The sequence below is a fragment of the Streptomyces sp. NPDC004732 genome, assembly GCF_040609235.1.
In the GTDB taxonomy this organism is placed as follows: domain Bacteria; phylum Actinomycetota; class Actinomycetes; order Streptomycetales; family Streptomycetaceae; genus Streptomyces.
Genome location: NZ_JBEXJR010000016.1, coordinates 56,429 through 170,792 on the forward strand (window position 1 = coordinate 56,429; position 114,364 = coordinate 170,792).

Below are 114,364 nucleotides of genomic sequence, written 5' to 3' on the forward strand. Positions count from 1 at the left end.
GCGCAGGGGAAGGGCGGGGGATGACTGCTGAGACATCTGTTCCCTTCCGCGCGGGCCGCGAGGGATATGCGAGCTTCCGCATCCCCGCCGTCGTCATCAGCGCCGCCGGTACCGTCCTCGCCCTCTGCGAGGGCCGCGTCGGCTCCCAGGACGATTTCGGCAACATCGACATCGTCCTCAAGCGGTCCGCCGACGGCGGCCGCACCTGGGGCCCGCTCCAGATCGTCGGCAAGAACGGCGCCGACCTCGCGGGCAACCCCGCCCCCGTCGTCCTCGACACCGGACGCCTCCTCCTCGTCCAGGTCAGGAACGCCGCCGCGGCCACCGAGGAGGCCATCCGCCGCGGCCAGGTCTCCGCGGCGGCAGGACGCCGCGTCTGGGTGCAGCACAGCGACGACGACGGTCTCACCTGGACCGCGCCGCGCGAGATCACCGGCCAGGTGAAGAAGTCGAACTGGCGGTGGTACGCCACGACACCCGGGCACGCCCTGCAGCTGACCACGGGGCGGGTGCTGGTCCCCGCCAACCACTCCCTGCCGCCCGCGGGGACGGACAACGGCACCGAGGGGAAGTACAACGGCGGGCACTGCCTGCTCAGCGACGACGCGGGCGCGACCTGGCGCATCGGCTACATCGACGACAACACCAACGGCTACATCAACGTGAACGAGACCACCGCCGCCGAACTCCCCGACGGCCGCGTCTACTTCAACACCCGCAACGACTCCCCGGCCCCCGGCACCCGCGGCGACGCCCACTCGCACGACGGCGGCCGCAGCCTGGCCAGACCCTTCCGCCCGCAGGCCGGGCTCACCGGCCCCGTGGTGGAGGGCAGCGTCCTGCAGCTGCGCGACCCCGACGTGCTGCTCTTCTCCGGCCCCGCCGACCCCGGCTTCCGCGCCCTGATGACCGTGCGCCGCTCCACCGACGGCGGCACGACCTGGCAGACCGCCCACACCGTCGACGGGCTCCCGGCCGCGTACTCCGACCTCGCGCGCCTCGACGCGGACACCGTCGGACTGCTCTACGAGACCGGGGACTTCAGCGCGTACGAGACGATTGCCTTCCGGCGGATACCGGTGGCGGAACTGGCATGACGCACGGATGTCCGAACATCCCGTACGGCTGAGTAAGGTCGCCGTATGACCTCTACCGACAGTGTGCAGAAGGCCCCCGCCAAGGACCCCTGGGAGCTGCCCGACGTGTCCGGGCTCGTCGTCGGCGTGCTCGGCGGCACCGGCGACCAGGGGCGGGGGCTCGCCTACCGGCTGGCCCGCGCGGGCCAGAAGGTGATCATCGGCTCCCGCGCCGCCGAGCGGGCGCAGACCGCCGCCGACGAGCTCGGCCTCGGCGTCGAGGGCGCGGACAACGCGGAGTGCGCGCGGCGCAGCGACATCGTGATCGTCGCCGTGCCGTGGGACGGCCACGCCAAGACCCTCGAATCGCTGCGCGAGGAGCTGAGCGGCAAGCTCGTCGTCGACTGCGTGAACCCGCTCGGCTTCGACAAGAAGGGTGCGTACGCCCTCAAGCCCGAGGAGGGCAGCGCCGCCGAGCAGGCCGCCGCGCTGCTCCCCGACTCCCGCGTCACCGCCGCCTTCCACCACCTGTCGGCCGTGCTGCTCCAGGACCCGGCCATCGAGGAGATCGACACCGACGTGATGGTGCTCGGCGAGAGCCGCGCCGACACCGACGTGATCCAGGCCCTCGCCGCCCGCATCCCCGGCATGCGCGGCGTCTTCGCGGGCCGGCTGCGCAACGCCCACCAGGTCGAGTCGCTGGTCGCCAACCTGATCTCCGTGAACCGGCGCTACAAGGCGCACGCGGGGCTGCGGGTCACCGACGTGTAGGGCGGGTGGGGGCGGGGGTGGGTATAAGGGACACTGGACGCGTACGTCTGCACGCTTCAGTCGACAGGAGCCGACCCCCATGCCCCGCCTCGCCGTGTACGCCCTCGTCGTCTGCGCCCTCGCCGTCGCCGCGGCCGTGATCTCCTTCATGCAGGGCAGCTGGCTCGGCATCGTGTGGGTGCTGCTCGCCGGGCTCTCGTCGAACATGGCCTGGTTCTACCTGCGGCGGGCCAAGGTGCAGCGGGACGCGCAGCGGGCGGCCGCCGCCCGCCCCGAGGCGTCCGCTTCGTAACGCGCTCGCCGCCGGGACCCGGTCAGCTGCCGGGGATCTCCTGGGAACCCTCCCAGAAGCGGTACAGCTCGTGGCCCCAGTAGGTGTCCCATTCGGTGACGCCGAGGGCGCGCAGGATCGCGTCGATCGCGTCGAAGAAGGCGCGGTTGACCTCCGGGATCCACAGGATGACGAAGACGGCGATCAGCCCGAACGGCGCGAACGGCTCCACCTGGCGGCGGATCCTGTGCGACAGCCAGGGCTCGATGACGCCGTACCCGTCCAGGCCCGGGATGGGCAGGAAGTTCAGGATCGCGGCGGTCACCTGGAGCAGGGCCAGGAAACCGAGCGCGTAGCGGAACGTGTCGGGGACGCCGTCCAGGGCGTCCAGCCAGAACGGCGCCGTGCAGACGACGGCGAAGAGCACATTGGTCAGCGGGCCCGCCGCCGAGATCAGGCTGTGCCGCCAGCGGCCCCGGATGCGGCCCCGCTCGATGAAGACGGCGCCGCCGGGCAGGCCGATGCCGCCCATGATCACGAACAGCACGGGCAGCACGATGCTGAGCAGCGCATGCGTGTACTTGAGCGGGTTGAGGGTCAGATAGCCCTTCGCGCCGATGGAGATGTCGCCGCTGTGCAGGGCGGTGCGCGCGTGCGCGTACTCGTGCAGGCAGAGCGAGACGATCCAGGCGGCCGTCACGAAGAGGAAGACGGCGAGCCCCGGGTTGTCGGCGAAACCGGTCCAGGCGGCCCAGCCGGAGACCGCCGTGACGGCGGCGATCCCCAGGAAGACGGGGCTGATCCGCCGGTCGCTGCGGCGGATGGGGGTGCTGGTCATGGGGTGGGGCTCTCCTGGGATGTGGCGGCGGCGGTCGGCCGTGCGGCGGCCGGGCGTGCCGACCGTACCCCGCGCTTCCGGGCTCGAAGCGAAAACGTCTCGCACGCGCCACCGAGTTCCGGGGAGGGTGGAGACATGACGCTGTGGAACGTGATGTATCAGGACTGGCAGATGGAGTGCTGCGGAAAGCCGTTCCGCGTGGGCGAGGAGATGACGTGGCAGCTCCTGGTCGACCCGGCCGTGCGGGGGCCCGAGTGGGCCGCGGAACTCAGCGGGATCGAGGGTCCTGTGGAGTCGGCGGGCGGCGGGCCCGTCGTGTGCTCGGGCGGGGTGACGGTGCCGTGGCAGGGGGACGGGGGGTGGCCTCCGCGGGCGCTGTTGACGGGGCTGCTCTCGGTGGAGCGGCACGGGGGGAAGTGGCCGCCGACGGTGGGGGTGGTGCGGGGCATCCAGGTGGTCGGCCAGGGCTTCGTGGCGGACAGCGCGGTGCCGGGGAAGCGGCGGCTGCGGGCGGTGGACGCGTGCCCGAAGTGGTTCGAGCGGGTGGGGAGGGCGACGGCGGGGGCGGCGCTCCGGTGGGAGGAGACGGGGGTGCTGGTGTCGCTGGAGGTTCGGTGAGATGGGCGACGATGGCGTCCCGGGCGGTGTGCGCCCGGCGTTCGCCGGTGGGTGCGGGGCCGTCGGGCGTGTGCTGAGCGGGGGAGAATGAGACAGTGCGATATTGCGTTCTGGGGGCGGCCCGAGCCGCTCGCCCCGATGGAAGTCCCGTTGCCGTCGGCGGCGCACGTCTGCGTGCCCTCCTGACGGCGCTCGCCCTGCACCCCGGCCGCCCGGTCCCCGCCCAGGCGCTGGTCGACGACGTGTGGGCGGGCGAGCCGCCCGCGGACGCGAGCGGCGCGCTGCAGGCGCTGGTGGGGCGCCTGCGCCGGGTCATCGGCGCGGACGCCGTCGCCTCTGCGGACGGCGGATACCGGCTCCGGGCGCACCCCGACGACGTGGACGTGTTCCGCTTCGACCGCCTGGTGGGCGAGGGCACCCGCGCCCTCGCGGACGGCGACCCGGTGAAGGCGGCCGAAGCCCTGGACGACGCGCTCGCCCTGTGGGCCGGCGAGCCCCTCGCCGACCTCCCGGAACGCACCGCGGACGCCGCCCGCTGGCGGGCCCGCCACCTCGACGCCCGGCGCGCCGGGATGGCCGCGGCCCTCGCCCTGGGGGACGGCGAGCGGGTGCTGCCCGAGCTCGCCGAGCTGTGCGCCGCCCACCCCCTGGACGAACCGCTGCAGGCCCTGCGGCTGCGCGCGCTGCGCGCCACGGGCCGCGCCGCGGAGGCCCTCGCCACGTACGAAGGGGTGCGGCGCGGCATCGCGGACCGGCTCGGCGCCGACCCGGGGCCCGAACTCCGCGCCCTGCACGAGGAGTTGCTGCGGGAGCCGCCCGCCGCCCCCGTGCGGGAGCGCGCGCCGGGAAACCTCCGTGCCCGGCTCACCTCCTTCGTCGGGCGCGAGGCCGACATCGACGCGCTGCGGGACGACCTGGCGAAGGCGCGGCTCGTGACGCTGCTCGGACCCGGCGGCGCCGGGAAGACACGGCTCTCGCAGGAGGCCGCCGAGGCCGTCGCCGGGGGCCTCCCGGACGGCGTGTGGCTGGCCGAGCTCGCGCCGGTCGAGGACCCCGCGGACGTCCCCGCCGCCGTCCTCACCGCACTCGGCGCCCGCGAGTCCGTGCTGCGCGGCGCGGGCGCCGAGGAGATGCGGGCCATGTCGGAGCGGCACGGCGAGGACCCGGCGGCCCGGCTCGTCGAGCACTGCGGCGCGCGCCGCATGCTGATCGTCCTCGACAACTGCGAGCACGTCGTCGAGGCCGCCGCCCACCTCGCCGACGAGCTCCTCGCCCGCTGCCCGGGGGTGACGGTGCTCGCCACGAGCCGCGAACCCCTCGGCGTACCGGGCGAGTTGCTGCGGCCCGTCGAGCCGCTGCCCGAGCCGGTCGCGCTGCGGCTGTTCGCCGAGCGCGGCGCCGCCGCACAGCCGGGGTTCACCGTCGAGGGGGATCCGGCGGCCGCCGCCGAGATCTGCCGCCGCCTCGACGGCCTGCCGCTCGCCATCGAACTCGCCGCGGCCCGCCTGCGGATGCTCACCCCGCGCCAGATCGCCGACCGCCTCGACGACCGCTTCCGGCTGCTCACCAGCGGCGCCCGCACGGTCCTGCCCCGCCAGCAGACCCTGCGGGCCGTCGTCGACTGGTCCTGGGACCTCCTGGACGAGGCCGAGCGGACGGTCCTGCGCCGGCTCTCCGTCTTCGCGGGCGGCTGTGATCTGACCGCGGCGGAGGAGGTGTGCGCGGAAGCGGGTGGCCTGCACGACGTCGCGGACCTGCTCGGGTCGCTCGTCGACAAGTCCCTGGTCGTCGCCGCGCCTTCGCCGCTGTCCGACGGCGGCATGCGCTACCGGCTCCTGGAGACCGTCGCGGAGTACGCGGGCGAGCGGCTCGACGAGACGGGCGGCCGGGCCGCCGCCGAGCGGGCGCACCTCGTGCACTACCGCGAGCTCGCCAGGACCACCGACCCCCAGCTGCGCGGCCACGGGCAGCACGCCGCCGTGGAGCGGCTGGAGACCGAGTACGAGAACCTGCGCACCGCCCTGCGGCACGCGGTCGCCGCACAGGACGAGCAGGAGGCCCTCTGCCTCGTCCTGTCCCTCTCCTGGTACTGGCAGATCCGCGGTCTGCGCGTGGAGACCCGCAACTGGTCGCGCGACATCACGGCCCTCGGCCCCGACCCCTTCGCCCCGCCCGTCGCTCCCGCACCCCCGCTGTACGAGTCGTGCACGGACGCGCCCCCGCCGATGAGCCCCGAGATGCTCGTGGAGGCCCGCCGCGAGGTGCACCTGCTCCTCCTCTCCTGCATGGAGATGGACATGGTCGACTGGCAGTCGCCCGCGTCGGCGACGAAGCTGGAGGGCATCAGGCGCGCGTACCGCCCCGGCCTCCCGCAGACCTGCCGGACACCCGGCAACCTCTGGTTCTTCGCCGTGCTGCTCGGCGGCGGCATGGAGGAGCTGCGGACCACCCTCGCCGAGACGGTCGACACCTGCCGCGCCCTCGGGTACGAGTGGGAGCTCGCCGCCGCCCTCCAGACCCGGGCCAACATCCTCGCCAACCGCACCGACTGGGCGGGCGACGCCATCCGCGACGCGGACGAGGCGCTGCAGGGGTTCCAGCGGCTCGGTGACGTCTGGGGCATCGCCGAGGCGCTCGCCGCACGGGGCGAATCGCATGAGCGGCGCGGCGAGTTCGCGGCGGCCATGGAGGACTACGAGGCCGCGGTCGGGTACGCCGAAAAGCTCGGCGCCCAGAGCCAGGTGGCCCTGCTCAAGGCCCGGCTCGGCTCGATCCTGACGGACTCCCCGGCGCAGCGGGACCTCTTCGACAGGGGTGAGGCGTTGCTGTGGGAGGTCCTCGAAAACCCCGGACGGCACGGTGCGGGCGACGCGATGCCCGCCGCCCGGCTCTTCCTCGCCCTGGCGCTGGGCCGCGTCCGCCGCCTCGACGACGCGCGCGAGCAACTGCGGCGGCTGCGCGAGGAGTTCAGCGGCATCGGATACGCGATCTTCGACAGCTCCGTGCTCGGCATCACCGCCTGGCTGGACGCGCTGGACGGGCGGCACGCCGAGAGCCTCGTGGGGGCGTGCGGGGCCTTCGAGAAGGCTCTCGACCCGCTGTCGCGGATCGTCGCTCCGCAGATGGTCTCCGTCCATCTGTCCGTCGTCGCCCTGGCGTCGGCCGGGTACGGCGAGCGGGATCGCGCGTACGACGCCGCACGGCTGCTCGCGCTCGCGGACCGGGAACTGCCGCCGGGGCACTTCGCGAACACGATGGAGCGGGAGATCCGCGCGGAGGCGGAGCTGCGGTCCCGCGCCGTGCTCGGGGACGACGCGTACGAAGCGGCGTACGCGAAGGGCGGCGGCCTCGCTCTGGAGGAGGCCACCGCCCTGTGCACCGCGTGGGCCGAAGCGGCCCGGTGATCAGTTCTTCGTGCGGAACTTGTGGATCGCGATCGGCGCCATCACCAGTGTGAGCGCCACCGACCAGCCGACCGTCACCCACAGGTCGTGGGCGACGGGCCCGCCGACCATCAGGCCGCGCGCGGAGTCCGCGAGCGCGGAGAGCGGGTTGTAGTCGGTGAAGCCCTGCAGCCAGCCCGGCATCGACTTGGTCGGCGCGAAGATCGACGAGCCGAACTGCAGCGGCATCAGGACCAGGAAGCCCATCGCCTGCACGGACTGGGCGCTCTTCATCGAGACGCCGAGGACCAGGAAGATCCACATGATGGACGTGCCGAAGAGCGCGGAGAGGCCCACGGCGGCGAACAGGCCGCCCCAGTTCGTGATGTCGAAGCCCACCAGGACGCCGACGATCATCATGATCGTCGTCGCGATGAGCAGCCGCATCAGCTCCACCACGATCTTGGCGAAGAGGACCGAGCCCTGGCCGATCGGCAGGGTCTTGAACCGGTCCATGATGCCGTTCTGGAAGTCCTGGTTGAAGCCGGTGCCGACGGCCATGGCGATGTTCATGCTCATCATCGCCATCATGCCCGGCACCACGTACTGCACGTACTGGTCCTGACCGCCGCCGAGCGCCTGCCCGATGGAGCCGCCGAAGACGTACACGAACAGGAGCGTGAAGACGATCGGCATCAGGACCGCGTCGAACATCGACTCCGGGTCCTGCCGGATCCACAGCAGATTGCGGCGGACCAGCGCGCCGGTGTGCCGGACGTGGCCGCGCAGGCCGATGTGGGCGTCCGCCTCCTGCTTCTTGAGGGGGGCCGTGAGTGTGGTGGCGCTCATACGGCGACCTCCTCGAGTTCAGTGGGGCGGGCGTCCTGGGGGGCACTGGCCTTCTGGCCGGTGATGGACAGGAACACCTCGTCCAGGCTGGGCAGTTCGGTGGCTATCGAGCCGATCGTGATGCCGCGCGCGGTGACCGCGCCGACGACGGCGGTCAGCTGCTCGTCGCTGAGGATCGGGACGAGGACCGTGCCGGTCTCGACGTCGACCGACGAGGTGGCGAGGCCGGTCAGGCCCAGGTCGTCGAGGGCGTTCGCCAGCGGGCTCAGCTCCAGCGGGTCGGCCGGGCGGATGCGCAGGGTGCGGCCGCCGACCTTCGCCTTCAGCTCGTCGATGCCGCCGTTGGCGATGACCTTGCCGCGGTCGATGACCGTCAGCTCGGAGGCCAGCTGCTCGGCCTCCTCCATGTACTGGGTGGTCAGCAGCACAGTCACACCGTCGCCGACCATGCGCTTGACCTCGCTCCACACCTCGTTGCGGGTGCGGGGGTCGAGGCCGGTCGTCGGCTCGTCCAGGTAGAGGACGGACGGGCTGCCGATCATCGACGCGGCGAGGTCGAGGCGGCGGCGCATACCGCCGGAGTACGTGCTCGCGGGGCGCTTGGCCGCCTCGGTGAGCGAGAACCGCTCCAGGAGGCCGTCGGCGCGGGACCTGGCCTCCTTGCGGGACAGGTCGAGCAGCCGCCCGATCATGTAGAGGTTCTCGCGGCCCGACAGCTTCTCGTCCACCGCGGCGTACTGACCGGTGAGGCCGATCACGCGGCGGAGCTGGCGGGGCTGGCGGACCACGTCGTACCCGGCGACGAGGGCGGAGCCCGCGTCCGGGGTGACGAGGGTGGACAGGCAGCGCACGAGGGTGGTCTTGCCCGCGCCGTTGGGCCCGAGGACGCCGAGGACGGTGCCCTCGCGCACGTCGAGGTCCACGCCGTCCAGTGCTTTGGTCTCGCCGTAGTGCTTGACCAGTCCCCTTACGGTGACCGCGCTCCCTGCGCCGCCGGGGTTCATGTCGATTCGCTTCATGACCTCAAGATGTCAGAGGCCACCGACAAACCACCGACATCCCACCGACAGGCGCCCCGACATGCGGTGGACGGCCACCCGCAGAAAGAGCGGCAGCCCGTCGACGGGGGAAGATCGACGGGCTGCCGTGGTGCCGCATTGGACTCAGGCGGTCATCGGTGGACCGCGTGCTCGGGTGCCGGGAACGCGCCGCCCACGACATCCTCGGCGAACGCCTTCGCCGCGCCCGCCATGACGTTGCGCAGCTCCGCGTACTGCTTCACGAAGCGCGGCATCTTCCCGCCGGTCAGGCCCATCATGTCCGTCCAGACCAGGACCTGCGCGTCGCAGTCGGAGCCCGCGCCGATCCCGACGGTCGGGATGTGCAGGGAGCGGGTGACCTCGGCGGCGAGCTCCGCGGGGACCAGCTCCAGGACGACCGCGAACGCGCCCGCGTCCTGCGCGGCCTTGGCGTCGTTGAGGAGCCGGTGGGCGGCCTCGTCGCCGCGGCCCTGCACGCGGTAGCCCATGGTGTTCACGGACTGCGGGGTCAGGCCGAGGTGGGACATGACGGGGATGCCCGACTGGACCAGCAACTCGGTCTGGGCGAGGGAGCGTTCGCCGCCCTCCAGCTTGACCGCGCCGACGCCCGCCTCCTTCACCAGGCGGGTCGCCGACCGGAGCGCCTGTACGGGGCCCTCCTGGTACGAGCCGAACGGCAGGTCGCCGACGATCAGGGCACGGTTCGTGCCCCGGACGACCGCCGCGGACAGCATGGTCATCTCGTCGAGGGTGACGGGCACGGTGGTCTCGTACCCGAGGTGGCAGTTGCCCGCCGAGTCGCCGACGAGCATCACGGGGATGCCCGCCTCGTCGAAGACGGACGCGGTCATCGCGTCGTAGGCGGTCAGCATGGGCCACTTCTCGCCGCGCTCCTTGGCGGCGGTGATGTCGCGCACGGTGATGCGCCGGGTGCCCTTGCCGCCGTACAGCGCTTTGCTGCTGTCGGGGCTCTGCGGGGCGTCGGTGCTCTTCTGGGCAGCCGAGAGCTGCGTCATCGCAACGGCTCCTTCTGTCATCTCGAGGCGCCCTGACGGCGTCCCCGGATCACCTCCATGGTGGCACCACGTGCCGGTCCGGGGCTAGGGGGCTTCTGATGGATCTCCGCGGAAGGAGGAGCGGCGTTCGGTGCGTCCTCTCGGTGTGCCGGGCGGAAGTCCTCGTAGCGGAGCTACTAGGGCTTTTGCCCGGTGCGGCGAGAGGGCGTGCCGGGCGTCGCGACGCCGCGGAGATCCATCAGAAGCCCCCTAGTGCGGTGCCTTGTGATGCCGATCGGGTAAAGCGCGTCTATACCGTTCGGCAAGGATTTCCAATACGAGACGGTCTCGTATCGAAATAGATTTACGCTGTTCGCATGTCTTCCCCCGCCATGCCCGCCCCGCCCCGCATACCGGAAGCCGTCCACCGGCGCCGGTGGGCGATCCTCGGGGTGCTGATGCTCAGCCTGCTGATCGTCGTACTCGACAACTCGATCCTGAACGTCGCCATCAAGACGATCTCCACCCCCGAACCGACCGGCCTCGGAGCCACCCAGAGCGAGCTCGAATGGGCGATCAACGCCTACACGCTCGTCTTCGCGGGCCTCCTCTTCACCGCGGGCCTGCTCGGCGACCGGCTCGGCCGCAAGAAGGTCCTGCTCGGCGGCCTCGTCGTCTTCGGCATCGGATCGGCGCTCGCCGCGATGTCGGGCTCGCCCGTCCAGCTCATCGCCTTCCGCGCGGTGATGGGCCTCGGCGCGGCCTTCGTGATGCCGGCCACCCTCGCCGTCCTCATGAACGTCTTCGAGCGCGAGGAACAGCCCAAGGCCATCGGCATCTGGGCGGGCGGAGTCGGCCTCGCCATCGCCATCGGCCCCATCACGGGCGGCGTTCTGCTCGACCACTTCTGGTGGGGCTCGGTCTTCCTCATCAACGTACCGATCGTGATCGTCGCCCTGGCCCTGATGGCCTGGCTGGTGCCCGACTCCCGCGACCCCGCGCCCGGCCGCATCGACCTCTTCGGCGTCGCGCTCTCCGTCGTCGGCCTGGTGCTCCTCGTCTACGGCATCATCAAGGGCGGCCAGCTCGCCGACTTCACCGACCCGGCCGTGCTCGGCACCGTCATCGCGGGCCTCGTCGTGCTGATCGCCTTCGTGCTGTACGAGAAGCGCAGCGACCATCCCTCCATCGACATCACGTACTTCAAGAACCGGGTGTTCTCCGCGGCGATCGCCGCCATAGCACTGGTCTTCTTCGCGCTGATGGGCGTCACCTTCTTCTCGGTCTTCTACACCCAGAGCGTGCGGGGCTACTCGCCGCTGCAGACCGGCCTCCTGATGCTGCCGCTGGCCGTCGCCCAGCTCATCTTCGCGCCGCGCGCCCGCCTCGTCGTCGACCGCTTCGGCGTACGGGCCGTGTGCACCGGCGGACTGCTCCTGCTCACGGCGACCCTGGCCGCCTTCACGCTCCTCGACGCCGACACCCCGATCTGGCTCCTGGAAGTCGTCTTCTTCCTGATGGGCACCGGCATGGCGCACGTCATGACGCCCACCAGCGTCGTGATCATGCAGGCCCTGCCGCGCGAGAAGGCCGGTTCCGCGTCCGCGCTGAGCAACACCTTCCGGCAGGTCGGCGGCGCCCTCGGCATCGCGGTCCTCGGCTCCGTGCTGTCCACGGCGTACCGCAACGGGATCGAGGACAAGCTGACCCTGCTGCCCGAAGGGGTGCGGCACACCGCGGGCGAGTCCATCGAAGCGACCCTCGGCGTCGCCGCGAAGCTCGGCCCCAGGGGCGAACCCCTGGTGTCCGCCGCCAACGACTCCTTCCTGCACGCCATGCACGTCACGGCGCTCTGCGGCGCGGGCGTCGCCGTGCTCGGCGCGCTGGTCACCTTCCTCTTCCTGCCGGGACGGACGCCGCAGGACGCCGGGCCGCGGGAGGAAACGGACGAGGCGGTCGGCGCCGCCGGGCGCTGAGGCAGAATCGGCCCGGCGGTCGGCCGGGGGGCCGGCGTGGAGAGAGGGAGAGACGACGTGATCCACAAGCGCGTGCGTGTCGCGGACGGCGATGACGCGGCGGAGGTGACGCCCCTCGTCAGGAGCGGCCGGGGACGGCCCAGGAGCGAGGCCGTGGAGCAGGCGATCATCGAGGGCGTCGTGCGGCTCCTGGAGGACGGCGTCTCCCTCACCGAGCTGTCCATAGAGCGGATCGCCCGCACCGCCGGTGTCGGCAAGGCCACCATCTACCGCCGCTGGGACGGCAAGGAGGCACTCTTCGTCGACGTCATGCGCGCCTTCGAGGAGCCCGACCCCGAGCGGCCCGGCACCTCGATGCGCGACGACCTCGTCTGCATCCTGGAGAGCCTGCGCCGCCGCGGCCTGACCATGCGCTCATCGGCCCTGCTGCACAACGTCTTCGCACAGATGAAGGCCCTGCCCAAGCTGGCGGAGGCGTATCAGGAGACGGTCGTCGCGCCCCGCCGCCGCATCATCCTCGACGTGCTGCGGCAGGGCGTCGCCGACGGCGAACTGCGCCCGGACATCGACCTGGAGATGGCCAACGACCTGTTCGTGGGGCCCATGCTGCTGCGCACGATCCTGCGGCCCGGCGCACCGCTCGACGACCACCTCGCGGAGCGGATCGTCGACACCGCACTCGAAGGTCTGCGGCCCTCCGCGCGCTGACTCGCAGTTATGCGCATTTCGTCACAGAGAAAGCCCTCCGCCGCTGATCAGGAACCCGTCGCGGCGCCCCGTTCGTCCTGGTGCCTGTACGGCCGTCGTGGACGGCAGGGACGACACCGGATCATCGCCTAGGGTTTCAGGGGCGGGACAGACGGTGGGCACGGCAGGCAGTGAGGCGACGAGAGCATGGCGCAGGCGTATATGACGGAGACGGGCGACGGCGGCTCGGGCCCCGAGCGTCCGGGATCCCGGTTCCGCCGCCTGCTGGAAGGCTGGCGGGGCGACCCGAACTTCTGGCGGCGCGGGCTGGTCACGGCGGGGATCGCGATCTTCCTCGCGCTGGTGATGCTCTTCCACGCGCAGATCCCGAACAACGTGGGCAACCTCGGCTCGCTGACCGAGACCTTCCTGCCCTGGCTCGGCCTCTTCATCCCGGTGCTGCTGGTCGTCGCGGTGGTCCGCAAGTCCGCCACCGCGCTCATCGCCCTGCTGCTGCCCGTGATCATCTGGACCAACTCCTTCGGCGGGCTGATCACCGGCAAGTCGGGCACCGGCGGCGACCTCACCGTCGCCACGCACAACGTGAACGCGGACAACCCCGATCCGACGGGCACCGCCCAGGACGTCGCGGCCTCCGGCGCCGACGTGGTCGCCCTCGAGGAGCTCACGCCGGACGCCGTGCCCGTGTACGAGAAGGCGCTCGCGGGCGAGTACAAGTACCACGCGGTCAAGGGCACCGTCGGCCTCTGGAGCAAGTACCCGCTGTCCGACACCCGGCCCGTCGACATCAAGCTGGGCTGGGTCCGCGCGATGCGCACGACCGTGACCACGCCCAAGGGCGAGGTCGCCGTCCATGTCGCGCACCTGCCCTCGGTGCGCGTGAAGCTCGACGCGGGCTTCACCGCCAGCCAGCGCGACGACAGCGCCGACGCCCTCGGCGAGGCCATCGCCGACGAGAAGATCGGCAAGGTCATCCTGCTCGGCGACCTGAACGGCACGATGAACGACCGCGCGCTGAACGCGGTCACCTCGCAGCTGCGGTCCACGCAGGGCGCGGCGGGCGACGGCTTCGGCTTCAGCTGGCCCGCGTCGTTCCCGATGGCGCGCATCGACCAGATCATGGTCAAGGGCGTCGAGCCGGTCTCCTCCTGGACGCTGCCGGAGACGGGCAGCGACCATCTGCCGATCGCGGCGCGGGTCGACCTCTCGTAGTAACGCCCGCGTCGTCGTAACGCCCGCGTCGTCCGTACGTGACCTCGCTGACCCCTGACTGATCCGCCCGCACGGAATACTCGGTGCGCGGGACTTTGTTCCGCAAGTAAACTTACGGGTTCTCTGTCACTCCGCACCGCTCCTGTTTCCGTGGAAGGTACTTCTTCATGCCCCTGGCCCTGCTCGCCCTCGCCGTGGGCGCCTTCGGCATCGGCACGACCGAGTTCGTGATGATGGGCCTGCTGCCCAACGTCGCCGACGACCTGGACATATCCCTCCCCGTCGCCGGACACCTGGTCTCCGCGTACGCGCTCGGTGTCGTCATCGGCGCCCCGCTGCTCGCCGCCGTCACCGCGAAGCTCCCGCGCCGCCGCGTCCTCATCGGCCTCATGGTGCTCTTCGTGGTCGGCAACGCGCTCTCGGCGGCCGCCCCCGACTACCACCTCCTGATGGCCGCGCGCTTCCTCTCCGGACTGCCGCACGGCGCGTTCTTCGGCGTCGGCGCGGTCGTCGCCACCGGGCTCGTCGGCCCCGAGCGCAAGGCCCGCTCGGTGTCCCTGATGTTCCTCGGCCTGACCGTCGCCAACATCGTGGGCGTGCCGGTCGGCACGGCGATGGGACAGCAGCTCGGCTGGCGTGCCACGTTCCTCGCGGTGAGCGCCATCGGCCTCGCGGCCATCGCCGCGCTCGCCCTCCTGGTCCCCGCCGACCACGGCCACGGCGACGCCACCGGCCTGCGCGGCGAGCTCCGGGCGCTGCGCAGCGTTCCGGTCTGGCTGGCGCTCGGCACGACCGTCGCCGGATTCGGCGCGCTGTTCTCGGCGTACAGCTACATCACGCCGATGCTGACGGACTCGGCGGGCTACGCGGAGTCCAGCGTCACGCTCCTCCTGGCGCTGTTCGGCGTGGGCGCGACCGTGGGCAACCTCCTGGGCGGCCGCCTCGCCGACCACTCCCTGCGCGGCACGCTCTTCGGCGGGCTCATGGCCCTCGCCGTGGTCCTCGCCCTCTTCCCGCTGCTCATGAGCGCCGGGTGGAGCGCGGCGGTCGCGGTCTTCCTGCTCGGCATGGCGGCCTTCACGACGGGCTCGCCGCTGCAGCTCATGGTCATGGAGAAGGCGGCCGCGGCCCCGTCCCTGGCCTCCTCCGCCAACCAGGGTGCGTTCAACCTCGCCAACGCGGGCGGCGCCTGGATCGGCGGCCTCGCCCTGGCGGCGAACCTCGGCGTGACGTCTCCCGCGGTGACGGGCGCCCTCCTCGCGGTCCTCGGCCTCGCGGTGGCCGGGGTGGCGTACGTGGTGGATCTGCGCCGGGGGCCCGTGGCGGGCGTGGAGCGGGTGGTGGCGACGGGCACGCCGTCGCGGGAGCCGTCGCACCACTGAGCGACGCCGCCTCGCTGAGGCGGTCTTCCTCCGAACCGATCTGCCCCCTGTCGCCACACGGCGGCAGGGGGCAGATCGCGTCCGGACGTACCGGTCAGCCGGTCGCGGACTCACGCCAGCGGTTGGTGATGGGCAGTCGGCGGTCCTTGCCGAAGCCCTTCGCGGAGATCTTCGTCCCCGGCGGGTACTGGCGCCGCTTGTACTCGGCGGTGTCCACCATCCGCAGCGTCTTCGTGACCAGTTCCCGGTCGTAGCCCGCGGCCACGATCGTGTCGGCACCCTGGTCCCGGTCGACGTAGAGCTCCAGGATCGCGTCCAGGACCGGGTAGTCGGGGAGCGAGTCCGTGTCGACCTGGTCCGGGCGCAGCTCGGCGCTCGGCGGCTTGCTGATGGAGTTCTCCGGGATCGGCGGCGTCTGCCCCCGCTCCTGCGCCGCGCGGTTGCGCCACTGGGCGAGCCGGAAGATCGACGTCTTGTAGACGTCCTTGATGGGGCCGTACGCGCCGACGGAGTCGCCGTAGAGCGTCGAATAGCCGACCGCCAGCTCGGACTTGTTGCCGGGCGCGAGCACGATGTGCCCCTCCTGGTTGGAGAGGGCCATCAGCATCGTGCCGCGCAGCCGCGACTGCAGGTTCTCCTCGGCGAGACCGGTGAGGCCGAGCGAGCCCATGTAGGCGTCGAACATCGGCGCGATCGGTACGGTCCGGAAGTTCAGGCCGGTGCGCCGCGCCAGCTCCTCCGCGTCGCCGATGGAGTGGTCCGACGAGTAGCGGGACGGCATGGCCACGCCGTACACGTTCTGCGCGCCGAGCGCGTCGCAGGCGATGGCGGCGGTGATCGCGGAGTCGATGCCGCCGGAGAGCCCGATCAGGACGCTGCTGAAACCGTTCTTCGCGGCGTACGCGCGCAGCCCCACGACCAGCGCCGAGTACACCTCCTCGTCGTCGTCGAGCCGCTCGGCGTACCCGCCGGTGAGCTCGCCCTCGTACGCGGGAAGGGGCTCCTCCGACAGCGTGACGTGCTCGATGCGCAGCCCGTCGTCCACGGTGCCGGACGGCGGCACGGGCGCGGCGGCCGGCAGCTCCAGGTCCAGCACGATGCAGCCCTCGGCGAACTGCGGGGCGCGCGCGATGACGTCGCCGTCCTTGTCGACCACGATCGAGTCGCCGTCGAAGACCAGCTCGTCCTGCCCGCCGATCATCGCGAGGTAGGCGGTGGTGCAACCGGCCTCCTGCGCGCGCTTGCGCACGAGCTCCAGGCGCTGGTCGTCCTTGTTCTGCTCGTACGGCGACGCGTTGATGGAGAGCAGCAGCCCCGCCCCCGCGCTGCGGGTCGCCGGTACGCGGCCGCCGTCCTGCCAGAGGTCCTCGCAGATGGCGAGCGCGACATCGACGCCGTGCACGCGCACGACCGGCAGCGTCTCGCCCGGCACGAAGTAGCGGAACTCGTCGAAGACGCCGTAGTTGGGGAGGTGGTGCTTGGAGTAGGTCAGGACGGCCTCGCCGCGGTACAGCACGGCGCCCGCGTTGCGCGGGGCCCCGGCGGGCTGGCCGAACTTCGGCTTGGCCTCCTCGGTGCGGTCGAGATACCCGACGACGACCGGCAGCTCCCCGAACCCCTCGTCCCGCAGCCGCACGGCGAGCGCGCGCAGCGCGTCCCGAGAGGCCTGGACGAAGGACGAACGCAGGGCGAGGTCCTCGACGGGGTACCCGGTCAGCACCATCTCGGGGAACGCGACGAGATGCGCCCCCTGCTCGGCGGAGTGCCGGGTCCAGTGGACGACCGCCTCGGCGTTCCCGGCGAGATCGCCGACGGTCGAGTCGATCTGATTCAGAGCGAGGCGTAGTTGAGGCACGAATTCAGTGTAATCGTCAGAGCGACGCGATGGCCTGTCGGGCGGGTCACCTCAAGGGGCCCGACCAGCTCTCGCTGTCGTACGCGAGTACGCCGGGCTCGACCTGGACCTTCAGGGTGCGTACGGCGTCGGCGGGGAGACTGACGGCGTACGTGGCGACGGACTGCTTGCCGGGCTGCAGCTGTCCGGCGAGCTCCCTCGGCAGATCACCGTCGAAGACCTTCTCCGCCTCGGCGCCGTCGGCGTCCTTGAAGGTGACGGTGGTCAGATCCAGATCGACCGACTTGTCCGAGCCGTTGATGACGGTGATCTTGACGGTCAGGGCCTTCTTGCCCTGGGCGTGGCCCAGCGCGTAGGGGCCCGGCTGGTAGGGGGCGGGCCGGGCCACGGTCACCTTCACACCGTCGTCGTACGCAAACGTCTCCCCGAACCGCAGGGTGCCGGAGCCGCTCTCCGTGCGATGTCCGGACGGCTCGTCGGTCGTGATCGACGACTCCTTCTTGCCGCCCGTGCTGTGCAGCTCGTCCACCGCGTCGTTGACGGCCGAGACGGTGATGGCGAGCCCGATGACCGCGAGGATCGCGGCGACCGCACCGAGCGACGTGCCCCAGATCGCCACGCCCTTGTTGTCGGCCTGGCCCTTGCGGGCGCGCCCGATCCCGACGCAGCCGAAGACCAGCGCCAGGACGGCGAGGACCCCCGCGGCCCAGAACAGCAGCGGAATCAGCCCGCACAGCACGCCGATGATGCCGAGCACCAGGGACGCGACACCGAGGCCGTTGCGGAGCGGCTGCGGAGGTGGCTGCGGCTGGGGCTGGGGCTGGGGCGGCCGTTGCCCCCATTGGGGTGGTGGGGGAGAGGCGCCGGGCGTGGTCATGGCAGGGCCCCTTCGGGAAGGGGCAGGTCAGGTGGCGGCCTGCGGGGGTTATGCGGACATTGTCCCTCTTTCTTTCGAGAGTGCCCACTTTTGCGGGGAGCCCGGGTGGTGCTCCCGGACGGGTGTCCGGGAGCACCACTCACACGCTCCGGCCTGCGGAAATACCCGTCAGGCGCGGTAACCGAGCACCGTCATCATTCCTGCCTCCGCGTGGTACACGTTGTGGCAGTGGAGCATCCACAGGCCCGGGTTGTCCGCCTCGAAGTCCACCGACAGGCTGCCGTTCGGCAGGATGATCGCCGTGTCCTTGCGGGGGCCGCCGCGGACGCCCGCCAGGGCGAAGGTGTGGCCGTGCAGGTGGACGGGGTGCCACATCGTGGTCGCGTTGGCGAAGGTCAGGCGGACCCGCTCGCCCGCGCGGACGGGGTGGCGCTGCCCCGGGGAGTAGGGCTTCTTGTCGAAGGCCCAGTCGTACTTCGCCATGCCGCCCGTCAGGCGGATCCTGATCGTGCGGTCCGGCCTGCGGGAGGGCAGGGCCACGGATGCGTGCGACCGCAGCTTGTCCGCCGTCAGGAGGCGGCCCGTCAGCTCGCCGGGCCGTGTCGACGACGTCGGCGGGGCACCGCCGCCCGTGCGCAGCACCGCGAGCGCCGCCGCCTTCTTGCCCTCGGCCAGCGCGGTCAGCGGGAAGACGCCGTCCTTGGCGGTGACGACCACGTCGTACCGCTCGCCCATGCCGAGGAGCAGCGCGTCGGTCTTCGCGTGCCGCACGGGGAAGCCGTCCGTGTGCGTCACCGTCATCTCGTGCCCGCCGAGCGCCACGCGGAACGCCGTGTCCCCGCCCGCGTTGATGATGCGCAGGCGGATGCGGTCGCCGGGGCGGGCGCGGAACTGCGAAGGCGCCTTGGCCGTGCGCCCGTTGATCAGGTAGTGCGGGTAGGCGACGTCGCCCGCGTCGCCGCCGAGCAGGTCGCTCTTGGCGCCCATCATCATGCGGGAGGGGCCGGTTGGTGTGGTCGGTGTGGGCGGCGTGTTCGTCGCTTTCATCGGGCTCGACATGTTCGACATGTCGTGGCCGCCGTGGCCCCCGGAGTCGTCGCCTCCCATGTCGTGGTCGGCCATGCCCTTGCTCAGCTCCGCGAGCACGCCGTCCGGGGTCGATCCGTCCACTCCGTCGACCCAGTCGTCGAGGACGATCACCCACTCCTTGTCGTACTTCAGGGGCTCCCTGGGGTCCTCGACGATCAGTGGCGCGTACAGACCGCGGTCCTGCTGGGTGCCGGAGTGGGGGTGGAACCAGTACGTCCCCGGGTGCGGCACCGCGAAGCGGTAGGTGAAGTCGGAACCCGGCTTCACGTCCTGCTGGGTGAGGCCGGGGACGCCGTCCATGTCGTTGCGCAGGGCGATGCCGTGCCAGTGCAGGGACGTGGCCTGCGGGAGGTGGTTGGCGAGGGTGAGGGCGAGGGTGTCGCCCGCGGTGACGCGGACCTCCTTGCCGGGGAGCCGGTCCCCGTACGCCCACGTCCTGACCGTGGGGCCGCCCAGGTCGAGCTTGGCTGCCACGGCCGTCAGCTTCACCTCGCGGGTCCTGCCGCCCCGGCCGCGCTTCTTCTCGGCGGCCGCGACCTCCTTGCCCGCCGGGTCCACATAACCCCCGGGTCCCTCGGATCCGGACGCCCCGCCCCGGCCGCCATGACCGCCGTGGCCGCCCGCGTCCGTGTCGGAACAGGCCGTCAGGATTCCCGTCCCCGCGACCGCGGCCGCGGCGCCGAGCACGGAGCGCCGCGAAGGGACGCGCGGAGAAGCATTTTCACGCATGACTGTTTTACGCATGACTGAGTGACACCTCGTCGTGTGGTGCGTACAGATGGGCGCGTCCGCTGCTTCTGGTCCACCGCTCGACACCCGCAGGTTCCCACCAGGACCCCACGAGCTCCGCGGGCAGCACGAAGCAGCCGGTGCGCAGGCCTAAATGCGCAGCACCGACAGCTGGGCGAGGAGTATCCGGGGTGGCGGCGGGTTGGGCCGCAGGGCGTGCAGGAGCCGTCCCGGCGAGGGCAGCTGGGCGAGCGTCCCACCCGGCCGCAGCAGCCCGGCCCGCACCAGTACGAGGAGCGTGAACGCGCCGAGCACCGCCAGGCACACGGACAGCGGATCCATCGCCATCCCGCCGTGCGAGTCGGGGGCGGGAGTGGAAGCGGAGGTGGGTGCGGCAACGTGTCCGGGCGAGGTCGTACCGGGCTCGGACGAGGTCGCACCGCGCTCGTGCGGCGCTGTACCCCGCTCGTCCAGCGCCCGCGCCCCGCCCATGCCGTGCCCCATCGCGGACGACACGGTGCCGGACCCGGCGGACCGGGCCGCCCCACCCTCATGCCCGCCCGAGGGATGCCCCAACGTATGCATCGTCACGATCCCGAGCAGCAGCGCGGCGAGCAGCAGCAGCCGCCCGTGACCCGTGCCGTTCCTCGTCGTCGCCATGCGGCGAACCCTACCCCCGCCGGGTATCCGGCGACATGCGGACCCCCACCGCTCCGACGATCATGAGCGCATGACGAACACGGACGAACCGGTACAGACCGGTGCGGGGAGCCTGCCGGAGCCGGACCCCGCGATTCCGCGGCAGTTCATCTCCTGGGTGACGCTCGCCCTGATGACCACCGCGTCCGTCGCCAGCCTGCGCCCCTCGCCGTCGATGGCCATCTACGGCCTGGCCGCGGTCTTCCTCTATCTCCTGCCCGCCGTGGTCTTCCTGCTCCCCACCGCCCTCGTCGGCGCCGAGCTCGCCTCCGGGTGGTCCGGCGGCATCTACAGGTGGGTGAGCGAGGGGCTGGGCAAGCCGCTGGGGTTCGTGGCCGTGTGGTGCCAGTTCGCGATGACCATCGCGTACTACCCGAGCCTGCTCGCCTACGTGGCCTCGACGTTCGCGTACGTCATCCATCCGAGCCTCGCCGAGAACGGCCCCTACGTAGCGATCGTCATCGTCGTCATCTACTGGACGGGCGTCTGGATCACGTGCCGGGGGACCAGGACGGTCGCCGGGCTCTCCTCCCTGGGGCTGATCATCGGCACCCTCATCCCCGGTGTCGTCCTCGTCGTCCTCGGCATCGTCTTCCTGGGACAGGGCAACGCGTCCGCCGCACCCATGAACCCCGACCACTGGCTGCCCCCGTGGACCGGCCTCGCCAGCCTGGTGCTCATCGTCAACAACTTCCTCTCCTACGCGGGCATGGAGATGAACGGCGTCCATGTCTCGTCGCTGCGCCATCCCCGCGCCGAGTACCCGCGCTCGATCTTCCTCGCCACCGGCCTCGTCCTGCTGATCTTCATCCTTCCGGCCCTGGCCATCAGCTGGGTCATGCCGTCGGAGGAGCTCAGTCTCACCGCCGGTCTGATGCAGGCCTTCCAGGCCTTCTTCGACCACTTCCACGTCGGCTGGATGACGAAGGTCGTCGGGATCATGCTCGTGATGGCGGCGCTCGGCGGCATGCTCACCTGGCTCGCGGGGCCCGCGAAGGGGCTGGTGACGCTCGCCCGGCAGGAGGGCTATCTGCCGCCGTTCCTGCAGAAGTTCAACAAGGCGGGCGTCCCGCGCAACATCATGATCGCGCAGGGTGTGGTCACCACGCTGATCGGCGTCCTCTACGCCTTCAGTGACGACGTCTCCAGCGCGTACTGGATGTTCTCCGTCATCACCGTGCAGATCTACCTCATCGCGTACCTGCTGATGTTCGTGACCGTCGTGCGGCTGCGGGCGTCGCAGCCGCAGGTGCCGCGCGGCTTCGTGGTCCCCGCGGTGAAGGCCGTCGCGGCCGTCGGCTTCGTCGCGTCGCTCGCCGCGCTCGCCATCGGCTTCGTGCCGCCCGACCAGTTCGGCAAGGGCCCGCTGTGGCGCTATCTGCTGATCGTCGGCGGCGGACTGCTCGCGCTCGGCGTCCTGGCGCCCGCCGCCTTCCTCAAGTACCGCAAACCCGGCTGGATCCACCCCGAACACAGGGCGACACATGCGACGAAATAGCGTGTACCCACCGATGTCATCCCCTACGACGGCAGCCGTCCCCATGGCGAAACAGCAGCCCCGTACCGGGCGGCCCGCCCGGACCTCGCGATCAACCGCCGCACGCGTCCTCGCGGGCCTCCTGCTGGCCGGTGCCCTCGCGTACAGCACCTGGGCGGTCGAGGTGTTCCTGCCGACCGGGCTCTCGCCCCGCACGGCCTACGTCAGTGAACTCGCCGCAGAGGACCAGCCGTACGGGACGTTCTTCCGCACTGTGGACCTCTTCGCGGGCCTCCTCGTCCTCGCGGGAGCGCTGTGGGCGCTGCTGCTGCGGCGGCCGCCGCAGGGGCGGTGGGTCACGGTGGGCTGGGCGGGGCTCGCGCTGTTCGGGGCCGCCACCGCGGCCGACTCGCGGCTGCCGCTGAGCTGCGCGGCGACCGCCGACCCCGGCTGCCTCGCGCGGGAGCGGGCGGGCGAGGTCCCCTGGACGCACTCCGCGCATGCGGTCAGCAGCAGCGTCGCCGTCACCGGGGCGCTGGTCGCCATGGTGCTGCTCACGGTCGCCGCCCGCCGCCACGCCGACCCGTGGCCCGCGCTGGCGCGCACCGGGCCGGTTCTCGTCGTCCTCGAACTGGCCGCCACCGGCTGGACCCTGGCGTCGGTCGCCGCGTTCGACGCCGGTCGCGGGACGTGGGGCCTCGGGATCGGCCAGCGGCTGCAGGTGCTGTTCATCGCGGCGTGGCTCGTGGCGCTCGCGTGGTCGGTGGTGGCTCGCGCAGCCGCGGAGGCACGGCGGGAGTGACGTTCGTACGGGTCGGGGGAGTGCCGCACCACGTCGAGGTGACGGGGAGCGGGCCGGTGTGCGTGCTCGGCGCCGGGCTCGGGCTCGGCTGGTTCGACTGGGACCCGGTGGTGCCGCTGCTGGCCCCGCACCGGACCGTGGTCCGCTTCGACCGGCCGGGCCTCGGACTCAGCGGCCCCGCGCGCGTGGCGCCCGCCGTGCGGGACGAGGCGGAGCGGATCCTGCGGGTCCTGGCGGCGGTGGGGCTCGGCCGGGCACGGGTGACGGTGGTCGGGCACTCGCTCGCCGGGTTCCACGCGGAGGCGTTCGCGCGGCTGTACCCGGAGCGTACGGAGGGGCTCGTCCTCGTCGACTCCAGCGTGGAGGAGCGGCCGCGCACGTTCCTGCCGCGCGGGGCGCGGGTGGCGGCCACGCGCGCGTGCGGGACGTTGTTGTGCGCGGCGGGGCTGCCGCGGGCGACGGGGCCGACCCTGCGACGGCTTGCGGCGCCGACGCCCTGGGCGTGGCTGTACGGGAGCAGCAGGGTGTGGCGGGCGGCGCTCATGGAGTACGCGACGTACGGCGACGCGGCACATGAACTCGCCGCGCTCCGGCGGCGCCTGCCGCTGCCGGAGGGGGTCCCGGTGACGGTGCTCGCCGCGCACGGGGGTGGCTCGCGGCGGTGGCTGGAGCGCCAGCGACGGCTGGCCCGCGGCCTCGGCGGGGCCTTCCGCGTGGCGCAGCCCTCGGGGCACCTCGTGATGCGGGACCGTCCCGCGGACGTGGCGGATGCGGTGCTCGCCACGGTGCGGGGCACCTCGTGACGGCCGCGTACCTCACGTACCTCACGTACCTCGCGAACCCCGCCCCCCCCAACTCACCCGCACCCCTACCCAGCGGCCCCCCGAACCGGCCGCACACTGTCCCTGATGACGATGTGCGTGCCGAGGACGTGGCGTTCCTGGCCCGCGCGCGGGGAGCCGGAGAGTGCGCGGCGCACGGCCGTGCGGCCCATCTCCTCGGCGGGGATGTGGACGGTCGTCAGGCCTGGGGTGATGTCCCCGGCGACCGGGTCGTCGTTGTAGCCGACCACCGACATGTCCTCCGGGACCCGGAGCCCGTACTCCCGCAGCGCGATGATCGCCGCCGCCGCGGCCCGGTCGTCGCCCGCGAAGACCGCCGTGAAGCCGGGCTTCCCGTCCGCCCGGTCGAGCAGCTCGCGCATCGCCTGGTAGCCGTGGTTCTGCCCGAAGCCCGTCCCGTGCACGACGGCCTCGCCGCGCGGCACCCCGTGGTCGTCCAGCGCCCGCAGATAGCCCGCGAGACGGTCCTCGCCGGTCGTGTTGCCCGGCTCGTAGCCGAGCAGGGCGATCCGCCGGTGTCCGGCGCCGAGCAGGTGGCTGGTCACGGCGTGGGCGCCCGCTTCGTTGTCGTACTCGACGACCAGCGCGGGCACGTCGGGCGTCGGCGCGGGGCGCCCGCACAGCACGAGGCGGGACCCGGCCGCCGCGAGCGCCTCGGCGTAGCGCGCCATCCGCTGCCGGTACTCGTCGTCCTGGATGACGCCGCCCACCAGCATCACTGCCTCGGCGGCCTGTTCGCGCATCATCTGGACCAGGGCGAGCTCGCGGGCCGGATCGCTGCCCGTGGACGCGACCAGGGTGAGGCGGCCGCGCTGGGCGGCCTCCATCTCGACGCCCTGTGCGACCTGTGAGTAGAACGCCCCGACCACGTCGAACATCAGCACAGCGATCGTCTTGCGGCCCGCGCCCGCCAACGCGCGCGCGTGCGCGTTGGCGACGTAGTCCAGGTCCTTGACCGCCCGCAGCACCTTGGCGCGCGACGCCGTGGACGTCGGGTAGTTGCCCGCGAGGACCCGCGAGACGGTCGCTACCGAGACGCCCGCGCGCGCGGCCACCTCGCGGATGGTGACCCGCTCACCCACTGTGTCTCCCTCACCCGGCCATCGACCGGCTCTCGTCCGGCGGCCAACCCGCCGGATCCGGGGCGGAGTTGCCCCCACGGCAGTCCGCCCCGGACCCATCATCCCGTGCCCCGCTCCCGGGTCAGTGCGCGGCCTCGTACTCCTTCAGGAACTCCTCCGCGGCCCGCTTGCCGCCCTGCGACTGCCACTTCTGGTGGATGCCGTCCCACTCGGAGAGCCCCTTGCGGCCGGAGACGATCGCCGTGACGCCGTCCTCGATGATCTGCTGCATCGTGGCGCCCTGCCGGTTGAACGTCTCCGACATCAGGCCCCAGTGGTCGTCGGGCACGAGGAGCGGGACGACCTTCTTCTCCCAGGCGTGCAGCCGCTCGGTGAGGTCGGGGAAGCCGGGGAAGTACAGCGGCTGCGGCGCGTCCATGAGGTAGGGGAAGGGCAGATTGGTCTTGGAGTCGATCAGGCCGGTCTCCGTGGCGACCGGGTCGCCGTCCTTGTTGTACTTGAAGTGGGTGCCCTCGACGCCGTAGTGCATCAGCTCGTACTCCTTCGAACCGAACGGCGAGGCAAGCCAGTTGAGCACCCGCAGCATCAGCTCGATGCGCTCCTTGGAGGCCTTCTTGACGACGGTGTAGCCGAAACAGCCGCGGTTCTGCTGGTAGACGGGCGTGACGCCGTCGACCTTGTACGGCTCGGCGACGTCGAGGGTGAACTCGTCCTTGATCCCCTGGGCGTTGGAGATGACGGCGCCCCAGCCGTCGGTCATCGAGCGGACGGTCCCGTTGTAGAACTGGGTCTTCAGATCGACCTGGGAGATCGACGTGGCGTCCGGGTTGTACGAACCCGCCTTGCGTACCTTCGCCATGTACTCCAGGGCCGCCTTGAACGCGTCGGTCCCGTACATGTCGGTGGCCTTGCCGCCCTTGATCTGCCACTGGTTGGGCGCGCCGTGCCACATCGCGTGGTACAGGTACCCGTAGAAGCCCACGGTGGAGGCGCCGAGGGCGGACTTCCTGCCCTGCGAGGCCTCCGCGGCCATCGCCTGGAAGTCGGGCGCGGACATGCCGGGACGGTACCCGGCCGCGTCGAACGCCTCGCGGTTGATGAACATCGCGCCCTGCACCTTGGCCCGCTCGATCGGCAGTCCGTAGATGCGCCCGGCGATGCGTCCCATGCCCTCCCAGGCGTACGTGGGGATGTTGGCGAGGTTGGGGTATTCCTTGACGGCGGCACCGGACAGGTAGTCGCTCAGGTCGGCGCAGCGCGACTTCACGAACTGCGACTCCCTCGGGAGCACGTATCCGCCACCGAAGTTGATCATGTCGGGCAGGTCGTCGCCCGACATGAGCGTGGACATCTTGGCGCGGAAGTCCGCGTCGGGCACGACGGTGAACTCGACCTCGACGCCCAGCGCTTCGTTGACGGCCTGCCAGTACTTGTTCTGCCCGACCGGCTTCGGCGGGGTGCCGTAAGTGATCGTCATGACCTTGATCTTCTGCTTGCCGGTGCCGGGCTTCTCGGCCACCGCCCTTACTAGGTTCTCCGGGTACTTCGTGTACCCGGGCTGCACGCCTTCGGCGGTCGGCGCGAGGTCGGGGGTGGGGCCCTTCGCCGGGCTGTACTTCGGCCAGGGCACGACCTTCTTGCCCGCGTTGGAGACGTTGCCGCCGCCGCTCGAATCGGTCGAGCAGGCGGTGAGGACGGCCGGGGCGGCAAGGGCGGCGCCGCCGACGGCTATGGAGCGGAGCAGGGTGCGGCGCGACATCGAGGAACCGGACACGTGAAGGAGCCCTTCTGGACGACGAGGTGAGGTATCAGCTCTTGATGGCGCCGGTGAGCACGCCCTTGGTGAAGTACTTCTGGAGGAAGGGGTAGACGATCAGGATCGGCACGGTGGCGATCACCAGGACGGCCATCTGGGTCGTCTGCGGGGCGGAGACCATGCCTGCCTCGCTCAGGCCGGTGTCGGCGATCTGCGAGCCGCCGATGACGTACGTACGCAGCACCTGCGACAGCGGCCAGTGGCCGGACTCCATGTAGATGGAGGCATGGAACCAGGCGTTCCAGTAGCTCACGGCGTAGAACAGGGAGACCACGGCGAGCGCCGCCTTGGACAGCGGGAGCACGATCCGCCACAGGATCTGCCAGTCCCCGGCGCCGTCGAGCCTGGCCGCCTCGTACAACTCCTCGGGTATCCCCTGGAAGAAGCCGCGCAGCACGATCAGATTGAAGACGTTGATGAGGACGGGCGCGACGAGCGCGGCATACGTATCCATCATCCCCATGCCCTTGACCAGCAGGAACGCGGGGATCATGCCGGGCGGGAAGAGGAAGGTGAAGAGGATGAGCAGCAGCACGGGCTTGCCGCCGAAGACGCCGGGGCGGGCCAGGGCGTACGCGAGGAAGGTGGTGCACGCGAGGGAGAAGAGCGTGCCCACGACGGTGAGGCCGACGCTCACGCCGAGCGCCTTGGTGACGATGCCGCCTTCGAGGATGGTCCGGTAGGCGCGCAGCGTCGGATCGCTCGGCCACAGGACCCAGCCGCCGTTGTCGACGACCTCGCGGTTGGAGGCGAGCGAGGTCGAGACGATGACGAGGAACGGGATCAGTACGAGCCCGAGGGCGACCGTCACCGCCACCGCCTTGGCGGCCTTCGTCGCGAACCGCGGCTTCTCCATCCAGGCGGGCCTGGTGACGTGACCGGTACTCACTTGTAGACCCCCTGCTCGCCGAGTCGGTGGGCGATCCGGTTGGCGGTGAAGACGAGCGCCGCGCCGACGACGCCCTTGAACAGGCCCGCGGCCGCGGCATAGCCGGTGTCGCCGCCGACGATGCCCTGCCAGAAGACGAAGGTGTCGAGCACCTCGCCGACCTCGGGCCCCACGGACTGCCGCTGCAGCAGCATCTGTTCGAAGCCGACGGAGAGGATGTCGCCGAGCCGCATGATCAGCAGCAGGATGACGATGGGCCGGATGCTGGGCAGCGTGACGTGCCAGAAGCGCCGCCAGGGCCCGGCCCCGTCGATCGCCGAGGCCTCGTACAGCTGCTCGTCGACCTGCATCAGCGCGGCGAGGAAGATGATCGTCCCCCACCCGGCGTCCTTCCAGATCACCTCGATGACGACGAGCGGCTTGTACGCGTCCGGGTTGCCGATGATGTCGACGGTGTGCAGCCCGGAGTCGCTCAGGAAGGTGTTCAACAGGCCCGTGTCACTGAGCACTTGCTGGAAGAGCGCCACGACGACGACCCACGAAAGGAAGTGCGGCAGATAGATCACGGACTGTGTGAACCTGCGCAGCAGGTCCGAGGTCAGGCTGTGCAGGAGCAGGGCGAGGGCGAGCGGTGCGGGGAAGAAGAAGACGAGCTGCAGCACGGCGATGAACAGGGTGTTCCACGTCGCGTGCCAGAAGTCCGGATCACCGAACATCCGCGAGAAGTTCTCCGTGCCCACCCAGGGGCTGGCCCACAGGCCGTCGAACGGGACGTACTCCTTGAAGGCCACCGCGTTGGCGACGAAGGCGCCGTAGTGGAAGACCAGGAAGTACACGAGCCCCGGCACCATGAGCAGCACCAGGACACGCGTGCGCTGAAACCGTTTCCACAGTTCACCACGCCCTGATTTTCCGCTACTTGTCCCGCTTTTGCGGCTGCCGGGCGGCTTCACCGCCTCGGTTTCCGCCCGTTCCTTCGTCACCGTCGGCACGGCAACCCCTCCGTCGTCGGAATAAGGTGCCCGGAATCTAAAGCGGTTACTTCGCCCGGTCAACCCCCCTCGCCCCGCGCTCTCTTGACCACGCTCCCGGATTGGTCCTAGCCTCCAGGCGCTGGTTGGTAACCGGTTACTACGAGGGACGGTCACGCGTGGCAGATCAGGCAGAGCGAGCGGATCGGCGAGAGCGGAGCGGTGGCGGCCCGCCGGTCGCGGCCCTGGCCATGGGCGTCGAGGTCGCGAACCGCGTGTTCGCACCGGACCTGCGCGAACGGCTCGCCCGCAGCGTGGAGTTGGCGCCGCTGCTGCTGTCGGGACCGCTCACGACACCCGAGGCGCGAGCGGTCCTGGCCGACACGGAAATCCTGGTCACGGGCTGGGAGTGCCCGCCCCTGACCCCGGAGATCCTGGCCTGCGCGCCCCGGCTGCGCGCCGTCGTCCACGCGGCGGGCTCCGTCAAGCCGATGGTCACCGACGCGGTCTGGGACCGGGGCGTCGTCGTCTCCTCGGCGGCGGACGCCAACGCGGACCCGGTGGTGGCCTTCACCCTGGCGGCGATCACGTTCGCGGCGAAGGGGGCGCTGTCGACCGCGGCCGGATACGCGGCCGGGTGGCCCCCCTTCACCGGGCGCACCGGAGCGGACGCGCGCACGGTCGGCGTCGTCGGCGCGTCACGGATCGGACGGCGGGTGATCGCGGCGCTGCGGGCCTCGGACGCGGGCTGCCGGATCCTCCTCACAGACCCCTACGTGGCCCCCGCGGAGGCGGCCGCGCTGGGCGTGGAACTCGTGGAACTGCCGGAGCTGTGCGAGCACAGCAGCATCGTCACGATTCACGCGCCACAACTACCGGAAACACGCGGCCTCTTGAGTGCCGACATGCTGAAATTGATTCCTGACGGCGGGGTCGTCATCAACACGGCCCGCGGGTCGCTGGTCGACACGGACGCGCTGGCGCGGGAGTGCGGGGAGGGACGCCTGGACGCGTTCCTCGACGTCACGGATCCCGAGCCGCTGCCGCCGGACCACGTGCTGCTCCGGCTGCGCAATGTGCTGGTGACCCCACACATCGCAGGGGCGCAGGGGAGCGAGGTGCGCAGGCTCGGGGAGTATGCGGTCGGGGAGGTCGAGCGCTACGTCTCCGGGGCGCCGCTCCGGGGGCACCTCCTGCGCGAGGACCTGCCCCGTCTGGCCTGAGCGTCACGCAGCGGAACTGCCGGGCGGATTATTCACCAGTCGGAAGGAGGATGTCCGAGGTACGGAGAATCACGGTCGGTAGTCATATGCCCTCGGTAACGTAGGAGCCACCTGCCTTCGAGTAGATGGGTGGTGCGGACCCGCGCCAGTGGGTTCCCTTCGATGGCTTCGTTGCCCGAGCAGACGAGCTCCTGCGGTGTAGGTACCGCCGCGCAGCACGGTGCCCCGTATCCGGCGCTGGGAGTGGACGCGGCAGGCACCGTGCTGTTCCACAACGAGCAGGCTGCCGTGCTGCTGGCGCAGATCGGTGTCGGCGTCCCGCTGGGCGATGTCGCGCCCGCATGGCTGGTCGAGGCGCATCTGCGGCGTGTCGGCGCCGCGGGGGAGGAGTCACCCGCCTGGGCGGACGGCCGGATCGGCGGGCAGCCGGTGAAGGCGCTCGCCGGGCCGGGCGCGGACGGCACGATGATCTGGTGGCTGGTCGCCGACGGCGCCCCGGTCGGTGCCGCAAAGGAGTTGGCGCGCGAGCGATCGAGAGCGGGTCTGCTGCAGGAGTTCTCCTCGGAGCTGCTCGCCTCGCTGAACGTCGAGCGCTGCATGGAAGTCGTCGGGCGGCAGGCGGCCCGGCATCTGGCGGACGCGGCCGTCGTCGTCGGGACCGGCGACCGAAGCGGCTTCCCCGTGACGCGCTGCATCACCGACGGTCCTGTGGTGCAGGGGCGGATCGCCCTGGACCCGGAGCAACTGCCGGGCCTGGCCGAGGCGTTGCAGGGGCTCCCCGCGGTGTCCTCCCGCTGGATCGACCCCCAGGAGATGCCGCCATGGGTCATGCCCGAGGAATTCTCGGGCGACGCCACCACCATCGGTTCGGTCGTGGTGGTGCCGCTGCCGGGGCACGGCGCGCCTGCCGGGTGCCTCGTGCTGCTGCGCCACCGCCGCAAGGCGACGTTCACTCCCGCCGAGGAGTCCTTCGCCCGGCTCTTCGCCGCGCGTGCGGGCGCCGCCCTCTCCGTGGCCCGCAGCCACGCCTGCCAGGCGTACGGCACCGAAGTACTGATGCGTGGCCTGCTGCCGCCGGTCCTCGGCCGGGTGCACGGCATCTGCTTCTCCGGCCGCTACCGGGCCTCGGCGCCGGGCGAGCGCATCGGCGGCGACTTCTACGACCTGCACCCCGCAGGCACCCCCGGGGCCGAGACCGTCGTGGTGCTGGGCGACGTGTGCGGCAAGGGCCTTGAGGCCGCCGTCACGGCGGGCCGGATCCGCAACGCACTGCAGGCGCTGGTCCCGTTCGCCGCCGACCACACCCGCCTGCTGACCCTCCTCAACCGGGCACAACTGGCCTCGGACCAGACCCCCTTCGTGACGCTGGTCCTGGTCACCGCCGTACGCCAGGGCGCACGGGTGAGGCTGCGCCTCTCCAGCGCGGGCCATCCCGCCCCGCTCATCGTGCGCGCCGACGGCCGGGTGGAGGAGGCAGCCACCGGCGGCACGCTGATCGGCGCGTTCGCCGACGTCGAGTTCAGGACCGCCGAGGTCGTCCTGGAACCGGGCGAGACCTGCCTGCTGTACTCCGACGGGATCACCGAAGCGCGCGGGGGACCGCTGGGTGACGTGATGTTCGGCGAGGACAGGCTGCGCTCCGTGCTGGCCCAGTGCGCCGGGATGCCCGCGGAAGCAGTCACCGAACGCGTGCAGATGATCAGCGCCCAGTGGGTGGGGCAGGGCCTGCACGACGACATGGCCGTGCTGGCGATCGGCGCGCCCCGCGACAGCCGTCCGACAACGATGGCGGAGCCCACACAGATGTCCGAACCGACAGAGACGACACAGACGACACAGACGACCGAGCCGGTCGGAGGAAGGCGAAACGAGTGAACGGTGGCAAAGAGGCTCCCTTCTCGGGCGAGCCGGGCAAGTCGCACGAGCCGAACCAGTCGTACCAGCCATACGAGTCGCACGAACCGCACGAGCCGCGTGAGCAGTTGTGGCAGGCGCTCTGCGAGGGCGACGAGACCCGCGCGGTCGCCGTGGTGCGCCGCGCACTCGCCGCGGCGGGGGCGGAGCAAGGGATTTCCGGCCGGGCCTGCGGCGGGGCGTCCGCCGAGGCTTCGGCCCATGGACGTACGCGGGCCGCGGGCGAACGGGTCCTGCTCGACCTGATCGCACCGTCCCAGGAGCGGCTGGGCACCGCCTGGGCGGCCAACGACATCACGGTGGCGCAGGAGCACGCCGCCACGGTGATCAGCGAGCGGTGCGTCGCGGCCGTCGCCGACAGCACCGCGCCCGCTCTCGCCGCTCCGTTCCGGGGGCGGGTCCTGGTGTCGTGCGTCGGCGGCGAGTGGCATTCCCTGCCGGCGCGGCTGGTCAGCGAAGTGCTGCGGTTGCGGGGCTGGCGGGTCGACCATCTCGGGGCGCAGGTCCCCACCGAGCACGTGGTCGCGCACGTGCGCCGCACGCGTGCGCAGGCGGTGCTGCTCTCCTCGTCCATCCCGACGCTGCTGCCCGGCGCCCACAATGCGATCAGCTCCTGCCAGGGCGCCGGTGTCCGGGTGATCGCCGGAGGCGCCGCCTTCGGTCCGCAGGGCCGCTACGCCCGGCTGATGCGGGCCGAATGGGCCGAGGACGCGCGCGGCGCGGCCGTCCTCCTCGCCCGGGATCCGGCACCGCCGGTCCGGGCGGCCCGCCCGCCGGACCTGGACCTGCCCCACCTGGCCGACCAGGAATACACCATGGTCTGCCGCACCAGACTGCAGTTGGTCAAGCAGGCCCTCGCCGACGTCGAGGAGGGCTTCCCCGAAATGCGCGGGTACAGCGAGTACCAGCGGGAGCGCACCGTCGAGGACATCGACCACATCGTCGGCTATCTGGCCACGGCCCTGTACGTGGACGACCCCGGCCTGTTCACGAGGTTCATCGTGTGGACCGCGGGCATCCTGGCGGCCCGTGACGTACCGCCGCGGTGCCTGCTCCCCGCCCTGGACTCGCTGCTGAACCGGCTCAAGGACTTCCCCCGCGGGGTGGCCGTCCTGACCGCAGCCCGCCGCCTCCTCGAACCTCCACGGCCCGCCTGATCACCTCGTGGCCCGGCGGGCCCCGGCGAGCGGGCCCCGGCGCGGACCTACGGCTTCGCGCCCCGCGCCTTCAGCATCGTCGACATCAGCGCGATCTCCGACTCCTGCGACTCCACCATGCCCCGCGCAAGCCGCCGTTCGGCGGACACCTCGCACCGCTCCACGCAGCCCTGCGCCATGTGCACCCCGCCCCGGTGGTGCCGCGTCATCAGCTGCAGGTACAGCACCTCCGCCTGCTTGCCGCTGAGCTTCCCCAGCTTCTTCAGCTCCGCCCCCGTGGCCATCCCCGGCATCAGCGCGCCGTCCTCGCCCGGCGGCATGTCACCCATGCCCATCCAGTCCATGGGCGCCCCGTCCGGCACCTTCGGGAGCTCCCACAGGTCCAGCCAGCCGAGCAGCATCCCGCGCTGGTTGGCCTGGGTCTGGGCGATGTCGTACGCGAGGCGCCGTACGTCCTCGTCCTTGGTCCTGTCCCGCACGATGTACGACATCTCCACCGCCTGCTGGTGGTGGACGGCCATGTCGCGGGCGAACCCCGCGTCGGCCGACGAACTCGCGGGCGAGCCGCCCGAGTCGGAGTCCGTGGCGGCCACCGCCGCCGTGATGCCGCCCCCGGCGACGACCGCCGCCACGGCACAGCCGACGATCCAGTTGGTACGCCGCCTCATGCTGATCCCCACTCCACTCACTGCGCCAGCCCATTGGTGCAGGCGGCCCCGGGCTCCGGAGTCTGCTTGCCCTGGACGTACTTGGAGAAGAACTCCTTGACCTTCGGGTCGTCCGCGCCCGTGACCGTCCGCTGGTGTGCCCACGCGGTCAGCATCACGGGGTCCTTCTGATCCTTCACCGGGCTCATCAACGAGTACGGCGTGGCCTTGACCTTGGCTTCCAGCTTCTTCAGGTCGGCGGGCTTCGCCTTGTCGTTGTACGTGACCCAGACGGCGCCGTGCTCAAGGGAGTGCACGGCGTTCATCTCCGGCAGCTCCTTCTTGTAGACGTCGCCGTTGCAGTTCATCCACACCTGATTGTGGTCCCCGCCGACGGGCGGCGTCATGGGGTAGTTCACGGTCTTCGTGACGTGCGTACGGCCGAGTTTGCCCCAGACCTTCTCGCCGTCCGCCGAGACCTTGTACTTCGGCCAGCCCTTTCCGTCGCTCTTCGCGTCGGAGTCGTCGGAGGCCTTGTCGAAGAGGAAGAAGCCGCCCACGCCGAGCGCCGCGACGACGACCGCGCTGACCGTGATCGTCAGGGCCCGGCCCCGGCGGTCACGTGCGCGCTCGGCCCGGCGCATCTCCTCTATCCGGGCCTTGCGGGAAGCGTTGCTCGTGTTCTTGGCGGAACCCATGGTGTGTCCTTCTGCGGAAAGGGACGGACGGGACGACGAACGAGTCCGCTGATCGTAAGGGGAGGGAGGGCCCCTTCCACAGGGCGTCCTCGTATCGATCCGTGGTGGGACCAGAAGAATTTGAGCCGCAGATGCGCATTACCTACGCTCGAAGGCATGCGGCTGATGCGATCCACCGACCTGGCACTGCGCACGCTCATGCGCCTGGCCGTGGTGGGCCGGGAGGCCTCGGCGCCCACGACGCGCGAGGTGGCCGCCGACATGGCGGTGCCCTACACCCATGAGGCGAAGGTCGTCGCCGAGCTCCAGAAGATGGGCCTGCTGGAGGCCCGCAGGGGCAGGGGCGGCGGGCTCGCGCTGACCGAGGCGGGCCGCGGGGCGTCGGTGGGCGCGCTGGTGCGGGCCTTCGAGGGGGCGGGCGACGTGGTGGACTGCGAGGGCGGCACGCCGTGTCCGCTGAACTCGGCATGCCGCCTGCGTGACGCCCTGCGCAGGGCGCAGGAGGCCTTCTACGCCTCGCTTGACCCGCTGACGGTGGCGGACATCGTCGCGAGCCCGACGGGCCCGCTGCTGCTGGGCATCACGACCCGCGCCGACGGCTGACCCGCCCTGCCCGCTAGGGGGCTTCTGATGGATCTCCGCGGCGTCGCGACGCCCGGCACACCGAGAGGACGCACCGAACGCCGCTCCTCCTTCCGCGGAGATCCATCAGAAGCCCCCTAGCCCTGCGCCAGCCAGAGGTCGGGACCGAACACTTCGTAGTGGATGTCGGCGGCGGCGACCCCGCGCCCGATCAGCTGGGAACGTACCGCCCGCATGAAGGGCAGCGGCCCGCACAGGTACGCGCGCGTGCCCGCCGCGACCGCGGTCGGCAGGGCCGCGAGGTCGACGCGCCCGGTGAGCTCCGCGGGGTGGCCCGCGTCCGGCCGCTCGTAGAAGAAGTGCGCGGCGCCGTCCGGGAGTTTGCCGGTGTACGTCTCGTGGTCGGCGCGCAGTGCGTGCTCGGCGGGGGAGCGGTCGGCGTGCACGACGGTGACGGGCGCCCGGTGCCCCGACACGGCGAGCTGCTCCAGCATGGCGATCATCGGGGTCACACCGATGCCCGCGGAGGCGAGCAGCAGCGGAACATCCGCGTCCGAGTCGTCGAGGACGAGATCCCCGTACGGTGCGGAGACGCGGAGGACGTCGCCCTCGTGCACGCGCGCGTGCAGCTGGTTGGAGACCTCGCCCTCGGGCGTCCCCGCAGCCCCCCGCACCCGCTTCACACTGATCTGCCGCACCTCGGAGCCGGGCCCTCCGGAGAGGCTGTACTGCCGTATCTGCCGTGCCCCGTCGTCGAGTCGGACCTGTACGGACACGTACTGCCCCGCCCGGAAGCCCGGCGCGGGCGCCCCGTCGACGGGCCGCAGCCGGAACGTGGCGACGTCCTCGGTCTCCTCGACGCGCTCGACGACCTGCCACCCGCGCCACGTGTCCTCGCCCGCGGCGACGCCCTGCCCTGCGTAGAGCCGGGCCTCGATGGCGATGAGGGCGTTGGCCAGCAGCCAGTAGACGTCGTCCCAGGCGGCCGCGACCTCGGGGGTGACCGCGTCGCCGAGCACCTCGGCGATGGCGGCGAACAGGTGGCGGTGCACCGTCCCGTACTGGTCGGGGGCCACGCCGAGCGAGGCGTGCTTGTGCGCGATGCGGTTCAGCATCACGTCGGGCCGCTCGTCGGGGTGCTCCACCAGGTGCGTCGCGAAGGCGGCGATGGAACCGGCCAGGGCCTGTCGCTGGGTCCCTGCGGCCTGGTTGCCGCGGTTGAAGAGGTCCCTGAGCAGCTCGGGGTGGGCGGTGAAGAGCCGGTCGTAGAAGCGCTCGGTGATCTCGCCGATCGCCGCTCCGACGACGGGAAGCGTGGCGCGGACGGTCGCGGCTGACTGTGGTGACAGCAACGTGGGCTCCTCAGTGCCTGGAGACGATGAGCAGGGCTCGGTAAGGGAGGGTTGCGCCCCCCTTGTCTGTTTCGGCACTCAAATTAGCATCTCAGATGCAAGTTATAGCGCCGGGGTCCCGGTACGGGGTGGGCGACGGTCGGGCGGGGAGCCGGGGCCCGCCGCCGTTACGGCCGGACGGTGCAGCAGGCACTATGGGCACAGAGCGGCAAGAGAAACGGCTCGCACGCCGCGGCCCGGGGCCCGCAACGCGCGCGAAACCAAGGAGTGGGATGCTCGTGTGCCCGGTGTGTCCCGGGGCGCGGGTGCAGGTGGCCTGACCAGCAAGGATGGGTGGAAGCGGAAGATGAACAAGCAGCAGGAATTCGTGCTCCGTACGTTGGAGGAGCGCGACATCCGGTTCGTGCGCCTGTGGTTCACGGACGTCCTCGGCTTCCTGAAGTCGGTGGCCGTGGCCCCGGCCGAGCTGGAGCAGGCCTTCGACGAGGGCATCGGCTTCGACGGCTCGGCCATCGAGGGTTTCGCCCGGGTGTACGAGTCGGACATGATCGCCAAGCCGGACCCCTCCACCTTCCAGGTGCTGCCCTGGCGCGCGGAGGCCCCCGGCACGGCCCGCATGTTCTGCGACATCCTGATGCCGGACGGCTCCCCGTCCTTCGCGGACCCGCGCTACGTACTGAAGCGCGCCCTCGCCAAGACCTCGGACCTGGGCTTCACCTTCTACACCCACCCCGAGATCGAGTTCTTCCTGCTGAAGGACAAGCCGCTGGACGGCTCGCGGCCCACCCCCGCCGACAACTCCGGCTACTTCGACCACACCCCGCAGAACGTGGGCATGGACTTCCGCCGCCAGGCCATCACGATGCTGGAGTCCATGGGCATCTCGGTGGAGTTCAGCCACCACGAGGGCGCCCCCGGCCAGCAGGAGATCGACCTCCGCTACGCCGACGCGCTCTCCACGGCCGACAACATCATGACCTTCCGCCTGGTCATGAAGCAGGTCGCCCTGGAGCAGGGGGTGCAGGCCACCTTCATGCCGAAGCCGTTCTCCGAGCACCCCGGCTCGGGCATGCACACCCACCTCTCCCTCTTCGAGGGCGACCGCAACGCGTTCTACGAGTCGGGCGCCGAGTACCAGCTCTCCAAGGTCGGCCGCTCCTTCATCGCGGGCCTGCTGCGGCACGCCGCGGAGATCTCCGCGGTCACCAACCAGTGGGTGAACTCCTACAAGCGCATCTGGGGCGGCTCCGAGCGCACCGCGGGCGCGGGCGGCGAGGCCCCCTCGTACATCTGCTGGGGCCACAACAACCGCTCGGCCCTGATCCGCGTCCCGATGTACAAGCCCGGCAAGACGGGCTCCGCACGCGTCGAGGTCCGCTCGATCGACTCGGGCGCCAACCCCTACCTGACGTACGCGGTGCTGCTCGCCGCCGGACTCAAGGGCATCGAGGAGGGGTACGAGCTCCCGCCGGGCGCCGACGACGACGTGTGGGCGCTGCGCGACGCCGAGCGCCGCGCGCTGGGCATCGAGCCGCTCCCGCAGAACCTGGGCGAGGCCATCGCGCTCATGGAGAAGTCCGAACTGGTCGCCGAGACCCTCGGCGAGCACGTCTACGACTTCTTCCTCAGGAACAAGAAGCAGGAGTGGGAGGAGTACAGGTCGGAAGTCACGGCCTTCGAGCTCCGGAAGAACCTGCCGGTGCTGTAGCGGCGCCGTCCGGTGAAGGCCCGGTCCCGTGCGGGACCGGGCCCGTGGGTCAGCCCTGCGGCACGATCGCCTCGCGCAGCGGCGTCGTCGCCCGCACCCGGTACTCCTGGATCGCCCAGCCGTTGCCGTCCGGGTCCGTGAAGTACATGAAGGTGCCGCCGTCCTGCGGCGCGTGCTGCACCGGCTCGGAGACGTCCAGGCCACGCGCGACGAGCTCGGCGTGTGCGGCCTTGGCGTCGGCGACGCACAGCTGGAGGCCCTGGTAGGAGCCGGGGGCCGGAGTGGGGCCTTCCATCGTCTCCCAGAGCGTGTCGGCCAGCGCGATGGAACAGCCCGAACCCGGCGGGGTCAGCTGCACGATGCGCATCCCCGGCATGACCTCCGTGTCGATGTCGACGTGGAAGCCCAGCTTGTCGCTGTAGAACTCCTTCGCCCGGTCGATGTCACTGACCGGCAGCGGGATCACTTCGAGTGTGTATTCCATGGCCCGCAGTACACCAGGGAGTTGAGGCCCTGTCAGCGGCCGTGCGCAGGGTGTCGCGGGGCGGCCGGGCGCCGGTTCGCCGGGGAGGCCGTAGGCTCGGGCCGAGGGGTGATCGAACGGAGGCTCGGATGACGGTGCCGCAAGGGCGACGGAGCAGTACGTTCACGCGGCTGCTGCGGCACGGCTTCACCGACCCGTCCGCCGCGGAGCGGCTCCTCGACGACCCCGCGCTGAGCGCCGTGCGCGACGACCCGCTGCTCCTGGACGCGCTCGGCGCCACCGCCGACCCCGACCTCGCGCTGCTGGGCCTCGTCCGGCTGGTGGAGGGGCAGGACGACGACCTCGGCCGACGGGAGCTGCTCGACACCCTCGTCACCGCGAAGCCCCTGCGCGACCGCCTCCTCGGCGTGCTCGGCGCCTCCGAGGCCCTCGCCGACCACCTGGCCAGGCACCCGCTGGACTGGCGGGCCCTCGTCACCTACGAATCGGCCGACCTGCACCCCGGCGTGGAGGAGTTCGAGCGGGGCCTCGCCGACGCCACCGACCCGGTGTCGCTGCGCGTCGCCTACCGCCGCTGCCTGCTCTCCATCGCGGCACGCGACGTGTGCGGCACGACCGACGTCGCCCAGGCGGCGGCCGAGCTCGCGGACCTCGCCACGGCGACGCTGCGGGCGGCGCTCGCCATGGCCCGCGCGGCGGCGCCCGGCGACGCCGCGCAGTGCAGGCTCGCGGTGATCGCCATGGGCAAGTGCGGCGGCCACGAGCTCAACTACGTGTCCGACGTCGACGTCATCTTCGTCGGCGAGCCCGCCGACGGGGCCGACGGCGCCGACGAGGACAAGGCGATGCGGGCCGCGACCCGGCTCGCCTCGCACATGATGCGGATCTGCTCCGAGACGAACGTCGAGGGCACCATCTGGCCCGTCGACGCGAACCTCCGCCCCGAGGGCCGGAACGGCCCCCTGGTCCGCACGCTCTCCAGCCACCTCGCGTACTACCAGCGCTGGGCCAAGACCTGGGAGTTCCAGGCGCTGCTCAAGGCCCGGCCGGTCGCGGGCGACCTCGCGCTCGGCGAGGAGTACGTCACCACGCTCGCGCCCCTCGTCTGGCAGGCCGCGGAGCGCGAGAACTTCGTGCCCGACGTGCAGAAGATGCGCCGCAGGGTCGTCGAGAACATCCCGGTGGGCGAGGTCGACCGGGAGCTGAAGCTCGGCCCCGGCGGGCTGCGCGACGTCGAATTCGCCGTCCAGATGCTGCAGTTGGTGCACGGCCGCAGCGACCGTTCGATCCGCAGTGGGTCGACGCTCGTCGCGCTCCAGGCGCTGGGCGCGGGCGGCTACGTGGGACGCGTGGACGCCGCCCAGCTCGACGACGCGTACCGCTTCCTGCGCGCCCTCGAACACCGCATCCAGCTCTACAAGCTGCGCCGCACCCACCTCGTGCCGGAGGGCGACCCGGACCTGCGGCGCATCGGCCGCTCCCTGGGCATGCGCACCGAGCCGATCACCGACCTGGGCCGCGCCTGGAAGCGGCACACCTCCGTCGTACGCCGCCTGCACGAGAAGCTCTTCTACCGCCCCCTGCTCGACGCCGTCGCCCAGCTCGCCCCCGGCGAGACCCGGCTGAGCACCGAGGCGGCCCGCGAACGCCTGGTCGCGCTCGGCTACGCGGACCCCAGCGCGGCGCTCAGGCACCTGGAGGCGCTGGCGTCCGGCGTGACCCGCAAGGCGGCCATCCAGCGCACCCTGCTGCCGGTCCTGCTCGGCTGGTTCGCGGACTCCGCCGACCCGGACGCCGGTCTCCTCGGCTTCCGCAAGGTGTCCGACGCGCTCGGCAAGACCCCGTGGTACCTGCGGCTGCTGCGGGACGAGGGCGCGGCGGCGGAGAACCTCGCCCGCGTCCTTTCCGCCGGACGCCTCGCCCCCGACCTGCTGCTGCGCGCCCCCGAGGCCGTCGCCCTGCTCGGCGACCAGCGGGGCCTCGAACCGCGCGGCCGCGGCCACCTGGAGCAGGAGATCCTGGCGGCGGTGCGCCGCGCGGACGGCGCCGAGCAGGCCGTGAGGGTGGCGCGCGGGGTGCGCCGCCGCGAGCTGTTCCGTACCGCGGCGGGCGACCTCGTCCGCTCGTACGGCACGGAGGACAGCCCCGCGGAGGAAGACCCCGGCACGCTCGTGGACCGGGTGGGCGACGCGGTGTCCGACCTGACGGCCGCCACGATCGCGGGCACGCTGCGCGCGGTCGTCCGCGACGGCTGGGGCGACACGCTCCCCACCCGCTTCGCCGTCATCGGCATGGGCCGCTTCGGCGGCCACGAGCTGAGCTACGGCTCGGACGCGGACGTCCTCTTCGTGCACGAGCCGCGCGAGGGCGCCGACGAGCAGGAGGCGGCGAAGGCGGCGGCCAAGGTCGTCGCCGAGATGCGCCGACTGCTCCAACTGCCGTCGGCCGACCCGCCGTTGCTCATCGACGCCGACCTGCGCCCGGAGGGCAGGAGCGGGCCGCTGGTGCGCACCCTGCGCTCGTACGAGGCGTACTACCGCCGCTGGTCCCTGGTCTGGGAGTCCCAGGCGCTGCTGCGGGCCGAGCCGGTCGCGGGGGACGAGGAGCTGGGGCGCGCCTTCATCGGCCTCGTCGACCCCCTGCGCTATCCGGCGGAGGGCCTCGGCGAGGACGCGGTCCGCGAGATCCGCCGCCTCAAGGCCCGCATGGAGGCGGAGCGGATGCCGCGCGGCGCCGACCCGACGCTGAACGCGAAGCTGGGCCGCGGCGGCCTCTCCGACGTCGAGTGGACCGTCCAGCTCCTCCAGCTGGAGCACGGCTGGGCCGAGCCGGGGCTGCGCACGACCCGCACCCGGGAGGCCCTGGCCGCGGCCTGCGCGGCGGAGCTGATCCCGACGCAGGACGCGGCGACCCTCGACGAGGCGTGGGTCCTCGCGGCCCGGGTCCGCAACGCGGTCATGCTGGTGCGCGGCCGGGCGGGCGACACGTTCCCCTCCGACGGCCGGGAACTGGCGGCCGTCGCCCGCTACCTGGGATACGACCCGGGCCACGTGGGCGACATGCTGGACGACTACCGGCGCATCACGCGCAGGGCGCGGGCCGTGATGGAGGAGCGCTTCTACGGCGCGTGAGGCCGGAGCGCCGCCCGCACTGCCCCAACAGACACGAGACGCTGCCCTTGCGCACCTGGTCCGGTGGCCGCTCCATGGCGTATCCAGGAAGCGTACGATCCGTCTGCCTGGAGGCCCCATGCGTGCCCGTGAAACCGCCCGACCCGCCGACGGTGAGCGAGCAGGCCGCGCACCGGCCCGTCCCGCCGCGTCGCCGTCGAGCGCGGGCGGCGGCATGACCGCTCAGGAGATCACTGCGCTGCAGCGCACCGCGGGCAACGCGGCCGTCGTCCAGGCGGTGCAGCGGTCCGCCGTCCACGACGTGCTCCGCGGCGGCGGGCGGCCGCTCGACACGGGCACCCGCACCGACATGGAGGCCCGCCTCGGCGCGGACTTCTCCGACGTCCGCGTCCACGACGACAGCGCCGCGAAGGCCTCCGCGGCCGAGGTCGGCGCCCGCGCCTACACCTCGGGCAGCCACGTCGTCATCGGCGACGGCGGCGCGGACCGCCACACGCTCGCCCACGAGCTGACGCACGTCATCCAGCAGCGGCAGGGCCCGGTCGCGGGCACCGACCACGGCAACGGGCTCAAGGTGTCGGACCCGTCCGACCGGTTCGAGCGCGAGGCCGAGGCGAACGCCCACCGGGTCCTGTCGGGTCCGGCGCCCGAGGCCCACACGGAGGCGGCCCCGGAAGGGCACGCGGCCGCAGAAGGTACTGAGGTACAGCGCGCCCCGAGCACCCAGACGGCCCCGCGCGTGGACTGGAACCAGCTCCTGGACACCATCGTCGGCCAGGACCGTTCGCTCGCCGGGTTCCAGTTCGGGTCCGAGTGCCGGAACAACGGCGGCAACAACCTCATCTCCCGGCCCGTGGAGGTGACCGTCAGCGCCGGCGGCACCACCGCCAAGCTGGCCGTCCACCTCAATGTGATGCTCACCAGCGGCGGCGAGGTGCGGGACCGCAAGACCGGCGACTCCACGGCGTCGATCAGGGGCTCCCTCTTCCACCTGACGGCCCGCCCGATGGCAGGCCAGAACCTGATCCACGCAGCGGGCGCGTCCAGCCTCACGGCGCAGGAGTCGATCCACGTGGGCCGCAACAACGCCGACGGCTGGAACAACCGCCCCGGCAACACCGAGGCCCTCGCCGGATCCGTCGACGTGCCGCGCGAGGCCCTCCTCGCCGCGCTGGACGCGAAGTACCCGCACAGCGGCATCGAAGGCCTGATCGAACGCTTCAAGAAGGACGTCGGCCGCGCCGTCATCCACGGCCTCGCCCCGGACGTCGTCCACGTGAACTGGGACGGCGACGAGTCGTTCAAGTAGGGCCGGGACCGCCCCGCACCGCCACCTCGCGCGGCAGCGCATAGGGCATCGAGCCGTACCAGAGACGGGCCACCGCGAAGCCGAAGGCCAGGCAGATCATGCCGCCGACCGCGTCGAGCCAGAAGTGGTTGGCGGTGGCCACGATGACGACGAGGGTGGCGACGGGGTAGAGCAGGCCGAGGATCTTCGCCCAGGGCGCCGACGCCAGGGCGAAGATCGTCAGGCCGCACCACAGGGACCAGCCGATGTGCATCGACGGCATCGCCGCGTACTGGTTCGACATGTTCTTCAGGTCGCCGGAGGCCATCGAGCCCCACGTCTGGTGCACGACCACCGTGTCGATGAAGTGGGTGCCGTTCATCAGGCGCGGCGGGGCCAGCGGGTAGAAGTAGTAGCCGAGCAGGGCCACCGCCGTCGTCGCGAAGAGGACGAGGCGCGTGGCCGCGTACCGCCCGGGATGCTTGCGGAAGAGCCACACCAGGACACCGAGCGTGACGATGAAATGCAGGGTGGCGTAGTAGTAGTTCATGCCGACGATGAGCCATGTCACCGAGTCGACTGCGTGGTTGACGCTCTTCTCGAAGGCGACCCCCAGATCGCTCTCGACGCGCCAGATCCAGTCCGCGTTGCTCAGCGCCTGCGCCTTCTGTTCCGGCACGGCGTTGCGGATCAGTGAGTACGTCCAGTAACTGACCGCGATCAGCAGGATCTCGAACCACAGACGGGGGCGGCGGGGTGTTCTGAGCCGACGGAAATGACGCAGGACATTCTGCCCATTGCGGCCGTTCTTCTCGTCCGCGATGGGTGATGCAGTGGGCCTTTCCTGGCCCTCAAGTGTCGTCACGGTGGTCTCACCCATAGGGACAGAGTCTGCCAGATCCCCACCCTTCGACCGATCATCCCTTGGTCGCGTTCGGACCGCATTCTCTACGACGCAGGAAGGAGACGGCGTCCCTGAGGTGACCCTAGGGGCGCCTGGGACCCGATGCTGTTGAACCCCGAACCACCAGTTCGGGCATGAAGACGAATTCGCCGGGTGGCGCGGGGGTGCCGCCGATCTCCTCCAGGAGCGTGCGCACCGCGGCCTGGCCCATCGCGGGCACCGGCTTGCGCACGGTGGTCAGCGGCGGGTCCGTGAACGCGATCAGCGGCGAGTCGTCGAAGCCGACCACCGAGACGTCGTCCGGCACCTCGAGGCCGCGCTGGCGCGCCGCCCGTATCGCCCCGAGCGCCATCATGTCGCTGGCGCACGCGACGGCCGTGCAGCCGCGGTCCAGGAGCGCGGAGGCCGCGGCCTGACCGCCCTCCAGGGTGTACAGGGAGTGCTGGACCAGCTCCGTCTCGACGGCGTCGGGGGACAGTCCCAGCTGGTCCGCCATCGTGCGGACGAACCCCTCGATCTTCCGCTGGACGGGCACGAAGCGCTTCGGCCCCAGGGCGAGCCCGATGCGGGTGTGCCCCAGGGAGACGAGGTGGGTCACCGCGAGGCGCATCGCCGCGCGGTCGTCCGGTGAGACGGCCGGTGCCTGCACCTTCGGCGAGAAGCCGTCCACCAGGACGAACGGGACGCCCTGGGCCCGCAGCTGTTCGTAGCGGTGCATGTCGGCCGAGGTGTCCGCGTGCAGCCCCGAGACGAAGATGATCCCCGCGACCCCGCGGTCGACCAGCATCTCGGTGAGCTCGTCCTCCGTGGAGCCGCCGGGGGTCTGCGTGGCGAGCACCGGCGTATACCCCTGCCGGGTCAGGGCCTGCCCGACGACCTGCGCGAGCGCGGGGAATATCGGGTTCTCCAGCTCCGGCGTGATCAGCCCGATCAGGCCCTCGCTGCGTCGGCGCAGCCGCACCGGGCGTTCGTAGCCGAGCACGTCGAGCGCGGCGAGCACGGACTGGCGGGTGCCCGCGGCGACGCCCGGCTTGCCGTTGAGCACGCGGCTTACTGTCGCTTCGCTGACCCCCGCCTGGGCTGCGATGTCGGCTAGCCGTGCGGTCACAGGATTGGACTGTACCGGTCGTGTCTCAGGCTGCCCACCAGACCGCCGAATCCGCCGGAAGCACGGTCCGTCCGGCGCCGGGCACGACCTCCGTGCTCGCGAGGAGCGGCGTGCCGGGCGTCGGCAGCGCGACGGGCGACGCCGAGAGGTTCACCGTGCACACGAACGAACCGGCGGGGGTGACGCGGCGGAAGGCCAGGACGCCGTCCGGCGACGGCAGCCACGTGATGTCGCGGCCCGCGCCGAGCGCCGGATGCGCGCGGCGCACGGCCAGCGCGCGGCGGTAGAACTCCAGCGTCGACGCCGGATCGCCCGACTGCGCGGCCACCGAAAGATCCTTCCAGGAGTCCGGCTGCGGCAGCCAGCTCGGGCCGCCCTCGCGGGGCCCGAAGCCGAACGGCGCGCGCTCCCCGGACCAAGGCAGCGGCACCCGGCACCCGTCGCGCGTGCCGTCCTGCCCCGCGCTGCGGAAGAACGCCGGGTCCTGGCGCACCTCGTCCGGCAGCTCCGTCACCTCGGGCAGGCCGAGCTCCTCGCCCTGGTACAGGTATGCGGAGCCGGGCAGAGCCAGCATCAGCAGCGTGGCCGCCCGCGCCCGGCGCAGACCGCGGGCCTCGCTGCCGTCGGCGAAGCGCGTCGCGTGGCGTACGACGTCGTGGTTGGAGAGCACCCAGGTGGCGGGCGCGGCCACGGCGTTCATCGCGGTGAGGGAGCGGTCGATGACCTCGCGCAGCGCGACGGCGTCCCAGCCGGTCGTCAGATACTCGAAGTTGAAGGCCTGGTGCAGCTCGCCGCGGCGCAGGTAGCGGGCGCTGCGCTCGACCGTCGGCGTCCACGCCTCGGCGACGGCGATCCGCCGTCCCCCTGCCCCCTCCCCGTACGCGTCGAGGATCCCGCGCCAGTCGCGGTAGATCTCGTGCACGCCGTCCTGGTCGAAGTACGGCACGGCCTGCTTGCCGAGCAGCTTGACCTGCTCCGCGTGGCCGATGTCCGGCAGGCCCGCCGCCTTGACCAGGCCGTGCGCGACGTCGATGCGGAAGCCGTCGACGCCGAGGTCGAGCCAGAAGCGCAGGACGGAGCGGAACTCGTCGTGGACGTCCGGGTGCTCCCAGTTGAAGTCGGGCTGCTCGGGCGCGAAGAGGTGGAGGTACCACTGCCCGTCCTCGACCCGGGTCCAGGCGGGACCGCCGAAGACGGACTCCCAGTCGTTCGGTGGCAGTCCGCCGTCCGCGCCCCGGCCCGGCCGGAACAGGAAGCGGTCGCGGGCCGCGGAACCGGGGCCCTCGCGCACCGCGCGCTCGAACCACTCGTGCCGGTCGGAGCAGTGGTTGGGCACGATGTCGACGATGACGCGCAGGCCGAGCGCGTGCGCCTCGCCGATGAGGCGGTCGGCGTCGGTGAGGGTGCCGAACATCGGGTCGACGGCGCGGTAGTCCGCCACGTCGTACCCGGCGTCGGCCTGCGGCGACGCATAGAAGGGGGAGAGCCAGACGGCGTCCACGCCCAGGTCGCGCAGGTACGGCAGGCGGGCCGTGATGCCGGGCAGATCGCCCATGCCGTCGCCGTTCCCGTCGGCGAAGCTGCGCGGATAGACCTGGTAGATGACGGCGTCGCGCCACCACTCTCCTGCGGACGAGGACTCGGTGGCGGGCGCGGCGGTGACGTGCTGGGTCATGTGGTCCCTCAGGACGGGCGGGGCGGTCGGAGTCTCCGGTAGAACGCCCGGCGGAACGCGAAGGTCACGAGCGTGTCCCCCGCACCGGTGGCGTCACGGGCCGGGCGGGCCGCAGATTCTACCGCCAAGTACCCCTCCTGCCACGGAAGTTCCCTGAGCTTCACCGATCCCGGTCGGAGCCGCTCATCGTCTCCCGTCGGGTGCGCCGGGGCGCTAACTTGGTCGGGCAGGCCCGCGGGAGGTCTGCCCCGCCAGCCCCAAAGGGGCCCGTGTGAGCGTGAACGCCAAAGCAGGCACCACGATCCTGGTGGTGGACGACGTCGCCGCCAGCCGATACGCGCTGGGCGCGGTCCTGCGCAGGGACGGCCACCGCGTCGTCCTCGCCGCCAGCGCGGGCGACGCCCTCATCGAGCTCGACGTGCGCCGCCGCGCGGGGCGGCTGCCCGACGTGGCGCTCGTCGACGTCGGCCTGCCCGACATGAGCGGCTTCGACCTGTGCCGCCGCCTCAAGGAGACGCCGCCGTTCGCCGCCCTGCCCGTCGTGCACTTCTCGGCCGCCCGGATAGCCCCCGCCGACCGGTGCCTCGGCCTGGACGCGGGCGGCGAGGCCTATCTGACGGTGCCCGCCGAACCCGAGGAGATCCAGGCCGTCGTGCGCGCCGCGGCCCGCGGCGCACGCCACCGCAGCGACGCCGAGGCGCAGGCCGGGCACCTGACCCGGCTCGCCGAGACGATCCTCGCCGTGCAGTCGGCCCGCTGCCCGCGCGAGCTCGCCGAGGCCGCCGCGGTCGGCACGGCCCGCCTCACCCACGGCCCCGCGGCCGCCTTCGTCATCGGCGACGACGGCGAGCTCCACCGGAGCCTGTCCCGGCGCAGGGCCCACGCCGCACTGCCCGACGAGGGCGCGCACGACGCCGTGGTGCGCCTGATCCAGCGCCGCATGACGGGCCACGTCGGCGTGCACGACACCATCGTGCCCGCACCCCTGTGGCCGTCGGGCTTCTTCCACGCCGAGCCGTCCGACGGCACCGCGCGCCCCGTCGGGGCCCGCCTCGCCATGGCCCGCGCCCACGAAGGCGCCGCGCCCGTCTGCCTCGCCACACCCGTGTACGACCAAGGACCCGCGCCCGGCACCGGGCGGTTCGTGGGACGGCTCGCCCACGCCACCGCGGTCGCCGCCGAACGACTGCTGATGTACGAGATGGAACGCCACATCGCCCTCACCCTCCAGCGCAGCTTCCTGCCCGCGCACGTGCCGCAGACCCCCGGCACCGAAGTCGTCGTCCGCTACGAACCCGCCACCCGCGACACGGAGATCGGCGGCGACTTCTACGCCTCGCTCGACACCTCGCAGGGCCTCCTCACCGGCATCGGCGACGTCGTCGGCCACTCGCTGGAAGCCGCCACCGTCATGGTCGAGATCCGGCACGCGCTGCGCGCCTACTGCATAGAGGACCCCGACCCCAGGTCGCTCGCCCGGCGCCTCGACGGCATGCTGCAGCGCTACCACCCCGAGGTGACGGCCACCCTCTGCCTGGCCCTCGTCGACCCCGCCACCGGCCGCACCCGCGTCGCCAACGCCGGACACATCCCGCCCCTCGTCGTCGCCGACGACGGCACCGCCCACTACCTCAGGGCGTGCGGCCCGCTGCTCGGCCTCGGCCTGGACAGGCCGCCGCCCACCGAGACGGTCCTGCGCCCCACGGACCGGCTCCTCCTGGTCACCGACGGGCTCATCGAGACCCGCGGTACCGACCTCGCCGAATCCATGGAGCACCTGCGCACGGTCGCGGCCGAAGCGCCCCTGGGCGTCGCCGCCCTCTGCGACACCCTGCTCGCCTGCCTGGGCCACGGCCGCGACGACGACATCGCGCTCCTCGCCATGCGGCTGCGCGCCGACGGCCAGGGCCCTTCCGGCACAGGCCCTAGCCGACCGACCGCTCCATGAGCAGCACGCCGTACGGGGCGCCGTCCGCGGCGGCCTTGTCCGCCAGCTCACCCACGACCCCGTAACCGGCCTCTTCGTAGTACGTGCGCAGCCGGGGGTTGGTCACCACGACGTCCAGGCGGCTCACCGCACGGCCCGCCGCCGCTATCCGGCGCTCGGCGTCCCTGAGCAGCGACCGGCCCGTGCCCGCGGGCGCCCCGCGCCGCGTCATCAGCCGGTGCACGTACCCGGCGACCGGCGGCTGCGCGCCCCACGCCTGCTCGTCGGTCCACCACAGCTCGTACGCGCCGAGGGCCCCCGACCCGTCGTACGCGAGCCACACCTCCGCCGTCGAGGAGCCGATCACCCGCTCGAAGTGCCGCTCGTCCTTGGCGCCCGGCTGCCACTGGTCGATGCCGTGGTCCAGCATCCAGCGTGCCGCACCTTCGTAGAGGCCGGTCAGGAGGGCCGCGTCGCCGAGGTCCGCGCCGCGGAAGGTCAGTTGTGCTGTCATGGGGCCAGTGTGGCAAGCCGTTCGAGGAGCTCCGCGAACGGGCCGTCGGCCGGTTCCGAGGCGAGGACCTCGCGCAGCAGCTCCGCCATCCCCTTGTCGTAGGCGGCGCTCACCGCGGCCAGTGCCGCGAAGTCGTGCACCAGCTGCAGCTCGAGCTCCGCGCGCGGGATGCGTCGGCCGTCCAGCCAGATCAGCGCCGTCGACTCGGCGAGGGAGATCCAGGACCGCACGACGAGTTCGAGCCTGGCGGACGGCTCGGTGACGTCGAGCTGGACGAGGACCTGCTCGTACGCCGCCTGGCGCACCGAGTCGACCAGCGCGTTCGTCGTCGAGGAGCCGACCGCGGGGCCGCCCCGCATCAGCGCGGAGAAGCCGGGCCCGTGCTCGTCGACGAAGGAGAAGAAGCGGCCCATCACCCGCAGCAGCCGGGCCCCGGGCGGCCCTTCGCGGGGCTCCACGAACCGCCCGGCCAGGTCGTCCGCCGCACGGCGCAACGCCGCCTCGTACAGGCTGAGTTTGCCGGGGAAGTAGTGGTAGACCAGCGGGCGCGAGATGCCCGCGGCCGCTGCTATCTCGTCGATGGACACGTCGTCGGGGGAGCGGTGGCTGAACAGTTCGAGCGCGACCCCGATCAACTGCTGCCGCCGCTCCTCGACACCCATCCTGCGGCGCACCCCGGTTGTCATGCGAACACCTTACCGAGCAGAACCGGCCCCGCCACCGGCCGGTCCCCGTCCGTCCCGGACGTCCGCCTCACATGTCCAGGACGAGCCGTTCGCCGCTCGCCCGCGAGACGCAGATGAGCATCGAGTCCGCCCGCTCGCCGTCCGTGAGCAGCTCGTCGCGGTGGTCGATCTCCCCTTCCACGACGCGCTGTTGGCACGTTCCGCAGAATCCCTGCTCGCAGCTGTACGCGGTGTTGGGCAGCTCGGCGCGGACGGCGGCGAGCACCGTGGTGTCCGCGGCGACCGCCACCGTGCGTCCGCTGCGCCGCAGTTCGACCTCGAACGCGGCGTTGCCTTCGGTCGAAGTGCGTGGCGTGAACCTTTCCAAGTGCAGCGAACATCCGTCGGGCAGGACGGCGTCGACGGCGTCCATCAGGGCCTCGGGACCGCACACATGGACGGCCGCGCCCTGCGGGGTTCCGGCGAGGAAGGCGGCCAGGTCCGGCCGTCCCGACTCGTCCTCGGCGACGACGGTGACGCGCCCGCGCCCGGCGCCGCCGAGCTTCTCCACCTCTTCGAGGAACGGCATCGACGCACGGGAACGCCCCCCGTACAGCAGCCGCCACTGCGCCCCGGCCGCCTCGGCGGCCCGCAGCATCGGCAGGATCGGGGTGATCCCGATGCCGCCCGCCACGAACACGTACGACGCCGCGTCGGCCAGCGGGAAGCGGTTGCGCGGCCCGCGCACCTCGACCTCGACGCCCTCCCCGAGCTGCTCGTGCACCTCGCGCGAGCCGCCCCTGCCGCCCTGGTCCGCGGCGATCAGGCGGGTCGCGACGGTGTACGAGGAGGTGTCCTCGGGGTCGCCGCAGAGCGAGTACTGCCGCACGAGCCCCGACGGCAGCACGATGTCGAGGTGGGCGCCGGGCTGCCAGCCGGGCAAGTCCCGTCCCTCCAGGCGCAGTTGCACGACTCCTTCGGCGACGGCCTCGTGCCGGGCGACGCGCAGCCGCAGGGCCCGGGAGCGCGGCTGCCCGGAGATCGGCTCCTCCAGGGCGGGCAGCGGCCACAGCGGGGAGGCCCCGATGCGGCGGCGCATGGCCCGCCTGGTGAGCAGGGCGACGCCCGCGAGGAGGGCGACGGTGCGGATGCGGGGCATGTCAGGCGGTCCCCTTCTCGGCGGCGAGCGCCGCGACGGCGGCGGGCGAGGAGGCGAGATAGGCGGCGGCCTGCTCCGTGCTGCCCTCCTGCGAGGGGTGGTAGGCCCGGCTGAGATAGCGGGGGATGGAGCGGATCATGTCGCCGGTGGAGGGCAGGGTCCCCGCCTGTCCGCTGCGGTAGAACTCCTTGAAGCTCGCCCTGCCGTCGACGAGCGTCGGGTCGTTCTCCATGAAGAACCGCGCCCCGCGCTGCCAGAGGAAGACCAGGGCGCTGAACGCCGTCGCCCACGTCCTGGCCCGGCGCCGGTAGCCGCCGTCGACGTGCATGAACAGCTCGAAGGCGACGGACCGGTGCTCGACCTCCTCCGCGCCGTGCCAGCGCAGCAGGTCAAGCATCGTGGGGTCGGCGCCCCTGCGGTCCAGCTCGTCGGCGTTGAGCACCCAGTTGCCGAGGAACGCGGTGTAGTGCTCGATGGCCGCGATGATCGCGACGCGCTCCATCAGCCACCACTGGCGCGGCTTGCCGGGCGGCAGTGTCCGGTCGCCGAGCAGCTTCTCGAAGAGCCAGTCCACCTGGGCGGTGTACGGCGTCGGGTCGAGCCCCTGCTCCTTGAGGTGCGGAAGCACCTCGTCATGGGCCTGCGAGTGCATGGCCTCCTGCCCGATGAACCCGATGACGTCCTCGCGCAGTCTGTCGTCGCGGATCAGCGGCAGGACCTGCTTGTAGACGTGCACGAACCAGCGCTCACCGGCGGGCAGCAGCAGGTGCAGCACGTTGATGGTGTGCGTGGCGAACGGGTCGTTCGGGAGCCAGTGGAGCGGGGTGTTCTCCCAGGAGAAGGAGACGTTGCGTGCCTTGAGCGCGATGTGCTCGGACGCGACGGGCTCGGGCGCCCGGCTCTGCGTATTAGACATGGCGTCAATGTACTGATGGGTAGTTCAGCGGTACAGGGGTCTGCGCGGGTAACTTCCGTCAGCGGAGTGTCGTGACCTTCGTTCCGTCGGCCAGTCGGCCGGTGAGCCGGGCCTTCGTGGACCGCTCGGTCCGCGCCGCCAGGACGTTGCCCACCGCGCGCTCACCGCCGGACGCGGTGACGGACGTGACGTTCTTGCTGCCCGCGCCCAGGAGGTACCAGGAGCCCGCCCGGGACTTCCACAGCACGCCCGCGAGGACCTTCGGGTCGCGGCTGCCGCACGCGGGGGAGTCCTCGGCCTTGGCGGCGACGGCGCCCGCGGGCCCGTCGGAGGTCTGGAACTGGGCGAGGATCCGGCTGCCCTCGCCCCGCCAGGTGTCGGCGCGGGTGCAGACCCAGTCGGCGGCGCCATTGGCCTCGGGCAGGAGCTGCTGGGCGTACGTCCACGCGTTCACGGAGCGGACGCCGTGCGAGCGCACCGTGGCGAGGGAGCACGCGGACTTCGACCACTCGGCGGGCGTGGCCTCGCGGGGGGCCTGCGGGCGGCCCGCGGTCAGATGGGCGGGGACGAGCTCGCCGAGGTCGGTCGACATGCGCACCGCGCCCGAGTCGTCGCGCAGCCGCAGCGCGTTCCACGTGGTGCACGCGCCGGACTGCACGGGGCCCGCGAAGGGGGCGGTGACGCCGTCCGCGGAGCGGCGCAGCGCGACGGCCTTCGCGGCGGGCTTCAGCAGGTCCTGCACCCCCGCGGCCTTGATCCACGGAGCGGTCAGATAGCGGATGTTCCCGTCGGCGCGGTCGACGACGACGGCGTTCGCCTCGGTGCCGGTCGCGCCGTCCACGCGCGCGAAGTCGAGGGCCGCGCCGCCCGTGCCCTCCTTCGGCTCGGCGTACCGCACGATGCGCAGGCCGTCGTAGAGCAGCACCACGCGCGCGGAGTCGACCTCGCCCGCGTAGAGCAGCCGGGCAGGTCCGGGCGGCGCCCCGGCCGCGGTGCCCGGCGTCGCCGAGACCTGTACGGACTCGCCGGGGCGGGCCCAGACGGCGAGGGCGCGGCGGAGCAGCCCCGTGTCGCCGATCAGGTCTCCGCGCGCGGGCCACACGGAGAAGTCGGTACGAGCGGAACGTTTCCACGCCCCTGCGGAGGCCGTCGTCAGCTGCCCTGGATCGAGGGCGGCCTGACCGGCGGGGTTCTGCGCGTAGGGCGGGGCGGCGGCGCCGTCGGGTCCCCAGCCGTCGCCCGGCAGCCCGAGCAGCGCCCCGCAGACCAGCACGGCGACGGCCGCGATGCCCGCGGCCTTCATGTGCTGCCTGCGTCGCATCAGGTCGGTCGGCCTCGCCTGCAGTGAGCAGGGGTCGAACTCGGGGGACCCGAGCAGGTCGTACCGGGCCTCGACGCCGTCGGCCTCGTCCAGCGCGTCCTCGGGGTCGTCGCAGCCCGCGGCGGCGAGCACGGCATACACGCCGTCGTCGTCGAGCCCTTCGAGGCCCCGCAGGACGTAGGCGGCGCGGGCGTCGCCCGACAGGGCGGACAGACGCTGGTCCAGGGCGAGTTCGTCGGCGCCGCCCGAGCGCGGGAAGAGCCGCAGCCCCCGGACGTGCGGCAGCAGCGGCGGCAGCTGGGCCCGCTTGGGCCAGGAGTTCCAGCGCAGGGGGAGTCCGGCGTCGAGGGCGCCGCACAGCACCTGGAGCCGGATGTACGCGTAGGCGGGATCGCCGAGCGCCCGTGACCTGTCGCCCTCACCGCCCCCTCCCCGCTGGCCGGGGACGGCCGCTTCCCCCGTCCTGCGGCTGCGCGGCAGGGCGCGCTGGGTCAGGGCGTGGGCGGTCAGGACCCGGCGGTTGCGGCCGAGGCTCGGTGGCAGCACGAGATACGCGAGCCGGACGAGCCGCGGGTAGTGCTCGACGAGGGCGGCCTCGGCCTGCTCCACGTCGACCACCGGGGTGGGGCGGCTGGACTTGGGGGACTTCGACGGAGACTGCACATTCGACGACACGTTCAGCAAAACGAGCGAATCGTCGGATGGTCACCTCATGACTGGCCGTCCGCCACGAGCTCGCGGGCGTAATGGGCCATCGACCTCTGGTAGCGCGGCAGATGAGGGGCGAGGGCGCCGAGCACGAGGGCGAGGCCTTCGCGCTCGCGGCCGAGGTTCGCGAGGCACAGGGCGAGGCAGGCGCGCAGCGCGTCCTCCAACTCGCCCTCGCCCCTCTCCAGTTCGGCGGTGAGCAGGGCGACGCCCTCTTCGGCCCGCCCGACGTTCCGCAGCGAACTGGCGAGCTGAACGGCCGTGCGGCGCCTGCGGTATCCGTCGAGCCCGCGCTCCAGGGCCTCCTGGTAGAGCGGCACCGCCCGGTCCGAGTGCCCCGTGGAATCAAAGGCACTGGCCCGCTCGAAGAGCCCGACGGGGTGCCCTTCCGGCAACTCACCCGCGAGCCCGTCGATCACCGCACGAAACTCCCCGGCCCTGTCCTCCTCATAGGAGTCCAGCGTCCCCCAGGCAGCCTCGACCCGCTTCTCCCAATCTGCATCCATCCCCCCACCCTGGCACCCCCCTCCCCCCACGTCACGCCCTTTTCCGGTGGTCAGGCGCCACTACCCCAGCCGCCACCCGCTGAACTCCACCGTCCCGCGCCCCCCGTCACCCCCGTTCGTCGCACTCATGAAGAACCCCACGTCCTGCGCCGCCGCCACCCCCGGCACCGGCACCGTCGCCACCGTCCGCCACGTCGCGCCCTCGTCCGTCGAGCACGCACCTGTGAAAGTGCCGCCTGCGCGGGAGAGCCGGAGCAGTACGGGGGCCGAGATGCCCGTGATGCGTTTGTACGTGTCCAGGGTGCCGTCGCCGTTCGTGTCGTACGAGAGGACGACCCCGTTGCCGGGCGTCACGGCCAGGTCCAGGAAGCCCGGGGAGAGCGGCTTCGACAGGGAGTTGCGGGCGATCAGGCCCGCGCGGGCCCAGGGGCCCGTCACCTCCTGCTTGTCGACCCGTACCGTGACCGACACCCCGTCCCGCAGGGCGCCCTCCCGGTACAGCGTCCCGAACTCGGCCGTGCCCTTCCAGAGGTCGGCGCCGCCTCCGTCGATCGCGTACCGCTCCTTCAGCTGGCCGAAGACTGCCGCGTTGTTCGTGTAGGACTTCCAGGCGTCGTCCACCGGACCCGCCTCGAACAGCACGCCCTCGTGGACGGAGCGCACCCGCCGCTCGCCCGCGGGCCCGTACCGCACGGCGATCTCGTACGGGAGCGGGCGCAGCGGCCGGTCCAGGGGAGTGTCCGGTGCCGAGGCCCGCCACGTCACCTTCCCCGTGCCCGCGGGTGCGACCCGCGGCAGGGAGACGGGTCCCGTCGGCTCCGCCTCGATGCCGGTCAACTCGAAGTCGACGCGCCCCGTGGCGCGCAGCCCGTTGACGTTGCGGAAGGAGGCCGTCAGGCGGGCGTGACCGGCGGGCGGGAAAGCGGGCGGGTCCGCGGTGACCTCCAGGGTGCCCTGGTAGGGCGCGCGCGCCAGGGCGTCCCGGACCCGGGTGGCGATCCGGTGCGGGGAGCCGGTGGGCGGGCGCAGCGGGTAGTCCTTGCGTTCCCGCGTCCACTTCTCTTCGAGCGCGAACCAGTCCACGGGCTTCGGCGCCCGCCCGGCCGCCAGCGCGTCGGCAAGCTCGTCCAGCCACTGCTGCCAGCGCGGGACGTACAAGTCGCCGATGAGGCCGTGCCATTCGCGGTTGCCGTAGTCGTGCAGCCGCCCCGCGTCGGCCGTGGCGCGCTCGCCCCACACGGTGATCAGGACCTTGGCGGTCCGCTCGAACTCGGCGCGTTCCGTGTCGCTCGTCCCCATCCGCCGGGCCGCCTCGATCCAGGGGCCGAGGAGGAACGCCGCGTGGGTGCCCGTCACCTCGTCGGTGAGCCGCATCAGGCGCAGCCACAGCGCCGCGAGGGTGGCGAAGGTCTGCCGGTCCTTGCGCTCGTACGCGGCCCGTAGCTGTGGCAGCAGCTGACGGCTGCGGTGGGCGAGGGCCTGCCGGGCCACGTCGACCACGTCGTGGCGGTAGGCGGCGCTGCCCCGCAGCGGCCCGGCCACGCCGAGGATCCCGGTGAGCGCCGCGTCGAACAGACCGGGGTCGTAGGTGAGCGCGCGCGGTGCGTACTCCGCGGCGCGCGCCGCCGCGAGGTCGGGCCGCGCGGCGAAGAGCGAGTCGTGCGGGTCGCTGCGTTCGACGGCGGTGTGCTGGTAGGCGGTGTCGTTGAGGGCCCGCCAGGCGGACCGCGCGGCACGGTCGTGCCCGCCGTACCGGAAGTCGGCGTAGGAGGAGAACCAGTCGGCGCGGTCCACCGGCTCCTGCGTCCAGGCCAGCTCGGAGAAGAGCTCGAAGGCCGCGGGGTCCCGGTCCGTGGCCTCCGGCATGAAAGCGGTGCCGGTCAGCGCGCTGCCCGCCTTGTCGCGCCAGGCGAAGAACCGCTCGTTCCAGAGGTGGGTGCGGGCCCCGATCGTCGTGCGCCCGCCGAAGTTGGGGATGGTCCCGAAGGCGTACGGGGTGCCGCCCCAGTCCTTCTCCCGGTCCGGCACCTTCGCGTACCGGTCGGAGACGCCGTCGACGATCAGCATCCGCTTCTTGTCGACGGCGTCGAGCAGCGCGGGCAGCGGGTTGGCCTCCCAGCCGAGGATCACCCAGGTGGCGCCGGGCCGCGCCTTTCGCAGAGCCGCCTCCACACCGCGGGCGGCGTCGGGCACGGGCACGTCGCCCGCGGTGCCGCCCTCGTGCAGCAGGTCCATCTTGAAGAGGTCGGCGGGGCCGAAGAGCTGTTCCTGGTGGCGGTAGAAGGCGGCGGCGACCTTGGCGAACGTCGAGGTGCGGGGGTCGAGCCAGTCGGGTCTCGCGAACCCGTGCCACGAGCCCTGCGGGACGACGCGCGCGTCGCCGCCGTTGCGCTCGACGAACCCGTCGGGCACGTGGCCGTAGTAGCCGGGGAAGGCGGGCGCGATGCCGAGCTCGCGCAGCCGCCGGACGATGCGCTGCCCCAGCTCGACCCGGTCGTCGATCAGCCGGTCCGAGAGCGGCCCGCCGTACCCGGAGAGGTTCTGCAGCAGCCACCAGGGCTGGTGCGAGGGGGCGGGCAGCCACGCCCTGGCCTCCGCGTCGGAGTAGCCGAACTCCGTCAGGATGCGCCGGTACACCGCTTCGGCGCCCGCGATGACGAGAACCTCGTTGCACCCGTGCAGGGCGAGCACGTCGATCATCCGCTCCCAGTACGCCCAGTCGGCGTACGGCGCGGTGTACCCGTCGTTGGTGTCGTTCAGGGCGAACCGGTGGGGGAGCGAGGTGGACCGCTCCAGCGTCCTGGCCGGTGCGGGCAGCCTGCGCGGCAGGTCCAGCTGGCTGCCGTGCCAGGTGATGTGGGCCCCGCAGACGTACTTCAGGTACCAGTGGACGCCGGTGAGCAGGACGGCGGGCGTCGTGCCGGACACCTCGATCCGGCCGGTGCTGCCGGTGACCTTGAAGCGGTCCTCGCGGCCGCGGGCGGGGAGGAGTCTGAGCCGGAACTGTTCCGCGTGATGCGGCAGGAGTCTGTTGAGCGCGGAGCGCGCGGAATCCGTATCGAAGGCGGGGCCCGCGTCGGGCCCGGTGGGTCCGGCGGGCCCGTCGGCGGCGTGGGCCGACAGCGGTACGCCGACGGCGGCGCCGAGGCCGAGGGCCCCCGCGGTGCCGAGCACGGTACGTCGGGACGGTTCGGACATGTGTACCCCCTGGGGTGACGGCTGCGGCGCACGGTATCCGCGCGGCCGACCGTCCTCAACGGTGCATACGAGACAGGCGAGTTCGGCTCGTCGGAAGAGGCTGGTGGGACGGGTGAAGACGGTGCGGGCAGCGCGGTACGCGCTTTCGGGCATGGCTGTGGGAGCCCTGATGATGGTGGTGGGATGCGGCTCGGGGGGTGACGACACACCACGCACGGCGAGCGGCAGCCTTGAGCAGCTGGCGGCCGAGGCGGGATGCCGGCCGGACGTCCAGACGGACGCGGCAGAACTGCGCCAGGCCACCTGTCAGAACGGTGCCCGGCGCTACGTGCTCGTAACCTTTACAAACGCCCGTGGCCAGGCCGAATGGCTCGACGAGGCGAACGACTACGGGGGTACGTACCTCGTCGGCGGCAGCAGCTGGGTGGCGGTCGGCGGCGCCGACGACATCGCGGCGCTGCACGACCGCCTCGGCGGGACCGTGGTGGACGCCGCGGGGAGGCACGGCGGTGGCCACCACGGCCACCACGAGGGGTGAGAGCCTGTCTTTGAACCCCCGCCTGCGCCCCGACGCCCGGTGCGCACGCTCGCCGCACGGTGTCCCAGGACAGGTGGCTCCGCCACATGACCTGGGACACCGCACGCCGATCGCACGCACCGACCGCCGCTGCGCCCGCGCTTCGCGCGGACGACGGGGGTTCAAAGACAGGCTCTGAGCGGCGCCGTCAGGCGCAGCGCTGACCGGAATTGACGCACTTCGCGACGCGCCGCATCAGCCGCTCGTCGAAGACGTTGATGAAGTCGCCGTGGTCGGTGACGGGCTTGTGCAGCTGCTCGGGGAACGAGTCGACGGCGAAGCCGGGGCCCGGCGGCACGTCGTACACGATGCGCTGCACCAGCTGGGGGACGGCACGGAAGCCGCTCGGGCAGGCGCCGGACCGCGGGTCGGCGAAGGCGACGTGGGTGCGGTGGTTGGCGCTGTCGGTGTTCTGCCCGTCCCAGCAGCTCTGGAAGTTGAACGTCCGGACGACCTTGCTGCCCTCGGGGCAGATCGGATACTTGTCCTTCAGCTGCCGGTTCTCGAATCCGGTGCAGCTCCACGACGCGTTCGCGTTGGCGTCGCCGTTCGTGAACGCCTTGGCGTCCCCCGTGATGATGCGCAGGAAGCGCGGCATCGCGACGACCTTGCTCCGCGGATTTCCGGCGAACTTCAGCGACACGGAAGCCGGTGTCTGGATCTCGCCGACGTTCTGGTCCTTGCCGCCGCCGTCGGCCTGGGCGTCGTCCTCGTTCTGCCCGTTCTGCAGCCGCAGGACGGGCCAGTAGTACGTCGACTTGTCGCCCTGATTGCGGCAACTGGTCCGGCCGTTCGCGAGGTCGTCGTCGCTGGAGAAGGCGTCCGTCGCCTGGTTTCCCACGTAGTCGTGCATGTGGTGGGCCCCATTGCTGACGCCGGGCGCGACGATGACGTTGTCGGGATTGAACTTCCCGTTCTCGTTGCGCCCGCACTTCGTGGTGAAGGTTCCGCGCGAGGCGTTGCGGCCGTCGCGGGGGCGGCTGACGTTGGGCCGGACGGACTGGATCCTGACGAAGTCACCGGCTTCGGGCCCATTGCCGGACGGGCCCTGACCTTGCTCTTGACCCTGCTCCTGATCATCGGCGGCATCGGCGGCATCGGCACGCAACGTACAAGGCGCCATGCTGTCGAGCCCCTCGGGCCGGGCGCCCGACCGGTCGAGCGTGTCCGTGATGCCGCCGAGGGTTGCCCGGCGCTTCTCCTCGAGGGGTGCCAGCAGGGACTCCTTGTCCTGTGTCTGCTCGAACTGCCCGTACGCCTCCGTGATCTGGCCGTCCAGGTCGGCGAGTTGCCGGTCCACGTCGCCGCGCGCGGCATCCGGCACCTCGGGCAGCTGGTTGCCGACGTCCGGACAGCTGATGGTCGACGCCTGCTGTCCGGCGCTCTGCGGGGGAGGCTGATCAGCGCCTTCTTCGGCATTCGCGTAGACGTTCACGGCGATCAGGCCGCCGCCGCCCATGATTACCGCTGCGGACGCGGCGACCATGCGCCGCGCCAGCCTTGATCGTTTTCGTGAGGTACGTCCCATGGGGCTACATACGCATCAGCGACCCGGTGCGTTCAGCGCCCCTGGTCCAGATAGGCGAGGACCGCGAGGACCCGGCGGTTGTCGTCGTCGGAGACCGCCAGATCCAGTTTTCCGAAGATGTTGGACGTGTGCTTCGCGATGGCCCGCTCGGTGACGACGAGCTGCGCCGCGATGGCCGCGTTCGACCGGCCCTGCGCCATGAGTTCGAGCACCTCGCGCTCGCGCGGGGTCAGCGCGCCCAGCGGTTCGTCGGCGGCGGACCGCCGGGACAGGAGCTGCTGGATGACCTGCGGGTCCATCGCGGTGCCGCCGCCCGCGACCCGGTGCACGGCGTCGATGAACTGCGCCGCGTCGAAGACCCGGTCCTTGAGGAGATAGCCGACGCCGCCGTTCCCGTCGGCCAGGAGCTCGCGGGCGTAGAGCTGCTCCACGTGCTGCGAGAGGACGAGGACCGGCAGGCCCGGCCTGGCCCGGCGGGCGGCGAGCGCGCACTGGAGCCCCTCGTCGGTGTGGGACGGCGGAAGCCGGACGTCGACGACAGCGACGTCCGGCTGCAACTCCGCGAGGGCCTTGGTGAGTTCGGGCCCGCTCTCCACCGCGGCCGCGATCTCGAAGTCGAACGCCTCCAGCATCCGCACCAGGCCGTCGCGCAGCAGGAAGAGGTCTTCGGCTAGGACAACTCGCAAGGGATCTCCATGGTCACCATGGTCGGGCCGCCAACCGGGCTGCTGACGGCCAGTACGCCGTCGAATGTACCGAGTCGGCGTTCGATCCCGCTCAGCCCGGAGCCCGCACCGGCGACCGCGCCGCCCTTGCCGTTGTCGGTGACCGCGATGCGCAGCATGCCGTCGGCGTGGTGCAGGTCGACCCAGATGCGCTCGGCGCCCGAGTGCTTGATCGCGTTCGTCAGGGTCTCGCTGATCGCGAAGTACGCCGCCGACTCGACCGGCGCCTCGGCCCTGCCGTGCAGTTCCACGTCGACCTCGGTGGTGACGGGGAGCCGCAGCGCGAGGGCCTTGACCGCGTCGCCGAGGCCGCGTTCGGCGAGGACCGGCGGGTGGATGCCGCGGACCAGGTCGCGCAGCTCGGTCAGCGCCTCGCCGGAGTTCTGCCGGGCCTTGGCGAGCAGCTCCTTGGCCTTGGCGGGGTTGCTCTCGATCATCGCCTCGATGGTGCCGAGGTCCATGCCCATGGCGACCAGGCGGGCCTGCGCCCCGTCGTGCAGATCGCGCTCGATGCGGCGCAGCTCGGCGGCCGACGTGTCCACGGCGTCGTGCCGGGTCTCCGTCAAGTGGTCCACGCGCAGGGCCAGTTCGCGCTCACGCATGCTCGCGGTGGGGGCGATGAGGGTGCGCGCCAGGCCGAAGTGGGCGCGGATGAGGGTGGGGTTCACGAAGAGCCCGACGACCAGCAGGGCCGTGCCGAGCGCGGCCGCGTAGTTCGCGTCGGTCTGTGAGGTGACGTGGATGAAGCCGTACCACTCGCCGCCGCCCGCGTTGTAGATCGGCTCCCACACGCCGAGCGCCAGCACCCAGCCGTACAGCATGTAGAGGAGCAGCGAGGGCGCCAGGATCGCGAGGGCGAAGCCCGCGGTCATGTCGGCGAGCAGCCACTGCAGATCGCGCCAGGTCGCCGGGTCCTTCAGCATCAGCTGGCAGCGCTCGACCTGCCCCATGAGTCCGCGTCGCATGGTCGGCGGGAAGGGCCGGTACGGGATCGGGATGCGGACGTCCGACCATTCACCGGCCTGGACGCGGCGCAGGTTGGCGTGCTTGCGCACGGCGGTCAGCACCACCGGGGTGGTGAGTACGCCGATGCCCAGGGGGATGAAGGCGATCGCCAGGACCGCGTTGACGAACAAGATGATCCCGCCCGCCAGCGAGACGACCGCCAGATACAGGCCGCGTGCACCCGCTATCACGGCCCTGCCCACCCGTGATGTCCCCATGATGTCCCTCTCCTCAAGCTGCCTGTCAGAAGGACAGTCTCCCTGGTCACGGCGGTACGGGTCACTGGGTCCTTCACCCGGGCGGGGGTGTACCTGACGACACCCCCGAGCCTCGCCCTGTGCTTCCGGCAGAGGGGGTCTCGGCGGCTGGGGCGCGCGGCCCCCGGTTTCTAGCGTGAGTCACGTCTTATCCGACGCATACTCACGCAGACTTGATGGGGGCGAAGCGCCATGAGGCGGAACCTCGCGGCACGACTCGGTGTGTGGAGCGCACACCACCGGAAGGCGGCCATCTTCGGCTGGCTGGTCTTCGTGGTCCTGGCCACGGTCATCGGCGGGGCCACCGGCACGGTCACCGCCTCCGACGACGAGATGGGGGTCGGCGACTCGGGCCGGGCCGCCGGGATCCTGAAGGACGCGGACATCGACGAGCCCGCGGGTGAGCTCGTCATGGTCACCGCACGGACCGCCGACGGCTGGCGGGACGCGGCCGCCGACCTCTCGAAGGCCCTGACCGCGACCGGTGACGTACGCGGCCTCAAGGCGCCGCTGCCCTCCGAGGACGGCAAGGACGCGCTGCTCCGCTTTGAGATCAAGGGTCCTTCGGACGAGGCGGCCGACCGCGTCCAGCCGGTGCTCGATGCCGTGGCGAAGGCCCAGGAGGACGGCGCGGGGCGGGGCATCTCCGTCCACCAGTTCGGCGACGCGAGCTCCGAGAAGGAGCTGTCCGACCTGCTCGCGGACGACCTGAAGAAGGCCGAGTTCACGGCGGTGCCGCTGGCGCTCGGCATCCTTCTGATCGCCTTCGGGGCCGTGGTCGCCGCGCTGCTCCCGGTGGGGCTCGCGCTCACCGCGTGCGTGGCGGCGTTCGGGCTGCTCTCGCTGGCCAGCCACCAGTTGCACCTGTTCGAGACGACGTACTCCGTGATGTTCCTGATGGGCCTCGCGGTCGGCGTCGACTACTGCCTCTTCTACCTGCGCAGGGAACGGGACGAACGCGCGGCGGGACGGGACGCGGAGACGGCCCTGCGGATCGCGGCGGCCACCAGCGGACGCGCCGTCCTGGTCTCGGGCCTGACCGTGATGGTCGCGATGGCGGGCATGTTCCTGTCCGGTCTGCTGCTCTTCAAGGGCTTCGCCATCGCCACGATCCTCGTGGTGTGCGTGGCGATGCTCGGCTCGGTCACCGTCCTGCCCGCACTGCTCGCCGGGCTCGGCGACCGCATCGACGCGGGCCGCATCCCGTTCCTGAACCGGCGTGCCAAGAAGGGCGTGCACGCCAGTGGCGGCATGGCGGGCAAGGTGCTGCGGCCCGTCCTGGCCCGCCCGAAGTTCTTCGCCGTCGGCGCCGCGGTCCTGCTGCTCGCCCTCGCCGCGCCCGCGCTCGGCATGAAGACCGAACAGCTCGGCCTGGAGAAGCAGTTCGGCTCCGACGCGCCGCTGTCCGTCTCGTACGAGAAGATCACCGGGAAGTTCCCCGGCGGGCCCGCCCCGGCCCGGGTGGTCGTCAAGGCCGACGACGCCGACGGCATCGCCGCGCAGCCCGTGCGGACCGCGCTCGACTCGCTGACGCGCAAGGCCGGTGACGGCGCCGAGCTCACCGTCCACAAGGCGGCGGGCGTCGCCGAGGTCGCGATCCCGCTCCCGGGCAATGGCACCGACGCCGAGGCGAAGAAGGCCCTGCACGAACTGCGGGACGACACGGTCCCCGCGGCCTTCGACGGGCTGGACGTCCAGGCGTATGTGGGCGGGGACCTGGCCTCCTCGGAGGACTTCAGCGATCAGCTCGGCAAGGGCATCGTGCCGGTCTTCGCCTTCATCACCGGGGTGACGTTCCTCCTGATGCTCTTCAGCTTCCGCTCGACGGTGATCGCGGTGACCTCGATCGCGCTCAACCTGCTGTCGGTGGGCGCCGCCTACGGCATCATGACCGCCGTCTTCCAGCACGGCTGGGGCGCGGAGCTGATCGGCTCGGAGAAGGTCGGCGCGATCGAGAACTGGATGCCGCTGTTCGTCCTCGTCGTCCTCTTCGGCCTCTCCATGGACTACCACGTGTTCGTGGTCTCCCGGATCCGCGAGTCCCGCGACCGGGGCATGGACAACCGCGCGGCGATCCGCGAGGGCATCACGCGCACGGCGGGCGCCGTCACGGGCGCGGCCGTGATCATGGTGGCGGTCTTCGCGGTGTTCGGCACGCTGTCCATGCAGGACATGCAGCAGATGGGGGTGGGCCTGGGAGTTGCGGTCCTCCTGGACGCGACGGTGGTCCGCATGATCCTGCTGCCGTCCCTGATGACCCTCCTGGGCGAGCGCAACTGGCACACGCCGCGGTACCTGCGGTGGCTGCCGAAGATCTCCCACGAGGAGGAGGGTCCTGCCGTCCCGCCGCAGGGCGCCCCGTACAACACCCGGGTACCGAGCGGGCGTTGACGTAAGGACGCACGTGGCCCCGGCGCGCGGTCAGCGCCGGGGCCACGTCACGTCAGGTCACCTCACCTCACAGGCCGAGCGCCTTCGCCTCCTTCTCGGGGGCGAGCCCGACGACCGGCCGGTCAGGGCGCTGCGGCGCCGTGCCGCCGATGGACCGCAGCCACTCCCACGTGTCGCGCACCGTCTCGGCGGCGGACCGGGTCCTGAGCCCCGCCGCGACCGCCTTCTCCGACGACGTCCGGTGCATCGTGTCGTGCAGCTCGCCGGGGGGCAGCCACACCGGCAGCTCCATCCAGGGCTCGATGCCCGCGTCGAGCACCGCCTGCGGCTCGGTCCAGCGCAGCGTCGCGGTCGACTCCGTCACCTTCGCGCAGGCGTCGAGGAGTTCGCCCATGGTGATCTGCCCCATGGGGCTGACCAGGTTGTACGGGCCGTGCAGCCCGGCGGCCGCCGCGTCCAGGACCCACTCGGCGAGGTCCCGCACGTCGACGTACTGGATGGCGAGGTCCCGCGGCCCGGGGGCCAGCACGGTTCCGCCGCGCACCATCCGGTTCAGCCACCACGGCAGCCGCCCGATGTTCTCGCACGGTCCGAGGATCAGCCCGGCCCGCACGAGCACCGTCCGCTCGGCCCCGAACCCGGCGATGGCGGCGAGCTCCCCGCCCCGCTTGTCCTCCGCGTACGCCGACGCGTCCGCGTCCGGGTCGCCGTCCACCACGGGGAAGCTCTCGTCCGATCCTGCCTCGCCCGGGTAGCGGTACACGGAAGCGCTGGAGACGTACACGTACCGCCCCGCGCGCTCCGCGAGCAGCCGGGCCGCGTCCCGCACCACCCGCGGTGCCGCCGACCAGGTGTCCACCACCACGTCCCACTCGCCATCGGCGAGCCCGGCGAGGCCGCCGTCGGCGGTGCGGTCGCCGTGGACGGCGCGGGCCCCCTCGGGCGCCGCGTGGTGACCGCGGTGGAAGACGGTCACCTCCCAGCCCCGGGCGAGCGCCGCCTCGGTGACCGCACGCCCCACGAACTCGGTACCACCCAGCATCAGAAGTCTCATGGCGGTGACTCTGCCCCGAGCACCCGTGTTCCGGGAAGCGGATTCTGCTCGGGGCAGAGAGGGGAACCGCAGGTCAGCGTTGGGCGGGCGGCGCGTACTTGTAGCCGACCCGGCGCACCGTCTGGATCGTCCTGCGGTGCTCGGCGCCCAGCTTGCGGCGCAGCCGCGCGACATGGACGTCGACGGTGCGGCCGTCGCCCACGTGTCCGTACCCCCACACCGTGGTGACCAACTGGTCGCGGGTGTGCACCCGGTGGGGGTGCGCGACGAGGTGGGCGAGGAGCTCGAACTCCAGGTACGTGAGGTCGAGGAGGCGCCCGTCGACCTCGGCGGCGCGCTGCACGCCGTCGATCCTGATCGGTCCCTGGGCGGGCGCGGGCGGCGCCTCGGGCAGCACGGGTTCGGCGGCGGCCGTGGGGGCCTGGCCGGCCGGTACGAGGACGAGGTAGCCGACCATCGGGGGCTGGCCCGGCAGGGTCGGCAGGGTGTGCTGCGGCGCGGGCAGCCAGGTGGCGCCCGGCGGCAGGAAGTCGGTGATGTGCACCACCTCGTCGGGGTCGACGGCCCGCAGGCGGCCCCGGCCCGTGAGCGGGGGAGGGGTGAGGGTGGTGGGGCCGGAAGCGGCGGTGGAGACGGTGAAGGAACGGGAATTCGCCATGGTGGGGTCAGCTCTTTCGCGCGAAGAAGGAGTCGTCGAGAACGAGACGTACGTCGTGCGCGTCAGGCGAAGGCCGGGTGAACGGCTTTAGAGGGCCCGCGCGTTCGTCGCGCGGCAACACACCCGGTCGAAGTCGTGATGCTGACGGGAGGGCCAGAAAGGCTCGAGGTCATGACGACCCGTCGCGGTGTTCTGGTGGCTGCCCATGGGCCCATTGAATCAGATGAAGAGAGGGTCGCCCACCGTAATCGGCGGGCGACCCTGTGGAAACGGTCGGGATCAGACCTGCCCGGCCTTCTCCAGCGCGGTGCAGCACGTGTCGACGAGCAGCCGCGTCACGACGTACGGGTCGACGTTCGCGTTCGGGCGGCGGTCCTCGATGTAGCCCTTCTGCTCCACCTCGACCTGCCACGGGATGCGGACCGATGCGCCGCGGTCGGAGACGCCGTACTTGTACTCGTCCCAGGGCGCGGTCTCGTGCAGACCGGTGAGGCGGTCGTCGATGCCCGCGCCGTAGTTCTTGACGTGGTCCAGCGGCTTCGAGCCCTCACCGAGGGACTCGCAGGCGGTGATGATCGGGGCGTAGCCCTCGCGCATCGCCTTGGTGGAGAAGTTGGTGTGCGCGCCCGCGCCGTTCCAGTCGCCCTTGACGGGCTTGGGGTCGAGGGTCGCGGAGACCTTGAAGTCCTCGGCGGTGCGGTAGAGCAGCCAGCGGGCGATCCACAGCTGGTCGGAGACCTCCAGCGGGGCGAGCGGCCCGACCTGGAACTCCCACTGTCCCGGCATGACCTCGGCGTTGATGCCGGAGATGCCGAGACCGGCCTGCAGACAGTTCTCCAGGTGCGCCTCGACGACGTCACGGCCGAAGATCTCGTCCGAGCCCACGCCGCAGTAGTAGCCGCCCTGCGCGGCGGGGAAGCCGCCGACGGGGAAGCCGAGCGGGCGGTCGCCCTCGAAGAACGTGTACTCCTGCTCGATGCCGAAGATCGGCTCCTGCGCGCCGAAGCGGGCCTCGGCCTCGGCCAGTTCGGCGCGGGTGTTGGACTCGTGCGGCGTCATGTCCGTGTTGAGGACCTCGCACAGGACGAGGATGTCCGCGCCGCCGCGGATCGGGTCCGGGCAGGTGAAGACCGGCTTGAGCACGCGGTCCGAGGCGTGGCCCTTGGCCTGGTTCGTGCTGGATCCGTCGAAGCCCCAGAGCGGCAGCTCGGCGCCCTTCGCGTCGTCCGCAAGGATCTTCGTCTTGGAACGGAGCTTGGCGGTCGGCGCGGTGCCGTCGATCCAGATGTACTCAGCCTTGAAGGTCACGGGGCCTCATCCTCATAACGCTCGGTACGGCGCAGAACGTGCGGGTGCTGCGGTGCCGTGGTGATGAGCAGCAGAGTGGCAACCGGCGATTTCCCGACCGTTGCCCGTATGTGAACCCCGTGTTACCTGGGGCGAGTGTGGCTGACGTCACGAAGGGGCTTCACTTGATGACCGCGTTGGCGGCCGCTATCGCGAGCCCGATCGTCGCGTCGGCGCCGCCGATCAGCACGGCCGAGCGCCGCCGGTAGCCGACCCGCACCGCGGCCACCGTGCCCCAGGCGAAGAGGAGGGCGGCGTTCAGGAGCAGCCCGCCGTAGGTGACGCGGCTCTCGGGCCAGTCGAGGGCACCGGCCAGGATCAGCAGCAGGACGGTCGGCCAGCAGGCGATGATCACCGGCCACTCGTCCACGAGCGCCCAGGCCAACTGCCGCCAGCGGTGGGTGCCCCGCCCCGGCTGGTGCGTCGACATGTGGTGCGCGTAGCCGTGCGCGAGGGCGGCCGTGCCCGCGGTCACCATGACCCAGGCCGCGTCGTAGTAGGGCGTGTAGGTGTCGCCCTGCGACTGCAGCGCCGCGAGCAGCGCGCTCGCGAGGACCGTTCCGTATACACCCCCGAACATCCAGCTCCGCACGGCGCCTCCTCTCCGTGTGCCGGATCCTGCGTCCGGTCGACGGCGTGTGGAGCACTCCACGCTAGGCAGGCATATGTAACGGTTTGCCGGACTTCGGCCATCGGTCGGCGGTCAACTGCGCGCCCTCAGCGTGACAGCGCGTCCCGCACCGCCTCCTCCGTGCGCGCCACGACCGCCGTGCCGTCGTCCGCCGTGATGATCGGGCGCTGGATCAGCTTGGGGTGGTCGGCGAGGGCCTTGATCCAGCGGTCGCGGCCCGCGGCGTCGCGCGGCCAGGCCTCGCGGTCCTTGAGGTCCAGGTCCTTGGCGGCCTGCTCCTGGGTCCTTGTGATGTCCCAGGGTTCGAGGCCGAGGCGGTCGAGGGCGGCGCGGATCTCGTCCTCGGTGGGGACGTCGTCGAGGTAGCGGCGCACGGTGTAGTCGGCGCCCTCCGCGTCGAGCAGCGTGAGCGCGCTGCGGCACTTCGAGCAGGCGGGATTGATCCAGATCTCCATGCCCACACGCTACCTGCGAACCACCCGTCGCAGGCTCATCGGCAGGCTTCTGTTCGATTACCTCAAAGGCGGTCTGGCCAGCGGCGATTGTCAGTGCCTGGCAGTAGAATCACAGTAGTGTTCGAGGGCGCCCGACGGGGGGTCCTGACCGCGACAGGAGGATGCCAGTGCCCGCTGCCGCACTCACATCGAAGCGTGTGTCCAAGACCGTTCCGAAGCCCGTCCTGATCGACCTGCCGTACGTACCGCTGGAGAAGAAGGCGCTGCCCGCCGGACGCCCGCGCGAGTGGTACATCAACCACAACCGCCGCCTGAAGGCCATGCGTCTGGCGATAGCACTGCTCGACTCGGGCGTCTATCTCCCCAATCAGGCTAAAAACAGCACGATACGGAGGATGGCGGAGGACGTCGGGATTCATCCGCCGTCCGACGTCACGTGCCACATGGTGCGGGCCCTCATGCGCTACAGCCGCTGAGGCAAGTGCGGGCCACCTGGAGGGAATTGGCCTCCAGGTGCCCCGTTTCCGCGCGCGATCCCGTGCGTTCACATGTGCGATGGGACATGCTGTGCCCCATGACCAAGCAGGACCCCGTCGGCGAACTGCCGCTCCTGACCACCGCTGAACTCCCGGACGGCACCCGCCTTCCCGTGCGCGCGCTCCGCGCCCCCGCGCCCGAACGCTTCCTGCCGTCCGGCTCGGGACCGGCGCCGGGACCGCCCCCGGCCCCCGCGGTGCTCATCCTGCCCGCCATGGGCACCCCCGCCCGCTTCTACCGCCGCTTCGCGCACCAACTCCACGGCGAGGGACTGACGGTGCTCACCGTCGACCTGCGCGGCCAGGGCGAGGCGACGCCGTCCGCCGCCGGGCGCGGAGCGCCGAGCGGCGGGTACCGCGCGATCGTCGAGGAGGACCTGCCCGCGGTCGTGGCGGCGATCCGCGACGAGCTCGGCACCGAACCGCCCCTGCACCTGCTCGGCCACAGCCTCGGCGGCCAGCTCGGCCTGGTGCACGCCGCGCTGTCGCGGCGCTCCGGAGGATCAAGCTGCGCCAGTGGCTCCGGAGTTGACGGGGTGGCCGTCGTCGCCACGGGGTCGGTCTGGTTCCGCGCGTACGGGCCGCTGCACGGCCCCGGCCTGCTCCTGGTGCAGTTGCTGATCGCGGGCACGGCGACCGTGCTCGGCCGCTGGCCCGGCACCCGGCTCGGCTTCGGCGGCAACCAGCCCAAGGGCGTCATGCGCGACTGGGCGCGGCAGGTGCGGACGGGCCGCTACAGCGGGAAGGGCTCCGCGCGCGACTACGAGAAGGCGCTCGGCACCCTGGACCTGCCCGTGCTCGCGGTCTCCGTCGACCACGACTCCTTCGCACCCGCCTCCGCCCTGGACCACCTGCTCGGCAAGGTCCCCGGAGCCCGTCTCACCCGCTGCCACTACACGGCGCAGGAGGCCGGTGGCCGACTCGACCACTTCGCGTGGACGCGGGCTGGTGGCACGCTGGCCAAGTGGGTGGCGGCGTGGGCGGCGGACGAGGAACTGCCGGGCAGGACCGCCACCGGGCACTGACCCGGCCCCGGGCCCTGCCGCCGACTGTGTCCGGCCCGGTCCGACCGCGTCACCCGTTCGGCGTACCCGGCATGCGCACGGGCCCGTGGCCGCATTGGCTGCAGCTGAGGGCAGTCGGCGACCGCGGCGCGCGGAGCGGCCGGTGTCCGCCACGAGCGCGAGAGGGGGAGCGAGCATGACGGCCCCGGAGCCACGCGCGACGACCCCGGAAGCACGCGCGCGTACGGGCAGGGAGGCCCGCAAACGCGCCTCGCGCTCCTCCCACGGCGCCTGGATCCCCTCCGCCGACCGCCCGGACCCGGTCTCGGTCCTCGAACGCCAGGGCGCCGACCGGCTCCAGGACCTGCTGCCCGTCCGCTACGGCCGGATGTCCGCGTCCCCCTTCGCCTTCCTGCGCGGCGCCGCGGCCGTCATGGCGGGCGACCTCGCCGCCCAGCGGCACACCGGCCTCGGCGTGCAGCTCTGCGGCGACGCCCACCTCTCGAACTTCGGTCTGTTCGCGTCGCCCGAGCGTTCCCTGCTCTTCGACCTCGACGACTTCGACGAGACCTGCCCAGGACCCTTCGAATGGGACGTCAAGCGGCTCGCCGCCAGCGCGGTCGTCGCCGCCCGCGAGAACGGGGCCACGGAGAACGCCGCCCGCGCCACGGCACAGGACGCCGTGACCGCGTACCGCACCGGCATGCGGCGCCTGGCCGGTCTCGGGGAGCTCGCCGTCTGGTACGAGCACGTCGACGCGCACGACCTGCTCCCTCTCGTACGTTCCGCGGGCTCCCGCAAGCGCGCGGCGGCGCGCCTCGACCACGCCCGCAGACGCACGAGCCTGCACGCACTCGGCAAGCTCACCGAGGTCGTGGACGGCGAGCGCCGCATCATCCACGACCCGCCGCTCCTCGAACCGGTGGGCGCCCCCGACACGGCCGCCCTGCGCAAGATCTTCGGCGACTACCGCTCCACGCTCGCCGAGGAGCGCCGCCTCCTCCTGGACCGCTACCGCTTCGTCGACGCGGCCCGCAAGGTGGTCGGCGTCGGCAGCGTCGGCACCCGGTGCTACGTCGTGCTGCTCGCCGGGCGCGACGCGGGCGACCCGCTCTTCCTGCAGATCAAGGAGGCGGTCCGATCGGTGGTCGAGGAGCATCTGACGACCGGGCCCTATCTGCACCCCGGGCACCGCGTGGTGGCGGGCCAGCGGCTGCTGCAGGCCGCGGGCGACATCTTCCTCGGCTGGATGACGGGACCCCGGGGCCGCGCCTTCTACTGGCGCCAACTGCGCGACATGAAGGGCTCGGTGAACCCCGCCGCCCTCTCCCCGGCCGAACTCCGCGCCTACGCACGCCTCTGCGGCACGGTCCTGGCCCGCGCGCACGCCCGCTCCGGCGACCGCATAGCGATAGCCGCCTATCTGGGCGGCTCCGACACCTTCGACCGCGCCGTGGCCGACTTCGCGCTGCGCTATGCGGCCCAGAACACGCGGGACCACGCGGCGCTGGTGGCGGCGGTCGACTCGGGCGTGCTCGCGGCGACACCGGGCGTATGACGGGGGTTCAAAGACAGGCTCTCACCCGAGCAGCGCGTCCACCACCCGCCGCCGGTCCTCCGCGTGGTCCCGCAGCCAGGCTCCCAACGCGTGGTCGGCGTCGGGCAGTTCGAGCCGCGTGAACCGTGACCCGGTGGTGAGTGCCTCGGCGACGGCGGCCGTCACCGCGGGCGGGATCACCGCGTCGGTCCCGGGCACCACGAGCACCGCACGGCCGCCGAAGCCCCGGTAGACGTCGAGTGCTGCCGAGTCCCGCCACCGGTCCGGCGTACGGATGATCTCGGTGAAGCGGCCGTCGCCGTCGCCGAAGGGGAGCGGCCAGGCCTCCGCCGCGTACACCGCGGGCGCGCAGAGCCCGACAGCCGTGACCTGCGCGCCGAAGTGCGCCACCAGATCCGCCACGGTCTGCCCGCTCATGCTGAACCCGACGAAGACCAGCTCGTCGGAGGCGGGCACCCGTTCCTCGACCACCGCGACGGCCTGTGCGCACCGCCGCCGCAGGCTCAACTCCCCTAGCGCGCCCGTGCTCTCGCCGTGCCCGGAGAAGTCGAGCGCCAGCGCCCGGCAGCCGCGTGCCGCGAAGTCGGCCTGGAGGGCGGCCAGCCGCGCCTTGCTGCCCGCGCCCGCGCCGTGCAGCAGCACGACCGTGGTCGCCGGGGCCCGCGCGGCATCGGGCAGCGCCTCGGTGCAGCTGAGCGTCTCGCCGTCGCAGGCGAAGGTGAAGGCGACGGCGGCGGAGTCCTGAGCGGTGGTGCGGGAGTCCTGAGCGGTGGTGAGGGAGTTCTGAGTCATGCCGCTCATCCTCGGCCGGGCCGGGTGCGTGGGGGAAGATGGGGCGTATGGCGACGACCGTGTCCGTGTTCACCCTCGGCGGGACCATCTCCGCGCGGGGTGGCGGCAGTTCGCCGCGGCTGACCGGCGCCGAGATCCTCGCGGCGGCCGGTGCCGTCCCGCCCGGCGTCGAGGTCGAGGTCCACGACGTCCGCAGGCTGCCCAGCTCCTCCCTGACCGTCGAGGACGTGGCCGACCTCGCCGAGCGGGTCGACGCGGCGACGGCCCAGGGGCACGGCGTCGTCGTGGTGCAGGGCACCGACACCCTGGAGGAGACCGCCTTCCTCCTCGACCTCGCCTGCGTGCCCCGCACCCCCGTCGTCGTGACCGGGGCGATGCGGCGGCCCGACCTGCCGGGCGCCGACGGCCCCGCGAACCTGGCCGCGGCCCTCGCCGTCGCCGCCGACCCCGGCTGCGCGGGCCTCGGCGTCGTCGTGGTCCTCGCCGACGAGATCCACGCGGCGCGGCACGCGCGGAAGACCCACACCACCTCCGTCGCGGCCTTCGCGTCGCCGGGCGCGGGCCCGCTCGGCCGCGTCGTGGAGGGCAGGCCGCGGGTCCTGCTCCGGCCCGCGGGACCGCCTGCCGACCGTCCCCTGGACCTGCGCGGCGCCGCCCGCGTAGCCCTGGTCACGCTCACCCTCGGGGACCGCGGCGAACTCCTCGAAGCGGTCGACGCGCGCTTCGACGGCCTGGTCGTGGCGGCGTTCGGCGCGGGCCACGTCCCCACCTGGCTCGTCGACCCGCTGGCCGCGCTCGCCGCCCGCATGCCGGTCGTCCTCGCCTCCCGCACGGGCGCGGGCCCGCTGCTGAGCGAGACGTACCAAGGTCCTGGCTCGGAGCACGACATGCTCGGCCGCGGCCTGCTCTCCGCGGGGCCGCTGGACGCGCCGAAGGCCAGACTCCTGCTGCACGCCCTGCTGGCGGACGGCGCCGACTACCCCCGAGTGGCCGACGCCTTCCGCGCGTTGGGGAGCTGGGGCCCTAGCCGATCTGGTCGGGCGTGACCGTCAGCCACCGCTTGTCGGCGGTCACCTTCTGGCCGAGCTCGCGCTGCCGCTCCGCGTTCTTCTTCTTCATCCCGTCGAGCTGCTTCATGTACGAGTCCTTGCGGTTGACCCAGACCCGCACGCCGCCGTGCGCCACGTCCGCGGAGTGGAACAGCATCGGGCCGTCGCTGGCCGGGGTGTCACCGGCGGCGAGGACCGGCTTCTTCCACTCGTCGATGTAGGTGTTGATCGCCGCGGGCTTGCCCTCGTACCAGGTGAGCGGCGCCCACAGGTTCGGCGTCAGCTCGCGCTTCGCGAGCTTCGCGCGGTCCTTCTCGCCGAAGCGGCCCTCGGCGATCTCCTTGCGGGAGCTGGTGACCTCACCGGTCTTGCGGTCCTTGAGCTGCATGGCGACGCCGATGACGTTCTGCGGCTTCACGCCGTAGCCGTACTTCGGGTCGGCGAGGACCATGCGCACCAGATCCTCGCTGGCCGCGCTGACGACGTACACCTCGATGCCGTGCGCCTGCAGCGTCTTGTAGAGCTGCTGCATGCCGCGCGAGAACTCCGGCGGCTTCACCTCGGTCTTCGTCGGCTTGCCGTCCTCGAAGTACTCGGCGGGGATCGGCTTCTTGTACGCCAGGAGCTCGTCGACGTACCCCTTGAGCTCCTTCAGCGTGAAGCCGGAGAAGATCTGCGCGGCCCAGGGGTAGCAGACCTGGTCGTCCACCTCGCACAGCCGGTTGTAGTAGCTGTAGAGGCTCTCCTTGTGCCCGGCCTTGTCCTTGAAGGGGATGATCTTCAGGGACGGGTCCATGGTCTTGCGGGTGAGGACGCCCTTCATCTCCAGGAAGGGGAGCAGCGACTCCTCGAGGTCGTTGCGGTACGTCGTGTTGTCCGCGTCGAAGACCGCGTACGCACCCTTGTGGTCGTTCTTCGCGATGACCTTGCCCAGCTTCTTGGCGACCGGCTTCGGCCAGTGCGACAGCTCGCGGGCGGTGGCCGCCGAGGTGTCGGCGGCGTTCGCCTCGTCCGTCGGCCACAGGGCGCTGCCCGCGAGAACGGCGGCGGCCAGCGCGCCCGTGGTGCCGATGACGGCCAGCTTGCTCTTTGCCCGTACTGCCATGTCTCTACGTCCCTGCCGTTCCCTGCGAGCGATGTGCGGCCCCGACCGGAGCGGCGCGCAATGCTATGGGGCGGCAGGGACATTTCCCATGATCGACGTCACCGTGGCGCGGTGGCATGGGGCGGGTGAACAGGGGTAGCAGAAGGGTTCCGCGCATACTGGGCCCATGGACTCCCGTGAGTTCGTCCGCGCCGCTCCACGGCTCGACGGCATGGTCGTCTCCGCGGTCGGCTACCGCACCGCGGGGCAGCGGCCGGGGCTGCACCGGGGGCTCCCTTCGCCGTATCTGACGGTGATCTTCTCCCTGGACGGGACCATCGCCACCGGCAGCACCCCGGACCGGGCGACGGGACCGGACGCGACGCGCACCGACATCATCGTGGGCGGCCTGCACCAGAGCCCCGCGTACGTCGTCCAGCCCGAGCACGAGGCGGGCATCCAGCTCGCCGTGCATCCCCTCGCGGCCCGCGCCCTCCTCGGCCTGCCCGCCGCCGGGCTCACCGGGCAGCTCGTCGTCGGCGGCACGGACGTCCTCGGCGACCCGGCCGCCGAGATCCGCGAGCGGCTGTGCGAGCTGGACCGCTGGGAGGAGCGCTTCGCCCTCCTGTCGGCCTACCTGAGGCGGCGCGCGGCCACGGACCGCGCCGCCGGATCCGTCCGCCCCGAGGTCGCGGAGGCCTGGGCGTGGCTGGCCAGGCACCGGGGCGCGGGCACCCTCGGCGGCCTCTCCCGGCACGTCGCGCTCAGCGAGCGCAGGCTGACCGCGCTGTTCCGCGCCGAGACGGGACTCACCCCCAAGCAGGCCGCCCGCCTGATGCGCTTCCAGCACGCCAAGGCCACCGTGACCCGCGCCGTCGCGGCGGGCGCCCCGCCGGACCTGGCCGGGGTCGCGGCCGACACCGGGTACTACGACCACTCCCACCTCGTACGCGACTTCCGGCAGTACACCGGCGAGACCCCCACCCGCTGGCTGGCCGAAGAGTGCCGGAATATCCAAGCCGGGGCGCACGGCCGGGGCGAAGAGTAGAGCCATGGAAACCAACCGGAACACCACGCAAGAACAGCAGCTCAGCACGCCCGCCCCGGCGATCTGGCCGGGCCTCCAGGCCCAGGACGCCCCCGCCCTGATCGACTTCCTCGTCGGCACCGTCGGCTTCCTGCGCACCGCCGTCTACGAGGACGAGGGCCGGGTCGCCCACGCCCAGCTCGACTGGCCCGAGGGCGGTGGGGTCATGCTCGGCTCGTACGACCCGGCCGACGAGGCGACCTGCGGCAGGCCCGGCACCGCGGGCGCCTACGTCGTCACCGACCACGTGGACGACCTCTACCGCAGGCTCGCCGAGGCCGGTGTGAAGGTGATCAGCGAGATCGAGGACAAGCCCTACGGAAGCCGTGAATTCGGCATCGAGGATCCGGAGGGCAACCGCTGGTCCTTCGGGACGTACCGCGGCGAGCCCAGGCCCGCGCCGACCACCGCGACGACGCCCGGGCCGACCGCGTGAACTCGCGTGATAACTTGCGCAAGCCAGTCAAACCCACACCTGGGCCAGGGAATCCGGTGCGAATCCGGAGCTGACGCGCAGCGGTGAGGGGGACGGGCGGGGCCACGGCCACTGGGCGTCACAGGACGCCCGGGAAGGCGCCCCGCCCGGCCGATCCCCGAGTCCGAAGACCTGCTGGCGCCCTCCCCGCTCACCCTGCGGCGGAGGTCACGACGCAGGCCAGGCTCCGCGTATGAGCCGTGACACCCAAGGGATCACGTGTCCTCGACAGCCCGTATATCCGCCCTCCTCTGTGCCTGCCTGTTCGCGCTCACCGCGTGCGGCGGCTCCGCGCAGAAGACATCGCAGTCCGGGCAGCAGAGCACCGAGGGCTACCCGGTCACGGTCACCTCCTGCGGCAAGGACGCGAAGGTCGGGGCACCCCCGCAGCGGGCCGTCTCCCTCGACCAGGGCTCCACGGAGATCCTGCTCTCCCTCGGCCTCGCCGACCGCATGGTGGGCACCGGCACCTGGACCGACCCGGTCCTGGAGAACCTGGCGAAGGACAACGCGAAGGTGGAGCGGCTCGCCGACCGCTACCCGTCCCTGGAGAAGGTCCTGTCCAAGGAGCCGGACTTCGTCAGCGCCTCCTTCCTCTACACGGTCGGCAAGGGCGGCGTCGCCGACCGCGCGAAGTTCGACGAGCTCGGCGTGCCCGTCTACGTCTCGCCCACCGACTGCGCGGGCAAGGACAACGACGGCGGCGGCGACGGCAAGCGCGTCAAGACCCTCACCATGGACACCGTCTACGGCGAGGTGCGCGACCTGGCGAAGGTCTTCCACGTCGAGAAGCGCGGCGAGCAGCTGATCGCCGACATGAAGCGCCGGGTCGGCAGGGCCACCAAGGACATCAACACCGCCGACGCCTCCGGCACCAAGCTCATGTACTGGTTCGCCAACTCCGACGCCCCGTACCTGGCGGGCTGCTGCGGCGCCCCCGGCATCATCACCCGCGAACTCGGCGCGAAGAACGTCTTCGACGACACCCACGAGGAATGGCCCCAGATCAACTGGGAGACCGTCGCCGACCGCGACCCCGACGTCCTCGTCATCGGCGACCTCACCCGCAAGTCGCAGTCCGCGGAGAGCGCCGCGGCGAAGATCAAGTTCCTGGAGTCCAACCCGGCGACCAAGAACCTGACGGCCGTGAAGAAGAAGCGGTACGTCCTGCTCAGCGGCCAGGCCATGAACCCCACGATCCGCACGGTCGACGGCATCGAGCAAGTGGCCGCCGGGCTGCGGAAGTTCGGACTCGTCAAGTGACGGAGGCCGCGCCGGACACGGGCAGTGTCACCGGCGCCGCCCCCGCCCGCGTGCGGCAGGGGCTGCTGTGGCTCGCCGGGGCCGCCGCGCTCCTCCTCTCCGTCTCCGTGGCCGTCACCATCGGCCCCGCGGAGATCTCCGTGTCCGACGTGTGGTCGACCGTCGCCGCCCACCTCGGCTGGGGCGAGAGCCCGCTCACCCCGATCAGGGACGGCATCGTCTGGAACCTGCGGATGCCGCGCACCGTGCTCGCCGCCGTCTGCGGCGCGGGCCTCGCGGTCTGCGGTGCGGTCATGCAGTCCCTGCTCCGCAACCCCCTCGCCGACCCCTTCGTGCTCGGGGTGTCGTCCGGGGCGTCCACGGGAGCGGTCGCGGTCGTCGTCCTCGGGGTCGGCGGGGGAGTGGTGTCGGTCTCCGCGGGCGCCTTCGCGGGCGCGCTCTGCTCCTTCGCGCTCGTGCTGCTCCTGAGCCACACCCTCGGCGACACCACGGACCGGGTCGTGCTGTCCGGCGTCGCGGCCATGCAGCTCTTCTCCGCGCTGACGTCGTTCGTCGTCCTCACGGCGGGCGACGCGGAGACGACGCGCGGCGTGCTGTTCTGGCTCCTGGGCTCGCTCAGCGGGGTCGGCTGGACGGACGTGTGGCTGTGCGGCGCGGTGCTCGTGGCGGCGCTGGTCGTCTGCCTCGGCCACGCCCGCACGCTGGACGCCTTCGCGTTCGGCCCGGAGGCCGCGGCGGCGCTGGGCGTCCGGGTGGCCCGCACCCGCCTCGTCCTGCTCTGCACGACGGCGCTGCTCACGGCGGCCCTGGTCAGCTCGGCGGGCGCCATCGGCTTCGTCGGCCTGGTCCTGCCGCACGCGGCCCGCGCGGTCGTCGGCTCCGGACACGCCAGACTGCTCCCGGTCACGGCGCTCGCCGGGGCGGTCTTCCTGGTCTGGGTGGACACGCTGGCCCGCACGGCGCTTGACCCGCAGGAGGTCCCGGTCGGCGTGGTGACCTCACTCATCGGCGTACCCGCGTTCGTGGCGGTGCTGTACCGGACGCGGAGGACGACGTGACGCACGACATCAGGGACGGCGCGACCGTCCTGAGCGACGCCGCGGGCCTGCGCGCCGACCGCGTCAGCAGGGAGGCGGGCGGTCGGCTCGTCGTCGACGGCGTCAGCCTCGCCCCGCCCGGCGGCGCCACCGTGGGGCTCCTCGGCCCCAACGGATCCGGCAAGTCCACGCTCCTGCGCATCCTCGCGGGCGTCCTCGCCCCGGCCTCCGGCGTGGTCACCCTGGACGGCCGCACCCTCCCCGACACGGGCCGCCGCGCGGTGGCCCGCCGGATCGCCGTGGTCGAGCAGCACGCCGCGACGCAGGTCGAACTGTCCGTACGCGACGTCGTACGTCTGGGCCGTATCCCGCACCGCCGCGCTTGGTCGACCCCCACGCCGCACGACGAGCAGGCCGTGCGCGAGGCCCTCGCGCGCACCGGCCTCACCGAACGCGCCGCCCAGGCCTGGCACACCCTCTCCGGCGGCGAGCGCCAGCGCGTCCAGATCGCCCGCGCCCTGGCACAGGAGCCCCGCGAACTCCTCCTGGACGAGCCCACCAACCACCTGGACATCCAGCACCAGTTGGACCTGCTGTCCCTGGTCGCGGAGCTCCCCGTCACCAGCGTGATCGCCCTGCACGACCTCAACCTGGCGGCGATGTTCTGCGACCACCTGCTGATCCTCAAGGAGGGCGTGGCGTATGCGTCGGGCACTCCGGCGGAGGTCATCACGGAGAAGCTGATCGCGGAGGTGTACGGGGTGCGGGCGGTGGTGACACCAGGGGAGGGCGAAGGGCCGGTGGGCGGGCGTCCTTCGGTGCGGTTCCTGCGGGGCTGAACGCTGCGACCAGGCCAGACGCGTACGAATGGCCCTTAACACGGGCCTGCGGGCACCCCTAGGTTCACCGAAGGACCCCCATCGGCCCGTCAGGAACCGCAAGCAGGAAGGCCCGTAGCGATGCCAGAGACACCGGCCGTGCCGACGACGTCACCGATATCGGTGATCGCGCACCTGAGCGACACTCACATCGACACCGGTACGGCGGACGGCGGCCGCAGCGTCGGCCGCACCCGGGCCGTCATGGAGTACCTGAACGGCCTCCCGTACGACCTGGACGCCGTCATCGCCACCGGTGACATCGCCGACCACGCCACCCCGTCCGAGTACGAGGCGGCCCGCGAGCTCCTGACGACCCGGCACCCGCTGCTGATCTGCCCCGGAAACCACGACGAGCGCGCCGCGTTCCGCGAGCACCTGCTCGGCGAACCCCCGAGCACGGCCCCGGTCGACACCGCACACGTCACGGACCGCTTCACCCTGGCCCTGTGCGACACGTCGGTGCCCGGCGAGGACCACGGGAGGCTGGCGGACGAGACCCTGGAGTGGCTGTCCGCCCTCCTCGCCGACACCCCGCCCGCACGCCCGGTCCTGATCGGCTTCCACCACCCGCCGGTCCCGCTGCACACGCCCTACGTGGACGGCATCCGCCAGCTCGACGAGCACCGCCTGGCCGAGCTGACGGCACGCCACCCGAACGTCACGGCGTTCCTCGCGGGCCACGCCCACACCCCCGCGGCGACGACGTTCGCGGACCGCCCCCTCCTGGTGGCCCCCGGCGTGGTCTCCACGCTCCGCCTCCCCTGGGAAGCCCAGGACCACCCGTCCCACCACGTCCACCACGACCTGCCCCCGGCCGTCGCCTTCCACGTCCTGGACGACACGGGCCGCCTGACGACGCACTACCGCCCTGTCCCCTGATGCCCGATCGTGATCCACGGGTGTGCAACCCCGGGTGGACCCCGGCTGTCTGAAAGGCGCCGGAGGAGGGCTCTCCGGCGCCTTTCGGCACAGAGATGCAGGGATCGGAGATCAGGTGGGCAAGAAGGTCTGGAGAGCTGTCGTGGCCGGTGGCGCGGCGGCGGTGTTCACGGGCGTGGCCGCGGTGCCTGCCGGGGCGGCCGAGGGCGGGGTCGCCTTCACCCGTGTCCAGGTGAACGGTGGCAAGCCGATCGTGATCGGGGTGTCCAAGGAGGTCGCGGTGCCCACCTCCTTCCGGATGGCGACCACCCACAAGTGGAAGTGGCCCGCAGTGTTCCTGTACCGCGGCAACACGAGGGAACGACTGTGGCACGCCGTCGAGACGAGCGACTGCCACCAGGCGGGCCCGGGCGTCTGTGACTTCAACGAGACGATGTACTTCGACCCCAGCGTGTGGGACATGCGCAACAGCGAGGCCGGAGCCTGGAAGGTCGCGGCCGAGGTGTCCTTCAAGGGCGGCGGCGGTGACACGGACGACAAGGGCCTGACCGCCTACGTCAAGCGCAACTCCCGCCTGAGTGTGAACGCCGCGCCCGAGCCGGTGGCCAAGGGCAGGACCATCACCGTGACCGGCAAGGTGACGCGGGCCAACTGGGAGACGAAGAAGTACGCCTCCTACGGAAGCCGCCTGGTGAGCCTGCAGTTCAAGCCCGGCGGAGCCACCTCCTACACCACGGTGAAGAAGGTGCACGCCAACGGCTCGGGCCAGCTCAGGACGACCGTGAAGGCGTCCAAGACGGGCGCGTGGCGCTGGGTGTACTACGGCAACACCACCACCGGCCCTTCGACTTCGGCCGCGGACAACGTCGTGGTGCGGTGAGACGAACCCGTCCTGCCTTCTGAGGCGGGCCCGACCCGTTCACCGCGAGAGGGCGGAGAGGCTGAGCAGGAGGTGCGCGGACTCGGGATGGTGGAAGTCCGAGTGCGCCCCGGCAGGAAGCAGCCGCCCCGCCCGCCCGCCGCGGAACCGCCACCCCGCGTCCACGTTGACGATGCGATGGTCGAGGACGTCCAGGGCGTACGGCTCCTCGACCGTGAGCAGGCGGGTGGAGTACTGCGGCACGGGCGCGGTGCCCACACCGGAGTGGCCGATGCCGGGAGCCGCCTCCGCCCGCAGATGCCAGAAGCCGGTGGCGCGGTCCCAGCGGGAGTGGGTCAGGGTGAGCGGCCCGCGCAGGGGAGCGGCGGGGCGGCCGTCGCGCGGGAACAGCGCGGGGAACAACTCGTCGAAGCTGTTGCGCGGCGCGGCCATCTGGAAGACGAGGGCGCTGTCCACCGTGAAGGGCCGCAGCGGGTCCGCGGCGCCGCTCCAGCCGAGCACCCGCGGCCCGCGGGGCGGCGCGGCGGCCCACTGCACCGCCTCGCAGAGGAACCGTCCGCCGAAGGAGTGCCCGATCAGATGCAGGTACTGGCCATGGCGGTTGGCCAGCACCTCGGGGGCGGCGGGATCGGCCCGTTTCGCGTCCAGATAGCCGAGCAGATGGCCGAGGACATGAGCGGCATGGCCGGTGCCCGGCGCGCTCATCGCATGGGCACGGTCGCGGATGCGGCGGTAACCGGCCAGCGTCGGCAGGCTGGAGGACGGCCAGCAGACGACCACGACCCAGGGCCGGTATCCGTCGGCCAGCCCCGCGTACCCCTCGGGCCGGGCCGCGGCCAGCTCCTTGGCCTGCCGGAGCAGTCGGCCCGCGCTGCGGACGGCGCTGCCCGGCTCGGTCTGCCAGCCGTGCACGTAGACGTAGATGTCGGTCGCCCGGTCAGGGATGCGGAGCAGCCGGGCGAGGTGCTCGGAGAGCCGGTCCGGACGGACGGGGGCGTCGGAACCGGGCGCGCACAGCCGCCCCTTGTCGTCGAGTCGGACGACGGTCATGGACACGGGTGCGCCCGCACGGGACGGACGCGGCTTCACGGACTTCGCGGGGCTCACAGCGCCGTCTCCAGCCTGCTGTCGATGCCGCAGTACAGCGAGTAGGCCAGCGCCAGCGGATTGTGGAAGTCGTCGGCGTACTCGCGGGCGAGCGCCATCGCGATCTCTCCCGCCGTGCTGTCGCCGCCGAGATAGCGGTCCAGGAAGGCCAAGGCGTACTCGGAGGCGAAGAGTTGGGGTATCTCTATCTGCGGGCCGAGGACCCCGTCCGCCCCGAGGTTCACCAGGACCCCGCCGAGGTGCTTGAGTCCGGGCTCCGGCGCCGTCTGCCCGGTGTGGCAGGCGTTGAGCAGGACGAAGGGGTGGAAGACCGCGTCGGCGGAGCCCCGGTGCCGACGGCGTTTGCGCATGACCAGGTCGGCGTCTATGGGCCGGTCGTCGGAGAGCCGGACCGCCAGATGGGGATGGGGCGAACCGTTCTCGACGAACGCGCCGTGGCACCAGAAATACATGACGTCGTCGTTCAGCAGGGGAGCGGCGAGATCGTCGAGCAGGGTCTCCGACTCGGTGCGCACGGTGAGCTGGGAACGCTCCTCCAGCAGCTTGCGGACGTCGGCGGCCCGGCCGACGTTGTCGAGCGTGGAGTCGGTGTTGAGGCTGGTCACGGGGAGGTGCTGGCCGACGGCGGAGGCCGGGGCGGCGGCCGGGTAGGCCGACGCGCCGGTCTGCTCGACCTGGTGCCGGTAGCCGAGGAAGCCGTGCCGCGGCTCGGCGTCGCCGGGCAGTTCCACCGCGAGCATCGGCCAGGGCAGGTGCAGGTCCGAGTCGAAGGTGATGCGCAGCCCTTCCTCGCCCGCGAGTACGCCCTTGAGGAAGGCCCGGAAGGCGGAGATCTGCTCGTCCGTACCCGCGAGCAGCTCCTCCAGGAGGTGCTGCCCCTCGTCGGCGAGATCGTCCGTCAGCTGCCGCGAGGGCTTGGCGTGCGCGGACAGGTCGACCACGTCGCTGAAGGGATGACCGTTCAGCGGCATGCCGTCCGCGTCGCACGGCCGGTGGTGCACCAGCCGGTCGCGCCAGACCGTGCGCAGCCGCGCCGCCTTCTGCAGCATGTCGCCCGCGGTGACGGTGAGGTACGCGTGCGGTGTCCCGTTCTTCGGGGTGCGTTGCCCGGGGGCGATGGCGGCGATGTGCAGACGGTCGCCGTGCTGGCGGAGCATCACCACCAGGTCGAGGGGTTCCTTCGTACGGGCCGGGCTCTGAGGACGACGCTGACGCGGCGGAAGCGCAGTGAAGTCGAGCGAGGGATTCTGGATGACGTCCGCCACGAGCTCTTTGGACACCTGCTCAGTTCCTCCTGGGACCGGGGGCCTCACTGACAAGAGAAGGGGTGCAGGACACGACGTCGATGCTGGTCTCCACGTCCTGGAGGACCACGCCGACATCGCGGTCGTACACGGTGAACCGCAGGCGGTGCGTGCCCGGTTCCGGCGCCGTGAACGCGAAGACCGCGGGCGCGTCCCCGGCCGAGTACTCCGCGAGGGGCGGCTCGACCGTGGCGCCCGAGCGGGCCGCGACGACCAGCAGGAGCGGGGGCAGCTCCGGGGCGTCGAGGGGGAGTTCGGGGTCGTCCAGGGGCAGCTCCGATGCGGCGGGCGTGCCGTGCTGTCCGGACTGCTCGATGCGGACCTCGATGCGCACCGTCTCGCCCGCCCGCACCTCGTCGTCGAGGAGCCGCAGCCGCAGCGCCCACGTGGGCAGCAGCCCCGTCATGCGCCGACGCAGGTCCTGGGCCCGCGGGTGGTCGGGCCCGAGCAGCCGCTCCACGTCGGCGAGCAGCCGCGCGCCGTCGGCGGAGGCCCCCTGCACGTCGCCCGCCGCGGCCCGCGCGAAGACCGCTCCGGTGCGGCTGTCGAGGGTGGCGGGGTGCGCCTCGCCGAGGACCTGTTCCCGCCCGGCGGCGACCGCTTCGTACAGCGCCGTGGCGCGTTCGTGGTCCCCTGCGTCGCCGTACGCCTGGGCGAGTGCGTCGATGGCGGTGGGGTGCGTGCGGTCCTGGAGGCGACTGCAGTACGTTGATACGGTTGGGAGGGCCTCCACGCCCCGCTCGTGGGCTGCGGCGACACCGGCCGCGGTGTCCGGGTGGCCGAGGCCCAGGATGCGGGAGCGGTCGGCGATGACGGCCTCGAAGAGGTCGATCGCACGGCGGCTGTCACCGGCCCGCAGCCAGGCGTAGGCCAGACGTTCGCGACAGCCGAGGGTCTCGGTGTGGTCGGCTCCGAGCACCCGGACGTGATCGGTGAGGAGCGTCTCGCACAGGGAGATCACGTGCTCGGCGGAACGGATCGGCAGCGAGGCGAGGGCGAGAGCACCGCGGGTGTCCAGGGTGGCGCCGTGCTCCGGCCCCAACACGCGGGACCGATCAGCGCCGAGCTCCTTGTAGACCTGTACGGCACGGGTGTGGTCGCCCGCACCACGGCATGTGTACGCCAAGTCTGCGCGGGCGGCCAGGGTTGCGGGGTGGTCAGCGCCCTGGACGCGGGTGCGGTCGGCGATCAGAGCTTCCGCATCCTGCAGTGCCTCCGTGTGCTGTCCGGCGAGTTGTCGTGCGTAGGCGAGGCCGTCGCGGCAGGACAACGTGTCGATATGGTCGGTTCCCCGCACACGGGTGAGATCCGCGAGTGCCGCCTCGTGCAGAGAGACGGACCGCGTGTAGTACCCGGCCTGACTGCAGCACCAGCCGAGCCAGCGCCTGGTGTTGAGGGAGTCCGGATGATCGGGGCCGAGCACCCTTGCCCGGTCCGCGGTCAGGGCTTCGTACTGGGCGATGGCGGAGTCGTGAGCGCCGGAGCAGCTGTGGGCATCGGCGAGGTTCTCACGCCTGCCGAAGGTGATGGGATGGTCCGGGCCGTGCATTCGGATGCTGTCGGTGACCAGTTCTTCGGAGAGACGGATGTCACGGATGTGGTCGCCCGCGCCACGGCAGGCGTAGGCGAGGTTGGCCCGGCTGGCCAGGGTTGCTGGGTGGTCGGCGCCCTGGATGCGGGTGCGGTCGGCGACCAGCGCCTCGATCTCTCGCAGCGCCGCGCTGTATTGGCCTGCCCATTGCCGTGCGGAGCCGAGATTGTCGCGGCAGGCCAGGGCGTCGAGGTGGTCCGGGCCGTAGATGCGCACGTAGTCGTCAAGGAGCCGCTCGTACAGGCCGATCGCACGCCGATGGTCCCCGGAGGCGCGGACGGCAGCGGCCAGATCTCCGAGACTGCCGAGCACATTCGGATGTTCCTGACCGTGGATCCGGATGCGGTCGTCGACGAGCTGTTCGTAGAGGGACACAGCGTGGTGGTGGTCCCCCGCGCACAGACAAATGTAAGCGACGTTGGCCCGGCTGATCAGCGTGTCGGCGTGGGACGGGCCTTGGATGCGGGTGCGGTCCGCGACGAGTGCGTCGTTTTCCCGCCGGGCCTTGTGGTGCAGCCGTTCGGACAGCCAGGCACCCGCCAGGAGCTCCCGGGTGAGAAGCGTGCTCGCGTGCTCCGGGCCGATCACGCGGTTCTGGTCGTCCCGGAGTTCCTCGTAGAGACGCACGCCCCGGGCGTACTGCCTGGCCACGCAGCAGGCACGAGCGAGCGCCCGGCGTCGGGCGAAGGTGGTGGGGTGGTCCGGGCCGTCCAGTCGGGTGGTGTCGGCGATGAGCTCTTCGTAGAGGCGGATGTCACGGGTGTGGTCGCCCGCGTCGCGGCATGCGTAGGCGAGGTTGGCCCGGCTGATCAGGGTTGCGGGGTGGTCGGCGCCCTGGATGCGGGTGCGGTCGGCGACCAGCGCCTCCATGTCCCGCACCGCCTCCGTGTGCCGACCGGCCAACTGGCGCGCGAGGCCGAGGTCGTTGCGGCAGGTCAGGGTGGCGAGGTGGTCCGGGCCGCAGACGCGTACGTAGTCGTCGAGGAGCTGCCCGTACAGGGCGACCGCATGTGGATGGTCCCCGCCTCCCTGGACGGCGTCGGCCAGACTGCCGCGAGCACCGAGCACGTCGAGGTGGTCCGCGCCCAACACCTCGGTGCGCTCCGCGACCACTTCCCTGAATAATTCGGCCGCCCGGCGGTGGTTGCCCTCGACGTCCCAGGCGAGGGCGAGGTAGTAACGGGTCGTGAGGACCTCTGGGTGGCGCGGGCCGTGGATGCGGACGCGGTCCGGGATGAGCTGTTCGTACAGCTCGATGGCTCGGTGGTGCGCTCCTGCGTGGCGGCAGGCGAGGGCCAGCCAGGACCGGACGTTCAGCACACCGAGATGGTCGGGGCCGTGCAGGCGGACGTAATCCGCGAGCAGCTCCTCGAACCCACGCACAGCTGTTGCCGTGTCACCTGCGAGGTCGTGGGCATGGTAGAGGCCGATGCGAGTGTTCAGGGTGCTGGGGTGATCCGGCCCCTGGACGCGGGTACGGTCTTCGGTGAGGGAGGTGAACTCCGCGACGGCAACGGTGTACTGCTCCGCTAGCCGCCGGATGATCGCCAGTTGCTCGCGGCACCCCAGTGTGGTGGGGTGCCCGGCACCCAACAGTTCGGTGGCGTCCGCGACGACGGGCTCGCACCATGCGAGCGCCCGTGCGTAGTCGCCGGCGGCACGGTAGGCATAGGCCACGTTGTCACGTGCCCAGAGCGCGGCAGGGTGCCGAGAGCCCCGGGTCCGGGTTAGCCGCGAGACCAAGGCTTGGTTGAGCCTGATGGCGCGGGCGTGCTCCCCGGCTGCCGAGCAGGCGAAGGCGAGGTTTTCCCGGCAGTCCAGGGTCGCCGGGTGGGACGGCCCCTGGACACGGACCCGGTCCGCCAGCACGGATTCGTAGAGGTCGATCGCACGCCGGTGGTCGCCCATGGCCCGGCAGGCGAGCGCCAGGTCCTCGCGGCCGTCGAGCGTCGCGGGGTGGTCGGCGCCCTGGACGCGGGAGCGGTCCGTGACGAGGAGGCTCAGTTCCCGTACGGCGGCGGCCGGGTCACCGGCGCTCTGGCGTGCGTACGCGAGATCGCCCCGGCTGTCGAAGGTGTCGGGGTGATCGCTCCCCTGCAGCCGCGTGCGGTCCGCCACGATGGCCCCGAAACCGTCCACGGCCGCGTGGTGGTCCCTGGCCACCCGCTGGGCGTGGGCCAGCCAGCCGCGGCTGGTGAGCGTGTCCGGGTGGTCGGGTCCCAGCACGCGGGTGCGGTCCGCGATCGCCGCCTCGTAGAGGGCTATGGCGCGCCGGTGGTCGCCTGCGGCACGGCAGGCGTAGGCGAGGCTGTTGCGGCTGGTGAGCGTCGACGGATCGTCGGCGCCGAAGAGCCGCGTCCGGTCGGCGACCACGGCCTCGTACTCCTGGACGGCGGCCTGGTGGGCACCGGCCGTCTGGTGCGCGTAGGCGAGGCCGTCGCGGCTGCCGAGCGTGTCGCGGTGCTCCGGACCGAGGGCCCGGGCCCGGTCCGCCGCGACCGCCTCGAACTCCTGGACCGCCGACTGATGGTCACCCGCCTTCCGCAGCGCGTGCGCGTACGTGTGACGGCTGGCCAGTGTGGTCGGGTGGTCGGGGCCGAACACCCGGCCGCGGTCGGCGATGAGCTTGCGGCAGAGCGCCACGGCCCGGTGCGGGTCGCCGTCCCTGCTCTGCGCGTCGGCGAGGGCGTCGCGGCTGTCGAGGGTGTCCGGGTGGTCGTTCCCGTGGAGCAGGACGAGCCCGTCGACCACGGCCTCGAGGAGGGGGACGGCGAGGACCTTCTGGTCGCGCTGGACCAGTTCCCGCGCCGCCCGCTCGTACAGCCGGACGGTTGCTTCTTCGGGCTGTACGCCGACGGGGCGGGTGGCGGCCAACGCCTGGATGTGGGGCAGCAGTTCCTGCCAGCGGGCCTGCACCTCCCGCTCGGCGCGCGGGCCGTCGGGCAGCGCACGGGCCAAGACGGCCTCGGCCCACGCGCGGCCCGTCCGCGCGACGGAACCGGCGGTCAGGGCGGAGGTGCGCAGCACGGTCTGCACGAGCCGGTGCACCGTGACGGTGCTCTCGGTGAGCGTGATCATGTTGTAGTCGGCGAGCAGCCGCAGGGCGGCGTCGACGCGGACGTCCGCGAGCGCGGAGAGCGCGTGGCGCGGCACCGCCTCGGGCGCGTACCAGGCCAGGGTGTGCAGCAGGGTGGCCGCCGACGGGTCGGTCCGGTCGACGGCGCGCAGGGTGGCCCGCCAGATGCGGGCGATCGTACGGGTGGCGTCGCCGGCCTCCGCGGTGGTGTCGAGCACCGTGGCGGGATCTTCCCTCAGGAGGGCGCGGTAGGCGGCGAAGGACGTGCCGGTCTGCCGCAGATAGGCGCCGGCCTGCGCCAGCGCCAGGGGTAAGTGCCCCAGCTCGACGGCGAGTTCGGCGGCCTGCCGCCGCTCTTCGGGTGTCGGCTCCCGCCGGTCGGCCTGGGACAGGGCGAGTCCGCACAGCAGGTTCACCGACGACTCGGAGGCCAGGACGTCGAGGGGGAGGGGCCGGGCGCTGGTGTGCCAGCCGTCGGCGCGGCGGCTGGTCACGAGCTGGTGCCCGTGGCCGTGCAGCCGTCCGAGGTAGGGATTCAGGTCGGCGGGCGCCTCGGCGTTGTCGAAGACCAGGAGCCAGCCGCTGTGCGCCTGCAGCCACAGCAGGGCCCATTCCGTCTGCTGCTTCGGCAGGGCGGTGAGCGCCCAGCCGGGGTGGAGGAAGACGGCGAGGTCGGCGAGGGCGGCGTCCACCTGCTCGCGGCTGTCGGCGACGATCCACCAGATGACGGTGTAGTCGTGACGGTGCGTCAGCGCGTACCGCAGCGCGAGCGCGGTCTTTCCGACGCCGCCGAGCCCGTGCAGGGTCTGCGGCTGGGTGATGACGCCCTCGCCCGCGCCGAGCGCCCGCCGGATGCTCACCAGGTCGTCGGAGCGGCCGACGAAGACCTCGGTCGCGCTCTGCGGCAGATTGTCCATCTCGGCCGGCGGCGCGATCGAGAGGGCGGCGGCCACGGCGTGGGGCGGGACTCCGGCGCGCTCCTCGGTGTGCGGGTTGCCGCTGACGTCGGTGGGCGCGTGCGCGCGGCGCAGCTCCAGGACGTCCGACTCGGACTGCTCGGTGGCTTCCGAACGGTGCAGCCGCTCCGTGATCACCTCGGCCTCCCACCTGCGTTCACGCCCGCACTCGCGTGGGGGTGCGCATTCTGGGAGCCCCCCAACTGCCCTGCTCGAAATGGTAGTTCAGGTCACGGTGCACTGTCATGCGGACGGAGGTGGGCGCCGCACATCGCCACCCGCACTCCGCCGTCACTTGAACTCGGCCGTCCAGGTGCCGTTCTCGGTGGCGGGCGGGGTGAGGTCCATCTCGCCGTCCGCGCCGTCATAGGCGCCTGTGCCTCCGGTGACCACACCGGTGACCAGGGCATGGTCGTCCTTGGGATCGCCCGACACCGCACGGGATGCCTGGAAGGCGACTTTCCCCTTGTCCTCGACCTCGATGATCCCGGAGCAGTACGCGGTGACCGCGCTGCCCCCGACCATCTCTTTGGCACACGTCTCGAAGGCTCCGCCGACCTTCGCACCGGCGCGGTCCGTGACGGTGAACCGGGAGGCGATGACGGTGCCGTCCTTGCCGGACGGGGGAGTGGAGGACGGATGCGGCAGTTCCTGCTTCAGATAAAGCGTAGGGATCGGCTCTTCCCCCTGCCGCTGCCCCTGCCCCTGCGTCGCCACGGCGGGCCCCATGGTGACGTAGGTGCAGGTGGTAGCAACGAGAGCGAGCCCTCCGGCCGCCGCCCAGACTCGAACCACCGACTCCTCCAAGGAACAGAACGGAACGTGAACTGATTCAGGAGGAATCAAAGTAACAACGGGGAGGTCATTGCCTGTAATTCGCGGTGTTTATCTTGCGTCGAATTCGATAATCAAGATGATACGACTTCGGCCGAAACTCGAATGAGCGTCTGCTGTCCATTGGCGACGAGTTTCCGCGTGCGGAACTCCCTAGCGGGCAGCGGCTTTCAGTGCTGCCTCGATCACGTGGGCGAGTCGGTCCAGGTACGCGTCACCGCTGTCCCCCTCCGTGATCAGCAGGCGGAAGCCCAACGGTGCCATCAGGAGGTCCGCGGCCAGTTCCTGGTCCAGGAGGGCCGGGAGTTCGCCCCGGTCGATCGCGGCCTGCAGCATGGTGCGCGCCACCGCCCGGCGCGGTGCCGCCACGCCCGTGTGGATCACATCCGCGAGCGCGCTCGTGTGGCGGCTCTGCGCGAGCAGTCCGGGGCCGATGCCGCGCACCACCGGGTTGGTGAGCTGGCTGCGGATGGTGCCGAGGAACTCGCGCAGATCGGTGCGCAGGGCTCCGGTGTCCGGAGTCGGCGGCAGCGCGCCCTTCACCGCTTCCCTGACCAGTTCGGCGAGCATCTCCTGCTTCGATGCCCAGCGTCGGTACAGCGCGGCCTTGCCCACGCCCGCGCGCCGGGCGACCGCCTCCATGGACATCCGCTCGTAGCCGCTCTCCGCGAGTTCGGCGAAGGCCGCCTCGGTGATCGCCTCGGTCACCCGCTCCCGCAGGGCCGCGCCGCCGGTTGCCCTGCGTTCTGCTGCCATCCGCACAGCATAGATGAACGGAACGGGTGCGTTCCGTTCCGCGGTGAGCTAGCATCGCCCTCATCGAACGGAACGGCACCGTTCCGTTCCGCTTCACCTGGGAGGCACTGACGATGAAATTCCTCTACGACAACGAGTCCTTCTCCTTCGAGGCGCTGAGGGCTGCCGGTTACGCCACGTACGGCGGCGCCGAGCTCGGCGAGGTCCTGGTGACCTGCCGCCTGATTCCGGACGGCGACGAAGAGGCATGGTCGGCCCAGTGGGCCGCGACGGCGGCGCGGGTCGAGCGCATCGGCCGGGACGCGCTGACCGCAGGACACCGGGTGAGCGCGCGGGAGGCGCTGCTGCGGGCCTCGAACTACTACCGGACCGCCGACTTCTACCGGCGCGCGGACCCGGCGAACGACACCGAGTCCGCGCGACTGGCGAAGGCGTCCCGGCTGGCCTTCGCGGACGCGGCCGCCCTGCTCGACGTCCCTGCCCGTGCCGTGCGCATCCCTTACGAGGACACCACCTTGCCGGGCTATCTGTTCCTCGCGGACGACTCGGGTGAGCCGCGCCCGACCGTGCTCTACCACGGCGGTTACGACTCCACCCTGGAAGAGGCCTACTTCGCGCTGGCCGCGGGAGCCCTGCGGCGGGGCTTCCACGTCCTGGCCTTCGACGGTCCCGGCCAGGGCAGCGCCGTGCGCGAGCAGGGCCTGCACTTCCGGCCGGACTGGGAGGCCGTGGTCACCCCGGTCGTCGATTTCGCGCTCGCCCTGCCCGAGGTGGACACGGACCGGCTCACGCTCATCGGCACCAGCCTCGGCGGGTACCTCGCCGCACGGGCGGTCGCCTTCGAGCACCGCATCGCCGCATGCGTACTGCACGACGGCGTGTACGACGTCCACCCCACGTTTCAGGCGGTCGCCCGGACCGCGGCCGAGACCCCCGGCGGCTGGGAAGCCGTGCTGGCGCAGAGCGTCTCGGCGCGCTGGCTGGTCCGCAACGGCCTGTGGACCCTCGGGGTCCCCGACGCCGACGGACTCGTCGAGGCGTCCAAGGCCTACACCATGGAGGGACTCGCGGAGCGGATCACCTGCCCGATGCTCGTTCTGGAGGCGGAGAACGACCAGTTCTTCACCGGCCAGCCGCAGCGCATCTTCGACGCGCTGACCTGCCCGAAGGAACTGATTGCCTTCCCCGAGTCGGAGGGCGGCGGCGAGCACTGCCACGAAGGCGCGGTCGCCCTGTGGCACCAGCGCACCTTCGACTGGCTGGGCACGGTGTTCGCCGCGTGAGCGGCCCTGTCCGCGTCTCGCGCGCGCCGAGCGCCTAAGGTGCCCGTGTGCCCACATTCAGCATCGGTCAGGCCGCGCGGCTGCTCGGCGTGAGTTCGGAGACCGTCCGGCGGTGGGGTGACGGTGGGCAGCTGCGGACGGAGCGGGACGACTCCGGGAACCGGCTGGTCGACGGCGTGAGCCTGGCCGAGCTCGCCAAGGAGCGGGCACGGGGGATGCACCCGGTCTCCGGTGAGGTGCTGACCTCGGTGCGCAACTCCTTCGCGGGGATCGTCACTTCGGTGCGCACCGACGACGTGGCGGCTCAGGTCGAGATCCAGTCGGGGCCCCACCGGCTGGTGTCCGTGGTCAGCCGTGAGGCCGTCGAGGAGCTGGAGATCGAGGTCGGGGTCACGGTCACCGCGCGGGTGAAGTCGACGAACGTACACATCGACAGGCCCGGCTCCCGGGGGTGACGGCGGCGGTCACCGGCACTGCAGGGCCGCGTACAGGTCGAGCTTGTGGTCGAGGTGGGCCAGGTCCCGGCCGGTGAGGGACTCGATGCGCTGGATGCGGTAGTGCACGGTGTTGACGTGCGTGCTGGGCGGCGAGGCGTTCGACTGCGCGGGCCGCGTGATCACGCTGAAGGAGCTGCACGAGGCCGCCCACGCGCAGGGTGCGCAGGGCGAGCTCACGGCGGACGGGCACTGGGGCGGCAGCCCGCGCTCGGTGGCGTTCAACGCCCAGTGGTTCAAGGTCGCCGTCGATCCGGACACCGGCGAGATGCGCATCCTGCGCAGCGTGCACGCCGCCGACGCGGGCAAGGTCATGAACCCGATGCAGTGCCGCGGACAGGTGGAGGGCGGGGTGGCCCAGGCGCTGGGCGCCACGCTCTTCGAGAACGTACGCGTCGACGAACGCGGCGAGGTCACGACGGCCGCCTTCCGCCGCTACCGGCTGCCGCAGTACGCCGACGTGCCGCCCACGGAGGTCCACTTCATGGAGACCCGGGACGCCATCGGCCCGCTGGGCGCCAAGTCGATGAGCGAGAGCCCTTTCAACCCGGTCGCCCCGGCCTTCGCCAACGCACTGCGGGACGCGACCGGCCACCGCTTCACGGAGCTGCCGCTGACCAGGGACCGCGTATGGCTCGCCTTGAACGAATCAGCACCTGCCACCCAACCTCCCGTACTCGGCTCATTGTTGCCATGTTCGACGGCGTCTTGAGTGGGCATCCTCGGAGAGGGAAAAGAGGGGGGACGGAGATGAGCCGACCGGCGATTGCGGGAGAGCTGGCACTGGTGGGAGAGCTGGCCCTTGTGGGAGAGGTCGAAAGACCATCCCGGCTCAGCGTCGCCGATCTGCGCGACCGCTGGCCCGAGCGGAAGGCCGAAGTGACCTTCGACTGCGCGACCAGCGGACCCCGCCGCCACACCTTCCAGGGGCCGCTGCTGCGCGAGGTGATCGAGACGGCAGGCCCGGGCTTCGACCCGACCCGCCGCAAGGACCGCTCCCGCTACCTCCTGGAGATCACCGGCGAGGACGGACACGCCACCGTGCTCTCCTGGGCCGAGATCGACGAGGACTTCGGAAACGCCCCCGTGCTCCTGGCCACCGCACTCGACGGACACGAACTCGACGGGTGCGGCAGCCAGTTGGTGGTACCGACCGACCACTGCGGGGCCCGCTACATCAGCGGCATCACCCGGATCAGACTCGGCGCGTCCGGCTGAGCGGAGCTCAGGCCGTGGCGAGGGAGATCTCGGTCGACTTCACCAGGGCCACCACCGAGGTACCGGCGGCCAGTCCGAGGTCGGCAACGGCGTCCTTGGTGATGGCGGCGGTGAGCGCGCCGCCCGCGATGTCGACCTTGACCGAGGCCATGGCGCCGCCGGTGGCGATGTCGGCGACGGTGCCCGGGATCTGGTTGCGGATCGAAAGCCCCGCGACCGGCCCGGTAGCCAGCGCCACCTCGGTGGACTTGACCAGCGCGAGCACGGCCGACCCCTCGGCGATGCCCAGCTCCTTGACGGCCTCCAGGGTGATGGCGGCGGTGATGCCCTGCCCGCTCTCCAGACGCACCTTGACGGTGGCCATCACCTCGCCGGAGGTGACGGAGGTGACGGTGCCGGGGACCTGGTTGCGGATGGACAGGCTCATGAAGAAACGCCTCGAATACAGATCGTGATGGGCGGATGATGACGGAATGCCGCGTTTACCCGGCATTCCTTTCAGCACTGTAGCCATCCATCGGCGATCGGTCCGGACACGAACCGCAGGTGCCAGGCCAACCCACCGGATCCGCTGGCAAAGCCGCCCGCACCCCGAGTGGTGCACATGACACCTCGGCGCGCAGACGGCGCCCAGAAGCTGCTACGTAGGTTGCGGGCTCAAATCCTCGTAGGCCTCCCGGAGGTCGCGCCCCTCGGGGAGCTGCCGCGCCTCTACCGCCCGGACGATCTCCAAGACGCGCCAGAAGTTCGCGGGCAGGAGACGCCCGGACAAGATCGCCTTGTTGGCGACGTCCGTCGCCTCGTCCAGGCGGTCCAAGGAGAGCAGTGTCAGTGCAAGATCAAGGTGAGCCGAGACGACGCGACGCGGCCACTCGCTCGGCGCGATGCCGGTGGCGGTGTGCCCGATCACTTCCTTTGCCGCGCTCTCGGCTGCGGGGTCGCCGATCCAACTCAGTGTGGTCGCCAGGTAGCTCGTCGCCTTGCGTGGATCGTAGACGTAGTGATGTTCCGGCTGTGCCCGCATGACCAGGGTCGCGGCCAGTCGGTGTACGCGGTCGATGGCTTCGCGGGCTTCCTTCTTCTCCCCGAGCCGGGCACGCGCGCGGCCCTCCTGCGCCGCTGACTGGACTTCGGCGGAGCTGCCGCGTGGCGCGATGTCCTGAGCGGCTCGGGACAGCTCGACGGCGCGTCCGTAGTTGCCTGCGGTGAGCGCCGTCCACGCCTTCGTCTCGAACACCCACCCTAGGATCTCGGGGTGCTCGGCATGCCGGGCGAGCAGCGCCGCCGTCCGCAGCCTGGACGTGGCTGCGGCGCCTTGCTTGAGATCAACGTGAAGGGTTGCACCGAGCAGCGACAGCCATCCGCCGATCACGAGAAGACGACGGTGCTCGGCGAGCGTCTTCCGCTCGTCCAGGAGCTTGGTCACGTAAGCGGAGTGCCGTCGTACGTCTCGGAGGAGAGCACCGGGCCTGGCCGTCTGATATGCCACGGCCAGACCGTCGAAGGCTGCTTCGAGGCGGTCCAGCGTCTCCGCGCCGACGTCGCTCGCCTCGACGCGGCGGGCGAGTTCCAGGGCTTCCAAGTCATCGTCCGACCCGGGGCCCGCGTCCCATGACGGGTGTGGCGCAGTGATCGCCGACCAGGGACCAGGGCTGACCAGGGCCGCTAGCGCACCGTCGGCACCGCTGAGTTGGTCAAGGCCCTGAGCCAGCTTCGCGGATGGTTGCTGCCGCCCGTTCAGGACCCGGCTGACGTACGCGGGGTCGTAGTTGAGCGCGCGGGCGGCGGCGCGTATCGAGATGCCTTTCTCCGTGAGGGCGGCACGGGCGCTGACGGCGAAGTCGGTCATGGGCGGCCTCCCGCAGAAGCGTTGACCCAGCTGTCACCACCCTAGTCAACGGCTGTCCACTCCCGCCCTGTTCGCGGCTGCCGAAGCATCGAAGGGTCAGACCCCGGCGACCGCGCGAACGGCCCCGGGGCGTGATCGATCCGAATGGAGCAGACCGACATGGCCGACAATAGCCAGACCTCCGACGCGGCCGGAACGATGCCCGAGAGGGCTGAGGAGTACGCCGTCGGCACGCTGATCATCGACGAGGCGAGGAAGCGGATGGGCGTGCTGATGGATCACGTCGGTGGGTGCCTTCAGCTTCGGCCCCCCGCAGGGGGCCGCGAGTGGGATTGCGGACCCGAATACGCTCGCCCCGCGCGCGAGGACGAGATCCTGCGCGTGAACGTCGCCACCGTGACCGCGACGGATCAGGGACGGCGCGCATGACCAAGTCACTGACCCGCGAGGTGACATGGCATCTGTCCCCGGACCGCGAACCGGATGCGGAGCCGATCACCCGCCGCATGGTGTGCGTCGTCTGCGAGGACGACGGTACGGGTCCGGCTGCCATGTCGGAGCCGTACGAAGAGTCCGAGCACGGCGTACTGGCCGCCCAGTCCTGGGTGTTCGAGCACGTGGGACGCCACCCGTGCCACCACACGTTCCGGGAGGTCATCTGCCGTCCGTGGCGGGCCGTCATGGAGTAGGCGGCGCACGGGCCGTCCACGACAACGCTCCCGCCCTGTGATGTGACCAGGGCGCGGGCGCGGCGGTGTGTGGCCAGGCGGATTCCTCCCCGCCCTCCAGGGCGGCGGAGGCAGAGCCGTGCAGCAGATCGTGGATGCACTCCAGGCCTTCTATGCCCTCGCGGCGCAGGGGCGGCAGGCCTTTGGCCATGTCCTTGGCCATGCGTCCAAGGCGGCTTCGTCGTGTGGCTCCGGCTCGGAGTCGGGCGGCCCTTACAGGTCGCGTACGACGACTTCGCACATGTTCGCGCGCGCCCTGGCTGGGTCCCCGGCGAGCGTGCCGTGGGTGCCGTCGGCGTCCGCCAGGGTGTACGCCAGGACGGCCGCCACCGCGGTGGAGAGGTACTGGTTGAGGTGCCGTTCCCACGTCTCGGCCCATGCCCGGTTGTCCGTGCCGACGGCGAGGGCGAACTCGTACACGGCGGCGTGCAGCACCTCTTCGGAGGTGTCGTCACCGACCTGTCCGGCTCCGGTGAGACGGAGCAGCTCTTCGGGGAAGGCCATCCTCCGATCGCCGTGCACCTGTGGATGGGGGGCCGGTTGACCCCGTCGTGCACCCCCTGGCGCCCGCCAAGGGTCGGAGTTCACCGAGAACAGGCGTGCTGTCAGTGGCTGTGCGTAATCTGATGTAACGGATCGGCTTCGACACAGGGGGCGTTGCGTGGCGTTGGATGGTGGGCGGGTTGCTGCTCGGGGGTTCCAGTACCAGTACCTGCGCACAGTGGAGGCGCTGCTAGCCAGCATGAGGGATGCAGAGGTCACTGCATGCCGTATTGAAGGCCCCGGGGATACGGTCTCGTTGCAGCATGTGGACGCGGTCGACTTTGACCTGGTCGATGCTGCCGGTCGTTCGCTGATGGCGGTGCAGGTCAAGAGTGCTGGCTCAGCGCGGGTGGTTCGAGCGCGGGAGGCCATCTCGGTGCTGGTGCATCTGGTCACCGGTTTCGAAGCCCGAGAGTACCGATTGATCACGTCAGCTGTTCCGGACGAGGGCTGCCTGCGGCTCGCCGAGTTGCTTCGGCGCCACGGTGATGACGTCGCAGTGCTGCAGGAGGAAATCAAGAAGCTGCTGACACGGGCCCCGGCAGCGTGGGGTCTGTGCGAGGCGCTCTCGGTACAGCAATGGCAGCGTCTGGGGCAAGCGGGGATCGAGTTCGACGGACGAGATGAAGCGCAGCTGCGTGAGGACCTCAGCAGCGCGTTGCGTTGTCAGCGGGAGCAGGCGGGCCGTGGCCTCTCGCACCGGTCCGGTGGCCTGGTGTTGGGGTACTTGGTGGCGGAGGTCATGCGTCGGGCGGTGGATCCTGGCCTGGCCTGCTGGGATGTAGAGGACTTTCGGCGCTGCGTGTTGGTGGGCGATGGGGAGTTGCTCGCGGCTGTGGGGCGACAGGATTTTGGCCTCATCTACGGGCAGATGCCGTTGCTGCCTGATGTAGAGCGGTCGGATCTGGTGGACCGTATCCGCGACGTCCTCGGCGTGCCTGACACCGGCTGCGAGAGGGCGGCTATTTGCGTCATCACGGGCCTGTCAGGGCTGGGCAAGTCCAGCCTGGCAGCAGCTCATATCGCTGATCAGGCATTCCGCTACGACGCGATCTATTGGGTGGATGCGGAGACCGAGGAGTCGTTGATCGCGTCGTTTGCCCGCGTCCTGGCGCACTTGACCGGCTCCGGCGAACCGTCCGAGGTGACGGATCCGCAGTTGTTGCGGGAGCGAGTGCACGCCCAGTTGCAGTCTCTGCCAGGCCCGTGGCTGATGGTGTTTGACGACGCCAACGCACGCACTGCTGCGGCGTGGCTGCCGCGCAGTGGACGAGGCCGGGTCATTGTGACGTCGCTGGGCGGGAACTGGCGCAGCGTGCAGGGACGTATTGAACTGAGCCCGATGAGCAGCGGCGAAGCGATGCAACTGTTACGGCTACGGTTGGGATTGAACGAGCAGGAAGCTACGGAACACCAGGCGCCATTGTTACAGCTGACGCAGACGCTGGAGCACTGGCCGTTGGCGATTGAAGTCGCTTGTGGCTATCTGGTCAGCTGCGATATCAGTGTGGACCGACTTGCCATCTACGCGGATACGTTGCTCATGCGCGCTGCGGACGATGAGGATTCGGTGCCGACTGGTTATCCCCGAACCCTCGCGGCCGCCGTCGCGTTGAGCTTTGAACGCCTCGTAAGTGGGGCACGGGCCAGGAACCTTCTACGGGAGACGCTGAACACTTTGGCCGCCTTGTGCTGGCTTGGCCCGCGCCGGGTACCGGTTCATCTAGCCCTGGCGGGAACGTTCATTGCCCCAGAGGAGTTGCCGCCAGCACCGGGATGGGCCGTGTTCGACGAGACGCATACCCCAGTCAGGGAAGTGATCCGCGAGCTGCTCAATGTCTCCCTCGTGCGGTACGACGAGCCGCTGCCGGCACGCGTGAAAGCGTTTCCCGGTAGCGAGGACACCCTGTCGATGAACGCGGTGCTGCAGGTGATCCTGGCGCAGCGTCTGCGACTATCCGAAACCGCCTCTGATGGATTGCCGCTAGTGGCAAGCCACACCGACCGCTGGCTTCGCGGGGCCATGCACACTGGACAAGCGGAGCGTGCCTGGGAACTGGCCCAGCACGCGGCAGCGTTGGTCCGGCACATTGAGGCAGCTGAGGTAGCGGACTTGTACACGTCGCTACTCATGGGCAACCTCGCCGCCTTCCATCACGCTCACGGTCAATACGATGCTGCGCAGAGGCTGCTGGAGCTGGAGCTAGAGTGGCTGCGGCGGTCTGGTGATCCGGATAGGAGCTTGGCAGCCCAGGCGCATACTGTTCTGGCGCGCATCGCTCAGTTACGCCAGCACACCGATACCGCTGAAAAGCTCACTGCCCACCTGCGCCCTGTACTTGCCTACCTCCAGCAGCTTCCTGACCCTTTGGGCCCAGCAATCGCCGACCTCGCCACCGAGGCGTTACTGATGCTGCAGACCCAGACACGTATTGCCTCGGACGACGGTCTAGCCAAGGTGCTGAAGGGCTTCTGCGCAGTGGCCCGTAGGTTGCCGCCCACCGAGGCATCGCAGGCGGTCAAGGATCTCACCAACATCCAAGACCTGCTGAGTAGCGGTGCTGCTGACCGCGCTGAGCAGGCAATCACTACCGCGCTGGCTCAGAGCCCCAACCCCTGGGCAGCTACCACGGCGGACTTGAAGCGTCTGCTCGTTGAGGCTTTTGTTATGCAGGACAAGTGGGAGGAAGCGAATGCTGCGCTCACTGACTTCCTGCCTTACGCAGGTTCTCGGACCTTATACGGGTTCGCCGTCCACCATCTCGTGCATAACATTGGTTGCCAATGTGCCTGGAAATGGGTAGTGACGGGTGAGCAGCAGGCGGTCGAACTACTCGGGCGCCTCTGGGAAGAGACCGGCATACGTGAAAATCCGGCACTCCAGACAGCTACTGATCATGCACGGTTCCTGCTGCTTCAGGTGGTGTACGACGGCTGGCGGGCCATGAAAGGGGATGCCCAGGGCAGCGGGTTCTTGGAGCTGATGGGACAGCTTAGTGACAAGACCTTCACGGATCCGCATGACCCCAGCAGTGTGTGGGAGCGCATTTACGGCGGCCTGATGTCACGGATGTCAGCAGTCCTCGGAGACACGGTAGAGCGCAACTATCAGGCAGAAACGGAAGCCATCATGGCTGCTGATGGCGGTCTCCTCTTGCAGGACCCCATGCTGGCAGCTACGTACGCAGCAGCTACCTGCCATGCTGTGCTGGCCTTGTCAACCGACCCTGTCTACGAAGTCCTCAACGGGACGTCGAACATTGATGTGCTGTTGCCGGAGGCGCGCCAGTGGCTGCCGCCTACGAGGCCACTGGTGATTCTGCAGCCGATCACAATGCTCGGTGCCACGTCACCCGAGACTGGCAAGTCGGTTGAGTTGCAGATTCAGCGGGCTTGCGCCAAGGGGATGCGACGCTTAATCGGGCCGATACCCACGGTGCCTTGGGCCGATGAGTTGACCCTCACCTTGAACAGTCAGGGTGTAATACTTGGGCACGCGGATGGCACGATCTTAGCTCGCGCATTCGCGCAGACGTCGGGACCTTGGCGCAATGCGGCACAGGCCGGCCGCGCCGCGATGGTCTATTTCGGCTACGGCTTTGACATCCATGATCGCGTTGAGCACCAGCGAATTATGGCTTCGCCTGCCGAGGCAGCTCAACTACTCGATGTGGTAAGGGAACAGGGGTTGCTCGCCGGAGCGCTCGTGTCTGTGTATGTGAAGCCCTTCCCTCGCAATCCGGACGCGCAGCAATGTGGTCCAGTCGCTGCGCGCACTCAGCCCCGAAGGACGACTCGAAGCGGACGGAAGAAGAGGCGCCAGTGATGCGACCCTGGCCACGTTCGTCCGTGGGTGCTCTCAGGAGATTGGAGGCGCCACCTGTCATCATGCGATGAGTCGATACCGCTTCCCGATTGCCTTCCATGCCTTCTCAACAGCACCCGTCACGCGGTGCACGTACCGACGGAGAGTTAAGGCTGGGTCGTCGTGGCCGAGCAGATCAGCGAGGTGTAGATGTCGACGCCCTCGTTGATCGCCTCCGAGGCGAACAGGTGCCGCAGGGCTGCATCATCCTGTCGCGGCACGCCTCCCACTGAGCAGCTCACCAACATCCGCGCCATCTACCCACCAGAGAAGGAAGCACTCGGTGCCCTCGCCATCCAGATGGAACGCCTGGACTGAGAGGACGGGGCATCCTGCAGTAGCTTCGGGACTGAGGTCATACAAGTGCTTTGGTGACCCAAGCAGGGTTGGATCAGCCTTCGACTTCTGCGATCCACGGTAGGCAAGGTGCGTGCCTGCGCAGGGTCCGATCGGCAGGCACGAAGCCGCGGGTGAGGTCTCTGGGGGCAGCGTTTTCCAGGCGGTGGCACTCTCCGGCGAGAACTTCGGCAAAGGCCAGCAGCTTGCGTCGGGCTTGATTCTCAAGCAAGTCGGCTGCAGCCTTGGCGCCGCTGCTGATCAGCCTAGTGGCGCTGATCAATTCCTTCTTGGCGGCTGGATCCCCGTGTGCAAGAGCACGCGCCAGGCGGTCGCGCTCTCCAACTACATGGGCTGCAGCCAGAGAAAGAATCGATGATGCTGCGATTTCGGCTGGTTCTCCTGCATTGGTCATGGCGTTTGCCAGCAGGGGGAGTTCGGCGAACGGCAGCGGATCGACGCTATCCCATAGGGATTCCGAGAGCCGGAGCCCGACGCGTGTTCCCGTGATGTCCACGCACAGTGGCGGCAGGCCCCGTGAGGGTTGCCGCAACTCCCAACGCTCGACACCGGGGTCTGCTATGGAGCCCCTCAGAATTGCACGGAACGCCTCTCTCACGTCCTTGATGGAGAGATCGGGAACGTCTAGGCGTACGAGACTGCCATGGCGTCGGATGTCCAGCACCGAGAATCTGGCCTCTCCAGCGGCTTGAAGTATGGCGAGGTCTCGGCTGACGTAAGTTTCCTCCTCCACACCCCGATTGACCAAGGATGCGTTCTGCGCGTAGGCCACAGCGACTCCGTGCTCGAACCCGTGGCAGATGGTGCGGGCTCGGATCACGGCGTCCAATACCGCCTGCACGTCAGTCGGCTGGCTGCCTAGAACGAGCGTGCTGTCGACGGGATCCCAGCGGAAGTCTTCGTGCGCGTTCGCGTTGCGCCAATCAGAGTGGATCGTGGAAGCGAGCAATTGGCACAGCGACTGTCCTCCCTCGGCCACGAGCAGGTCTCGAATGGTCGAGAGAGAGGCCCCTTTTGGGATCGTCCTGCCCAACAGTTCCAAGACCACAGTCGCAGTACGCTTGACGTCGCCTTCCAGCGCAGCTCGATGCATGTCCAAGGCCGCACGCGCCTTCTCTTCCTGGTGCTCCGCCCGGTTGTAGGCATCGCGATAGGAGATCTGTCCGCGGTGGGAGGACAGCAACTCCCGTTCTTGACTGACGTGCCGTGCCATCACCGAACACGTAAGTTCTGGTTCTGACTTGAGATGGGACACCACCAGATCACGCGATAGGAGTGTGGCGCGGTGCGCCTCCAAAGGACGGTCGGACAGTGCGAGCATGGCAAGGTGATTAAGCAGTTTCACCGTCAGCGGTAGCGGGTCATCGATCACGTGTCTCATGCTCTGGCGTAGCCGACGATCGAGTTTCTTTGGATTCTTCGCCCAGGCAGCCAGCAAACGAGCTCGTACCGCTACACCCGAGCCGTGACCCACTTCCTCGGCCGACAGCCCGAGTGTTCGTCGGTATACGTCCTCGTCAGGAGCGCTGGCCTGATGATGATTGCTGGTTGCAGTCTCCAGAGCCCGCGCAATTGCTCGGGCCGCTTGAGCATGCCTTTGTACCGGAGCCCAGGCGGCCTCTAGCCACCCCTGTTTGAGGCAGGCGAACAGTGCTTGGACCTCGCATTGATTTGCTTGTGCCAGGTCAGCAGCTAACCGTCGCTCAGCCGCGCTGGTGCGGGAAGGGCTGAAGCGGGATACCTCAGCTGCCACGGAGCTAAGGGTGACAACCGACGTGCCGAGACGCTGCAACAACTCTGGAAGTCGCCTCCCGACCGTCGCGCCGGAGGCGGTCCTCAGGAGCAGGATCTCCATGGCCGTCTCGTCGGTTTCCTGCTGAAGCCTGGGTAGGTCGGCGTCCTTCAGTACGGACTTCCACTGCGCACGGGTCACCGGTATGAAGGCAACGTCCTGTTGCTCCGGCGGCTGCACATGAGGTGCGGTGAGCTTCAGACGTTCGATGAGTGCTTGCGTAGCAGCACGGGATTCTCGCTCGACCGTGCCCAGTTGGCCGGGGAAGGCTATGTCCACCAACACAGAATGCCACCGGCGCCTGGGCTGAAGCTCGCCCTTTTACTTGATGGCCGCCACACGACGAGGATCGGTACGGGACGCACGCTACAGAGTAAGGCCGCCACCCTGATGTGAGTGACGGCCTTACTGTTGCTGACGCTACGTCAGTGAATCAGCCGAGCGGTGCACACACGGTGCACAAGAGGGCCGAAATCAAGCGGCAACAGCGAGCACTGCCGAGCAGCGTTTTCGCAGGTCAACGCATTTTTCCAGGAGCCCACCCAGGTCGCCCGGACCTGATCTTTAGATGTCGAAGTACAGCTCGAACTCGTGCGGGTGCGGCCGCAGCTGGATCGGGGCGATTTCGTTCGTGCGCTTGTAGTCGATCCACGTCTCGATCAGGTCGGACGTGAAGACGCCGCCCGCCTGCAGGTACTCGTTGTCCGCCTCCAGGGCGTCGAGGACCGCGGGGAGGGAGGTCGGGACCTGGGCGACGCCCGCGTGCTCCTCGGGGGCGAGCTCGTAGAGGTCCTTGTCGATCGGCTCCGGCGGCTCGATCTTGTTCTTGACGCCGTCCAGGCCCGCGAGGAGCAGCGCCGAGAAGGCGAGGTACGGGTTCGAGGACGGGTCGGGCGCGCGGAACTCGACGCGCTTGGCCTTCGGGTTCGAGCCCGTGATCGGGATGCGCATCGCGGCGGAGCGGTTGCGCTGCGAGTAGACCATGTTGACCGGGGCCTCGAAGCCGGGGACCAGGCGGTGGTACGAGTTGACGGTGGGGTTCGTGAACGCCAGCAGCGACGGGGCGTGCTTGAGGATGCCGCCGATGTAGTAGCGCGCGGTGTCCGAGAGGCCCGCGTAGCCCTGCTCGTCGTAGAAGAGCGGGTCGCCACCGGCCCACAGGGACTGGTGGACGTGCATGCCCGAGCCGTTGTCGCCGAAGATCGGCTTCGGCATGAAGGTCGCGGTCTTCTCGTTGCGCCAGGCGACGTTCTTCACGATGTACTTGAAGAGCATCAGGTCGTCGGCCGCGGCGAGCAGCGTGTTGAACTTGTAGTTGATCTCCGCCTGACCGGCGGTGCCGACCTCGTGGTGCTGGCGCTCGACCTGGAGGCCGTTCTTGTCCAGCTCCAGGGAGATCTCGGCGCGGAGGTCGGCGAAGTGGTCGACCGGCGGGGCCGGGAAGTAACCGCCCTTGTAGCGGACCTTGTAGCCACGGTTGTTCTCGACCGCACCGGTGTTCCAGGCGCCTGCCTCGGAGTCGATGTGGTAAAAGCTCTCGTTCGCCGACGTCTGGAAGCGGACGTTGTCGAAGACGTAGAACTCGGCCTCGGGGCCGAAGTAGGCCGTGTCGGCGATGCCGGTGGAGGCCAGGTACGCCTCGGCCTTCTTCGCGACGTTCCGCGGGTCACGGCTGTACTGCTCGCCCGTGATCGGGTCGTGGATGAAGAAGTTGATGTTGACGGTCTTGTCGCGGCGGAAGGGGTCCACGCGCGCCGTCGACAGGTCGGCGCGGAGCGCCATGTCGGACTCGTGGATGGCCTGGAAGCCACGGATCGACGAACCGTCGAAGGCCAGCTCCTCCTCCGGGTCGAACGCCGCCGCCGGGATCGTGAAGTGCTGCATCACACCGGGCAGGTCGCAGAAGCGGACGTCGATGAACTTGACGTCCTCGTCCGCGATGTACTTCTTTGCGTCGTCGGCGTTCTGGAACAACATCCAACTCCTCCTACTCCCGCCCGAGGCGGGACGGGGTTGCAGCTCGTTGTGCGGCCAGTGCGGTGGCACACGCTGGGACCCGACCATAAGGACGGGGGATTTCTCAAGCATGACCCATTTGTTTCGTCGAAGTTAACCGAGCCGGGTGCCGTGTGCACTGTTACGACCACCCCGCACCCGGCTCCACGGCGCCCCGCAGTACCGTGGACGGGTGGACAAGAGGCAAGCAATCGGATCGTGGCTGTCCGGACCCCGCGCGGCCGCGGAGGACGCCGGTGTCGACTTCGGGTACCGGGGCGAGCAGCTCGGACTGCCCGAGGAGGGGCCGGGAGCGATCGCCCGCCCGGGCCGCCGCATCGGCGCCATCGCCGTGGACTGGGGCCTGTGCATGCTGATCGCATACGGCCTGTTCGCGGGCGATGACCAGCAGGCGATGGGCAACTGGGCCCTCGGCATCTTCTTCGTCATGAGCGTCCTGACCGTAGGCACGGTCGGCTGCACCCCGGGCAAGGCCCTCTTCCGGCTGCGCGTCATCGCCGAGGGCGGCGGCAGGCTCGCCCCCGGCTGGGTCCTGGTCCGCAGCATCCTGCTGTGCCTGGTCATCCCGGCCCTGATCTGGGACCGCGACGGCCGCGGCCTCCACGACCGGCTTGCCCGCGCGGTGCAGGTCCGGATCTAGGGCATCTAGGACGTTTCCACGCGCAGAAGACGCCGCTACGACGATGAGGGCCCGGAACCGATCGGTTCCGGGCCCTCATCGTCGTAGCAGGACGGTCGCCGGGTCAGCTGTCGATGGCCTGGTAGAGGGTGGTCCAGAAGTCGTGCATGGCCCGTGCCGAGTCCGGGGTGGACATCCCGGTCTGGGTGAGGAGGATGCCGACGAGCCGGTGGTGCGGGTCGGCGTAGGTCGTGGTGCCGGCTCCGCCGTCCCAGCCGAACTGGCCGATGGGTGCGTAGTCGCTCCGGTAGGTGCGCACCGCCATCCCGAAGCCCCAGCCGCCGTGCTGCCCCGTGCCGTGTGCGAGATGGACGACGTTGCGAGCCCATGCCTCGCGGGCGGACTGCTGCTCGGGGGTGAGGCGGTTGGTGGTCATCAGTTCGACGGCCGGCCGGGACAGGATGCGCTCGGTGCCGTGCTTCCCGTGGTTGAGCAGCATCCGGAAGTAGGCGTGGTAGTCGTCGGCGGTGGAGTCGAGGCCGCCGCCGCTGGAGGGGAACGCCGGGGGTGTGCTGTGGTGTCCTCCTTCGGCCGGGTCCCCCACGGTCAACTCGCCGGTCTGCGGGTCGGGAGCGTACAGCGGCGGCAGTCTGTGCATCTTGTCGGCGGGCACGTGGAAGCCGGTGTCCTTCATGCCCAGCGGGTCGAAGATGCGCTCGCGCAGGAAGGCCTCGAACGGCTGGCCGGTGGCCCTGGCCACCAACACCCCGAGCACGTCGTCGCTGACGTTGTACAGCCAGCGCTCTCCCGGTTGGTACATCAGCGGGAGCGTGCCCAGGCGGCGCATCCACTCATCCGGTTCCACCGCCGGGAGCAACCAGCCGTTCTCGCCGTAGACCTTCCGCTCGAAGTACGCGCCCATCATGGGAGAGTCCTTCGCGGTCATGTCGAGGCCGAGCCCGCAGGTGGAGGTGAGCAGGTCCCGCACGGTGATCGGGCGCCGCGCGGGGACGGTGTCGTCCAGTGGACTGTCGGGCTTCTTCAGTACCTGCCGGTCGGCCAGTTCCGGCAGCCACTGGTCTATCGGGTCGTCAAGTCGCAGTCGGCACTCGTCCAGCAGGATCATCGTCGCGGAGACCGCGACCGGCTTGCTCGTCGAGGCCATCCGGAAGATGGTGTCCCGGCGCATCGGCGCGCCACCGTCATGGCGCATCGTGCCGATCGCTTCGACGTGGGTTTCCTCGCCACGGCCCACCAGAGCCACGAGTCCGGGGATCTTCTTGGATTCCACATGCGCTTCCAGGACCTCGCGCAGTCGACGCAGTCCCGCTTCGGGCAAGCCTTCGCGGCCCGTGTTTCCGTTTCTCATCATGGATCTCCTTGCGCGCAGAACCGCGCGTAGAACGGCACGTGTCGTGCCGCATAGCAGAGCGCAGAGGTCCATCCTTCGTCAAGCACGGCACGTGCCGTGCCGGTAAGGTGGCGGTATGACGACTCCCCACCGTGGTGCCGCCCGGACCGAAGCCATCATGCGGGCGACGCTGGAACTGGGCCAGGAGATCGGCTACGCCAAGCTCAGCATCGAAGCGATCGCGGCCCGGGCCGGCGCGGGGAAGCACACCGTCTATCGCAGGTGGCCCTCCAAGGGGGCCCTGCTCCTGGATTCACTGCTGTCGCTGCACCAGTCCAGCCTGGACTTCCCCGACACGGGCGACATCGTGGCCGACCTGTGCACGCAGATGCACGCGGCCATCGACCTGCTGGGCAGCCCGCCCTTCGGCCCGCTCTATCAAGCCCTGGTCGGCGAGGCACAGAACGACCCTCAGGTCGCCGCCGCCCTCAATGAGCGCTTCATCGCCCCACAGGCCGACAAGACGGTCGCCCGGCTGAAGGCGGCGCAGGAGCAAGGTCAGCTGTCGCCCGCCTTCGACCTGAGCCTGGCCATGGCGATCCTCTCCGGACCGCTCTACTTCCAGTTCCTGATCACTCAGGAGCCGCTGACCCGCGAGTACGCCGACCGCGTCATCCACGCGCTCTTCGGCGGCATGGGCACACCTTGAATCGCGGGCGGCGACCACCAACAGGCTGCCGTGTCTCGTCATGACGACGATGAGGGCCCCGGAACCGATCGGTTCCGGGGCCCTCATCGACGTAGAAGGAAATGGGCTACTTCGCCTTCGGGCCGCCGCGAGGCATCCGCATGCCCTTCGGCATGGGTCCCTTCGGGAGCGGCATGTTGGACATGAGGTCCCCCATCGCGCGCAGCCGGTCGTTCGTCGCAGTGACCTGCGGGCCCGTGAGGACGCGGGGGAGCTTCAGGAGCGTCGTGCGGAGCTTCTTCAGCGAGACCGTGTCGTCCGCGGTGCCGACGATGACGTCGTGGACGGGGACGTCCGCCACGATGCGTGCCATCTTCTTCTTCTCGGCGGCCAGCAGGCCCTTCACGCGGTTCGGGTTGCCCTCGGCGACCAGGACGATGCCTGCCTTGCCGACGGTCCGGTGCACCACGTCCTGGCTGCGGTTCATCGCGACCGCGGGGGTCGTCGTCCAGCCGCGGCCGATCTTGTCGAGCACCGCGGCCGCCGCGCCGGGCTGGCCCTCCATCTGCCCGAAGGCGGCCCGCTCAGCCCTGCGTCCGAAGACGATCGCCATCGCGAGGAAGGCGAGCAGGAAGCCGAGAATGCCCAGGTAGACCGGGTGGCCGAGCCAGAAGCCGATCGCGAGGAAGACACCAAAGGTGACGATTCCCACAGCCGCGATGATGAGGCCGATTTTGGAGTCGGCCCGCCGGGTCATCTTGTAGGTCAGAGCGATCTGCTTGAGTCGCCCCGGTTCCGCGGCCGCATCCGCCGCGGTGGATTCCTTCCTCGCCATGCCGTGAGTCTACGTGGCTCCGGAGACGTCTACGACGTGCGGGTTGTCGTCACGGCCTCTTCGAGCACGCGCAGCGCCTCGACCCGGTCCTTGGCACGGCGCCGGTCCTCGAGCACGGAGGTCCAGGCATTGCGCCGTGCGGTGCGCTGGCCGCCGCTCATCAGCAGCGACTCGACGGCGCGCAGGGCGTCGGCGACGGACGGGATGGCGGTGGCGCGAACGGGCGCGGCCTGCATGATGGGGCCCTCCTGGAGAGCGGCTCGGGTGGGGGGAGCGGCTATGGGTAAGGCTGTACGTGCGGTAGTACCAGGGTCACTGATTGGTGTTACCAGGGCGTGACCGAGTGGTCAAACGCCGATGAAACCTTGATGCGGGGGCCCAAAACGCTGACGCGGCCCATACGGTCCCGTTCACCTGCGGGGATCGTATGGGCCGCGTCATTACGGCCACTACTGGTCGGTAGGAGCTTGTGCGCCGATTCACACAGTGTGTGGGCGCGGGGCATGTGCCTGCGTCACACCGCCTGCGACGCCACGTACGAACCGCGCTTCTCGATCGCCATCTGGTAGAGGCGTCCCGCGCGGTACGAGGAGCGGACCAGCGGGCCCGACATGACACCCGAGAAGCCGATCTGCTCGGCCTCCTCCTTCAGCTCCACGAACTCGGCGGGCTTCACCCAGCGCTCGACGGGGTGGTGCCGGGGGGTGGGGCGCAGGTACTGGGTGATCGTGACGAGCTCCGTGCCCGCCTCGTGCAGCTGGCGCAGCGCCTCGCTGACCTCTTCGCGGGTCTCGCCCATGCCCAGGATCAGGTTGGACTTGGTGACCAGACCGGCCTCGCGGGCCTTGGTGATGACCTCGAGGGAGCGCTCGTACCGGAAGCCGGGGCGGATCCGCTTGAAGATCCGCGGCACCGTCTCCACGTTGTGCCCGAGGACCTCGGGCTTGGACGAGAAGACCTCGGCCAGCTGGTCGGGGTCGGCGTTGAAGTCCGGGATGAGCAGCTCGACCTTGGTGTAGCCCTCGGCGCGCTCGGCCGTCATGGCGTGGATCTGGCGGACCGTCTCCGCGTACAGCCAGGCGCCGCCGTCCTCCAGGTCGTCGCGGGCGACGCCGGTGATCGTGGCGTAGTTCAGGTCCATCGTGACGACGGACTCGCCGACGCGGCGGGGCTCGTCGCGGTCGAGGGCCTGCGGCTTGCCGGTGTCGATCTGGCAGAAGTCGCAGCGCCGGGTGCACTGGTCGCCGCCGATGAGGAACGTGGCCTCGCGGTCTTCCCAGCACTCGTAGATGTTCGGACAGCCCGCTTCCTGGCAGACCGTGTGCAGGCCCTCGCTCTTCACGAGCTTCTGCAGGGCGTTGTACTCGGGGCCCATTTTCGCCCGGGTCTTGATCCACTCGGGCTTGCGCTCGATGGGGGTCTGGGCGTTCCGGACCTCCAGGCGCAGCATCTTGCGTCCGTCGGGTGCGACTGCGGACACATCGGCTCCCTATTAGCTGGCGTAACTTCGATTCTGCGGCGCACACCAGGGTACGCCCGTGATGTCGTTGGGCTTACTTCTGGCCAACCTCTGGCCAAGGGGGTGCATTCCCACGAGCCCGGGTGGATCTATGCGGAGGCGGGCTCCACGTCGCGCGGCTTCAGCTCCGCGTTCTCCAGTACGTCGCGCAGGTGCCGCTCGGCGACGGGCAGCACATCGGCGATGGTGATCGCGCGGTCCAGCTCGTACGAGAGGGACGTCACGCCCGCGTCGCGGATGCCGCACGGGATGATCCGGTCGAACCAGGTGTTGTCCGGGTTCACGTTCAGGGCGAAGCCGTGCATCGTCACGCCCTTGGCGACGCGGATGCCGATCGCGGCGATCTTGCGGTCCTCGCGGCGCTGACCGGCGTTCGAGGGCGCGTACTCCGGGCCGTTGAAGCGTGCGTCGAATTCGTCGTCCTGGAGCCGCGGGTCGAAGTCCAGGGACAGGCCGCCGAGCGCCGGACGCTGCTCTGTTTCTTGTCGGGGATCACCCAGGACCCAGACGCCGCTGCGCCCCTCGATGCGCGTCGTCTCGAGGCCGAACTCCGCACACGTGCGGATCAGCGCCTCCTCCAGGCGGCGCACGTGCGCCACGACGTCCACCGGGCGCGGCAGCTTCTGGATCGGATAGCCCACCAGCTGGCCCGGGCCGTGCCAGGTGATCTTGCCGCCGCGGTCCACGTCGACGACGGGGGTGCCGTCCAGCGGGCGCTCGCTGTCCTCGGTGCGGCGGCCCGCGGTGTAGACCGGCGGGTGCTCCAGGAGGAGGCAGGTGTCCGGGACCTCGTCGGCGAAGCGGGCGGCGTGCACGCGGCGCTGCTCGTCCCACGCCTCTTGGTACTCCACGGAGTCCGGGCCGAAGCCCAGCCGGACGAACCGAAACTCACTCACGGCAGGTGCCTCCCTGAACGTTCACCGTGCACACATCGCGCCCCTGCCACTGTACGGGCCACCTTCGGCGGCAACTTCGGCCCGGGTTACTCACACGATCGGATGAATGACGCGTGAAGGAGCGCTCACGGACTGTTATCGCCGCTACATTCACGCCGTTCACGAGGCCATAAGGGCTGCTCAAGGCAGGCCCGAAAGGCAGGAGACCGCACAGCCGATGACGGAACGACCCCCGCAGCGCACCCCGAACCGCCAGCTAGCCGCGCTCATCTCGGAAGCCGGATTCTCCAATGCGGGCCTTGCCCGCCGCGTCGACCAGCTGGGCCTTGAACATGGCCTGGACCTGCGTTACGACAAGACATCGGTGACCCGCTGGCTCCGCGGTCAGCAGCCCAGAGGCACCACACCCGCGCTGATCGCCGAGGTCTTCACGAGACGGCTCGGACGCCGCCTGTCCGCCCAGGACCTCGGGCTCGACGCGTGCGCCCCGGTTTACGCGGGTCTTGAGTTCGCCGCCTCTCCCGAGGAGGCCGTCGACATCGTCGGCGGACTGTGGCGCAAGGACTCCGGCAGCCATGCGGAACTGCGGAAGATCGCCTTCACCCCGGCCGGGCTCGTGGTGCCCAGCCGGGACTGGCTGATCGGCCGCGCCGACGAACGCGTCGGCCGCGGGGACGTCGACCCGGCCCATGTGCGCGTACCCGTGCAGGGCCGTCCCGGCGTGCCCCGGCAGCGCCAGGGACCCGAGCGCGGCCCCGGCCTGAAGGTCAGCAGCGGGGACATCGCGGCGCTGCGCTCCGTGGGCGAGCTGTTCCGCGCCCTCGATCACGCCTACGGCGGCGGGCACGCCCGCCAGGCCCTCGTCCGCTATCTGGAGCACGAGGCCGAGCCGATGCTCCGGGGTGTCTACGGCGAACAGGCCGGGCGCAGGCTCTTCGCGGCCGCCGCCGACCTGACCCGCCTCGCGGGCTGGACCTCGTACGACATCGCGGCCCACGGCCTCGCCCAGCGGTACTACGTGCAGGCGCTGCGCCTCTCGCAGGCGGCGGGCGACCGGGCCTACGGCTCCTACGTCCTGGTCACGATGAGCCGTCAGGCCGTCTACCTCGGCCACGGACGCGAGGCCGTGCAGCTCGCGCGGGTGGCCCAGCAGGGCGTCGGCTCCTCGGCGCCGCACGTCGTGCAGTCGCTGTTGTACGCAGCAGAGGCGCGCGGCCACGGCGTGCTCGGCGAGGTGCGGGCCTGCACGGCCGCCCTCGTGCGGGCCGAGCGGTCGCTCGAGGCGGCGCGACCGGGCGACGAAGTGCCGCACTGGGCGCGGTTCTTCGACGAGGCCCAGCTGGCGGACGAGTTCGGGCACAGCTACCGCGACCTGCAGCAGTACCGCGCAGCGGCCCAGCACGCCGAGCGCTCCCTGCAGCTGCGCGCCCCCGCCTTCGCGCGCAGCCGTCTCTTCTGCCGGGTGGTGCTCGCCACCGCGCGGCTCGGCCTCGGTGAGCTGGAGACGGCCTGCCAGCTGGGCTCCGAGGCCGCGCAGGCGGCGGGCGAGATGCGGTCTGCGCGGGCGCACGAGTACGTACGCGAATTCGAGCGTCGGCTTGAGCCCTACCGGGACGCGGCGCCCGTGCGCGGGTACCGCGACCGGGTCGCGGCGCTCGGGTGAGGGCGGGCCCCGCCCCGGTCGCTCACTTTTGGCGGGCGACCTCGGCGGGGCTCAACGCCTCGTCCCACGTGACCAGTTCGTCGAGGTCGCCCCGCAGGCTCGCCTTCTCGGTGCCGATGGAGCGCAGGGGCAGGGGGATCGAGGCGGCGACGGAGCCGACCCGCTCCCCGTCGGCGTACAGCGTCGTGCTGCCCGGCGTGGTCACCCACGTCAGCCGCGTCCAGCGGTCCAGCGGCAGGGTGAAGTCGAAGCTGTGGTCCGCCTCGCCGTACCGCGTGAAGCCGACCCGGCCCGTGCCGTACTGCATCAGCTTCAGGGCGCCCGCCTTGGAGCTGAGCAGGACCTGGTCGGCGGTCCGTGAGGTGGCGCGGACCCGGACCGAGACGGTCCACGGCTCGGCGACGTCCAGGCCCCCGAAGCCCACGCCGTCCCGGTCGGAGTCGAAGCGCCAGGCCTGACCGCGCGGTCCCGGCACGGGCGTCGGGTTGTCGATGATGTACGAGGTGCCGGGCAGGTCACCGGCCCTGTCCTCGGCGAAGATCGTGTTGCCGGGACTGCCCGCGTACGTCCAGCCCTTGGGGTACGCCGCGTCGTCGAAGGTCCAGTGGTGGCTCGGCCTGCCCTCGACGCGGGGCGGCACGGGGGCGGGCGTGGTGCCAGGAGGGTCGCCGATGCGGGCGGTGCGGGCGCGGAAGTCGGCCGGTGCGTCCGGCGTCGCGGACCTGTTCCAGGCGCGGTCGGCGAGGATCGCCCGGGCGCCCGCCATGTGCTGCTCGAAGTAGCCGTCGTCGGCCCAGAAGTTGTAGTCGGCCCAGTTCGTGACGCCGGAGCCGAGCATGTCCGGGGCGGTGCTGGGGGCCCAGCTGTCGTACATCCAGGGCTCGTCCGGGTACTTGTGGTGGTAGTTGTTCGGGGTGTTGTAGAACGGTCCGATGGCGATCTCGTCGTGGCCGGGGATCTCCGGCTCGGCGCCCGTGCCCTCCCAGGTGAGGAAGACGACCGGGGCGTGCACCTTCTGCTGGGGCGCGGGCAGGTGCTCGGAGCCGTTGTAGACGGCGGTGCGTTTGCCGTGCGAAGCGACCACGTCGTCCAGGGTGTTGATGTAGCGGTTGAGCAGGTCGCCGAGGGTGGAGACGTCGGGCGACGACGCCAGGTGGTCCTTCACACGCGGGCACTCGGCGAGCTGCACAGGAACCTCCTCCGCGCCGATGGAGAACAGCGGCGCGTCGAACCACCCGGTGAACTCGTCGACGATCTCCTTCGACTTCGCGACCGCCTTGTCGCTGGTCATGTCGATGATCCAGTCGGGCGTGAGGTGGGAGTGCGTGTGTGCGCCCGTGCACGGGGAGGGGCCCGAGCCGAAGCCGATGCCGAAGGCCTGACTGATCACGGTGGCGTGGCCGGGGAGTTCGAGCCCCGGCATCAGCTGGACGTGGTGGCGGGCGGCGAAGGCCTTCAGGTGCTCGATGTCGGCGCGGCTGTAGCTGTGCTCCGGGTCGGCGAGGCCAGGGAACTTCGGGCTGTCGAGGCGGAAGCCCTCCGACTCGGAGAGGTGCAGCAGCAGCGTGTTGAGCTTCTGGTCGCCCATGCGGCGGATCAGGTTCTCCAGGTACGGGATCCGCCAGTACTTGCGGCCCGCGTCGAGGTGGACCATGCGGATCGCCTGCGCGGGACGGTCGGTGGCCGTGGCGCGGGGCACCTGGCGGTGGTCGTCGGCCGTGGCGCGCAGGAGCTGCAGGAGGGTGCGGGTGCCGTAGTAGAGGCCGTGGGTGGAGGCGGCCTCGATGCGGACGGGGCCCCTGCTGTCGAAGCGGTAGCCCTCCGCGCCGGGCGCCCCCTTCTCGGTGAGGGTGAGCACGATGTCGGCGGGCGCCGGACGGCCGGTGTCGGTGATGCGCGGGGTGAAGCCGGTGACCTGCTCGATCTCCGTACGCAGCTGGGTGGCGAGGCGGCGCACGGACTGCCGTGCCGGGCCCGGGAGTTCGGCGCGTCCGGCGGGCAGCGCGGTGGTGGAGGCGGTGCGCGGGTCGATGAGGATGCGGGTGGCGCGGGTGAGAGAGGTGTGGCCGTCGAGCGCGGTCCAGTCGGTGGGCCTGGGGACGACGTAGGGCGGCGCGGCCGCACCGGCCGCCTCCTCGCGTGGAGTGGGGGGAGGGTGTGGAGCGTCTGCTTGGGCGGAGGGCAAGGCTATAGCTCCTATGAATAGGGCGAGGATGAGCGATACCACCGGCAAGGTGCGACGCACTTCGGTCCTCCCGCTGCTTGGCGACCCGGCTGGGACCGTAGCCGCGTACTACCGCAGTGGCAAGGGAAGTTGCAGGGGCTGGCGGCAGGGCGGCGGGCAGAAGGAAGCCCCCGCGTGGGGGCGCGAGGGCTTCCGGGGGAGCGGGACAATAGATCGGATGAGTCAGGCTGCGGTGGGCAGCGTCTCCTGGGTGTACGAGGGGGCGATGCCGAAGTCCGTGAGGACGGCGTGGGCCGCGCGCCGCCCCGAGTGCAGGGCGCCCTGGACCGTGCTGGTGTCCCGGTGGTCCCCGCAGACGTAGAGCCCGGAGAGCAGGCGCACGGGCCGCCGGATGTCGTGCGGGGGCGGCATCGCGGGGACGGCCTCACGGGTGTGGTGGACGGCCAGTTGCTCCCAGCGGTCGGTCGGCGTGCCGTACAGCGCGGCGAGGTGCGCGCGGACGGCGGACTCCTCCGGCGGCGGGCCGAGGACGGTCGAGGAGACGAGGACCCGGCCTGCGGGTGCGCGCGACGGGTCCACCTGGCTGATGACCGCCGTGTGCGCGACCGGGCCCGCGCGGTCCGCGTCCAGGAGCAGCGCGGGTCCGTCGAGCGG

95 protein-coding genes, 3 pseudogenes and 1 riboswitch (1 of these 99 only partly in view) are annotated in these 114,364 nt (G+C 71.1%); of the genes and pseudogenes, 44 read left to right on the forward strand and 54 right to left on the reverse strand.

Going from position 1 to position 114,364, the window contains the following annotated elements:
- The first annotated feature begins 20 nt into the window (after nt 1–20).
- The 3 genes from ABZV77_RS36025 (at nt 21) to ABZV77_RS36035 (ending at nt 2,139) form a co-directional block, all read left to right on the forward strand.
- The gene (locus tag ABZV77_RS36025; protein ID WP_356266452.1) at nt 21–1,097 is read left to right on the forward strand and encodes a sialidase family protein; all 1,077 of its coding nucleotides are present in this window, start codon (nt 21–23) and stop codon (nt 1,095–1,097) included.
- 45 nt (nt 1,098–1,142) lie between these two features.
- Nucleotides 1,143–1,847 carry an NADPH-dependent F420 reductase gene (gene npdG, locus ABZV77_RS36030; protein WP_356266454.1) on the forward strand — a complete coding sequence of 235 codons (705 nt, stop codon included), beginning with the start codon at nt 1,143–1,145 and terminating at the stop codon, nt 1,845–1,847.
- A 79-nt stretch (nt 1,848–1,926) separates the two neighbouring features.
- Nucleotides 1,927–2,139, forward strand: coding sequence for a hypothetical protein (locus ABZV77_RS36035; RefSeq protein WP_356266456.1), 213 nt, complete (start codon nt 1,927–1,929; stop codon nt 2,137–2,139).
- Between the two features lie 22 nt (nt 2,140–2,161).
- Here ABZV77_RS36035 and ABZV77_RS36040 read toward each other — a convergent pair whose 3' ends face one another.
- Entirely contained in the window at nt 2,162–2,956 is a 795-nt protein-coding gene (locus ABZV77_RS36040; protein ID WP_356266458.1) for a site-2 protease family protein, read from the reverse strand.
- A gap of 135 nt (nt 2,957–3,091) precedes the next feature.
- Between ABZV77_RS36040 and ABZV77_RS36045 the strand changes: the two genes are divergently transcribed.
- Together ABZV77_RS36045 and ABZV77_RS36050 are read left to right on the forward strand one after the other, a co-directional pair.
- Complete coding sequence (locus ABZV77_RS36045; protein WP_356266460.1) at nt 3,092–3,574, forward strand: DUF6578 domain-containing protein; 483 nt, start codon at nt 3,092–3,094, stop codon at nt 3,572–3,574.
- A 95-nt stretch (nt 3,575–3,669) separates the two neighbouring features.
- A complete protein-coding gene (locus tag ABZV77_RS36050; protein ID WP_356266462.1) occupies nt 3,670–6,978 on the forward strand; it encodes a BTAD domain-containing putative transcriptional regulator in 3,309 nt (1,102 codons plus the stop codon).
- Here ABZV77_RS36050 and ABZV77_RS36055 read toward each other — a convergent pair whose 3' ends face one another.
- From ABZV77_RS36055 to panB, 3 genes are all read right to left on the reverse strand, one after another.
- A complete protein-coding gene (locus tag ABZV77_RS36055; protein WP_356266464.1) occupies nt 6,979–7,806 on the reverse strand; it encodes an ABC transporter permease in 828 nt (275 codons plus the stop codon). It lies immediately after the preceding gene.
- On the reverse strand, nt 7,803–8,825 hold the full coding sequence (locus tag ABZV77_RS36060) for an ATP-binding cassette domain-containing protein (protein WP_356266466.1): 1,023 nt from the start codon (nt 8,823–8,825) through the stop codon (nt 7,803–7,805). Before ABZV77_RS36060 ends, ABZV77_RS36055 begins: the two co-directional genes overlap by 4 nt.
- A gap of 152 nt (nt 8,826–8,977) precedes the next feature.
- Nucleotides 8,978–9,862 carry a 3-methyl-2-oxobutanoate hydroxymethyltransferase gene (gene panB / locus ABZV77_RS36065; RefSeq protein WP_356266468.1) on the reverse strand — a complete coding sequence of 295 codons (885 nt, stop codon included), beginning with the start codon at nt 9,860–9,862 and terminating at the stop codon, nt 8,978–8,980.
- A gap of 356 nt (nt 9,863–10,218) precedes the next feature.
- Here panB and ABZV77_RS36070 point away from each other — a divergent pair, with 356 nt between their 5' ends.
- The 4 genes from ABZV77_RS36070 to ABZV77_RS36085 all read left to right on the forward strand — a co-directional run bounded on the left by ABZV77_RS36070 (nt 10,219) and on the right by ABZV77_RS36085 (nt 15,119).
- The gene (locus ABZV77_RS36070; RefSeq protein ID WP_356266470.1) at nt 10,219–11,817 is read left to right on the forward strand and encodes an MFS transporter; all 1,599 of its coding nucleotides are present in this window, start codon (nt 10,219–10,221) and stop codon (nt 11,815–11,817) included.
- Between the two features lie 105 nt (nt 11,818–11,922).
- Nucleotides 11,923–12,525: a TetR/AcrR family transcriptional regulator gene (locus ABZV77_RS36075; protein ID WP_356266624.1), complete on the forward strand. Its 603-nt coding sequence runs from the start codon at nt 11,923–11,925 to the stop codon at nt 12,523–12,525.
- Between the two features lie 186 nt (nt 12,526–12,711).
- Nucleotides 12,712–13,737 carry an endonuclease/exonuclease/phosphatase family protein gene (locus ABZV77_RS36080; protein ID WP_356266472.1) on the forward strand — a complete coding sequence of 342 codons (1,026 nt, stop codon included), beginning with the start codon at nt 12,712–12,714 and terminating at the stop codon, nt 13,735–13,737.
- A 167-nt stretch (nt 13,738–13,904) separates the two neighbouring features.
- Nucleotides 13,905–15,119 (forward strand): MFS transporter, encoded by a 1,215-nt coding sequence (locus tag ABZV77_RS36085; RefSeq protein ID WP_356266473.1) that lies wholly within the window; start codon nt 13,905–13,907, stop codon nt 15,117–15,119.
- Between the two features lie 94 nt (nt 15,120–15,213).
- Here the strand turns inward: ABZV77_RS36085 and ABZV77_RS36090 are convergent, their stop codons facing one another.
- The 4 genes from ABZV77_RS36090 to ABZV77_RS36105 all read right to left on the reverse strand — a co-directional run bounded on the left by ABZV77_RS36090 (nt 15,214) and on the right by ABZV77_RS36105 (nt 20,329).
- A complete protein-coding gene (locus tag ABZV77_RS36090; protein ID WP_356266475.1) occupies nt 15,214–16,974 on the reverse strand; it encodes an NAD+ synthase in 1,761 nt (586 codons plus the stop codon).
- A 46-nt stretch (nt 16,975–17,020) separates the two neighbouring features.
- Complete coding sequence (locus ABZV77_RS36095; RefSeq protein WP_356266477.1) at nt 17,021–17,851, reverse strand: DUF4190 domain-containing protein; 831 nt, start codon at nt 17,849–17,851, stop codon at nt 17,021–17,023.
- A gap of 168 nt (nt 17,852–18,019) precedes the next feature.
- Nucleotides 18,020–19,684 (reverse strand): multicopper oxidase family protein, encoded by a 1,665-nt coding sequence (locus ABZV77_RS36100; RefSeq protein WP_356266478.1) that lies wholly within the window; start codon nt 19,682–19,684, stop codon nt 18,020–18,022.
- Nucleotides 19,685–19,819: 135 nt separating this feature from the next.
- A complete protein-coding gene (locus ABZV77_RS36105) occupies nt 19,820–20,329 on the reverse strand; it encodes a hypothetical protein (RefSeq protein WP_356266479.1) in 510 nt (169 codons plus the stop codon).
- A gap of 70 nt (nt 20,330–20,399) precedes the next feature.
- Between ABZV77_RS36105 and ABZV77_RS36110 the strand changes: the two genes are divergently transcribed.
- Genes ABZV77_RS36110 through ABZV77_RS36120 form a run of 3 tightly spaced genes read left to right on the forward strand, consistent with a single transcriptional unit; the run spans nt 20,400 to nt 23,450 of the window.
- Nucleotides 20,400–21,866 carry an APC family permease gene (locus tag ABZV77_RS36110; RefSeq protein WP_356266481.1) on the forward strand — a complete coding sequence of 489 codons (1,467 nt, stop codon included), beginning with the start codon at nt 20,400–20,402 and terminating at the stop codon, nt 21,864–21,866.
- Between the two features lie 13 nt (nt 21,867–21,879).
- Complete coding sequence (locus ABZV77_RS36115) at nt 21,880–22,647, forward strand: DUF998 domain-containing protein (RefSeq protein ID WP_356266482.1); 768 nt, start codon at nt 21,880–21,882, stop codon at nt 22,645–22,647.
- Entirely contained in the window at nt 22,644–23,450 is an 807-nt protein-coding gene (locus ABZV77_RS36120; protein ID WP_356266483.1) for an alpha/beta hydrolase, read from the forward strand. Before ABZV77_RS36115 ends, ABZV77_RS36120 begins: the two co-directional genes overlap by 4 nt.
- A 65-nt stretch (nt 23,451–23,515) precedes the next feature.
- On the opposite strand, the gene ABZV77_RS36125 is transcribed toward ABZV77_RS36120, so the two are convergent.
- From ABZV77_RS36125 to ABZV77_RS36140, 4 genes are all read right to left on the reverse strand, one after another.
- On the reverse strand, nt 23,516–24,571 hold the full coding sequence (locus tag ABZV77_RS36125) for a LacI family DNA-binding transcriptional regulator (RefSeq protein WP_356266485.1): 1,056 nt from the start codon (nt 24,569–24,571) through the stop codon (nt 23,516–23,518).
- Nucleotides 24,572–24,692: 121 nt separating this feature from the next.
- Nucleotides 24,693–26,330 (reverse strand): extracellular solute-binding protein, encoded by a 1,638-nt coding sequence (locus ABZV77_RS36130; RefSeq protein ID WP_356266486.1) that lies wholly within the window; start codon nt 26,328–26,330, stop codon nt 24,693–24,695.
- A gap of 49 nt (nt 26,331–26,379) precedes the next feature.
- Nucleotides 26,380–27,243, reverse strand: coding sequence for a carbohydrate ABC transporter permease (locus ABZV77_RS36135; protein WP_356266626.1), 864 nt, complete (start codon nt 27,241–27,243; stop codon nt 26,380–26,382).
- A gap of 29 nt (nt 27,244–27,272) precedes the next feature.
- A complete protein-coding gene (locus tag ABZV77_RS36140) occupies nt 27,273–28,127 on the reverse strand; it encodes an ABC transporter permease subunit (RefSeq protein ID WP_150167088.1) in 855 nt (284 codons plus the stop codon).
- 371 nt (nt 28,128–28,498) lie between these two features.
- Here ABZV77_RS36140 and ABZV77_RS36145 point away from each other — a divergent pair, with 371 nt between their 5' ends.
- The 3 genes from ABZV77_RS36145 (at nt 28,499) to ABZV77_RS36155 (ending at nt 32,541) form a co-directional block, all read left to right on the forward strand.
- A complete protein-coding gene (locus tag ABZV77_RS36145; RefSeq protein WP_356266628.1) occupies nt 28,499–29,470 on the forward strand; it encodes a hydroxyacid dehydrogenase in 972 nt (323 codons plus the stop codon).
- Nucleotides 29,471–29,632: 162 nt separating this feature from the next.
- A complete protein-coding gene (locus tag ABZV77_RS36150; protein ID WP_356266488.1) occupies nt 29,633–31,345 on the forward strand; it encodes a SpoIIE family protein phosphatase in 1,713 nt (570 codons plus the stop codon).
- 107 nt (nt 31,346–31,452) lie between these two features.
- The gene (locus tag ABZV77_RS36155) at nt 31,453–32,541 is read left to right on the forward strand and encodes a cobalamin B12-binding domain-containing protein (RefSeq protein ID WP_356266629.1); all 1,089 of its coding nucleotides are present in this window, start codon (nt 31,453–31,455) and stop codon (nt 32,539–32,541) included.
- Nucleotides 32,542–32,588: 47 nt separating this feature from the next.
- On the opposite strand, the gene ABZV77_RS36160 is transcribed toward ABZV77_RS36155, so the two are convergent.
- Together ABZV77_RS36160 and ABZV77_RS36165 are read right to left on the reverse strand one after the other, a co-directional pair.
- Nucleotides 32,589–33,209 (reverse strand): DUF305 domain-containing protein, encoded by a 621-nt coding sequence (locus tag ABZV77_RS36160; RefSeq protein WP_356266490.1) that lies wholly within the window; start codon nt 33,207–33,209, stop codon nt 32,589–32,591.
- Nucleotides 33,210–33,226: 17 nt separating this feature from the next.
- Entirely contained in the window at nt 33,227–33,886 is a 660-nt protein-coding gene (locus ABZV77_RS36165) for a DUF3105 domain-containing protein (RefSeq protein WP_356266492.1), read from the reverse strand.
- A 156-nt stretch (nt 33,887–34,042) separates the two neighbouring features.
- Here ABZV77_RS36165 and ABZV77_RS36170 point away from each other — a divergent pair, with 156 nt between their 5' ends.
- A complete protein-coding gene (locus tag ABZV77_RS36170) occupies nt 34,043–34,489 on the forward strand; it encodes an Rrf2 family transcriptional regulator (protein ID WP_356266494.1) in 447 nt (148 codons plus the stop codon).
- A 116-nt stretch (nt 34,490–34,605) separates the two neighbouring features.
- Here ABZV77_RS36170 and ABZV77_RS36175 read toward each other — a convergent pair whose 3' ends face one another.
- Complete coding sequence (locus tag ABZV77_RS36175; protein WP_356266495.1) at nt 34,606–35,820, reverse strand: globin domain-containing protein; 1,215 nt, start codon at nt 35,818–35,820, stop codon at nt 34,606–34,608.
- 346 nt (nt 35,821–36,166) lie between these two features.
- Here ABZV77_RS36175 and ABZV77_RS36180 point away from each other — a divergent pair, with 346 nt between their 5' ends.
- Nucleotides 36,167–37,528, forward strand: coding sequence for a glutamine synthetase family protein (locus ABZV77_RS36180; protein ID WP_055564891.1), 1,362 nt, complete (start codon nt 36,167–36,169; stop codon nt 37,526–37,528).
- Nucleotides 37,529–37,577: 49 nt separating this feature from the next.
- Here ABZV77_RS36180 and ABZV77_RS36185 read toward each other — a convergent pair whose 3' ends face one another.
- Nucleotides 37,578–38,012, reverse strand: a complete 435-nt coding sequence (locus ABZV77_RS36185; RefSeq protein ID WP_356266496.1) for a VOC family protein — start codon at nt 38,010–38,012, stop codon at nt 37,578–37,580.
- Nucleotides 38,013–38,140: 128 nt separating this feature from the next.
- Between ABZV77_RS36185 and ABZV77_RS36190 the strand changes: the two genes are divergently transcribed.
- On the forward strand, nt 38,141–41,143 hold the full coding sequence (locus ABZV77_RS36190; protein WP_356266497.1) for a bifunctional [glutamine synthetase] adenylyltransferase/[glutamine synthetase]-adenylyl-L-tyrosine phosphorylase: 3,003 nt from the start codon (nt 38,141–38,143) through the stop codon (nt 41,141–41,143).
- A gap of 118 nt (nt 41,144–41,261) precedes the next feature.
- Nucleotides 41,262–42,452 (forward strand): DUF4157 domain-containing protein, encoded by a 1,191-nt coding sequence (locus tag ABZV77_RS36195; protein ID WP_356266498.1) that lies wholly within the window; start codon nt 41,262–41,264, stop codon nt 42,450–42,452.
- On the opposite strand, the gene ABZV77_RS36200 is transcribed toward ABZV77_RS36195, so the two are convergent.
- From ABZV77_RS36200 to ABZV77_RS36210, 3 genes are all read right to left on the reverse strand, one after another.
- Nucleotides 42,445–43,311: a phosphatase PAP2 family protein gene (locus ABZV77_RS36200; RefSeq protein ID WP_356266500.1), complete on the reverse strand. Its 867-nt coding sequence runs from the start codon at nt 43,309–43,311 to the stop codon at nt 42,445–42,447. The genes ABZV77_RS36195 and ABZV77_RS36200 overlap by 8 nt on opposite strands.
- Nucleotides 43,312–43,417: 106 nt before the next feature.
- A complete protein-coding gene (locus ABZV77_RS36205) occupies nt 43,418–44,443 on the reverse strand; it encodes a LacI family DNA-binding transcriptional regulator (RefSeq protein WP_356266502.1) in 1,026 nt (341 codons plus the stop codon).
- Nucleotides 44,444–44,468: 25 nt separating this feature from the next.
- Complete coding sequence (locus ABZV77_RS36210; RefSeq protein WP_356266504.1) at nt 44,469–46,118, reverse strand: glycoside hydrolase family 13 protein; 1,650 nt, start codon at nt 46,116–46,118, stop codon at nt 44,469–44,471.
- Nucleotides 46,119–46,395: 277 nt separating this feature from the next.
- Between ABZV77_RS36210 and ABZV77_RS36215 the strand changes: the two genes are divergently transcribed.
- Nucleotides 46,396–48,066: a fused response regulator/phosphatase gene (locus ABZV77_RS36215; protein WP_356266506.1), complete on the forward strand. Its 1,671-nt coding sequence runs from the start codon at nt 46,396–46,398 to the stop codon at nt 48,064–48,066.
- Here the strand turns inward: ABZV77_RS36215 and ABZV77_RS36220 are convergent.
- The 7 genes from ABZV77_RS36220 to ABZV77_RS36250 all read right to left on the reverse strand — a co-directional run bounded on the left by ABZV77_RS36220 (nt 48,044) and on the right by ABZV77_RS36250 (nt 57,032).
- Nucleotides 48,044–48,559, reverse strand: a complete 516-nt coding sequence (locus tag ABZV77_RS36220; protein ID WP_356266507.1) for an N-acetyltransferase — start codon at nt 48,557–48,559, stop codon at nt 48,044–48,046. The genes ABZV77_RS36215 and ABZV77_RS36220 overlap by 23 nt on opposite strands.
- Nucleotides 48,556–49,245, reverse strand: coding sequence for a TetR/AcrR family transcriptional regulator (locus ABZV77_RS36225; protein ID WP_356266509.1), 690 nt, complete (start codon nt 49,243–49,245; stop codon nt 48,556–48,558). The genes ABZV77_RS36220 and ABZV77_RS36225 overlap by 4 nt, the downstream gene beginning before the upstream one ends.
- 67 nt (nt 49,246–49,312) lie before the next feature.
- Nucleotides 49,313–50,383: a PDR/VanB family oxidoreductase gene (locus tag ABZV77_RS36230; RefSeq protein ID WP_356266510.1), complete on the reverse strand. Its 1,071-nt coding sequence runs from the start codon at nt 50,381–50,383 to the stop codon at nt 49,313–49,315.
- 1 nt (nt 50,384) lies between these two features.
- The gene (locus ABZV77_RS36235; RefSeq protein WP_356266512.1) at nt 50,385–51,299 is read right to left on the reverse strand and encodes a metal-dependent hydrolase; all 915 of its coding nucleotides are present in this window, start codon (nt 51,297–51,299) and stop codon (nt 50,385–50,387) included.
- Between the two features lie 58 nt (nt 51,300–51,357).
- Complete coding sequence (locus ABZV77_RS36240) at nt 51,358–53,283, reverse strand: hypothetical protein (protein ID WP_356266514.1); 1,926 nt, start codon at nt 53,281–53,283, stop codon at nt 51,358–51,360.
- A 47-nt stretch (nt 53,284–53,330) separates the two neighbouring features.
- Nucleotides 53,331–53,834 (reverse strand): tetratricopeptide repeat protein, encoded by a 504-nt coding sequence (locus tag ABZV77_RS36245; protein WP_356266516.1) that lies wholly within the window; start codon nt 53,832–53,834, stop codon nt 53,331–53,333.
- Nucleotides 53,835–53,894: 60 nt separating this feature from the next.
- Nucleotides 53,895–57,032 carry an alpha-N-acetylglucosaminidase gene (locus ABZV77_RS36250; RefSeq protein ID WP_356266517.1) on the reverse strand — a complete coding sequence of 1,046 codons (3,138 nt, stop codon included), beginning with the start codon at nt 57,030–57,032 and terminating at the stop codon, nt 53,895–53,897.
- Between the two features lie 151 nt (nt 57,033–57,183).
- On the opposite strand from ABZV77_RS36250, the gene ABZV77_RS36255 reads away from it, so the two are divergent.
- Entirely contained in the window at nt 57,184–57,570 is a 387-nt protein-coding gene (locus ABZV77_RS36255; protein ID WP_356266519.1) for a hypothetical protein, read from the forward strand.
- Nucleotides 57,571–57,757: 187 nt separating this feature from the next.
- On the opposite strand, the gene ABZV77_RS36260 is transcribed toward ABZV77_RS36255, so the two are convergent.
- The 3 genes from ABZV77_RS36260 to ABZV77_RS36270 are packed head-to-tail and all read right to left on the reverse strand — an operon-like array spanning nt 57,758 to nt 61,085.
- Entirely contained in the window at nt 57,758–59,137 is a 1,380-nt protein-coding gene (locus ABZV77_RS36260) for a DUF1996 domain-containing protein (RefSeq protein WP_356266520.1), read from the reverse strand.
- Between the two features lie 32 nt (nt 59,138–59,169).
- Nucleotides 59,170–59,823 (reverse strand): response regulator transcription factor, encoded by a 654-nt coding sequence (locus ABZV77_RS36265; protein ID WP_356266522.1) that lies wholly within the window; start codon nt 59,821–59,823, stop codon nt 59,170–59,172.
- Entirely contained in the window at nt 59,808–61,085 is a 1,278-nt protein-coding gene (locus ABZV77_RS36270; RefSeq protein WP_356266524.1) for a sensor domain-containing protein, read from the reverse strand. Before ABZV77_RS36270 ends, ABZV77_RS36265 begins: the two co-directional genes overlap by 16 nt.
- Before the next feature lie 231 nt (nt 61,086–61,316).
- Between ABZV77_RS36270 and ABZV77_RS36275 the strand changes: the two genes are divergently transcribed.
- Nucleotides 61,317–63,515, forward strand: coding sequence for an MMPL family transporter (locus tag ABZV77_RS36275; RefSeq protein ID WP_356266525.1), 2,199 nt, complete (start codon nt 61,317–61,319; stop codon nt 63,513–63,515).
- Nucleotides 63,516–63,582: 67 nt separating this feature from the next.
- Here the strand turns inward: ABZV77_RS36275 and ABZV77_RS36280 are convergent, their stop codons facing one another.
- From ABZV77_RS36280 to ABZV77_RS36300, 5 genes are all read right to left on the reverse strand, one after another.
- Nucleotides 63,583–64,569, reverse strand: coding sequence for an NAD-dependent epimerase/dehydratase family protein (locus ABZV77_RS36280; protein ID WP_356266527.1), 987 nt, complete (start codon nt 64,567–64,569; stop codon nt 63,583–63,585).
- A 73-nt stretch (nt 64,570–64,642) separates the two neighbouring features.
- Nucleotides 64,643–65,227, reverse strand: coding sequence for a winged helix-turn-helix domain-containing protein (locus tag ABZV77_RS36285; protein WP_356266528.1), 585 nt, complete (start codon nt 65,225–65,227; stop codon nt 64,643–64,645).
- 279 nt (nt 65,228–65,506) lie between these two features.
- Entirely contained in the window at nt 65,507–66,535 is a 1,029-nt protein-coding gene (glnII, locus tag ABZV77_RS36290) for a glutamine synthetase (protein ID WP_356266530.1), read from the reverse strand.
- 160 nt (nt 66,536–66,695) lie between these two features.
- Entirely contained in the window at nt 66,696–67,166 is a 471-nt protein-coding gene (locus ABZV77_RS36295) for a hypothetical protein (RefSeq protein ID WP_356266531.1), read from the reverse strand.
- Between the two features lie 125 nt (nt 67,167–67,291).
- Nucleotides 67,292–67,660: an ArsC/Spx/MgsR family protein gene (locus ABZV77_RS36300; protein ID WP_356266533.1), complete on the reverse strand. Its 369-nt coding sequence runs from the start codon at nt 67,658–67,660 to the stop codon at nt 67,292–67,294.
- A gap of 167 nt (nt 67,661–67,827) precedes the next feature.
- Between ABZV77_RS36300 and ABZV77_RS36305 the strand changes: the two genes are divergently transcribed.
- The 3 genes from ABZV77_RS36305 (at nt 67,828) to ABZV77_RS36315 (ending at nt 70,758) form a co-directional block, all read left to right on the forward strand.
- Nucleotides 67,828–68,136: a hypothetical protein gene (locus ABZV77_RS36305; RefSeq protein ID WP_356266535.1), complete on the forward strand. Its 309-nt coding sequence runs from the start codon at nt 67,828–67,830 to the stop codon at nt 68,134–68,136.
- Nucleotides 68,137–68,234: 98 nt separating this feature from the next.
- Nucleotides 68,235–69,221 (forward strand): alpha/beta fold hydrolase, encoded by a 987-nt coding sequence (locus ABZV77_RS36310; RefSeq protein ID WP_356266537.1) that lies wholly within the window; start codon nt 68,235–68,237, stop codon nt 69,219–69,221.
- Between the two features lie 175 nt (nt 69,222–69,396).
- A complete protein-coding gene (locus tag ABZV77_RS36315; protein WP_356266539.1) occupies nt 69,397–70,758 on the forward strand; it encodes a DUF2252 domain-containing protein in 1,362 nt (453 codons plus the stop codon).
- A gap of 21 nt (nt 70,759–70,779) precedes the next feature.
- Here ABZV77_RS36315 and ABZV77_RS36320 read toward each other — a convergent pair whose 3' ends face one another.
- Nucleotides 70,780–71,550 carry an alpha/beta fold hydrolase gene (locus ABZV77_RS36320; protein WP_356266541.1) on the reverse strand — a complete coding sequence of 257 codons (771 nt, stop codon included), beginning with the start codon at nt 71,548–71,550 and terminating at the stop codon, nt 70,780–70,782.
- A gap of 47 nt (nt 71,551–71,597) precedes the next feature.
- Between ABZV77_RS36320 and ABZV77_RS36325 the strand changes: the two genes are divergently transcribed.
- The gene (locus ABZV77_RS36325) at nt 71,598–72,596 is read left to right on the forward strand and encodes an asparaginase (protein WP_356266543.1); all 999 of its coding nucleotides are present in this window, start codon (nt 71,598–71,600) and stop codon (nt 72,594–72,596) included.
- Here ABZV77_RS36325 and ABZV77_RS36330 read toward each other — a convergent pair.
- Nucleotides 72,574–73,704 carry an HAD family hydrolase gene (locus ABZV77_RS36330; RefSeq protein ID WP_356266545.1) on the reverse strand — a complete coding sequence of 377 codons (1,131 nt, stop codon included), beginning with the start codon at nt 73,702–73,704 and terminating at the stop codon, nt 72,574–72,576. The genes ABZV77_RS36325 and ABZV77_RS36330 overlap by 23 nt on opposite strands.
- Before the next feature lie 166 nt (nt 73,705–73,870).
- Between ABZV77_RS36330 and ABZV77_RS36335 the strand changes: the two genes are divergently transcribed.
- The 7 genes from ABZV77_RS36335 (at nt 73,871) to ABZV77_RS36365 (ending at nt 80,185) form a co-directional block, all read left to right on the forward strand.
- Entirely contained in the window at nt 73,871–74,731 is an 861-nt protein-coding gene (locus tag ABZV77_RS36335) for a helix-turn-helix domain-containing protein (RefSeq protein ID WP_356266547.1), read from the forward strand.
- Nucleotides 74,732–74,735: 4 nt separating this feature from the next.
- Complete coding sequence (locus ABZV77_RS36340) at nt 74,736–75,206, forward strand: VOC family protein (protein WP_356266549.1); 471 nt, start codon at nt 74,736–74,738, stop codon at nt 75,204–75,206.
- Between the two features lie 7 nt (nt 75,207–75,213).
- Nucleotides 75,214–75,400, forward strand: a riboswitch (cobalamin riboswitch).
- A 64-nt stretch (nt 75,401–75,464) separates the two neighbouring features.
- Complete coding sequence (locus ABZV77_RS36345; protein ID WP_356266550.1) at nt 75,465–76,508, forward strand: ABC transporter substrate-binding protein; 1,044 nt, start codon at nt 75,465–75,467, stop codon at nt 76,506–76,508.
- Nucleotides 76,509–76,558: 50 nt separating this feature from the next.
- Nucleotides 76,559–77,566, forward strand: coding sequence for an iron chelate uptake ABC transporter family permease subunit (locus ABZV77_RS36350; protein WP_356266631.1), 1,008 nt, complete (start codon nt 76,559–76,561; stop codon nt 77,564–77,566).
- Nucleotides 77,567–77,595: 29 nt separating this feature from the next.
- Complete coding sequence (locus ABZV77_RS36355) at nt 77,596–78,384, forward strand: ABC transporter ATP-binding protein (RefSeq protein WP_356266633.1); 789 nt, start codon at nt 77,596–77,598, stop codon at nt 78,382–78,384.
- A 156-nt stretch (nt 78,385–78,540) separates the two neighbouring features.
- Nucleotides 78,541–79,305: a metallophosphoesterase gene (locus tag ABZV77_RS36360; protein WP_356266635.1), complete on the forward strand. Its 765-nt coding sequence runs from the start codon at nt 78,541–78,543 to the stop codon at nt 79,303–79,305.
- 115 nt (nt 79,306–79,420) lie between these two features.
- Nucleotides 79,421–80,185: a hypothetical protein gene (locus tag ABZV77_RS36365; RefSeq protein ID WP_356266552.1), complete on the forward strand. Its 765-nt coding sequence runs from the start codon at nt 79,421–79,423 to the stop codon at nt 80,183–80,185.
- A 39-nt stretch (nt 80,186–80,224) separates the two neighbouring features.
- Here ABZV77_RS36365 and ABZV77_RS36370 read toward each other — a convergent pair whose 3' ends face one another.
- From ABZV77_RS36370 to ABZV77_RS36390, 5 genes are all read right to left on the reverse strand, one after another.
- On the reverse strand, nt 80,225–81,235 hold the full coding sequence (locus ABZV77_RS36370) for a hypothetical protein (protein ID WP_356266554.1): 1,011 nt from the start codon (nt 81,233–81,235) through the stop codon (nt 80,225–80,227).
- A gap of 53 nt (nt 81,236–81,288) precedes the next feature.
- Entirely contained in the window at nt 81,289–82,572 is a 1,284-nt protein-coding gene (locus ABZV77_RS36375; protein ID WP_356266556.1) for a CHAT domain-containing protein, read from the reverse strand.
- Nucleotides 82,573–82,576: 4 nt separating this feature from the next.
- Nucleotides 82,577–88,357 carry an FxSxx-COOH system tetratricopeptide repeat protein gene (fxsT, locus tag ABZV77_RS36380; RefSeq protein WP_356266557.1) on the reverse strand — a complete coding sequence of 1,927 codons (5,781 nt, stop codon included), beginning with the start codon at nt 88,355–88,357 and terminating at the stop codon, nt 82,577–82,579.
- 153 nt (nt 88,358–88,510) lie between these two features.
- On the reverse strand, nt 88,511–89,014 hold the full coding sequence (locus ABZV77_RS36385; protein WP_356266559.1) for a hypothetical protein: 504 nt from the start codon (nt 89,012–89,014) through the stop codon (nt 88,511–88,513).
- A 192-nt stretch (nt 89,015–89,206) separates the two neighbouring features.
- Entirely contained in the window at nt 89,207–89,809 is a 603-nt protein-coding gene (locus tag ABZV77_RS36390; RefSeq protein ID WP_356266561.1) for a TetR/AcrR family transcriptional regulator, read from the reverse strand.
- Between the two features lie 113 nt (nt 89,810–89,922).
- Here ABZV77_RS36390 and ABZV77_RS36395 point away from each other — a divergent pair, with 113 nt between their 5' ends.
- Both ABZV77_RS36395 and ABZV77_RS36400 read left to right on the forward strand, forming a co-directional pair.
- Nucleotides 89,923–91,092 carry an alpha/beta fold hydrolase gene (locus tag ABZV77_RS36395; RefSeq protein ID WP_356266563.1) on the forward strand — a complete coding sequence of 390 codons (1,170 nt, stop codon included), beginning with the start codon at nt 89,923–89,925 and terminating at the stop codon, nt 91,090–91,092.
- Nucleotides 91,093–91,139: 47 nt separating this feature from the next.
- Nucleotides 91,140–91,547, forward strand: a complete 408-nt coding sequence (locus ABZV77_RS36400; RefSeq protein WP_356266565.1) for a TOBE domain-containing protein — start codon at nt 91,140–91,142, stop codon at nt 91,545–91,547.
- A 9-nt stretch (nt 91,548–91,556) separates the two neighbouring features.
- Here the strand turns inward: ABZV77_RS36400 and ABZV77_RS36405 are convergent.
- Nucleotides 91,557–91,667 (reverse strand): annotated as a pseudogene (locus ABZV77_RS36405) (helix-turn-helix domain-containing protein); the annotation flags it as partial.
- Nucleotides 91,668–91,671: 4 nt separating this feature from the next.
- Here ABZV77_RS36405 and ABZV77_RS36410 point away from each other — a divergent pair.
- Nucleotides 91,672–92,298, forward strand: a pseudogene (locus ABZV77_RS36410) (molybdopterin cofactor-binding domain-containing protein); the annotation flags it as partial.
- A 38-nt stretch (nt 92,299–92,336) separates the two neighbouring features.
- On the forward strand, nt 92,337–92,804 hold the full coding sequence (locus ABZV77_RS36415) for a molybdopterin-dependent oxidoreductase (protein ID WP_356266567.1): 468 nt from the start codon (nt 92,337–92,339) through the stop codon (nt 92,802–92,804).
- 7 nt (nt 92,805–92,811) lie between these two features.
- Here ABZV77_RS36415 and ABZV77_RS36420 read toward each other — a convergent pair whose 3' ends face one another.
- The gene (locus tag ABZV77_RS36420) at nt 92,812–93,231 is read right to left on the reverse strand and encodes a TOBE domain-containing protein (protein WP_356266569.1); all 420 of its coding nucleotides are present in this window, start codon (nt 93,229–93,231) and stop codon (nt 92,812–92,814) included.
- Nucleotides 93,232–93,444: 213 nt separating this feature from the next.
- Entirely contained in the window at nt 93,445–94,653 is a 1,209-nt protein-coding gene (locus ABZV77_RS36425) for a helix-turn-helix domain-containing protein (protein WP_356266570.1), read from the reverse strand.
- A 144-nt stretch (nt 94,654–94,797) separates the two neighbouring features.
- Between ABZV77_RS36425 and ABZV77_RS36430 the strand changes: the two genes are divergently transcribed.
- Together ABZV77_RS36430 and ABZV77_RS36435 are read left to right on the forward strand one after the other, a co-directional pair.
- Nucleotides 94,798–95,082, forward strand: a complete 285-nt coding sequence (locus ABZV77_RS36430) for a hypothetical protein (RefSeq protein WP_356266571.1) — start codon at nt 94,798–94,800, stop codon at nt 95,080–95,082.
- Nucleotides 95,079–95,342 carry a hypothetical protein gene (locus ABZV77_RS36435; RefSeq protein WP_356266573.1) on the forward strand — a complete coding sequence of 88 codons (264 nt, stop codon included), beginning with the start codon at nt 95,079–95,081 and terminating at the stop codon, nt 95,340–95,342. The genes ABZV77_RS36430 and ABZV77_RS36435 overlap by 4 nt, the downstream gene beginning before the upstream one ends.
- 252 nt (nt 95,343–95,594) lie before the next feature.
- On the opposite strand, the gene ABZV77_RS36440 is transcribed toward ABZV77_RS36435, so the two are convergent.
- Nucleotides 95,595–95,885 carry a hypothetical protein gene (locus ABZV77_RS36440; protein ID WP_356266575.1) on the reverse strand — a complete coding sequence of 97 codons (291 nt, stop codon included), beginning with the start codon at nt 95,883–95,885 and terminating at the stop codon, nt 95,595–95,597.
- A gap of 157 nt (nt 95,886–96,042) precedes the next feature.
- Here ABZV77_RS36440 and ABZV77_RS36445 point away from each other — a divergent pair, with 157 nt between their 5' ends.
- Both ABZV77_RS36445 and ABZV77_RS36450 read left to right on the forward strand, forming a co-directional pair.
- The gene (locus ABZV77_RS36445; RefSeq protein WP_356266577.1) at nt 96,043–99,750 is read left to right on the forward strand and encodes a hypothetical protein; all 3,708 of its coding nucleotides are present in this window, start codon (nt 96,043–96,045) and stop codon (nt 99,748–99,750) included.
- 270 nt (nt 99,751–100,020) lie between these two features.
- Nucleotides 100,021–100,107, forward strand: a pseudogene (locus ABZV77_RS36450) (RNA-binding protein); the annotation flags it as partial.
- Nucleotides 100,108–100,180: 73 nt separating this feature from the next.
- Here the strand turns inward: ABZV77_RS36450 and ABZV77_RS36455 are convergent.
- On the reverse strand, nt 100,181–102,217 hold the full coding sequence (locus tag ABZV77_RS36455; protein ID WP_356266579.1) for a hypothetical protein: 2,037 nt from the start codon (nt 102,215–102,217) through the stop codon (nt 100,181–100,183).
- A 285-nt stretch (nt 102,218–102,502) separates the two neighbouring features.
- Nucleotides 102,503–103,912, reverse strand: a complete 1,410-nt coding sequence (glnA, locus tag ABZV77_RS36460) for a type I glutamate--ammonia ligase (protein WP_356266637.1) — start codon at nt 103,910–103,912, stop codon at nt 102,503–102,505.
- Between the two features lie 214 nt (nt 103,913–104,126).
- Here glnA and ABZV77_RS36465 point away from each other — a divergent pair, with 214 nt between their 5' ends.
- Complete coding sequence (locus ABZV77_RS36465) at nt 104,127–104,594, forward strand: RDD family protein (protein ID WP_356266581.1); 468 nt, start codon at nt 104,127–104,129, stop codon at nt 104,592–104,594.
- 103 nt (nt 104,595–104,697) lie between these two features.
- On the opposite strand, the gene ABZV77_RS36470 is transcribed toward ABZV77_RS36465, so the two are convergent.
- Nucleotides 104,698–105,942, reverse strand: a complete 1,245-nt coding sequence (locus tag ABZV77_RS36470; RefSeq protein ID WP_356266583.1) for a serine hydrolase domain-containing protein — start codon at nt 105,940–105,942, stop codon at nt 104,698–104,700.
- Nucleotides 105,943–106,060: 118 nt separating this feature from the next.
- Here ABZV77_RS36470 and ABZV77_RS36475 point away from each other — a divergent pair, with 118 nt between their 5' ends.
- The gene (locus ABZV77_RS36475; RefSeq protein WP_356266584.1) at nt 106,061–106,633 is read left to right on the forward strand and encodes a TetR/AcrR family transcriptional regulator; all 573 of its coding nucleotides are present in this window, start codon (nt 106,061–106,063) and stop codon (nt 106,631–106,633) included.
- A 106-nt stretch (nt 106,634–106,739) separates the two neighbouring features.
- On the opposite strand, the gene ABZV77_RS36480 is transcribed toward ABZV77_RS36475, so the two are convergent.
- From ABZV77_RS36480 to lipB, 4 genes are all read right to left on the reverse strand, one after another.
- Nucleotides 106,740–107,447 carry a DUF4191 domain-containing protein gene (locus tag ABZV77_RS36480; RefSeq protein ID WP_356266586.1) on the reverse strand — a complete coding sequence of 236 codons (708 nt, stop codon included), beginning with the start codon at nt 107,445–107,447 and terminating at the stop codon, nt 106,740–106,742.
- Between the two features lie 29 nt (nt 107,448–107,476).
- Nucleotides 107,477–107,683 carry a hypothetical protein gene (locus ABZV77_RS36485; protein ID WP_055567209.1) on the reverse strand — a complete coding sequence of 69 codons (207 nt, stop codon included), beginning with the start codon at nt 107,681–107,683 and terminating at the stop codon, nt 107,477–107,479.
- 278 nt (nt 107,684–107,961) lie between these two features.
- Nucleotides 107,962–108,927: a lipoyl synthase gene (locus ABZV77_RS36490; protein ID WP_356266588.1), complete on the reverse strand. Its 966-nt coding sequence runs from the start codon at nt 108,925–108,927 to the stop codon at nt 107,962–107,964.
- 128 nt (nt 108,928–109,055) lie between these two features.
- Entirely contained in the window at nt 109,056–109,862 is an 807-nt protein-coding gene (lipB, locus tag ABZV77_RS36495) for a lipoyl(octanoyl) transferase LipB (RefSeq protein ID WP_356266590.1), read from the reverse strand.
- A 217-nt stretch (nt 109,863–110,079) separates the two neighbouring features.
- Between lipB and ABZV77_RS36500 the strand changes: the two genes are divergently transcribed.
- On the forward strand, nt 110,080–111,525 hold the full coding sequence (locus tag ABZV77_RS36500; protein WP_356266591.1) for a regulator: 1,446 nt from the start codon (nt 110,080–110,082) through the stop codon (nt 111,523–111,525).
- 22 nt (nt 111,526–111,547) lie between these two features.
- Here the strand turns inward: ABZV77_RS36500 and ABZV77_RS36505 are convergent, their stop codons facing one another.
- Together ABZV77_RS36505 and ABZV77_RS36510 are read right to left on the reverse strand one after the other, a co-directional pair.
- Complete coding sequence (locus ABZV77_RS36505; protein WP_356266593.1) at nt 111,548–113,710, reverse strand: family 20 glycosylhydrolase; 2,163 nt, start codon at nt 113,708–113,710, stop codon at nt 111,548–111,550.
- Between the two features lie 222 nt (nt 113,711–113,932).
- Nucleotides 113,933–114,364: the 3' portion of an NAD(P)/FAD-dependent oxidoreductase gene (locus ABZV77_RS36510; RefSeq protein WP_356266595.1), read on the reverse strand. The gene runs 933 nt beyond the window's last position; 432 of the gene's 1,365 nt are visible here — the last part of the coding sequence; its start codon lies off the right edge, out of view — the gene reads right to left on this strand; its stop codon occupies nt 113,933–113,935.

Excerpts from the sequence above, each read along its gene's own strand:
- ABZV77_RS36025 (WP_356266452.1), top strand. The coding sequence starts at position 21 with ATGACTGCTGAGACATCTGTTCCCTTCCGCGCGGGCCGCGAGGGATAT.
- npdG (WP_356266454.1), top strand. The coding sequence starts at position 1,143 with ATGACCTCTACCGACAGTGTGCAGAAGGCCCCCGCCAAGGACCCCTGG.
- ABZV77_RS36035 (WP_356266456.1), top strand. The coding sequence starts at position 1,927 with ATGCCCCGCCTCGCCGTGTACGCCCTCGTCGTCTGCGCCCTCGCCGTC.
- ABZV77_RS36040 (WP_356266458.1), bottom strand. The coding sequence starts at position 2,956 with ATGACCAGCACCCCCATCCGCCGCAGCGACCGGCGGATCAGCCCCGTC.
- ABZV77_RS36045 (WP_356266460.1), top strand. The coding sequence starts at position 3,092 with ATGACGCTGTGGAACGTGATGTATCAGGACTGGCAGATGGAGTGCTGC.
- ABZV77_RS36055 (WP_356266464.1), bottom strand. The coding sequence starts at position 7,806 with ATGAGCGCCACCACACTCACGGCCCCCCTCAAGAAGCAGGAGGCGGAC.
- ABZV77_RS36060 (WP_356266466.1), bottom strand. The coding sequence starts at position 8,825 with ATGAAGCGAATCGACATGAACCCCGGCGGCGCAGGGAGCGCGGTCACC.
- panB (WP_356266468.1), bottom strand. The coding sequence starts at position 9,862 with ATGACGCAGCTCTCGGCTGCCCAGAAGAGCACCGACGCCCCGCAGAGC.
- ABZV77_RS36070 (WP_356266470.1), top strand. The coding sequence starts at position 10,219 with ATGTCTTCCCCCGCCATGCCCGCCCCGCCCCGCATACCGGAAGCCGTC.
- ABZV77_RS36080 (WP_356266472.1), top strand. The coding sequence starts at position 12,712 with ATGGCGCAGGCGTATATGACGGAGACGGGCGACGGCGGCTCGGGCCCC.
- ABZV77_RS36085 (WP_356266473.1), top strand. The coding sequence starts at position 13,905 with ATGCCCCTGGCCCTGCTCGCCCTCGCCGTGGGCGCCTTCGGCATCGGC.
- ABZV77_RS36095 (WP_356266477.1), bottom strand. The coding sequence starts at position 17,851 with ATGACCACGCCCGGCGCCTCTCCCCCACCACCCCAATGGGGGCAACGG.
- ABZV77_RS36100 (WP_356266478.1), bottom strand. The coding sequence starts at position 19,684 with ATGCGTAAAACAGTCATGCGTGAAAATGCTTCTCCGCGCGTCCCTTCG.
- ABZV77_RS36105 (WP_356266479.1), bottom strand. The coding sequence starts at position 20,329 with ATGGCGACGACGAGGAACGGCACGGGTCACGGGCGGCTGCTGCTGCTC.
- ABZV77_RS36110 (WP_356266481.1), top strand. The coding sequence starts at position 20,400 with ATGACGAACACGGACGAACCGGTACAGACCGGTGCGGGGAGCCTGCCG.
- ABZV77_RS36115 (WP_356266482.1), top strand. The coding sequence starts at position 21,880 with ATGTCATCCCCTACGACGGCAGCCGTCCCCATGGCGAAACAGCAGCCC.
- ABZV77_RS36130 (WP_356266486.1), bottom strand. The coding sequence starts at position 26,330 with ATGTCGCGCCGCACCCTGCTCCGCTCCATAGCCGTCGGCGGCGCCGCC.
- ABZV77_RS36135 (WP_356266626.1), bottom strand. The coding sequence starts at position 27,243 with ATGGAGAAGCCGCGGTTCGCGACGAAGGCCGCCAAGGCGGTGGCGGTG.
- ABZV77_RS36140 (WP_150167088.1), bottom strand. The coding sequence starts at position 28,127 with ATGGTGCCGGGGCTCGTGTACTTCCTGGTCTTCCACTACGGCGCCTTC.
- ABZV77_RS36145 (WP_356266628.1), top strand. The coding sequence starts at position 28,499 with ATGGGCGTCGAGGTCGCGAACCGCGTGTTCGCACCGGACCTGCGCGAA.
- ABZV77_RS36150 (WP_356266488.1), top strand. The coding sequence starts at position 29,633 with ATGGCTTCGTTGCCCGAGCAGACGAGCTCCTGCGGTGTAGGTACCGCC.
- ABZV77_RS36160 (WP_356266490.1), bottom strand. The coding sequence starts at position 33,209 with ATGAGGCGGCGTACCAACTGGATCGTCGGCTGTGCCGTGGCGGCGGTC.
- ABZV77_RS36165 (WP_356266492.1), bottom strand. The coding sequence starts at position 33,886 with ATGGGTTCCGCCAAGAACACGAGCAACGCTTCCCGCAAGGCCCGGATA.
- ABZV77_RS36170 (WP_356266494.1), top strand. The coding sequence starts at position 34,043 with ATGCGGCTGATGCGATCCACCGACCTGGCACTGCGCACGCTCATGCGC.
- ABZV77_RS36180 (WP_055564891.1), top strand. The coding sequence starts at position 36,167 with ATGAACAAGCAGCAGGAATTCGTGCTCCGTACGTTGGAGGAGCGCGAC.
- ABZV77_RS36185 (WP_356266496.1), bottom strand. The coding sequence starts at position 38,012 with ATGGAATACACACTCGAAGTGATCCCGCTGCCGGTCAGTGACATCGAC.
- ABZV77_RS36190 (WP_356266497.1), top strand. The coding sequence starts at position 38,141 with ATGACGGTGCCGCAAGGGCGACGGAGCAGTACGTTCACGCGGCTGCTG.
- ABZV77_RS36195 (WP_356266498.1), top strand. The coding sequence starts at position 41,262 with ATGCGTGCCCGTGAAACCGCCCGACCCGCCGACGGTGAGCGAGCAGGC.
- ABZV77_RS36200 (WP_356266500.1), bottom strand. The coding sequence starts at position 43,311 with ATGGGTGAGACCACCGTGACGACACTTGAGGGCCAGGAAAGGCCCACT.
- ABZV77_RS36210 (WP_356266504.1), bottom strand. The coding sequence starts at position 46,118 with ATGACCCAGCACGTCACCGCCGCGCCCGCCACCGAGTCCTCGTCCGCA.
- ABZV77_RS36220 (WP_356266507.1), bottom strand. The coding sequence starts at position 48,559 with ATGACAGCACAACTGACCTTCCGCGGCGCGGACCTCGGCGACGCGGCC.
- ABZV77_RS36225 (WP_356266509.1), bottom strand. The coding sequence starts at position 49,245 with ATGACAACCGGGGTGCGCCGCAGGATGGGTGTCGAGGAGCGGCGGCAG.
- ABZV77_RS36230 (WP_356266510.1), bottom strand. The coding sequence starts at position 50,383 with ATGCCCCGCATCCGCACCGTCGCCCTCCTCGCGGGCGTCGCCCTGCTC.
- ABZV77_RS36235 (WP_356266512.1), bottom strand. The coding sequence starts at position 51,299 with ATGTCTAATACGCAGAGCCGGGCGCCCGAGCCCGTCGCGTCCGAGCAC.
- ABZV77_RS36245 (WP_356266516.1), bottom strand. The coding sequence starts at position 53,834 with ATGGATGCAGATTGGGAGAAGCGGGTCGAGGCTGCCTGGGGGACGCTG.
- ABZV77_RS36250 (WP_356266517.1), bottom strand. The coding sequence starts at position 57,032 with ATGTCCGAACCGTCCCGACGTACCGTGCTCGGCACCGCGGGGGCCCTC.
- ABZV77_RS36255 (WP_356266519.1), top strand. The coding sequence starts at position 57,184 with ATGGCTGTGGGAGCCCTGATGATGGTGGTGGGATGCGGCTCGGGGGGT.
- ABZV77_RS36260 (WP_356266520.1), bottom strand. The coding sequence starts at position 59,137 with ATGGGACGTACCTCACGAAAACGATCAAGGCTGGCGCGGCGCATGGTC.
- ABZV77_RS36270 (WP_356266524.1), bottom strand. The coding sequence starts at position 61,085 with ATGGGGACATCACGGGTGGGCAGGGCCGTGATAGCGGGTGCACGCGGC.
- ABZV77_RS36275 (WP_356266525.1), top strand. The coding sequence starts at position 61,317 with ATGAGGCGGAACCTCGCGGCACGACTCGGTGTGTGGAGCGCACACCAC.
- ABZV77_RS36280 (WP_356266527.1), bottom strand. The coding sequence starts at position 64,569 with ATGAGACTTCTGATGCTGGGTGGTACCGAGTTCGTGGGGCGTGCGGTC.
- ABZV77_RS36285 (WP_356266528.1), bottom strand. The coding sequence starts at position 65,227 with ATGGCGAATTCCCGTTCCTTCACCGTCTCCACCGCCGCTTCCGGCCCC.
- ABZV77_RS36300 (WP_356266533.1), bottom strand. The coding sequence starts at position 67,660 with ATGGAGATCTGGATCAATCCCGCCTGCTCGAAGTGCCGCAGCGCGCTC.
- ABZV77_RS36310 (WP_356266537.1), top strand. The coding sequence starts at position 68,235 with ATGACCAAGCAGGACCCCGTCGGCGAACTGCCGCTCCTGACCACCGCT.
- ABZV77_RS36315 (WP_356266539.1), top strand. The coding sequence starts at position 69,397 with ATGACGGCCCCGGAGCCACGCGCGACGACCCCGGAAGCACGCGCGCGT.
- ABZV77_RS36320 (WP_356266541.1), bottom strand. The coding sequence starts at position 71,550 with ATGACTCAGAACTCCCTCACCACCGCTCAGGACTCCCGCACCACCGCT.
- ABZV77_RS36325 (WP_356266543.1), top strand. The coding sequence starts at position 71,598 with ATGGCGACGACCGTGTCCGTGTTCACCCTCGGCGGGACCATCTCCGCG.
- ABZV77_RS36330 (WP_356266545.1), bottom strand. The coding sequence starts at position 73,704 with ATGGCAGTACGGGCAAAGAGCAAGCTGGCCGTCATCGGCACCACGGGC.
- ABZV77_RS36335 (WP_356266547.1), top strand. The coding sequence starts at position 73,871 with ATGGACTCCCGTGAGTTCGTCCGCGCCGCTCCACGGCTCGACGGCATG.
- ABZV77_RS36340 (WP_356266549.1), top strand. The coding sequence starts at position 74,736 with ATGGAAACCAACCGGAACACCACGCAAGAACAGCAGCTCAGCACGCCC.
- ABZV77_RS36370 (WP_356266554.1), bottom strand. The coding sequence starts at position 81,235 with ATGACCGTCGTCCGACTCGACGACAAGGGGCGGCTGTGCGCGCCCGGT.
- ABZV77_RS36390 (WP_356266561.1), bottom strand. The coding sequence starts at position 89,809 with ATGGCAGCAGAACGCAGGGCAACCGGCGGCGCGGCCCTGCGGGAGCGG.
- ABZV77_RS36395 (WP_356266563.1), top strand. The coding sequence starts at position 89,923 with ATGAAATTCCTCTACGACAACGAGTCCTTCTCCTTCGAGGCGCTGAGG.
- ABZV77_RS36415 (WP_356266567.1), top strand. The coding sequence starts at position 92,337 with ATGAGCCGACCGGCGATTGCGGGAGAGCTGGCACTGGTGGGAGAGCTG.
- ABZV77_RS36420 (WP_356266569.1), bottom strand. The coding sequence starts at position 93,231 with ATGAGCCTGTCCATCCGCAACCAGGTCCCCGGCACCGTCACCTCCGTC.
- ABZV77_RS36425 (WP_356266570.1), bottom strand. The coding sequence starts at position 94,653 with ATGACCGACTTCGCCGTCAGCGCCCGTGCCGCCCTCACGGAGAAAGGC.
- ABZV77_RS36430 (WP_356266571.1), top strand. The coding sequence starts at position 94,798 with ATGGAGCAGACCGACATGGCCGACAATAGCCAGACCTCCGACGCGGCC.
- ABZV77_RS36435 (WP_356266573.1), top strand. The coding sequence starts at position 95,079 with ATGACCAAGTCACTGACCCGCGAGGTGACATGGCATCTGTCCCCGGAC.
- ABZV77_RS36440 (WP_356266575.1), bottom strand. The coding sequence starts at position 95,885 with ATGGCCTTCCCCGAAGAGCTGCTCCGTCTCACCGGAGCCGGACAGGTC.
- ABZV77_RS36470 (WP_356266583.1), bottom strand. The coding sequence starts at position 105,942 with ATGAGAAACGGAAACACGGGCCGCGAAGGCTTGCCCGAAGCGGGACTG.
- ABZV77_RS36475 (WP_356266584.1), top strand. The coding sequence starts at position 106,061 with ATGACGACTCCCCACCGTGGTGCCGCCCGGACCGAAGCCATCATGCGG.
- ABZV77_RS36480 (WP_356266586.1), bottom strand. The coding sequence starts at position 107,447 with ATGGCGAGGAAGGAATCCACCGCGGCGGATGCGGCCGCGGAACCGGGG.
- ABZV77_RS36485 (WP_055567209.1), bottom strand. The coding sequence starts at position 107,683 with ATGCAGGCCGCGCCCGTTCGCGCCACCGCCATCCCGTCCGTCGCCGAC.
- ABZV77_RS36500 (WP_356266591.1), top strand. The coding sequence starts at position 110,080 with ATGACGGAACGACCCCCGCAGCGCACCCCGAACCGCCAGCTAGCCGCG.